The sequence below is a fragment of the Aquimarina spinulae genome, assembly GCF_943373825.1.
Taxonomy (GTDB): Bacteria; Bacteroidota; Bacteroidia; order Flavobacteriales; family Flavobacteriaceae; genus Aquimarina; species Aquimarina spinulae.
In genome coordinates this window covers 1-115343 of record NZ_CALSBP010000001.1, presented here as the reverse complement: position 1 = coordinate 115343, position 115343 = coordinate 1, and the positions used below count along the sequence as shown (strand labels likewise).

The 115343-nt window shown below is 32.5% G+C and carries 100 protein-coding genes and 1 tRNA gene (1 of these 101 running past the window's edge); 45 read left to right on the top strand and 56 right to left on the bottom strand.

The genetic code is table 11. The features are described from left to right. A protein-coding gene (locus NNH57_RS00500) for a response regulator (RefSeq protein WP_108808471.1) crosses the window boundary here: on the bottom strand, positions 1-902 show its beginning. Its footprint begins 2128 nt before the window's first position; the window shows 902 of its 3030 coding nt (coding positions 1-902); the start codon lies at positions 900-902; the stop codon falls past the left edge of the window. A 594-nt stretch (positions 903-1496) separates the two neighbouring features. Between NNH57_RS00500 and NNH57_RS00495 the strand changes: the two genes are divergently transcribed. The 8 genes from NNH57_RS00495 to NNH57_RS00460 all read left to right on the top strand — a co-directional run bounded on the left by NNH57_RS00495 (position 1497) and on the right by NNH57_RS00460 (position 9857). Continuing rightward, positions 1497-2513: a Kelch repeat-containing protein gene (locus tag NNH57_RS00495; RefSeq protein WP_074408125.1), complete on the top strand. Its 1017-nt coding sequence runs from the start codon at positions 1497-1499 to the stop codon at positions 2511-2513. A gap of 68 nt (positions 2514-2581) precedes the next feature. After that, positions 2582-3835 carry a hypothetical protein gene (locus tag NNH57_RS00490; protein WP_132066272.1) on the top strand — a complete coding sequence of 418 codons (1254 nt, stop codon included), beginning with the start codon at positions 2582-2584 and terminating at the stop codon, positions 3833-3835. A gap of 25 nt (positions 3836-3860) precedes the next feature. Then, positions 3861-4562, top strand: a complete 702-nt coding sequence (locus tag NNH57_RS00485) for a TapB family protein (protein ID WP_074408579.1) — start codon at positions 3861-3863, stop codon at positions 4560-4562. A 12-nt stretch (positions 4563-4574) separates the two neighbouring features. Next, positions 4575-5174, top strand: a complete 600-nt coding sequence (locus tag NNH57_RS00480; protein WP_074408127.1) for an autotransporter outer membrane beta-barrel domain-containing protein — start codon at positions 4575-4577, stop codon at positions 5172-5174. A gap of 449 nt (positions 5175-5623) precedes the next feature. Next, positions 5624-6931, top strand: coding sequence for an IPT/TIG domain-containing protein (locus NNH57_RS00475; RefSeq protein ID WP_074408128.1), 1308 nt, complete (start codon positions 5624-5626; stop codon positions 6929-6931). Between the two features lie 11 nt (positions 6932-6942). Beyond that, positions 6943-8253: an NHL domain-containing protein gene (locus NNH57_RS00470; RefSeq protein WP_159099270.1), complete on the top strand. Its 1311-nt coding sequence runs from the start codon at positions 6943-6945 to the stop codon at positions 8251-8253. A 22-nt stretch (positions 8254-8275) separates the two neighbouring features. Next, complete coding sequence (locus NNH57_RS00465; protein ID WP_132066270.1) at positions 8276-9322, top strand: YncE family protein; 1047 nt, start codon at positions 8276-8278, stop codon at positions 9320-9322. A gap of 28 nt (positions 9323-9350) precedes the next feature. Continuing rightward, positions 9351-9857: a hypothetical protein gene (locus NNH57_RS00460; RefSeq protein WP_108808468.1), complete on the top strand. Its 507-nt coding sequence runs from the start codon at positions 9351-9353 to the stop codon at positions 9855-9857. Between the two features lie 607 nt (positions 9858-10464). Here the strand turns inward: NNH57_RS00460 and NNH57_RS00455 are convergent. The 11 genes from NNH57_RS00455 to NNH57_RS00405 all read right to left on the bottom strand — a co-directional run bounded on the left by NNH57_RS00455 (position 10465) and on the right by NNH57_RS00405 (position 26162). Beyond that, on the bottom strand, positions 10465-11154 hold the full coding sequence (locus tag NNH57_RS00455) for a hypothetical protein (protein WP_108808467.1): 690 nt from the start codon (positions 11152-11154) through the stop codon (positions 10465-10467). 73 nt (positions 11155-11227) lie between these two features. Then, positions 11228-15955, bottom strand: coding sequence for a DUF6443 domain-containing protein (locus tag NNH57_RS00450; protein ID WP_108808466.1), 4728 nt, complete (start codon positions 15953-15955; stop codon positions 11228-11230). 8 nt (positions 15956-15963) lie between these two features. Beyond that, entirely contained in the window at positions 15964-18288 is a 2325-nt protein-coding gene (locus NNH57_RS00445; protein WP_254504069.1) for an RHS repeat domain-containing protein, read from the bottom strand. A gap of 196 nt (positions 18289-18484) precedes the next feature. Then, positions 18485-19162, bottom strand: coding sequence for a hypothetical protein (locus tag NNH57_RS00440; RefSeq protein WP_254504067.1), 678 nt, complete (start codon positions 19160-19162; stop codon positions 18485-18487). Positions 19163-19349: 187 nt separating this feature from the next. Continuing rightward, on the bottom strand, positions 19350-19706 hold the full coding sequence (locus NNH57_RS00435; RefSeq protein WP_132066359.1) for a hypothetical protein: 357 nt from the start codon (positions 19704-19706) through the stop codon (positions 19350-19352). Between the two features lie 332 nt (positions 19707-20038). After that, the gene (locus NNH57_RS00430; protein WP_159099185.1) at positions 20039-20212 is read right to left on the bottom strand and encodes a hypothetical protein; all 174 of its coding nucleotides are present in this window, start codon (positions 20210-20212) and stop codon (positions 20039-20041) included. Between the two features lie 1062 nt (positions 20213-21274). Continuing rightward, on the bottom strand, positions 21275-21754 hold the full coding sequence (locus tag NNH57_RS00425; protein ID WP_108807592.1) for a hypothetical protein: 480 nt from the start codon (positions 21752-21754) through the stop codon (positions 21275-21277). A 123-nt stretch (positions 21755-21877) separates the two neighbouring features. Next, the gene (locus tag NNH57_RS00420; RefSeq protein ID WP_108807591.1) at positions 21878-22258 is read right to left on the bottom strand and encodes a hypothetical protein; all 381 of its coding nucleotides are present in this window, start codon (positions 22256-22258) and stop codon (positions 21878-21880) included. A 103-nt stretch (positions 22259-22361) separates the two neighbouring features. After that, entirely contained in the window at positions 22362-24062 is a 1701-nt protein-coding gene (locus tag NNH57_RS00415; RefSeq protein ID WP_108807590.1) for a helix-turn-helix domain-containing protein, read from the bottom strand. 430 nt (positions 24063-24492) lie between these two features. Beyond that, positions 24493-25119, bottom strand: a complete 627-nt coding sequence (locus NNH57_RS00410; RefSeq protein ID WP_074408152.1) for a LysE family translocator — start codon at positions 25117-25119, stop codon at positions 24493-24495. An 11-nt stretch (positions 25120-25130) separates the two neighbouring features. Further along, the gene (locus tag NNH57_RS00405) at positions 25131-26162 is read right to left on the bottom strand and encodes a quinone-dependent dihydroorotate dehydrogenase (RefSeq protein ID WP_074408153.1); all 1032 of its coding nucleotides are present in this window, start codon (positions 26160-26162) and stop codon (positions 25131-25133) included. Between the two features lie 92 nt (positions 26163-26254). Between NNH57_RS00405 and pepT the strand changes: the two genes are divergently transcribed. Together pepT and NNH57_RS00395 are read left to right on the top strand one after the other, a co-directional pair. After that, entirely contained in the window at positions 26255-27505 is a 1251-nt protein-coding gene (gene pepT, locus NNH57_RS00400; protein WP_108807589.1) for a peptidase T, read from the top strand. Between the two features lie 444 nt (positions 27506-27949). Continuing rightward, positions 27950-28486, top strand: a complete 537-nt coding sequence (locus tag NNH57_RS00395; RefSeq protein ID WP_108807588.1) for a hypothetical protein — start codon at positions 27950-27952, stop codon at positions 28484-28486. Between the two features lie 82 nt (positions 28487-28568). Here NNH57_RS00395 and yajC read toward each other — a convergent pair whose 3' ends face one another. The 4 genes from yajC to NNH57_RS00375 form a co-directional block, all read right to left on the bottom strand. Continuing rightward, a complete protein-coding gene (gene yajC, locus NNH57_RS00390; protein ID WP_025666017.1) occupies positions 28569-28859 on the bottom strand; it encodes a preprotein translocase subunit YajC in 291 nt (96 codons plus the stop codon). Positions 28860-28862: 3 nt separating this feature from the next. Beyond that, positions 28863-29342, bottom strand: a complete 480-nt coding sequence (locus NNH57_RS00385; protein ID WP_025666016.1) for a DUF1573 domain-containing protein — start codon at positions 29340-29342, stop codon at positions 28863-28865. A gap of 53 nt (positions 29343-29395) precedes the next feature. Then, a complete protein-coding gene (gene nusB / locus NNH57_RS00380) occupies positions 29396-30307 on the bottom strand; it encodes a transcription antitermination factor NusB (protein WP_082994925.1) in 912 nt (303 codons plus the stop codon). 154 nt (positions 30308-30461) lie between these two features. After that, on the bottom strand, positions 30462-31559 hold the full coding sequence (locus NNH57_RS00375; RefSeq protein WP_074408156.1) for a Glu/Leu/Phe/Val family dehydrogenase: 1098 nt from the start codon (positions 31557-31559) through the stop codon (positions 30462-30464). 140 nt (positions 31560-31699) lie between these two features. Here NNH57_RS00375 and NNH57_RS00370 point away from each other — a divergent pair, with 140 nt between their 5' ends. The 5 genes from NNH57_RS00370 to NNH57_RS00350 all read left to right on the top strand — a co-directional run bounded on the left by NNH57_RS00370 (position 31700) and on the right by NNH57_RS00350 (position 37890). Then, complete coding sequence (locus tag NNH57_RS00370; protein WP_074408157.1) at positions 31700-33457, top strand: ABC transporter ATP-binding protein; 1758 nt, start codon at positions 31700-31702, stop codon at positions 33455-33457. A 78-nt stretch (positions 33458-33535) separates the two neighbouring features. Continuing rightward, on the top strand, positions 33536-33928 hold the full coding sequence (locus tag NNH57_RS00365) for a PUR family DNA/RNA-binding protein (RefSeq protein ID WP_025666012.1): 393 nt from the start codon (positions 33536-33538) through the stop codon (positions 33926-33928). A 103-nt stretch (positions 33929-34031) separates the two neighbouring features. Beyond that, a complete protein-coding gene (locus NNH57_RS00360) occupies positions 34032-36545 on the top strand; it encodes a M14 family zinc carboxypeptidase (protein ID WP_082994893.1) in 2514 nt (837 codons plus the stop codon). Positions 36546-36765: 220 nt separating this feature from the next. After that, positions 36766-37323 carry a thioredoxin family protein gene (locus NNH57_RS00355; RefSeq protein ID WP_074408158.1) on the top strand — a complete coding sequence of 186 codons (558 nt, stop codon included), beginning with the start codon at positions 36766-36768 and terminating at the stop codon, positions 37321-37323. Positions 37324-37365: 42 nt separating this feature from the next. Beyond that, on the top strand, positions 37366-37890 hold the full coding sequence (locus tag NNH57_RS00350) for a GNAT family N-acetyltransferase (protein WP_074408159.1): 525 nt from the start codon (positions 37366-37368) through the stop codon (positions 37888-37890). A gap of 1 nt (position 37891) precedes the next feature. On the opposite strand, the gene NNH57_RS00345 is transcribed toward NNH57_RS00350, so the two are convergent. The 3 genes from NNH57_RS00345 to NNH57_RS00335 form a co-directional block, all read right to left on the bottom strand. After that, a complete protein-coding gene (locus NNH57_RS00345; RefSeq protein WP_074408160.1) occupies positions 37892-38407 on the bottom strand; it encodes a YfiT family bacillithiol transferase in 516 nt (171 codons plus the stop codon). Between the two features lie 11 nt (positions 38408-38418). Next, the gene (locus NNH57_RS00340) at positions 38419-39216 is read right to left on the bottom strand and encodes a hypothetical protein (RefSeq protein ID WP_074408161.1); all 798 of its coding nucleotides are present in this window, start codon (positions 39214-39216) and stop codon (positions 38419-38421) included. 327 nt (positions 39217-39543) lie between these two features. After that, the gene (locus NNH57_RS00335) at positions 39544-40476 is read right to left on the bottom strand and encodes a peptidylprolyl isomerase (RefSeq protein ID WP_074408162.1); all 933 of its coding nucleotides are present in this window, start codon (positions 40474-40476) and stop codon (positions 39544-39546) included. 417 nt (positions 40477-40893) lie between these two features. On the opposite strand from NNH57_RS00335, the gene NNH57_RS00330 reads away from it, so the two are divergent. Then, positions 40894-41256, top strand: a complete 363-nt coding sequence (locus NNH57_RS00330) for a LytR/AlgR family response regulator transcription factor (RefSeq protein WP_159099184.1) — start codon at positions 40894-40896, stop codon at positions 41254-41256. A gap of 213 nt (positions 41257-41469) precedes the next feature. Here the strand turns inward: NNH57_RS00330 and NNH57_RS26440 are convergent, their stop codons facing one another. Beyond that, positions 41470-41595, bottom strand: coding sequence for a hypothetical protein (locus NNH57_RS26440; protein ID WP_256527433.1), 126 nt, complete (start codon positions 41593-41595; stop codon positions 41470-41472). Positions 41596-42309: 714 nt separating this feature from the next. Continuing rightward, complete coding sequence (locus NNH57_RS00325; protein ID WP_074408165.1) at positions 42310-44514, bottom strand: RecQ family ATP-dependent DNA helicase; 2205 nt, start codon at positions 44512-44514, stop codon at positions 42310-42312. Between the two features lie 235 nt (positions 44515-44749). Here NNH57_RS00325 and NNH57_RS00320 point away from each other — a divergent pair, with 235 nt between their 5' ends. The 4 genes from NNH57_RS00320 to lptB all read left to right on the top strand — a co-directional run bounded on the left by NNH57_RS00320 (position 44750) and on the right by lptB (position 47725). Beyond that, positions 44750-45718, top strand: coding sequence for a KpsF/GutQ family sugar-phosphate isomerase (locus NNH57_RS00320; RefSeq protein WP_074408166.1), 969 nt, complete (start codon positions 44750-44752; stop codon positions 45716-45718). Continuing rightward, the gene (tatC, locus tag NNH57_RS00315) at positions 45718-46557 is read left to right on the top strand and encodes a twin-arginine translocase subunit TatC (RefSeq protein WP_074408167.1); all 840 of its coding nucleotides are present in this window, start codon (positions 45718-45720) and stop codon (positions 46555-46557) included. The genes NNH57_RS00320 and tatC overlap by 1 nt, the downstream gene beginning before the upstream one ends. Further along, positions 46554-46904: a carboxymuconolactone decarboxylase family protein gene (locus tag NNH57_RS00310; protein ID WP_025665997.1), complete on the top strand. Its 351-nt coding sequence runs from the start codon at positions 46554-46556 to the stop codon at positions 46902-46904. Before tatC ends, NNH57_RS00310 begins: the two co-directional genes overlap by 4 nt. An 80-nt stretch (positions 46905-46984) precedes the next feature. After that, on the top strand, positions 46985-47725 hold the full coding sequence (gene lptB, locus NNH57_RS00305; protein WP_074408168.1) for an LPS export ABC transporter ATP-binding protein: 741 nt from the start codon (positions 46985-46987) through the stop codon (positions 47723-47725). 58 nt (positions 47726-47783) lie between these two features. Here the strand turns inward: lptB and NNH57_RS00300 are convergent, their stop codons facing one another. The 5 genes from NNH57_RS00300 to NNH57_RS00280 form a co-directional block, all read right to left on the bottom strand. Beyond that, the gene (locus NNH57_RS00300; RefSeq protein WP_074408169.1) at positions 47784-48548 is read right to left on the bottom strand and encodes a CDP-alcohol phosphatidyltransferase family protein; all 765 of its coding nucleotides are present in this window, start codon (positions 48546-48548) and stop codon (positions 47784-47786) included. A gap of 139 nt (positions 48549-48687) precedes the next feature. After that, a complete protein-coding gene (locus tag NNH57_RS00295) occupies positions 48688-48849 on the bottom strand; it encodes a hypothetical protein (protein WP_159025746.1) in 162 nt (53 codons plus the stop codon). A gap of 230 nt (positions 48850-49079) precedes the next feature. Next, positions 49080-49256 carry a hypothetical protein gene (locus NNH57_RS00290; RefSeq protein ID WP_159099183.1) on the bottom strand — a complete coding sequence of 59 codons (177 nt, stop codon included), beginning with the start codon at positions 49254-49256 and terminating at the stop codon, positions 49080-49082. A gap of 489 nt (positions 49257-49745) precedes the next feature. Further along, the gene (locus NNH57_RS00285) at positions 49746-49910 is read right to left on the bottom strand and encodes a hypothetical protein (RefSeq protein WP_159099182.1); all 165 of its coding nucleotides are present in this window, start codon (positions 49908-49910) and stop codon (positions 49746-49748) included. 455 nt (positions 49911-50365) lie between these two features. Beyond that, on the bottom strand, positions 50366-50554 hold the full coding sequence (locus NNH57_RS00280) for a hypothetical protein (protein WP_074408171.1): 189 nt from the start codon (positions 50552-50554) through the stop codon (positions 50366-50368). Between the two features lie 719 nt (positions 50555-51273). Here NNH57_RS00280 and lnt point away from each other — a divergent pair. Further along, the gene (lnt, locus tag NNH57_RS00275) at positions 51274-52866 is read left to right on the top strand and encodes an apolipoprotein N-acyltransferase (protein WP_108807586.1); all 1593 of its coding nucleotides are present in this window, start codon (positions 51274-51276) and stop codon (positions 52864-52866) included. A gap of 10 nt (positions 52867-52876) precedes the next feature. On the opposite strand, the gene NNH57_RS00270 is transcribed toward lnt, so the two are convergent. Continuing rightward, positions 52877-54310 (bottom strand): C-type lectin domain-containing protein, encoded by a 1434-nt coding sequence (locus tag NNH57_RS00270; protein ID WP_074408173.1) that lies wholly within the window; start codon positions 54308-54310, stop codon positions 52877-52879. A gap of 511 nt (positions 54311-54821) precedes the next feature. On the opposite strand from NNH57_RS00270, the gene NNH57_RS00265 reads away from it, so the two are divergent. Together NNH57_RS00265 and NNH57_RS00260 are read left to right on the top strand one after the other, a co-directional pair. Beyond that, entirely contained in the window at positions 54822-56693 is a 1872-nt protein-coding gene (locus tag NNH57_RS00265; RefSeq protein WP_108807585.1) for an ABC-F family ATP-binding cassette domain-containing protein, read from the top strand. Positions 56694-56737: 44 nt separating this feature from the next. Then, a complete protein-coding gene (locus tag NNH57_RS00260) occupies positions 56738-57310 on the top strand; it encodes a hypothetical protein (protein WP_108807584.1) in 573 nt (190 codons plus the stop codon). 123 nt (positions 57311-57433) lie between these two features. On the opposite strand, the gene NNH57_RS00255 is transcribed toward NNH57_RS00260, so the two are convergent. After that, entirely contained in the window at positions 57434-58030 is a 597-nt protein-coding gene (locus NNH57_RS00255; RefSeq protein ID WP_074408582.1) for a PAS domain-containing protein, read from the bottom strand. Between the two features lie 250 nt (positions 58031-58280). Between NNH57_RS00255 and NNH57_RS00250 the strand changes: the two genes are divergently transcribed. Together NNH57_RS00250 and NNH57_RS00245 are read left to right on the top strand one after the other, a co-directional pair. Further along, positions 58281-58967, top strand: a complete 687-nt coding sequence (locus NNH57_RS00250; RefSeq protein ID WP_074408176.1) for an ABC transporter ATP-binding protein — start codon at positions 58281-58283, stop codon at positions 58965-58967. 67 nt (positions 58968-59034) lie between these two features. After that, complete coding sequence (locus NNH57_RS00245) at positions 59035-60474, top strand: sodium:solute symporter (RefSeq protein ID WP_074408177.1); 1440 nt, start codon at positions 59035-59037, stop codon at positions 60472-60474. On the opposite strand, the gene NNH57_RS00240 is transcribed toward NNH57_RS00245, so the two are convergent. Then, positions 60451-60813, bottom strand: a complete 363-nt coding sequence (locus tag NNH57_RS00240) for a CoA-binding protein (RefSeq protein WP_074408178.1) — start codon at positions 60811-60813, stop codon at positions 60451-60453. The two genes, NNH57_RS00245 and NNH57_RS00240, sit on opposite strands and share 24 nt — an antisense overlap. Before the next feature lie 439 nt (positions 60814-61252). Between NNH57_RS00240 and NNH57_RS00235 the strand changes: the two genes are divergently transcribed. After that, positions 61253-63622, top strand: a complete 2370-nt coding sequence (locus tag NNH57_RS00235) for a TonB-dependent receptor (protein ID WP_074408179.1) — start codon at positions 61253-61255, stop codon at positions 63620-63622. A 272-nt stretch (positions 63623-63894) separates the two neighbouring features. Here NNH57_RS00235 and NNH57_RS00230 read toward each other — a convergent pair whose 3' ends face one another. From NNH57_RS00230 to NNH57_RS00215, 4 genes are all read right to left on the bottom strand, one after another. Continuing rightward, entirely contained in the window at positions 63895-64902 is a 1008-nt protein-coding gene (locus NNH57_RS00230; protein ID WP_108808459.1) for a 3-oxoacyl-ACP synthase III family protein, read from the bottom strand. Between the two features lie 220 nt (positions 64903-65122). Beyond that, on the bottom strand, positions 65123-65443 hold the full coding sequence (locus NNH57_RS00225) for a T9SS type A sorting domain-containing protein (RefSeq protein ID WP_132066051.1): 321 nt from the start codon (positions 65441-65443) through the stop codon (positions 65123-65125). An 88-nt stretch (positions 65444-65531) separates the two neighbouring features. Then, entirely contained in the window at positions 65532-66164 is a 633-nt protein-coding gene (locus NNH57_RS00220) for a response regulator (RefSeq protein ID WP_074408182.1), read from the bottom strand. Continuing rightward, positions 66157-68211 carry a tetratricopeptide repeat-containing sensor histidine kinase gene (locus NNH57_RS00215; protein ID WP_074408183.1) on the bottom strand — a complete coding sequence of 685 codons (2055 nt, stop codon included), beginning with the start codon at positions 68209-68211 and terminating at the stop codon, positions 66157-66159. Before NNH57_RS00215 ends, NNH57_RS00220 begins: the two co-directional genes overlap by 8 nt. Before the next feature lie 943 nt (positions 68212-69154). Here NNH57_RS00215 and htpG point away from each other — a divergent pair. From htpG to NNH57_RS00180, 7 genes are all read left to right on the top strand, one after another. Continuing rightward, a complete protein-coding gene (gene htpG, locus NNH57_RS00210; protein WP_074408184.1) occupies positions 69155-71041 on the top strand; it encodes a molecular chaperone HtpG in 1887 nt (628 codons plus the stop codon). Positions 71042-71177: 136 nt separating this feature from the next. Beyond that, on the top strand, positions 71178-72167 hold the full coding sequence (locus tag NNH57_RS26480) for a response regulator transcription factor (protein ID WP_279434191.1): 990 nt from the start codon (positions 71178-71180) through the stop codon (positions 72165-72167). A gap of 102 nt (positions 72168-72269) precedes the next feature. Then, a complete protein-coding gene (locus NNH57_RS00200) occupies positions 72270-75533 on the top strand; it encodes a glycosyltransferase family 117 protein (RefSeq protein WP_108808457.1) in 3264 nt (1087 codons plus the stop codon). A 144-nt stretch (positions 75534-75677) separates the two neighbouring features. Further along, positions 75678-75911, top strand: a complete 234-nt coding sequence (locus NNH57_RS00195) for a thioredoxin family protein (protein ID WP_074408188.1) — start codon at positions 75678-75680, stop codon at positions 75909-75911. Between the two features lie 104 nt (positions 75912-76015). Continuing rightward, complete coding sequence (locus tag NNH57_RS00190) at positions 76016-76741, top strand: hypothetical protein (RefSeq protein ID WP_108808456.1); 726 nt, start codon at positions 76016-76018, stop codon at positions 76739-76741. A 7-nt stretch (positions 76742-76748) separates the two neighbouring features. Next, positions 76749-77012: a DUF2024 family protein gene (locus tag NNH57_RS00185; protein WP_328515246.1), complete on the top strand. Its 264-nt coding sequence runs from the start codon at positions 76749-76751 to the stop codon at positions 77010-77012. A 72-nt stretch (positions 77013-77084) separates the two neighbouring features. Further along, positions 77085-77690, top strand: coding sequence for a MarR family winged helix-turn-helix transcriptional regulator (locus tag NNH57_RS00180; RefSeq protein WP_108808455.1), 606 nt, complete (start codon positions 77085-77087; stop codon positions 77688-77690). Positions 77691-77745: 55 nt separating this feature from the next. Here NNH57_RS00180 and NNH57_RS00175 read toward each other — a convergent pair whose 3' ends face one another. Further along, positions 77746-80007: a S9 family peptidase gene (locus NNH57_RS00175; protein WP_108808454.1), complete on the bottom strand. Its 2262-nt coding sequence runs from the start codon at positions 80005-80007 to the stop codon at positions 77746-77748. Positions 80008-80226: 219 nt separating this feature from the next. Here NNH57_RS00175 and NNH57_RS00170 point away from each other — a divergent pair, with 219 nt between their 5' ends. Then, positions 80227-81876: a serine hydrolase gene (locus NNH57_RS00170; RefSeq protein ID WP_074408583.1), complete on the top strand. Its 1650-nt coding sequence runs from the start codon at positions 80227-80229 to the stop codon at positions 81874-81876. Between the two features lie 100 nt (positions 81877-81976). After that, positions 81977-82831: a DUF6503 family protein gene (locus NNH57_RS00165; protein WP_108808453.1), complete on the top strand. Its 855-nt coding sequence runs from the start codon at positions 81977-81979 to the stop codon at positions 82829-82831. Positions 82832-82912: 81 nt separating this feature from the next. On the opposite strand, the gene NNH57_RS00160 is transcribed toward NNH57_RS00165, so the two are convergent. Beyond that, a complete protein-coding gene (locus NNH57_RS00160; RefSeq protein WP_074408194.1) occupies positions 82913-83965 on the bottom strand; it encodes a M12 family metallopeptidase in 1053 nt (350 codons plus the stop codon). A 169-nt stretch (positions 83966-84134) separates the two neighbouring features. On the opposite strand from NNH57_RS00160, the gene NNH57_RS00155 reads away from it, so the two are divergent. Together NNH57_RS00155 and NNH57_RS00150 are read left to right on the top strand one after the other, a co-directional pair. Then, complete coding sequence (locus NNH57_RS00155; RefSeq protein ID WP_074408195.1) at positions 84135-84599, top strand: hypothetical protein; 465 nt, start codon at positions 84135-84137, stop codon at positions 84597-84599. Continuing rightward, positions 84596-84943 (top strand): DoxX family protein, encoded by a 348-nt coding sequence (locus NNH57_RS00150; RefSeq protein WP_074408196.1) that lies wholly within the window; start codon positions 84596-84598, stop codon positions 84941-84943. The genes NNH57_RS00155 and NNH57_RS00150 overlap by 4 nt, the downstream gene beginning before the upstream one ends. 148 nt (positions 84944-85091) lie before the next feature. Here the strand turns inward: NNH57_RS00150 and NNH57_RS00145 are convergent, their stop codons facing one another. Then, positions 85092-85508: a hypothetical protein gene (locus NNH57_RS00145; RefSeq protein WP_108808452.1), complete on the bottom strand. Its 417-nt coding sequence runs from the start codon at positions 85506-85508 to the stop codon at positions 85092-85094. Between the two features lie 208 nt (positions 85509-85716). Here NNH57_RS00145 and NNH57_RS00140 point away from each other — a divergent pair, with 208 nt between their 5' ends. Beyond that, positions 85717-86574, top strand: coding sequence for a helix-turn-helix domain-containing protein (locus NNH57_RS00140; RefSeq protein ID WP_074408198.1), 858 nt, complete (start codon positions 85717-85719; stop codon positions 86572-86574). Between the two features lie 8 nt (positions 86575-86582). Here the strand turns inward: NNH57_RS00140 and NNH57_RS00135 are convergent, their stop codons facing one another. Next, the gene (locus NNH57_RS00135) at positions 86583-87365 is read right to left on the bottom strand and encodes a S1/P1 nuclease (protein WP_074408199.1); all 783 of its coding nucleotides are present in this window, start codon (positions 87363-87365) and stop codon (positions 86583-86585) included. Between the two features lie 252 nt (positions 87366-87617). Between NNH57_RS00135 and NNH57_RS00130 the strand changes: the two genes are divergently transcribed. From NNH57_RS00130 to NNH57_RS00110, 5 genes are all read left to right on the top strand, one after another. After that, the gene (locus NNH57_RS00130) at positions 87618-88544 is read left to right on the top strand and encodes an alpha/beta hydrolase (protein WP_108808451.1); all 927 of its coding nucleotides are present in this window, start codon (positions 87618-87620) and stop codon (positions 88542-88544) included. 40 nt (positions 88545-88584) lie between these two features. Further along, positions 88585-89391 (top strand): Cof-type HAD-IIB family hydrolase, encoded by an 807-nt coding sequence (locus NNH57_RS00125; protein WP_108808450.1) that lies wholly within the window; start codon positions 88585-88587, stop codon positions 89389-89391. Between the two features lie 2 nt (positions 89392-89393). Continuing rightward, positions 89394-91292 (top strand): M61 family metallopeptidase, encoded by a 1899-nt coding sequence (locus tag NNH57_RS00120; RefSeq protein ID WP_234423399.1) that lies wholly within the window; start codon positions 89394-89396, stop codon positions 91290-91292. Between the two features lie 85 nt (positions 91293-91377). After that, complete coding sequence (locus NNH57_RS00115; protein ID WP_074408202.1) at positions 91378-92682, top strand: DUF819 family protein; 1305 nt, start codon at positions 91378-91380, stop codon at positions 92680-92682. A gap of 103 nt (positions 92683-92785) precedes the next feature. Next, positions 92786-93523 (top strand): DUF4369 domain-containing protein, encoded by a 738-nt coding sequence (locus NNH57_RS00110; protein ID WP_074408203.1) that lies wholly within the window; start codon positions 92786-92788, stop codon positions 93521-93523. Between the two features lie 99 nt (positions 93524-93622). Here the strand turns inward: NNH57_RS00110 and NNH57_RS00105 are convergent, their stop codons facing one another. Then, on the bottom strand, positions 93623-93775 hold the full coding sequence (locus NNH57_RS00105; RefSeq protein WP_159099267.1) for a hypothetical protein: 153 nt from the start codon (positions 93773-93775) through the stop codon (positions 93623-93625). Between the two features lie 194 nt (positions 93776-93969). Here NNH57_RS00105 and NNH57_RS00100 point away from each other — a divergent pair, with 194 nt between their 5' ends. Further along, on the top strand, positions 93970-94185 hold the full coding sequence (locus NNH57_RS00100; RefSeq protein WP_074408204.1) for a hypothetical protein: 216 nt from the start codon (positions 93970-93972) through the stop codon (positions 94183-94185). A gap of 105 nt (positions 94186-94290) precedes the next feature. On the opposite strand, the gene NNH57_RS00095 is transcribed toward NNH57_RS00100, so the two are convergent. The 8 genes from NNH57_RS00095 to NNH57_RS00060 form a co-directional block, all read right to left on the bottom strand. Continuing rightward, positions 94291-94364, bottom strand: a tRNA-Thr gene (locus tag NNH57_RS00095). 59 nt (positions 94365-94423) lie between these two features. Beyond that, a complete protein-coding gene (locus tag NNH57_RS00090; protein ID WP_074408205.1) occupies positions 94424-94690 on the bottom strand; it encodes a hypothetical protein in 267 nt (88 codons plus the stop codon). A gap of 98 nt (positions 94691-94788) precedes the next feature. Continuing rightward, positions 94789-95250, bottom strand: coding sequence for a peroxiredoxin (locus NNH57_RS00085; protein ID WP_074408206.1), 462 nt, complete (start codon positions 95248-95250; stop codon positions 94789-94791). Between the two features lie 3 nt (positions 95251-95253). Continuing rightward, the gene (locus NNH57_RS00080; RefSeq protein ID WP_074408207.1) at positions 95254-95664 is read right to left on the bottom strand and encodes a 6-pyruvoyl trahydropterin synthase family protein; all 411 of its coding nucleotides are present in this window, start codon (positions 95662-95664) and stop codon (positions 95254-95256) included. Beyond that, positions 95661-96182, bottom strand: coding sequence for an isopentenyl-diphosphate Delta-isomerase (gene idi, locus NNH57_RS00075; RefSeq protein WP_074408585.1), 522 nt, complete (start codon positions 96180-96182; stop codon positions 95661-95663). The genes NNH57_RS00080 and idi overlap by 4 nt, the downstream gene beginning before the upstream one ends. Positions 96183-96457: 275 nt before the next feature. After that, positions 96458-98419: an OmpA family protein gene (locus tag NNH57_RS00070; protein WP_108808449.1), complete on the bottom strand. Its 1962-nt coding sequence runs from the start codon at positions 98417-98419 to the stop codon at positions 96458-96460. 28 nt (positions 98420-98447) lie between these two features. Further along, a complete protein-coding gene (locus NNH57_RS00065; RefSeq protein WP_074408209.1) occupies positions 98448-99404 on the bottom strand; it encodes a PorP/SprF family type IX secretion system membrane protein in 957 nt (318 codons plus the stop codon). 52 nt (positions 99405-99456) lie between these two features. After that, positions 99457-101244 carry a T9SS type B sorting domain-containing protein gene (locus NNH57_RS00060; protein ID WP_254504065.1) on the bottom strand — a complete coding sequence of 596 codons (1788 nt, stop codon included), beginning with the start codon at positions 101242-101244 and terminating at the stop codon, positions 99457-99459. Between the two features lie 822 nt (positions 101245-102066). Between NNH57_RS00060 and NNH57_RS00055 the strand changes: the two genes are divergently transcribed. After that, positions 102067-103653 (top strand): peptide chain release factor 3, encoded by a 1587-nt coding sequence (locus NNH57_RS00055; protein WP_108808448.1) that lies wholly within the window; start codon positions 102067-102069, stop codon positions 103651-103653. 79 nt (positions 103654-103732) lie between these two features. Here NNH57_RS00055 and NNH57_RS00050 read toward each other — a convergent pair whose 3' ends face one another. The 10 genes from NNH57_RS00050 to NNH57_RS00005 all read right to left on the bottom strand — a co-directional run. Next, a complete protein-coding gene (locus NNH57_RS00050; RefSeq protein ID WP_108808447.1) occupies positions 103733-104431 on the bottom strand; it encodes a class I SAM-dependent methyltransferase in 699 nt (232 codons plus the stop codon). A 354-nt stretch (positions 104432-104785) separates the two neighbouring features. Beyond that, a complete protein-coding gene (locus NNH57_RS00045) occupies positions 104786-107140 on the bottom strand; it encodes a GumC family protein (protein WP_108808446.1) in 2355 nt (784 codons plus the stop codon). 142 nt (positions 107141-107282) lie between these two features. Beyond that, positions 107283-108443 carry a sugar transferase gene (locus NNH57_RS00040; RefSeq protein ID WP_108808445.1) on the bottom strand — a complete coding sequence of 387 codons (1161 nt, stop codon included), beginning with the start codon at positions 108441-108443 and terminating at the stop codon, positions 107283-107285. A gap of 468 nt (positions 108444-108911) precedes the next feature. Beyond that, on the bottom strand, positions 108912-109847 hold the full coding sequence (locus NNH57_RS00035) for a hypothetical protein (RefSeq protein ID WP_108808444.1): 936 nt from the start codon (positions 109845-109847) through the stop codon (positions 108912-108914). A 1-nt stretch (position 109848) separates the two neighbouring features. Beyond that, a complete protein-coding gene (locus tag NNH57_RS00030) occupies positions 109849-111285 on the bottom strand; it encodes an MBOAT family O-acyltransferase (protein WP_074408216.1) in 1437 nt (478 codons plus the stop codon). Continuing rightward, the gene (locus tag NNH57_RS00025) at positions 111282-112046 is read right to left on the bottom strand and encodes a polysaccharide deacetylase family protein (protein ID WP_199915428.1); all 765 of its coding nucleotides are present in this window, start codon (positions 112044-112046) and stop codon (positions 111282-111284) included. Before NNH57_RS00025 ends, NNH57_RS00030 begins: the two co-directional genes overlap by 4 nt. Then, complete coding sequence (locus tag NNH57_RS00020; protein WP_108808443.1) at positions 112043-113110, bottom strand: DUF354 domain-containing protein; 1068 nt, start codon at positions 113108-113110, stop codon at positions 112043-112045. The genes NNH57_RS00025 and NNH57_RS00020 overlap by 4 nt, the downstream gene beginning before the upstream one ends. 21 nt (positions 113111-113131) lie before the next feature. Further along, positions 113132-114133 carry a lipid II:glycine glycyltransferase FemX gene (locus NNH57_RS00015; RefSeq protein ID WP_074408219.1) on the bottom strand — a complete coding sequence of 334 codons (1002 nt, stop codon included), beginning with the start codon at positions 114131-114133 and terminating at the stop codon, positions 113132-113134. Continuing rightward, positions 114133-115056, bottom strand: a complete 924-nt coding sequence (locus tag NNH57_RS00010; protein ID WP_074408220.1) for a glycosyltransferase family 4 protein — start codon at positions 115054-115056, stop codon at positions 114133-114135. The genes NNH57_RS00015 and NNH57_RS00010 overlap by 1 nt, the downstream gene beginning before the upstream one ends. Before the next feature lie 22 nt (positions 115057-115078). Continuing rightward, a partial coding sequence (locus tag NNH57_RS00005) for a hypothetical protein (protein ID WP_254504063.1) occupies positions 115079-115343 on the bottom strand: 265 nt, incomplete at its 5' end.

The following is a 115343-nucleotide window of genomic DNA, read 5'->3' as shown; positions in this document are numbered from 1 at the left end:
TGCCTATTGTAAAGTGCATTTCCCAAATTAACTACATTAACCAATAAAGTACTATCGCTTAAGGGAATTGCAGATCGAATAACATTATCAGCACGACTCCATTTCTCATGTACTTTGGTTTCAAAACGTGAAAACTGCTTGGTTTCTACATTAAACTCTACCATTCCTAAACCATGAGTAGGCATTAAAAATACATTATCATAGCGTATAATATCATGAAAATTATGAGGATAGATATAAGGGGCATCTTTAATCTGGTAATGCTCTATGTGATCGTTTTTGATGTTAATTTTATAAAAACCATCAGGTAGTGCCACCCAAATGATATTATTTTTTGCGTTTACAAAAAAAGATTCTACAGCATGTGAGCTATTACGATGATGAATATCAATCCCGTTGGTTAAATACTTCTTTAAAACAATATTCGATTTTTTATCTACGATATAGATTCCATTAGAAGTACCTACATATAATGTATCGGCTATTGATTTCAATTGTAAAATGAAATTTCGCCAATTAGGAAGATGTAACGGTTCTTCTAAAAATATTTTTTCTGAAGTACGTTTTTCTAGATTTATCTTATACAATCCTTTACGTTCTCCATACCAAATAACATCATTATCAATCAAAAACCTTGTTCCAGCCTGATTCCCTACATCCAGATTATGAAAACGAGATAAAAAACTAGTCACATTTACAGCAGAATATCCATTATACCGATATAAACCATCTTCTATAAGTGACCAAATAATCCCTTCTTCATCTTCATAAAATACATCAATATTTTCCCATGCCTGAAGCCCATCATCAGAAGTGATAATTATTTCTTCAAATACAACTTTTGTCGGATTTACTACAGATTCCTGAGCCCAACATAAGTAAGAAGAGGTAAGAAATAACAAAAAAATGTAAGAGAAATTTTTGATACTAAAGATAAATTTAAGTTGTACAAACGGTTATAATCAAAATTACAATGATACATTATTTTCATTAGCATCATTATACCATATGTAACCAATATTGTTACATAATTTATAGAATTGCTATCTGTTAAAGTACGAAAAGTTTATTTCACTTTTAGAAAGAAAATCAAAAGAAATAGGCTGTTTACATTTCAAAAAACACCCCTAACAAAAGGGGTACCTCCCCCTATTTCTTAATGTTACATAATTCATAGTCTTTGTTACATACCTTATAACGATCCTCTTTTACATATTCTAGCTTTACACAATCAAGTCTAAAAATAAAGTCTGATTCATTGATCGATATACAGGCATGAATAAAAAAAGAAAGATTTACAAAGGACACCTCAATCATTCTCCTACAAATAGTATATACCTAAATATAACCCATTTAGAAAACGGAACCTATACATTAAAAATCACACACAAAAACAAAATCATTAAGGAAATAAAATTTAAAAAATAAGAGATCAATAAAGGTAACAATATTCGTTGCGTAATGATATAAAGCTGTAAAACTCTAAAAGTAAAGAAATGAAAACAAAAAGATTCAATGTACTATTATTAATCATCCTTACAGCCACCCATTTTTCATGTGACTTAGATGATGACAATACTACTCCTATACGAGGAGGAGGAGAACTTTCTTTAACCTTTACAGTACAGACCGAAGAAGATCAAATGGGTGAATTTGCAGGAGTTGCAATGGCTATTTTTGATGGAAAAATTTATGCTGCCGGAGGTTATAATACATATGGTAGTTCTGGGCCTTATTTTCTTTGGTCTAGCAATAACGGTATTGATTGGGCTACCATTCCTCTTTCTAGCACTACACCAGCAAGCTTTACATCTTTTCGTTCGGGGGCTACATTAACTACGTTTAATGGTCAGCTTTGGCTTATAGGCGGTAAAGACAGTGCAGATGTTCCATATACCAATATATGGCATTCAACAGATGGGATTTCCTGGAATGAATTATCACCTCCTTTTGGAGCTTTACCGGCTCATGAAACCTTGGTATATAACAGTAAAATGTATGTGACAAAAGGCAATCACACAACTAACCAAACCGAGGTATGGTCAACAGCAAATGGTTTAAACTGGATACAAGAAACCGATAATGCGTTCCCTGGAAGAGCAGGACAAAAAGGTGTTGTTTTTAATGATGCAATGTATTTATTAGGAGGAGAAGATATAGCCGCCAACAAAGTAAACGAAATATGGACCAGTACCAATGGTAGTTTATGGACAGAAGTTAGCCCTACTACGCTGTTTTCAGAAAGAAATGCACATTCTGCAACAGTTTACAACGATAAAGTATGGGTCATTGCTGGTAAAGATAACCTTACCGAGTTTAATAACGAGATATGGTATTCATCAGATATGATGACCTGGACCAGCTATGAAGGCCCCAGGCCAGGAAGAGAAGGTATCAATAGTTACACAGCATTAGTATTTAATGATGAGATATGGCTTTTTGGAGGCAATCAATCCGATGGTACAGGAGGTTCCCGAAGAACCGGTGAAATACGAAGCTTAAAAGAAGATTAAGAACTTCTTGATTAAAGAAAGTAAAAAAACAAAAAAGTAGCACTTATCAAAATCTAAACCTTAGAAAAATGAAAACATCAAAATCTATTTTATATACATTTTTATTATCGCTATCGATCGCCATATTCTTGTCTTGTTCTAACGATGATAACGGCCCCGGAATAGATCCCAATCAAGAAATCATATTAGCAACATTTGATTATTCTAATCTTAGTGTAAACAGCTTGCCTAATATGATTATAGCCAATAATGCAGAAGGAGAGATCTTAGCTACTGTAGAAACCAATAAAATACCAGGAGTTTACACGCTAATCGCAAAAGGTTATGCTTCTAATAGTTTTATGCTTACTACCCTTTTAGAAACCGATAGTTATAAAGGTCTAATCACTATCAAAGATGTACCTGTAGGTAGTAGTGCAATTGCTCCCAATTATCACCCTACCAGAAATGGTAGCATAAAGTTCACTCTAAATCTAACAGGGGCTACTCAAATCAGGCTTTCTGTTTATGGACTAAAAAACAGAACTATTACCGATGGAGTCGATCCCCTAACCAGTGCTCCTACCAAAACCTATGCATATAATAAAGAAAGTTCTGCTGATAAAATTTTTCTAAAAATAAAGTATAAGCCAAATGATGTAGATCCTGTGGTTTATGGATATACATGGATCGATAATTATAAAGAAACTGAAAATAGAACTTTGAGTTTTGCAGATTTCACCATAGTACCTACACGCTCTATAACGTTAAATGATACTTCAGACAGAAATTACGCTGATCTTTCTGCTATTTATGACACCAACAGATATGTTAATCTCGAAAGTAATTTTCCTCAACATATGGAAATCACTGATGGCTTTGAGTATTACTTAACAAGCTATGGAGCATCATATCCTGATGGAGTACGACATAGCAAAGCAATTAAAACTAATATTTTACCTGAAATAGTATCTGTTACAAAACCAAACTGGGATTTTTCATACACCTCTACATCAAACAGTCTACAAGTACAACCATCCGGCATTTATTTATGTACCAATATCGAAACTCAAATTATAAATCCCGCCGCCAAAAACCTTTTTTGGGACATTACCATTCCGAATAATGGCACAAATAAAGTAACACTTCCACAACTACCAGAAAGTCTCTCTGATTATACCAATTATTTTGAAGACACTTCTCGTTTCGAAGAGAATTATGTGAATTTGATCAATTTACCTAATAATTTCAATTATGCAGATTATATACAAGATGCAATAGATCGAACTTATGAACTGGTGGAGCAAAATGGAGAATCTATTAGAATTCGGTTTAATCCATAAAACCATCATGACACATATCAAAAAAATGAAATACAAACAGATAAAACATATCGCTTTTTTAATTGCAGTACTGGTACTCACATCGGTTTCTGCTCAGAACAATAATTGTAGTAAATTTTATGCTAGCGAGAAAGGCAAAAAACTAACCATTCATCAATATAATAAAAAGGAACGTCTCTCTACCATAACCGAATTTAAGGTAACCGATGTAAAAAACACAACTACTCAAAGTGTTATTACTATTGCTATGCATCTAAAAAATGGCAAGAACAATAAATCAATTGTCACCTCATCATTTAAAGCCAATTGTTCGGGAAAAACGACTCGTTTAGATCCCGAATCTTTTATTGCCCCTGGTATACTTGATCAATATAACGACATGGAATATAGTATTACGGGAGATGACATCTCTTTCCCCAATAGTTTAACTATTGGTCAGGAATTACCTAATGCATCTGTACACATGTCTGTAAATGCGGGAATCATGAACATAAATATGACCACCAATATGCAAAACAGAAAAGTAATTGCAAAAGAGCAAGTTACTACCCCTGCAGGAACTTTTGATTGCTATGTAATTACCTATACCAACGAGTTAACCATGGGAATGACCACGATACAACACACTAAACAATGGATAGCAGAAGGTGTGGGTATGGTAAAAGAAGAAACACGCAAAGCAAACGGAAAACTAATCACAAAAAGCATCTTATATCAAATTAATTAAAATTAAATCATTATGAAAAAAGTAGCCACATTAATCGTATCATTCATTTTTATAGTTTCATCCCAGGCACAAGACTCTGGATTTGACGCCAAAACAAAGGGGAGTTTTATTGCTAACGGAAGTGTTAATGTTTATTTCACTACCCGAAAAAGAAATGATGACAAAGCAACCGCATTTACTACCAGAATAACGCCAAAAGTTGGATATTTTGTAATCGATAATCTTGCCGTTGGTCTCGAATTAGGCATTAATACAAACAAAGAAAAGCAAGATTCAGATTTTGGAGATATAGAAACGACCACTAATGGTTTTGGTATAGGACCTTTTGCACGTTATTACCTAGAAAACAACATCTATTTCGAAGGTCTTATTGGTATAGCAAGTTCTAAAACAACTAGCAATGGAGGATTGCTTGGCTCAACAGATATAAAATCAAATATTTTTGGTTTTAGAGTTGGGGCTGGTTACGCTTTTTTCCTCGGAAATCATGTCGCCATCGAACCTAGTGTAAGCTATTCCTGGGAAGATGTCAATCCCAAAGGTGCACCATCGAATTACAAAGAAAGCTTGTCTTCTATTTTTCTGGGGATTGGTATTTCTGCTTTCTTTTAACCCGAATTATCAATCTTGTTTACCTTAAAGGATAAGATTAAATCAATATGCCACACTGAGCTTGTCGAAGTGATTCCAAATTTGTGTTTTCAAAAATCTTCGACAGGTTTCCTGAGTTTATCGAAGGACTCTGACCGACAACTAAAAACTTAACTAAACGACATCATAAATGGAAAACAAAGGGTACGCCTAAAAATAAAATTGATAGTAATCTATATGCCTAATACAACACTAACCTATACTAACATAACGTGAATAATAGATAAGAAATTTTCGTCAATTTGAGTGCCAAATCTCTGATTTGATGTATCGAAAACAAGAAAATTTATAGCTAAAAAACACTTCTCTATACTAAATTCTTACAGAATTTCGAAGTGACGTATCCTGCTCTTAAACAGTATTCACGTTAACATAGATTAAAATTTTTAAAAACAATAAAGTAAGAACACATGAAAACAATAAAAAATAGTATAGTTATATTGCTGGTACTAGTGCTAGCAAGTTGTAGTAGTGATGATAATGGCAACACACCGCCAGTAGTACCACCAGTAGCAACTCTAAGTAATATAAGCCCTACCAGTGGGCCAAAAACTACTATTGTCACCATCAACGGCAATAATTTTGGCGAAGATATCAGTAAGGTACACGTATTTTTTAATGACAAAGAAGGTACTGTACAATCGGTAAGCAACACCCAAATTAAAGCGGTAGTGCCGCCCAAAGCATATTCGGGTTTGGTAACCTTATCCGTAAATGGTACAACACTTACCGGCCCAGAATTCTCCTATATTATTACCGAGGTACATGTAAGTACTATAGCCGGTAGTACACTAGGATTTGCAGATGGACAAGGCATTTCTGCCCAGTTTAATAGGCCTATTGGTATTGTAATAGATACAGATAATAATCTATACATAGCTGATTCTAACAATCATAAAATAAGAAAAATAACACCACAAGGAGTGGTAAGCACACTGGCAGGTAGCAACTCAGGGTTTGCCGATGGTCAAAGTAGTGCAGCCCAGTTTTATGGTCCCAGTAGTATTGCAATAGATACAGATAATAATCTATACGTAACGGATACCAATAATCATAAAATCAGAAAAATAACACCACAAGGAGTGGTAAGCACACTTGCAGGCAGCACCTCAGGATTTGCAGATGGCCAAGGCAGTGTTGCCCAGTTTAATAGACCTTATGCTATTGCAATAGACACAGATAATAATTTATACATAGCTGACTCTTACAATCATAAAATAAGAAAAATAACACCAGAAGGGGTGGTAAGTACCTTGGCTGGTAATACTGAAGGTTTTGCAGATGGCACTGGTACTATGGCCAAGTTTAGCTATCCTCTAGGTATTGCAATAGACCTAGATAGTAATCTGTATGTGACAGATTATGAAAATCATAAAATAAGAAAAATAACACCGCAAGGGGTAGCGAGCACCATGGCAGGAAGTACCCTAGGTTCTGCAGACGGCATTGGTACTATAGCTCAGTTTAACTTTCCTCTAGGTATTACAATAGACACAAATAGTAATCTATACGTGGCGGATACTGAAAATCATAAAATAAGAAAAATCACACCGCAAGGAGTCGTTAGTACCCTGGCAGGAAGTACAGAAGGGTTTGCAGACGGCACAAGTACTTCGGCACAATTTACTTACCCATATGGAATTATAATAGATAGAGATCACATACTGTATGTTACAGATACTAATAATCACAAAATAAGAAAAATCACGCAAGAATAAAGTAAGAACACATGAAAACAATAAAAAACAGTATAGTTCTATTGCTAATACTAGTGCTAGCAAGTTGTAGTAGTGATGATAATGGCAATACACCAGTAGTATCACCACCACCAGTAGCAACTCTAAGTAGTATAAACCCCATCAGTGGCCCAAAAACTACTATTGTAACTATCAACGGCAATAATTTTGGTGAAGATATTAGCAAGGTACAAGTATTTTTTAATGAAAAAGAAGGTACTACACAATCAGTAAATAATAACCAAATTAGGGCAATTGTACCTGCCAGAGCATTTACAGGTCTGGTAACCCTATCTATAAATGGCACAACACTTACCGGCCCAGAATTTACCTATACTGTTACCGAAGTAGATGTAAGCACTATAGCAGGTAGTACTCAAGGTTATACAGATGGAGCTGGTACCGTGGCCCAATTTAATAACCCTACTGGTATTACAGTAGATGCAGATGGCAATCTATATGTTGTAGACATACAGAACCATAAAATTAGAAAGATCACAGCTCAAGGAGTAGTAAGTACCCTAGCTGGTAATACTCGAGGCAATGCAGATGGAACCGGTAGTATGGCTCAGTTTAATTTCCCTACGGGTATTGCAATAGATACAGAAGGCAATCTATATGTGGCCGATACCTGGAACCACGCAATAAGAAAAATCACGCCTCAAGGAATAGTAAGTACTATCGCAGGAAGTGCTCCTGGTTTTGCCGATGGAACTGGTACTATGGCTCAGTTCAATTTTCCTCATGGGCTTGTAACAGATACTCTAGGAAATATATTTGTTGCTGATTCTGGGAACGATAAAATAAGAAAAATTACACCACAAGGAGTAGTAAGTACCATAGCAGGTAGTACTACAGGTTATGCAGATGGAACTGGTGGTATGGCTCAATTTAATTTCCCTACAGGTATTGCAATAGATAAGAATGACACCTTATATATAGTAGAACGGGGTAATAATAAAGTACGAAAAATCACGCCTCAAGGAGTAGTGAGCACTTTCGCAGGAAACACCTCTGGTTTTGCTGATGGCAATGGCACTGCAGCCCAATTTAACTCCCCTACAGGCATTATCGTCGATACAGCTGGAGTTATCTATGTTGCTGATAATGGGAATGACAAGATAAGAAAAATCACACCGCAAGGAGTAGTTACTACTCTGGTAGGAAGTACCTCTGGTTTTGCAGATGGCACAGCAGTATCCGCTCAGTTTAATTCTCCATTTGATGTTACAATAGATACCGATAATCATCTTTATGTTTCCGATTCCAGCAATGATAAAATTCGAAAAATCACGCAAGAATGAATACTCACTTAACATCAAAACAATGAAAACAATACAGATCATTGTAATCATCCTTGTTGCGAGTATGTGTATACGATGTAACAATGATGATAATGCAAACACCATGGTACCAGAAACAAAAATAATCGATGGATCATGGGAACATACCAATGGAATCATTTTGGATGGATCCATAAAATTTATAACAATTGATAAAGAAAACGGGGTATTAACTATGCTATTCGAAAATGAGTTAGGTTTCAAAGGTATCGAACAATTCGATGTTACAATAAATGAAAATAGCATCAATTTTTTAACTCCCACCGAAATCTCAGAATTTGGATATGTTTTAGATCAAAACGAACTTAAAATTACGCTCCGTGGTAATACTGCAACCTTTAAGAGATTAGACATTGATCTAAATCTGGATAATTGGGTGAAGCCATTAACTATTTTGCAAAATGCAGCAGTACCTTTTAAAGATATTGATATCACTTTTGATGGAACCTCGATTTTAGGATATAGCGAAGAAGATAGCAGTATTTTAAAAATCAATCCAGAAACACTAGCTATAACCTCTACAATGGCAACCACGCTTGCCCCCAAAGTCGTAGAAATCGAAAAGTCTGATACCAATCCACTTCTTTTTCAGGCTGGTACCGAAGCAAACACTTTTCGGGCGTCGTTTTACAGTACCGGAGAAACATTCTATACCTCTATAGATATAGGAGGTTCTATAACAGGATTAGCATCAGAAAAGCCTGGTTACATATGGGTTGCCACCGATAATAATGACTATATAAGTCGCTATAAGTCTAATGGATCGTTAAACCCGGGAGAAATACTTCAGCAAATTGATTTAAGATTCAACCCGGTTAATGGCCTTGATTTTCAAGGTGGATATTTGTATATCGCAGATGGGCAGTACCTATATAAATGTCAAATCACTCCAGAGTTTAAAGCTATCGAAACCTACAAAATATCAGGATATTCTATGAAAGGAGTTGCTTTTGACGGTACTAACTTCTGGCTTAATACCCAGGGAGAAGACAATGCTTTTTATTTGCTAAAATCTAACTTGACATTATAGAATATAGAAATCACTAAAACTTTACATCATGAAAACAAAAAAATCAAAACTAAAGTCAATTCTTTTAGTGTTTACTATTCTTTTTACATATAGCTGCTGTTGCAATGGAGAAGATGGCGCGATTGGGCCCGTTGGTCCACTTCGATCTTTTACATATGATCTTTCTACAGTATCGGGAACATTTCATGACCAATCTATACCAGAATTATCACAGGTAGTACTTGATAATGATGCGATTTTGGGATATCTAAAATTTAACGGAAGTACTAATTTATACCCTATACCAACTACTAAAACCCCATTAGGGATAGATATCAGAACCTTTATATCGTTGAGAAACTACTCTATGAATTTTTTTATACAAAATGAAACTACCACATTTTCTGTTACTGCCGGGCAACTTGAAGAACTAAGGATAGTAATCATAGCATCAACAAACATAAACGGTAAGCAGGATGATATCCTATCCAAATTAAAAGCAGAAGGAGTTGATATCAATGATTACTATGCTGTGATGAAACACTTTGGCAAATAAGAACTGCTATTATCAAGTAGCAGCGTATTATGACTTACCCCATTACCTATATAAAGAGCCAAGGCATGAGTCTTGGTTTTTTTATCAGTAAAACAGTGTTTTTTACATCTTGTCTCGTCCTAAAAAAAGTTTACATATTTATATTTAATCCTAAAATAGATTTACATCTATATTTTAATCCTAATATTTTTTTACACTACTATATTTACAATACACCATAGCAAAACTAACCACATATAACCAGATGTATTATGAAATATTATAATTCTTGTTTATCTGACCAAAATACAATATTAGAGTTTCATTTTTTGATACTGGCATAAGAGATTTCAAGTAAAAAAGTCACAATCTTTTTATCAATTGTGACTTTTATTTATTACTCTTACCTACCAATCTTTGACGCCACTAGCCAAGAGACATAGCGGGAGCGGAGGGCATAGCGGGAGCGATCAATTACACGCTAGGAGCAGCAGGGGGCTGCAAAAAAATATTTAGGCAGCCTCGTTGTTATATTTAATTTAACACTGGCAATTGATCATAAAATACAGTATTTTTTGAACAGCTATTTGACTCAATTACCTTGTTTCTTAATATCTATAATTATATTTCATCTAGTACGACTGATTATTTCCTCCAAGGTCATCTTTGCTCTATAACTAGGAGAGGTAACATTAATAATTTCTATATCTTCACTCATAAGAGATATTTGATTACCATCTTTTTTAATACTTAAAGAAGATATTTCCTTTTCTATTTCTTCTATCTTAAAATCAAATCGCTTTCTCAATATCATATCACCTTGGTTTACAATAAACTTAAAATCTTTATATTTTATTAAGCGATCTGTACCATTATACAATATCCTAAAACCGAAAAAACCTATACTTAAAAGTACGGCATTAAAAATAAATCCTGCAATAGTAAAAGTAACATCAGAAGACATATAACTCATTATTGAGGATAACCCAACTATACCCATTACAGAAAAAATAATTCCTAAAAAAATAGAAACTAAATCTATTAGAGTTGCTTTTGCTGATCTGGTAACTTCAAAAGATTGACCTTTATTAAACCAGCTTATTTTAAAACCAATATCGCTTAAAAACCTAAGTGTTTTTATTTCTTCTATTTCCTGATTAATTAATTGTTCCAGCTGCTTGAAATCTTTAGTATCCTTAAAAATATTACGTTTTACTAATTCTTTTTTCAATTCAGTCTTTGCTATAAAAGTTAGTGAATTATATTTTCCAAGAATACCCAAAAGTTCTTGATCAGTATATTTATTGTAATTAGCCATATTAAACTATTCTATAAAATTCAAAAATATAACATATTAAAGCATAATATGTTATATTTTTCTAAAAAAACACTTATTTCTTTCCACTTGTAGGAACTCTAACACCAAATATTAAATCCCCAGTAAAAGAAGTGCCATTTAACAATTTTGGGGTTTTAACTTTAAGTCTTAAACCAGCCTCCATTTTTGAAGAATTATCGGAAGATGTTGATCCTGAAACAAATATTCCATTTTCTTTTATTCCAAAAGTTCCCCTTGCCTTAATAGTAGTTTTACCAGTAAATATATCAATCTTTTCTTTACCCTCTAATGTTACGTCTGCTACTGGAGTAGCTTTAAAAGAACCCTTAAGTGAAGTTTCAAAATAAACTTCTTTTTTAAACTTAGCTATTACCATTGGCGTATTAGACATTATTGCAGTTCCATCAGGTGATTCTTGAATATCATTTATATATTTTTCTAAATTAAACCCTACTTCCGCAGTTAATTTAGTGTTAACTGTGGTCAGCATAGTTCCACTTTTATCTCCTGATTTATAAGCGTTTTGAGTAGCTTTTCCAGAACCACTAAAGAATAATTTATCAAAACCTCTAGCAATATAAGCTGCAATTGCTTTTACTTCATGACTAATCTCTGAATATACTTTAGCTTCATCTAGTTCAGGAACAGGAAACGTATCAACTTCTAAACCTTCTAACTCAATGCCTATCCCCATTTTATTCTCCTGAAAAGCATATGTAGCATTATACATATAATCCTCTGATAAAGGATCAATCTGCCAAAACCTACCAATACTACGATCACTCATACGGTAACGCCACTCATGAGTATTTAAACCTAAATCCTCGGTTAACTCTTGTCCTTGATAAGTCTTTAAATTATTTGTAGCATTTCTAATTGTGCTATTAACACCTTGCCATGTCATACCAAATGGATAGTAGTTTTGCTCTCTGCGTATTTCAGCAGCAGTAATAACACCATCTTTATTATTGTCTGCATAAGTGATTCTGGTGTTTTTCCAGATATCCCTATGCTCATATACATAGGCAAATGAACCATCATCTTCCTGCTCAACATACCCCTCTGGGTGTGCTATAGATTTCAAAGAACCGTTCTCATATACAAAATTACCATTGTATTCTAAAATATTGGTAGTTCCTCTATCTAAAGCGATCTTTTTTAACTTCACACCATTGGCATCGTATACATACTGTAAATTACCATCATGATCGGGATTAGTAACGTTTATTTGTGTAGGGAAGTTAAAATGGTTGTAGCTAACACTAGTAATTCCTTTGTTCTTGTCTTCTATAAGATTTCCGTTTGCATCATATGAATAATCATTACCTGTAAAACTTCTATCTTTAAAACCATAGGATTTATTTCCAGAATCAGTAACACTCAATAATTTATTACCACTATCGTAAGTATAACCCAGTACATCAAGATTAGGATAACTCGATGTATTTTGCCAACCACTGCGGTTTAGAGTCATGATATTCCCCATCTTATCGTAGGTAATATTACTTACACTGTAGTTACCATCATTACTGGTTGCGCTTAATATTCGTTCAAATGCGTCATAATCATACGCATACCATCGCCCTACATTATCACTGGCTGTTTTCCACTCGGCTTCTGCTATGTTGTACTTATACTGTGATTTTGCTCCGTGTTGAGGAGTGTTATAATTAAGAGTAAAATCAAATAGATCATTATCATTATAACTATCGTTATTAATGCTCTTAAGCCATCCTCTAACATTGTAAGTGTAGTTTACGTCCTGTAATCCACCTCCTGTTTTCTTACGTTCTAACTGTCCTAATTTATCATACCTATTTTCAACAATAGTTTCAACCCCTTGATCATTGATTTTTTGGGTTTGTATCAACAGCCTACCCATGTCATCATACGTAAACGTATCTATCGTTACAATGGCAGCATTACTGTCTTTGGTATGTATCGTTTTGGTTTGTTTTACTTTACCCGTAAAATCAAGATCACTTTCTACAATATCAGTAGTGTTGAGATATTCATTTTTACTAGCTACATAGATAGGCCTTGCTTTATTGTCATACCTGGTAACCGTAGTAATCCAGTCATTGGTATCTAATACCCGTACTTTGCTTCCTGTAAGTAGAGATTTTGTATGGTTAAGAACAGTCTCACCATATACGGTACCGGGATTGGTTAGTCCTACAATATCAAACCCATAGCCATCATAATAGTTGATGGTAAACACCTTATAGATACTTGTTGGATATGCATCTTTAGAATAATAAACAGTTGTACCCCCAATAGTAATAGGAGAAGCTAGTTTAGACTCATACTGTGGGGTTGTAGCGTCATTTACTCTGTTCTGAATAACCTTTCTGTTACTCCCATTAATAACCGTTCCTGTATACAACACTCTACCAAAGCCATCGTATTTAGTAAACAACCATTGATCCCAGGCCTTACCCGTCATTTCTTTTCTTAAACTGGCATCCTGAGTAAGAATAGGTTGGTCTAGTTTATTATACACAATATATTCCCAATCCTTACCAGGGATCTTCTTCTCGATAAGCCTATTACGATTATCATATTTGTATTGATAGCACAATTCAGATAACTCACTCTCTGATACACTGTCATTTGTAGTTACTTTAGGAGGGATTACATAGGTTAAATTCCCAAATCTATCGTATACATAATAGGTATCATGCGCCTCTGAGGTTGCTGAGCCTGTCGAAGCAAACGTTCTTTTTAAAATCACTCTACCTTGTTTATCCTTGTACTCTTTGGTCGTATGGTTATTGCCATCTGTCGCAGTCCAGTTCTCATCTTTGGTAATGGTAACATACAACTGATTGGCAGGGTAAAAACCATCTTGTACTAAGGCTGGGGTTTCTGTATCACCTGGATTGGCAAAATTTACCTTAAAAGTAACCACTTCATTTGCGATATTGGTGTCCCAATTAAATTTAATGGTATGATCTGTATCACTATCTTTATTAGCCTTCCAATCCTTACCCGGAGCTCCCTGTTCTACTACTCTGTTAAGAGGAGAAGCTTCAAACACACTCTCTGAATAGGCATTAAAATCCTTATGATCTTTTGCTACTCCGATAAAATCATCGGCGTACTTAGTTTCATAATACTGGTTAATATCGTTAACAATATCAACATCTTTATAACTGCCAACGCTAGTATTCGACTCAAAAGGCAGGTATTGTTTGTCTTGCCTGCCATACTCATCATACCCGATGTGAGTTACAATATCCTTACCATCGGGTGAAGCTTTGATCGCTATTTGTTGTTTTGTTCTGCCCAATCCATCAAAATAGGTGACACTCTCTATCACATCTTTATTATAATGTATCTGGTCTGGTGAGGTCATGGGCTTTTGATACACCCGGGTAAATACATAATTCTCATTAGAGAGATGAAGCTGGTGAGGAATAAAAATACAGCCTTGTTGGGGTCCTGATTTTTCTGGACATTGATCATTATTATTCAATACATATCCCACAGGTTGAATACACTGTTGTTTTAAAACATTAGGGTCTCCAAAACCATCTCCATCGGTATCTGCATACCAAACCGTATTAGGGTGGATGGCAGCACTACCATCATCACAATCTCCCAGGGGTTTTACCGTTAAACTATAGCCGCTACCTGGGTGAGCACATTGGGTTTTGGTCGTACTGGCAAAACCATCGCCATCACTATTCTTATACCAAACCGTATTGGGGTGGATCGCAGCATTACTATCATCACAATCCCCCAGGGGTTTTACCGTTAAGCTATAACCGGCTCCAGGATTACTACATTGTACCTTAGAGGTACTGGCGAAACCATCCCCATCACTATTCTTATACCAAACTGTATTAGGATGAATAGCAGCATTATTATCATCACAATCTCCCAGAGGTAATTCTTCATAGGTATACTCTGCTCCCGGATTGATGCATTGTACCTTAGAAGTACTGGCAAATCCATCACCATCACTATTCTTATACCAAACGGTTTCGGGGTGGATATTAATGTTATTATCATTACAATCTCCTACCTTTTGTGTATAGCCGGTTGGTTGGCTACATTGTCTCTTTACCGCTCCCAAATCAGAGGCCGTTCCCCAGCCATCACTATCACCATCAGGATACCAAACCGTATTGGGGTTTAAACTACTATCGCCATCATGACAATCGGTAACCGGAAGCACACTAAGGGTATATCCTGCTCCGGGGCTGCTACATTGCTTTTTTGTTGCAATCGCAAAACCATCACCATCACTATCCTTATACCATACTGTATTAGGGTGTATGGCACTGCTGCCATCATTACAATCACTACTATTGGTTACATATCCAGAGGGTTGTACACTGCGATAGGTGCTTATACCAGGATGACCATATCCATCGCCATCGCCATCTCTATAAAAATGTCGAGGTGCAATATTGGTAATCAAACTGGTACTGTCATCACGATCACTATTATTGGTCACATAACCAGAAGGCTGTACACTACGATAGGTTACTATATTGGGATTACCCCAACCATCGCCATCGGCATCTCTATAAAAGTTCTTAGGTGGGATATTGGTAATCCATTGATTATTATCATTAATATCTCCGTATTTAGAAACATATCCACTGGGAATAGTAAGCTGACAGGTTGTGTTGTTATAATCACCCCAACCATCTCCATCGGCATCACGGTAGGAAGTAATCCCACAATCTCCTAATTGAGAGAACATCATTGTACTGCTCATCATTACAATAAGCATTATTATATACTGTTGTATTTTAGTATTTCTCATTGTTTTTCTTATTTTTTATACCCGTATTTGTTCTCTGAAATCAGCTTCCCGGCATCATCCTTTACATATTCCAATCTATTGAAGGTATCATAGCTATAATGCATAGTATACCCTTTGGGATCGGTAACCGAGGTTACCCCTATCAGTGGGTCATAGGTATAGGAAGTGATCTGTGCACCAGCAAAATAAGGATGTGCCCGAAGCTGAACCACCAGATCTCGCATGCTTTGCTCTTTTGCGGTAGTATCTTCACTGTTTGAAACCGTTTTTAACTGATCAATCAAACTCGTTACTGCTGCTGGCATACCCGTATAACTGGATTTTACAACCTTGGCAATAGGAAAACTATCCTGATACCCCCAGATATAAATAAGGTGACTCCCTTCTGATTGTTTTACCTCTAAGGGATTCCCTTTGGCATCATAAGAGAGGTATTCGATACGATCTTCCAGAGCCCCTCCTGATTTAGAGGCTTGAATCGTCTTGGGTAAGGTCATACCATTCCAAACCTTATATGTCGTACGTTGTACACTTACTTGTTGACCCCCTACCCAGGTTTCTTGCTGGATAGGCGCTCCTATACGATAACTACTACTCTTTTTAAGAGTACCTATTGCCGTATACTCCTCAGTAGTAAGAGGTGCTCCAAGAGCGGTAGCAGAGGTTACATCATCTGCAAAAAAGCGTTTAGAGGTTATCGTCTCCCCAAAACTATTGGTAGTGGTAGTTGCTATAGGGATGGTTCTCCCCTGATACCCTATATCATAACTATACTGAGTCGTCGTTTTTACATCTCCCGATGGATAATATATTGTTGTTTCTGTACCAGAGGGTAAATAGCGTTCACTGATGTTATCATATCTTGCATGTTCATTAAGGTCCCCAACCTTACCCATCATCAGGTTTTGTGTTCGTAAATCATCGGTAGGCGTATAGATCGTTTTTGTGGCTTCAGCTATGGTAAACTTATCTGTTGATTTCTCATATCGATACTGTTTCTCTTCTAATAACTGACCTCTACGATGTGAATAATCTGTTGCAGGAACCATCAAATTACCAATACCTTCAAATACATTAGTAGCATTAATACTCCCATCTGCACTGTAGCTATAGATGTACTGGGTTTTTCCATTTTCCTGCCCCTGAGTATACTCGGTAACATTTGTATAATTTACATGAGAACCACCTTGACCATTGAGTGGAAAAATCGCATTTGATCGTAAAACATCCTGGCTACAGTCACTAAAAGGGATCCTACGCGATACAAAAACTGGAGGGTTTAAAGACCTGCCACTGGATACTGTAGCATCATCAAACTTTTGATAGTCATATTTTTTGCTGTTAATCATCGAATTATCATGATCCATAAACTGGATTTCTTTTATCCGTAAGCCTCCAACTATTGCTTCATTGGCCTGGCTTGCATTAATGGCTATTTTTTGAGTAAAAGCAATACTCACAGTATTCCCCGTTTGAAATGGACCATTTTCAATTTTTATAGTATAGCTACCAGCAGATAAACGCTCAATACCGGTTTCATTGGCGGTATTAAAAGTCGTGATAATAGCATCGTCTTTATATAAACGTATCGCCGGACAATCGTTGTTACTGTATTGACAAGAGGTTTCTGCTGCTACACTATAATAGGCATCAGTAGATTCACTAAGGGTAAAGGTGGTAGAAAAAGTAGCCCCGGATTGTGAAGCATCGTTATGCAACTGGGCTCCTGGGATTTGTTGGTCTACCATTTTGGTTCCTATAAAAAAATCTTGATTCCCTGATAAGGTATTGGATTCAAAAATAAACTTGCTTTTTCCTCCTGTGGGATAAACAATCTCTTCTAACAATAAAGCCTTGGTATGCAATTCGCTTACGGTTCTATCTGCTCCTGCTACCTCTACAGCAGAAGTATAAGGAACATACACAATACCAGGATATAGTTTAGCATTATTTACTCCATTATAATACCCCCATAAATCCTGCGAAAACGAAAAACGCTCTGGTAATTGATGAGCCTGGTTATAGGTAAAACGATGAACTTTATTGTCTGTACTACCTTTTTGTTGGGTGATGGTTTTAAGATAAAGACGCTTGGTACGCTGATCTGTATCACCATAATTCAATAAATGCTCCATACCCCCGGGAGAAGTAAAATAGTCTTGTTCCAATACATATCGATCAATAGTAACATTGTTGCTATCTAACAGTTTGACCCCAGTAAGGGCTTTGTCATTTTTAAGATCTATACGGGTATCATTATATTCTAAAACAATACTGCCTTGAGTAGTAGTGATAGATGATAAATAGGTAGGGGTATACTTATCTTCTGTCAAAGAAACAGGCTCTGCTGCAGTACTGCTACTACACGATGATCCAACTCCTATTAAATTTTTACTTTGCCCCGTTATATTCCAATAGGTAATCTGCTGAGTCCCTTTGGTATAGTTAAAATTAATTTGATTCCCGCGATAATCAGAAATCTGAGTTAAGTACCATCCCGTAGTATGTTCTATAATTCTTGAAGGTAAATTAGTTGCTTGCGAAAAAAAAACGGGTTTCCTTGATTTCAGCTACCTGTTGAGTAGTTCCCGGAATGACTCCAAAACTATAGAGCACCCCTTCTGGGGTGGTCACCTGCCATCCAGAAATGGTAATCCCATCACGAAGCGCCACAACCTTTAAATCACTCTTTTGATGCATAACGATAGTACCGTTCTGATTAAAAAAGAACTTGCCGGACAACCCGGCGACATTGATATGGTAGACATCTGATTCAAAATCCTGGTTGTCTGATATGGCGGATTGAAATAATTGTGATCGCCCATTGGCATCCTGGGCAAAATAATGATCTATTGTGTTACTGGTATTAATAAAGCCTTCGGTGTGATCATCGGCAATACCGCGAACCTGGCGGGAGATCATACCTCCCCCATGAAGTGACCAGCCCAATCCCACTCGGGAAGCCATCTCACCTACTCTAATCCCCGAAGCATGATAACTCACAGAGACCGAAGCATTCAGTATTCCCTCGGAGATACTGGCCAGCGGAATCGAAATATTAGGAGTGCCTGTAAAAAGACTCACTGGCACATCAAGATACTTACCCATAGCGGCTACCTCTGGAGTAGGGGGAGCCAGATCTGGTAACTCCTGACCCGACATCACAGCACTCAGCATAAAAACAAAGAATAAAAGTTGTTTTTTCATAAAAGTAATTTTTAGTAATGATTATTTTTTTATGGTCATACCTATTCTTACCATATGTATAAATCAGTAAGAATAGCACAATCCATGATTATTAGTTTGATATTAAGAATTGTTGTTTTTACATAGGTTACATAAGTTAAATTGCAGTTTTTTTGTTTTCATAGTTAGATAATTATATAGTTAGTATTTAAGTACTCCGTGTGCAATAATAAAGCACGCCAGTTTCATTTTTCGGGACTGGGTAAAAAAAGTTGAACGTTTTTTTATGTATATTTTCTGCGATAGTATACATCTGATTCACAGTGCTTTTATTGGAGTAAAAACCACAGGTGAATTTGACCGATTCAGCATAATAATACTGCTGTGAAGAGGTATCAAATTCTACTGGGGCATTAAGTTGTTTCATGATAAAAAGCGTGCGGTATAGTTTGGTTTTAGAGATCTTTAATTTTGCTGCCAGTTCCATAGGAGATCCGGTAGCATTAAGACGGATTAGTTGATCAATACGTTGTATCAATTCGATTTGTTTTAGCATGATGTTCATAACTCTAAAGTTTTTGCATTCATTAAAAAAATCATTGCTATAGCCATAAGCAGGTGTTCATTATTGGTAGGTTATAGGAAACGGGGCTGATGGTTTGGGGAAACATCAAAAGTGAGGTTATTCACCATAATCTTCATGGTACAATTCATCTTCTTCAAATTCTTCATCATCATGCCAAATTTTATCATATTCAGCACGGTCAACCCCAAAGGATAGTTATGTCTAGTTTCATAGTGTGGTTCCTTATCCTGTATCAGTTTATCTTGCAGTAGGGCAATGGTTAAAGAGAGCATTGATATAATGATAGCTAGTAGTAATGTGTTTTTCATAATTCAAATAGTTTTTGTGATATCATTTACAAAAGCATATATTTTAGCATAGATCATCACCTGTTTTGGGTTATCGTTTAAAAGTTGGTACATAAACTCACCAGCATCAATATGCAATGCTTTTAAAATGCCATTGAGCGTATCTGGTGGTATATCATTTATATCGTCTGGTAACATATTTTCTTAATTAAAAAAGGATACAGGAGCAACCGCAAAAGATGGGGTATTACAAAAACTCAACTTTAATTATGATTTGGATTACTCCTGTTTTTCCTTTTATCTAAGTAGGCAACACATACACTGATGGTTGTTTGCTTCTTGTTTTTTAGATTATTATTTTTTAGTAAGAATACAGGAGTAGCACAACACAATAGTTTTCTATATGGCTACATATCATAAATGAGGTACTATGTAATTGTGAACATACTCCCATATTCCTTTTGTACTTTTTGAAATTATGACGAGAGAAGTGTGAGTATGTACAAGTTTGGGAAAGGATATTTAAAATGGTTTTTAGCTATAAAAAGCTAAACTAGTTTTAGTTGATAATTTATCTCATAGTCTTTTGATTTGTGGCTTTTATATTTTTCATTTTACAGTTTTATTCAGTATTCGATATTCATTTAGTTCCAAAGAAGCAAAGTTTCAAAGAACCTGAGACTCTAAGTTTAAACTTCTGACTTCTGTCACCCGACTTTTATCATTCGTAATTCATAATTCATAATTTATCATTGGTAATTCGTTATTCAGTATTCATTTTTGATATCTCGATATTGTACAGATATGAGAAATAAGCATGGCCGTTCCATAAAAAAAATGACTACCCTTAGTAATTATATACGAAACGGTACCATGCTTATATAAGTCTTACAAGTACTCGATATTCCTTAGTGCTTATACAAAATTTAGCTACTATACTACTAGTTATTCCTGTTTTCCTTTTTTTAACTTTTAAACTTGATTTTTAATTATTTGAGCTGAAATTTTGATAGAATCTATAAACCATTTAACCACAAAGATCTTGTGATGCGTCTTTTTAACCTTCCTACGCGTCTTTTTAACGAAGTGTTTAGCTCGATTTGTTTAATTTTTAAAGCATTGTCTTGAAATTTTAAGGAAATGAGTTGAAATTTTAACTTCTTTAGCTGAAATTTTCACTACCTGAGTTAAAAACTTCGTCTTTTTGGCTAAACGGAACGTCTTTTTAACCCATCAGAAGGTCTTTTGGGTTAAATGAGGCTATTCTTCTGTTTCATCGGTTGTTGGAATACTTTTAGTACGTGCAAAAAATTGTTTTAATTCTGCTACTTTTTCAGTAAATCCCGGTTTTCCTGCTCCCTTACTGTATTGAGAATAAGCATAATCGTTTAATGCATCCTGATAATTATCATAATCATGTAAAATTTTGGTACTTTCCAGACGATACGCCAAACTTTCTACACGACCTAAAAGGTTTTCTGTAAATACTCTGGCTTTGTAATCCTTTTCAAACTCCTCCCAATCTACATCCGGAGAACTTAAAGAACTACTATGTTGTCGATAATCCCATATTTTATTGACAAACAGTTTGTTTTTCTCATTGATCGCCTTATAATCCCTGCGTTGTTTTTCCGTTAATGCTGATAGTTTATCTATAAATATAACTTCTAATTCTGCAACTAGTTCTTCTGCTTTCTTTTTTTCGTCTTGTGTAAGTAAGTCCTGGATAATATTTCTCATTGATATAAAATTTAAACGATGTATTATGGTTTACAAATGGTTTTGATCTTTTGTTGTATCCTGTCCAACATATGATAAAACATGATGACATTTTGATCTATAATCTTAATAGGAAGATTTACTTTAAGTAGTATAGCCTCTATAATTTTTAAATATCTGTATCCATGATACAATTTTATGGTATACTAACTTCGTTTGTTGAGTAGTTAATTGTCTATATGTTATAGGAAGCATAAGTAGAAAGTTCTTTAAAAATAGATTAGGATCACTACATAAAATGCTATTGCTATTAAGTAAAAATATGTTCCGAGCATTATAAATCAATTTTATTTCTTCTTCACTTGATTTTCCTATAGAGGAGAACTTATTTATCCATGCATAGAGTAACACTTCATAAGCATAATGATATGTTAGAGTATACATGAATATATTTTGCTTCATATACAATGCTTCAATAATTTCAGTGATAAATTTACTTTTGTTGTAGTGTAAATAAGATTTCATACTTTACATTTTTCAGGATCAAATGTAAAGCCTAAAAAGACATCCAGGCAAAGAATATTAGTTACAATTCCGTGAAAACGAACTAGTAATATTGATACGGAAATTACTTGTATAGCTCTCTGACATAATCAGATGGATACTTTCCTGTTTTCTTAAAAAAAGCTCTAGAAAAGGCATTCGCAGTTTTAAATCCTATTTCTTCACCAATGGCTTTGACAGTATAATTAGTATAAATTTTATCAGTTTTGAGTTTTTCTATTAAATACTCTATTCTCAGGTCATTTATATATTGAGAAAAACTCTTTTCTTTGTATTGATTAATTATTTTAGAAAGGTATTTGCTATTTGTATTTAGTTTCGATGCAAGATTAACTAAAGTAATATTCGTTTCAAGAAATCCTAAATTCTCTTCAAATTTTTGAATTTTATATAAAATATCTTCTTTAATATCATCTGATATTTTAAGAATTCTCCTTTCCGAGTTTCCAGAAATGATATCATTCTTGTTTTTTATACTGTTATCTTTTTCTTCAATCAATGCATTAAACCGTTTTGAATATCGTCTTTTCCTTAGATATTGATAATAAAAAAGAGCACTTATAACAATGACAGTAATAATTAAGAACCTGATAGATTTTTTGAAGTATGAGTTTTCGCTATCTATAGATGCTATTACCTTTTCTTTCTCTGCTAAAAGTTCTGCTGTATCATATTTTTTTATCATTTTTTCATTTACCAATATATTATTTTGGTGCAGTAAGCTATCAAACTTGAGTAACCTTTCTACATATAACAGTTGATTTTTATAATCCTTTTTTGTTTTATAATAATTAATTAGAAACGAATAACTCTCTCTTACTTCTGGGGTTATATATCTTGTATTTTGAAATACAGAATCTATTTTTTTATAGAAATAATTTGCTTCACTTTTATTTGTGATAGATTCATTTATTTTTCCCAAATAGAAATATGCGTTTACAGTATGCCCCTTATCTTCTAACTGAGATAAATATGGTAACGATTCCTTTATATTTTGCTCAGCTTTACCGTATTCTTTTTTATAATAAAAATTAACTCCTTGATTAAAAAGAAATCTATAGTAAAAATCATTATTGTGCTGTTTTGATAAAGAAAAGCCTCTTTTTAAATAGTAATCTGAAGAATCTATCATACTATTTTTAGTATATGTTTCTGCTAAATCTACAATGATTTCCATATAATCAAGAGTATCTCTAATCTTCATTTTTTCTTCATAATCAAGACATTTTTTAAAAATATCCAAGGCCTCTTGATGTTTACCTAATTTACTCTTTATAATAGCAATATTATGCTGAGTCAAATATTGAAAATCTGTATTCTTATTTATTTTTGTGAATTTTAAAGCCATCAGATAATTATCTAATGCTCGTTCATAATCCCACTTATTTAAGTAAAACCCTCCTTTACTAGAGTACGGAAAAGCGGGGTAAAAAAGATGGTTCTGGTTTTTGCTTAGTTTAATGGATTCGTCTAAGTATTTTATTTTAACCACATCATCTTCAACAAAATAATATAGCATACCATAAGCTCTTGCCATTTTAATACTGTCTCCATCTTTTCTTGCTTTTTCAAGGTATGTTTTTAAATAAATTCGGGATTTTATTGTGTCTTTAATATAATACCTATACTTCTTATAGATTTCATCATAAGATCTATGTTTTAAAGAATCCGGAATTTCAAAACGTTCTTCTATTTGTTGTGAAAATGAAGAGTAAGTACTAAATAAAACAAATACTAACCGTATTATTTGTGTTATTTTACTCATATTATTCTATGTCATATAATATATCATCCTTATCTTTTCAATCAAACAGATTGGTTTTAAAACTAATAAATCAATCAAAGATATATAGCATAAAAAATCTTAATTCGAAAAAGAATTCATTTTCAATACACTACCTCTATTTTGTTCGTTAATACATAGTAAATATACCTTTTTCTTGTTTTCTTTCTGGTTTACCACTGTTATATAATTAAATATGATATACAAAATTTATAAACCACAATACAAAATCAGATTTCCTAAATCACTACTTGTAATACCATAATTATCTATAGTAAAAGAAGACATCATTAAATCAAAACTTAATATTTCACTTTATCTTAGCATATTAAGTGTTTTTCTCGATTTAATCTAGAATAATATGGGGCAATTCAGAACTAAAAGAATTACATAATAATCAAATTCAAATATCTTATTTCCCCGAAATAAGAATAAAAACTCCTATCCCGATAAAAACAATAATCTGAAGCCATTTTAGAACAACTCCGATTTTTGAGCTCTTTTTTAAATACTCTGCAATAGATCCTGCCAGAATCGCTATCAAACCAAAAATAATAAACGAAACTACAATAAAAAGAAATCCAAGTATATAAAATTGTACTACATTACTTATTGTTTTGCTAAATAAGAATCCAGGGAAAAATGCTAAAAAGAATATAGATACTTTAGGATTTAAAACATTCATTATAAACCCTTGTTTAAATAATTGCCCGAGGCTTTTCTTAGGCATACTATTTTCTGATAGACTTACTGCTGCTTCACTTCTAAACACTTTGTAAGCCAGGAAAAACAAATACAACGCTCCGAATAATTTAATAGTAAAAAAGAGCATTTCACTTTGTTTAATAATTGCAGATACACCAAAAGCAACCAACGTAGTATGTATTAAACATCCAGACATTAGACCAGCCACCACAGCCAATCCATACTTTTTGCCGTTTACCACACTTTGCATTAACACAAATATATTATCGGGTCCTGGTGAGATAGACAATGCCAATGTTGCTATAACAAAGGTGTAGAGAATTTCGTAGTTCATATTCTAAAAGCTTAGCTACTAAGTATTGCTTTATTAATATCCCTGATCAATTTGGGACCTTCATAAATAAAGCCGGTATATAATTGTACCAGACTTGCTCCAGCCTCTAATTTCTCTATAGCATCGGTAGCACTATGTATTCCTCCTACTCCAATAATCGGAAACGCTTTGTCACTTTTTTCTGATAAATATTTAATCACTTCTGTGCTTTTATTTTTTATGGGTTGACCGCTTAAGCCTCCATTACCTATAGCTTCTAATCTATTTTTAGAGGCCTTTAACCCTTCTCGGGTTACAGAAGTATTACTTGCAATAACTCCATCCAAATTAGTATCTGCTACTAATTCTATGATTTCATCCAGTTGATTTGTATTTAAATCGGGTGCAATTTTCAATACAATAGGTTTTTGTTTTTCGAACGTTTTATTTTCTTCTTGTACAGCTACTATTAATTCGTTTAAGTATTCTTTGTCATTTAGTTTTGCATGGCTCCCCACATTTGGGCAACTCACATTAAGAACAAAATAATCTACATATGGATGTAATATTCGAAAACACTCTAGATAGTCTTTGGTATAATGCTCTGGTAACGTATCTGTATTCTTTCCTATATTTCCTCCTATAATAAGTTTACCCTTATTTTTTCGAAGTTGATTTACGACCGCCTCAAGACCTTTATTATTAAATCCCATTCTATTGATAATCCCTTGGTCTTCTTTAAGCCTGAACAATCTCTTTTTAGGATTACCTTCCTGACCTTTGGGAGTTACCGTTCCTATTTCGATAAACCCAAATCCAAAATCAGCTAATTCATTATATAAAACTGCATTCTTATCAAATCCAGCAGCCAGTCCCACGGGGTTATTAAATTTTAATCCAAAAATTTCTCGTTCTAATTTTGGATCATCTACTTTATATAAATTTCTAAAAATTGATGGTAGTAAAGGAATTTTCGAAAAAAATCGAATCATCCTAAAGGTAAAATGATGCACATTTTCTGGATCAAACAAGAATAGTAAAGGACGTAGTAAGAATTTATACATTAAATATAATTTTGCTTGTGCAAAAATAAGTTATCCAAGGTTCTAATAAAAGTGTATTTTTGAATTCTTCAAATATTAAAATAGTAGCAGCAATGATTTCAAAACAACACATCATAAATAGGTTCATAAGTTACGTGACTATTGACACCGAAAGTGATCCCGAAAGTAATACAACTCCCAGTACCGAAAAACAGTGGGATCTTGCTAATAAGTTAGTCGAAGATTTAAAAGATATTGGCTTAGAAGACATTAGTATAGATGAGCATGCCTATATCATGGCTACATTACCTTCTAATATTGATCAGAAAGTACCCACTATTGGTTTTATATCGCACTTTGACACTAGTCCCGATTTTACAGGTGCAAATGTAAATCCACAGATTATAGAAAATTATGATGGTAAAGATATTACGTTAAATGCATCAGAAAATATCATACTCTCTCCTGATTATTTCGAAGATTTAAAGCAGTATAAAGGTCAAACCCTTATTACTACCGATGGTACAACACTATTGGGAGCTGATGATAAAGCAGGGATTACAGAAATAATAACCGCGATGGAATATCTTGTACAACATCCTGAGATTAAACATGGTAAAATTCGGATAGGGTTTACACCCGACGAAGAGATTGGTCGTGGTGCTCATAAATTTGATGTTTCAAAATTTGGTGCAGATTGGGCATATACTATGGATGGTAGCCAAATTGGAGAGCTTGAATATGAGAATTTTAATGCGGCTGGTGCTGTGGTAACTATAAAAGGGAAAATCGTACACCCTGGTTATGCAAAAGGGAAAATGATTAATAGTATGTACATCGCACAGGATTTTATCAATTCACTACCAAGAATGGAAACTCCTGAACATACAAGTGGTCGAGAAGGCTTTTTTCATTTACACACTACAAAAGGTAATGTTGAAGAGACTCAATTACAGTATATAATTAGAGATCATGACAAAGAGCATTTTGAAGCTAGAAAAAAAGTAATGAAAAATCTGGCAAATGAAATTAACACTCAACATGCCAAAGAGGTTGTACATATAGAAATCAAAGATCAGTATTTTAATATGAGAGAAAAAGTAGAACCTGTAATGCATATTGTAGATATTGCAGAAGAGGCTATGAAATCTCTTGATATTACACCTATTATAAAACCTATACGCGGAGGGACTGATGGATCGCAATTAAGTTTTATGGGACTGCCATGTCCAAACATTTTTGCAGGTGGGCATAATTTTCATGGGCGATACGAATATGTTCCTGTAGAAAGTATGATTAAAGCAGTTGAGGTAATTGTTAAGGTTGCAGAATTAACTGCAAGCAAAAAACTCCAGACAGAATAAGTTTATAACAATTTAACTACATTTTCTAGCAACCTATTTCGTTTTCTAGCATCTATCTTACAAAATTTAGAACCAATAAAGGGTTCTTCTATTTTTTATAGTTGTCCGGCCGGTCATATATAAAACTATAGGTCAATTCTTAAAATATTCATTTATTATTTATACTTGCACCCCCTATTTTCAGGGTATAAAAGCATAGAGGGTATTCTTATTTTTGGATTGAAATATACTAAATCAAGATTCTAAAACACCTATAAATTTCAGGAAATCATTTTAACATTAAAACTATAAAATTTCAAAGAGATCACTTATAAACGAATCTATAATCAAGATGACATATCATAGAACATTCTTCTTTCCGAGAATATGAAGTGGTTAAACGATTTATTTAAAGAGATCATTTTTACAAAATCAAACCATTTTTTATAATAAAACAATCACGTAATGAAGAAACTTTTCACAATAATTTTACTATTCATTTTTTGTAAATCTCAAGCACAAGAAGACAACATTGTAAACAATCAAAACAAACATGAATTTAGGTTAGATGCATTCGAAGCACTAGTAATACCTAATTTAGAAATCAATTATGAATATGTCATTGGCAAATATTCTGGTACGGGGTTAGCTGTAAGTATAAGTTTAGATGATGATTTTAGGGAGTATCAGGCTTTTGCTATTGAACCCTATTACAGGCAATATTTCTTAAATAAGAAAGATTTTGGTGCCAGAGGTTTATTCGTAGAAGGAGTATTACGTTTTGCCGGTGGAGAAAATGATATTTTTAATGCATCTAACAACAGTGTTCAGCATGAAAACTGGATAGATATGGGTATTGGGTTAGTAATTGGTCAAAAATGGGTGAGTAAAAATGGATTTGTTTTTGAAATCAGCTTAGGGGGAGGACGTTATTTACTAAACCAGAGTGACGTTGTTGGTTTTGCCAGAGGTGGAATATTAATAGGGTATCGTTTCTTCTAAAAAAAATAGTAAACCTAATAAAACAAAAAAGCGCGGTAAAATTAAATTAATTTCATCGCGCTTTTAACAAGTAGGCTAGTTATTATTTCTTATCCGCTGGTTGATTTAATTTTTGACTCATCTCCAACGAAATTGCAGATTTATCATACGTTAATTTACCAGATCCTGTTTCAATAATAATAGCATTATTTTTCTCACTGAAGTCAAAAACTTTACCATGAAGTCCACTTTTTGTTACGACACGATCTCCTTTTTTTAAGTCTTCAGCAAACTTTTTCTCCTTTTTTGCTTTTTGCATCTGTGGTCGTATCATAAAAAAATACATTACGACAAATATGAGTATAAAAGGAAGAAATGATTGTATTTGCTCCATAAATTATTCGCTTACTGGTGTTCCACTTACGGGTTTAGCCTTTGGAGTTACCATAGCTTTAATCTTAAGAATTTCTTTTCCAGCTTCAGTATTAGCAGTTATAGTAACTTGCTTAGTTTGCTGATTTGGTTTTCCGTTAGAGTTAAACTTCACCAACATCTCACCTGTTGCTCCTGGTGCAATTGGATCTTTTGGCCATTCTGGCACAGTACATCCACAGCTACCTTTTGCACTTACGATTACCAAAGGTGCTTTACCTGTATTGGTAAATGCAAACTTATGCTCTACAACATCTCCTTCATTGATAGTTCCAAAATCGTGTTCAGTTTCAGTAAAAGTCATCACAGGAAAATCTGCGTTCTTTGCATCTCGATCTGCTGCTATTTCTACATTTTCTTCTTTAACTTTTTCTGCGGCATTGTCTTTACAAGACATAACTGTCATAGCAAAAACTCCGGCTAAAATTAAGATTCCTTTTTTCATTACTTGGGTTTTTTAATTATTTGAGGGTTAAAAATACTATTTTTTCTAAAATATTACATTAATCCACGACCTACTTTGTTTAATTTACCATTTTCCTGGTACTCTTTAGAGATTTTATCTAAAATTCCATTGATAAAAATACTACTTTTAGGTGTACTATATTCTTTTGCTATTTCTAAATATTCGTTAATTGTTACTTTTACCGGTATTGAAGGGAACTTTACAAACTCGCAAATGGCCATTTTTATGATCGCTTTATCCAATTCTGCAATACGATCTTGATCCCAGTTTGGTGTTTTACCATCAATTTCTTTTGTAAACTCTACACCATTAAGTGTTGTTTTTCTAAAAATATCGGTTGCAAATTTCTTATCCTCTATATCCTTGTATAGCTTAGGTAATGTCATTTGCTCATTATGAGATGATTTAACTTTTCTAAGCATTTTGATAATCGAAGTATTTACCAGTGGTAAATCATCAACCCACGTTAGCTTTTTATCTTCGATATATTCATAAAGTTTATCATTGGGAGCTACGATTTCTTTGAAAATATCGAGTACAAAATCTTTATCTTCTCTAAAAGAGCTAAGCTTAGTACTCATATAATCTGTATACAGCTCACTTTCTTTAATCTCTTTCCATAATATAGCCACATACTCATCATCTAATTCCCAGCAATTCAATTTTTTCTTCTCAATTTCTGTTTTGAGTTGAATATTTTTCTCTAGCAATAACAGAACTTCGTTATTGATAAATTTGGTATTAGGATTTTTTTCTTCGGAGGTAGCAAGATATTTTTTTTGACTTTTTGCCAAAAACTCAGCTGCATGTTTTCTAACTTCTACCAGAAGCTGAAGATTTATAATAAACAATTCATACATCTGATCAATACTATAAAGAAGAAATTTCTCTTCTTTACCAAGATTGTCACTTTGCGTCTGCTCCATCGAATAGAGAGACTGCATTACTTTTACTCTAATATGTCTTCTGGTTAACATAGAAAATTACAAAGAACTTTATATTAAAAAAGGGCAAAAGTATGTTTTCACTTTTGCCCTGCAAAAATACTATTATTTTTAATCGTACCTACCTTAAAACTTCTTTTTTTATAAGGTATGATTACATTTCTTTTTTCCGTGCTGCAATTCTATCTTCTGCTATACTAATTGCCGCTGCATTTGTAGTCACGTTGGTTGCTTTTGCTTTGTTTAAAATATCTAAAGTAGTATCATAAATCTTTTCGGTTTTGGTTATAATTTGATCTCTGCCATACCCTTCGATCTCTGCATATACATTGATAATACCTCCTGCATTAATCAAAAAGTCTGGAGCATACACGATTCCTTTCTTTTGTAATAAAGGACCATGAATATTTTCGTTAGCTAATTGATTATTTGCTGCTCCGGCAATCACTTTTACTTTTAACTTATCAATTGTTTTATCATTAACAGTTGCACCAAGAGCACAAGGAGCATAAATATCTGCAGTTTCTGCATATAGATCATCTCCTCTATAAATATCAACACCATACTTAGCGCTTACTGCTTCGAGTCTTTCTTGGTTGATATCACTAATGATTACTTTTGCTCCTTCTTCAGAGGTTAAACGCACCAATTCTTCTCCTACATGTCCTATTCCCTGAACCAAAATTCGTTTTCCTTCTAATGCATCATTTCCGTAGGCAAATTTACTAGCTGCTTTCATTCCCATATACACACCATAAGCTGTAACCGGAGAAGGGTTGCCTGCTCCTCCTTTTGATTCGGATATTCCTGTTACATAAGGAGTGACTTCTCTTACGGTATCCATATCAGAAGTTTCCATACCTACATCTTCTGCAGTATAATACTTACCACCTAATGTATGTACAAATTTACCAAAGCGCTTCATTAGCTCTGGTGTTTTTATTTTTTTAGGATCTCCGATAATTACTGCTTTTCCTCCTCCAAGATTTAAACCTGTGATAGCAGCTTTGTAGGTCATTCCTCGTGATAACCTTAATACATCGTTAAGTGCATCCCACTCTGTTGCATAGTCATACATTCTAGTCCCACCTAAAGCAGGTCCTAAAATTGTGTTATGTACACCAATTATTGCCTTCAATCCTGTATCTTTGTCCTGACAAAAAACAACTTGTTCGTGATTATCAAAAGATAGTTGACCAAATACTGGAGCCTCTTTTTTAAGTTGATTTGCAGTAAACACTTCGGTTATCATGTTATAAAATTTTTAAATATTACAATTATATTATACTCAAAATAAGGGTGCTAAAATAGCATATTTTTATCAATTTGAAATTTAACACTGTTAAACTTTACGGATTTATTAATAAATCCGTTTTTAAATATTAATCTTTTATGCGCGCATTACGCCATTTGAACAAATACTTTTTAAAATATAAATACCGACTTATTATTGGATTGGTAATTACCATAATCGCAAGAGTTTTTGCTACAATAGTTCCTACATTAGTTGGTGACTCTGTAGATGTTGTAGAACAATATATTAATAAAGATATTACTGATATTGCCGAGGTAAAAAACGGGCTTATCATAAATATTCTTCTTATTGCAGGAGCATTACTTATTTCGGCATTATTTACTTTTTTAATGCGTCAAACTTTTATTGTAGTTTCTCGATTTATTGAGTTTGATCTTAAAAATGAGGTATTTCAACATTATGAAAAGCTATCCCTTAATTTTTATAAGAAAAACAGAACAGGTGATCTTATGAATCGTATTAGCGAAGATGTATCCCGCGTTAGAATGTATGTTGGTCCTGCAATTATGTATAGTGTAAACACTATTACTCTATTTGTTGTGGTGATAGGATATATGATTAGTATAGCTCCTGAGCTTACTTTATATACTGTTACTCCTTTGCCCATATTATCGGTTTCTATTTATAAATTGAGTGTTGCGATTCATAAGCGTAGTACTGTAGTGCAAGAGTTTTTATCTAAACTAACCACTTTTACTCAAGAATCCTTTAGTGGTATTTCTGTAATCAAAGCATACGGTCTGGAATCTCCCACCCAGAAAAATTTTACCGAATTATCTGATAAGAGTAAGGATAAGAATCTTGACCTGGCCAAAGTGCAAGCATTGTTTTTTCCTCTAATGGTATTACTTATCGGCTTTAGTAATATTTTAGTTATCTATATTGGAGGAAAGCAATTTATTGATGGTACGATACAAGACCTAGGTGTAATTGTAGAATTTATCATTTTTGTCAATATGCTAACCTGGCCTGTAGCTACAGTTGGATGGGTTAGTTCTATTGTGCAGCAAGCAGAAGCCTCTCAGGTAAGAATTAATGAATTTCTAAGTCAAGAGCCAGAGATCACTAATACGGTAACTCAAAATACACCAATTACTGGAAATATTAATTTTGACAACGTTTCTTTTACCTATGATGATACTAATATCACTGCTCTTAAAAATATTAGTTTTGAGGTTAAAAATGGAGAAACAATAGGTATTATAGGAAAAACTGGTTCTGGAAAATCAACAATATTAGATTTAATAGGCAGGCTATATGATGTTTCGTCTGGTGAAATACGAATAGATGGAGTTCCTCTAAAAAACCTCAATTTAACCGACTTGAGAGAGAGTATTGGTTATGTCCCTCAGGATGCATTTTTATTTAGTGACAGTATACAAAACAATATAAAATTTGGTAATGAGAATGCGACAGATGATCAAGTATATGAAGCTGCCAAAAATGCGGTAGTACATAAAAACATAATAGGTTTTAGTAAAGGATATGATACTGTTTTAGGGGAGCGTGGTATCACATTATCTGGAGGTCAAAAACAGCGTGTTTCTATAGCAAGAGCAATACTTAAAAATCCACCTGTACTCCTTTTTGACGATTGTTTATCTGCTGTAGATACCGAAACAGAAGAAGAAATCCTTAACAATCTTCACAAAATTTCTAAGAATAAGACAACTTTTATCGTAAGTCATAGGGTATCTACTGCAAAAAATGCAAATAAAATTATGGTCTTAGAAGATGGCAAAATAATCCAGCAAGGCTCTCATAATCAACTAATAAGCATCGAAGGATATTATAAAGATCTCTATTTAAAACAACTTAGTGAAAAAGAAATTTGAGTTTTTTTTGTGAGGTTAACAATTTTTTTGGATTTTTGAAACCATCATAACATATTAATTAATTAATAAATACGGATTATGAGTGATAATGAAATGATGGATAAAGAAGAAATTTTCTCAAAAGTTTTACGAGCAGGAAGAAGAACATATTTCTTTGACGTAAGAGCTACAAAAGCAGGAGATTATTATCTAACAATAACAGAAAGTAAAAAGTTTACCAATGATGATGGATCTTTTCACTATAAGAAACATAAGATCTACCTTTACAAAGAAGATTTTGTTGGTTTTACAGAGATCTTAAATGAAATGACTCACTTCATTGTCGATGAAAAAGGAGAAGAAGTAATAAGTGAACGTCACCAGAAAGACTTTCAGAAATCATATGAAAAAGATGGAGTTGAAAACAAAGTTGCTGAAGAAGTTTCTGCATCAACAGAAAGCTTTACAGACGTAAGTTTTGACGATATCTAGACAATAATACGACTTTAAGTTAAAGTTATGTAAACCGCTTCATTCACTGAAGCGGTTTTTTTTATATTCACCCATCAAAAATAATTACAAAAAAATAAAACGTATGAAACGTATTTTTACTATTTTTTTTGCACTACTAAATTTTGTCTCTTTTTCTCAAGATGATTTATCTTTAGAGTATTACCTCCCAAAAAATGTTACATACAATCCTGATATTCCTACTCCGCAAAGTGTACTTGGTTATGTCCCGGGAAAATGGCATGTAACCCACGATAAACTTATAAATTACATGCAGGCTCTTGCCAAAGCATCTTCAAGAATAACAATTGAAGATAGAGGAAAAACTTTTGAAGATCGCCCGATACTATTACTTACGATAACCTCAGAAAAAAATCACCAAAACCTTCAGGAAATACAAAAAAAGCATGTAGAGCTTACCCAAAATGGTTCTAATGCAATACATATAGAAGATCTCCCGGCAATTGTATATCAAGGATTTTCTATTCATGGTAACGAACCTAGCGGTTCTAATGCATCATTAGTTGCTGCATACTACCTTGCTGCTGCACAAGGGCAAGAAATAGATAATCTTTTAGACAATGTTGTTATCTTATTCGATCCCTCATTGAATCCTGATGGTTTACAACGTTTTGCTTATTGGGCAAATACCAATAAAAGTAAAAACATTAGTACAGATCCTCAAGATCGAGAATACAGTGAAGTATGGCCTGGAGGAAGAACAAATCATTATTGGTTTGATATGAATCGTGATTGGTTACCCGTACAATTACCAGAATCCAGAGCTCGCATCAAGACTTTTCATAAATGGTATCCCAATATTCTTACCGATCATCATGAAATGGGATCTAATAGCACTTTCTTTTTTCAACCCGGAATTCAATCACGAACGCATCCTTTAACCCCTAAATTAAATCAGGAACTCACCAAAAAAATTGGTAATTATCATGCTAAAGCCTTAGATAATATTGGCTCACTATATTATACCGAAGAGAATTTCGACGACTTTTATTATGGTAAAGGATCTACTTTTCCAGATATTAATGGAAGTATTGGCATTTTATTTGAACAAGGTAGTTCGCGTGGTCACGCCCAGCTAACCGATAATGGGCTACTTACCTTTCCTTTTACAATAAGAAATCAATTTACCGCAACACTTTCTACATTAGAAGCTGCAAAATCAATGCGTAAACAGTTATTAGAATATAAACGAAGTTTCTACAACAACGCAAGAAAAGAAGTAACTAAAGATGCTTATATTTTTGGCAACCAAAAAGATGCAACTTCATCTTACCATCTTGCCGAAATCCTTAAAAGACATCAAGTCAAATTATATGAACTTAAACAAGATGTAACCATTCAAGGTAATTTTTTCAAAAAAGAGTATAGCTATATTGTTCCTAAGAACCAGAGACAAAAAAGATTATTAAAAGCTATTTTTGAAAAAAGAACAACATTTCAAGATAGTCTCTTTTATGATGTTTCTGCCTGGACATTTCCTTTGGCCTTTAATCTGGATTATTCTGAAAACGCAGCTATTTCTAATATAGGTAGCGAAATATCAGACCTCACGTATCGAAAGACCAAGTCTGTTAGCAAAAGTAATTATGCATACTTGATACAATGGCATGAGTATTACACTCCAAAGGCTTTATATCAAATTCTAACTAATGGATTACGAGCCAAAGTTGGAATGAAACCTTTCTCATTAGAAAACAAAGATTATGACTATGGTACAATTTTAATTCCTGTTCAAAATCAAAAATTAAATAAAGAAGAGCTACATAAATTATTACAAAAAATAGCTGCCGAGAATCATATTGATATCAATAGTGTTTCTACAGGTCTTACCAAGGGAATTGACCTTGGAAGTAATCAATTTCGTGCTTTATCACTCCCAAGAATAGGTTTGTTTACAGGTGGTGAAATCACACCTTATGATGCTGGAGAAATCTGGCATTTAATGGATCAACGTTATGATATTCCTATCACAAAACTAGAAACAGGTAATTTTAATAAACATACGTTATCAAAGTATACACATATTATATTGCCAAATAGTCGGAGACCGTCTTTTGACAAAGAAAAAGCAGAAAAATTAAAGACATGGGTTCGTAACGGCGGAACACTAATTGGATATAGAAATGCTGCCCAGTTTTTTAAGAATAATGAATTCATGAAAATCGAATTTGCTACTCCAAAAAATGATGCAAAAAACATATCCTTTGAACAAAAACAAGATTTTAATGGTGCACAAGTAATTGGTGGAGCTATTTTTGAAGCCGAAATAGATCGTTCTCATCCTATTAATTTTGGTTATAAAAATGATAAGATTTCACTATTTAGAAATACAAAATTATTTATTAAACCAGACAAGCAGAGTTACAACAATCCAATTCGATATACAAAAAAACCATTGCTAAGTGGATATATTAGTAAAAAGAATTTGGATTCTCTGTCAGGAACAATTCCTTTTAAGCATAACGATTTTGGAAAAGGAAATATAATCTTGTTTACCGACAATACTAATTTTAGAGCTTTCTGGTATGGGACGAATAAATTACTAATGAATGCTATTTTCTTTAGTGATGAAATGTAAAAAATATTAAGTGAACTACTCATCTTGATTTTTTCACACTGTAATTATACCGTATAAAAAGGTATCAACAATGGTTAAAGACCTTATGTTTTTACAAACAGAAAAAATCAAGATGAATTCAATGTTTAAAATTGTAAATTACAGTTGTAACTAAGGTCTGTTTTTGTAGACTTATATGGTATAATATTGTAATCTGAAACCTTTCAAAAAAAAGAAAATCATGGCTCGTACTCCGTCTAATATGTTACCCCTTGGTACTATTGCACCCGATTTTACACTTGTAGACTCTATTACTAATGACAAGTATTCTCTTAACGATATAAAAGGCGAAAAAGGAACTGTGGTTATGTTTATCTGTAATCATTGCCCTTTTGTGATCCATGTTAACGAAGAAATAGTACGTATCGCTAATGACTATCGGGTTCAGGGGTTTGGTTTTGTAGCTATTAGCAGTAATGATATCGAAAAATACCCTCAAGACGCCCCTAAAGAAATGTGGAAAACTGCTCAAAAAAACAACTATACATTCCCATATCTATTTGATGAAACTCAGGATATTGCTAAAATATATGATGCTGCCTGCACTCCTGATTTTTACTTATTTGATTCAGAATCAAAACTTATTTATCGAGGACAACTAGATGATTCCCGACCGGGAAACGGAATTCCTGTAAATGGCCGTGATCTTCGTCAGGCACTTGATGCAGTACTTCGCAATGCCAAAGTTTCTGAAGAACAAAAACCAAGTATTGGTTGTAATATTAAGTGGAAAGAATAGATATAATTTATAAAAATTGCTACAATATCGTAGTTTCAAGATATGCAAGAAGTAGTTTTTAAAAAATGCTCTGCTAAAGATAGTAATGAGTTGAGTAAAATAAGTCAACAATTCTACCCCGAACATTATTCCCATATTTGGAAAAATAATGACCCCAGTTATTATATAAATCTAAGTTTTAATCAAAAAGCTTTTGAAGAAGATTTTAAAACAGATACCATTGTTTATTTTTTAATTCAAAAAGCAAACACATCTTTAGGGTTATTAAAAATAAAAAAGCAGGAAACTATCAAAGGATTTGATAGTTCTATAACATTACAGCTAGAAAAAATATATCTTTTAAAATCAGCTACAGGTCTAGGCATCGGCAAAAAGGGAATCGAGTTTGTTAAAAATTATGCTGTTAATCTAGGTAAGAAAATAGTTTGGCTAGATGTAATGAGTACCAGCCCTGCACTACCTTTTTATAAAAAAATGGGATTTGATACTGTTTCTTTTTATAACCTGGAATATCCTGATCTAAAAGATGAACATAGGGAGATGCAAAGAATGGTATTATCTCTTTAAATTAGAGTTGAGCAATAATTTGCAAATGTGCAAAATGATGATTACCATGCCATGCATAGATACCAATATCTTCGCCCAACGAAATTGAGATATCTCCTTCTGGATGTATAAACTCTTTTTCGAGATCATGAGCAGATAAACCTTTTAAGAAGTATACCCATTTAGCATGTAAAGCTTTTATCAAGTCTAAGGATAAATGAATTGGAGCAGACTTAGTATCAAATAATTCGGCCCATAATTGTTGATCATAGGCCTTTATCATGGGTTTATTTTCTGTTAATGCCCACTTAAATCGAATATACCCATTATGATGACTATCATGAATATGATGTATTACCTGCCTGGCGGTCCACCCATCGGGACGATATTGTGTTTCTAATTGTTGTTCACTAAATGTGGAAACCAGATTTGATAATTTCGTGGGTAGCTCTTCTACATCATATATCCATCTTTCGATATGATCCGAAGTTATAATTTTTGGACATTCAAATTTTCCTATAGGATATCTTAAATCCATAGTTTAAAAAATCATTCTACTTTAGCATAAACAAATTCTTCTTTAGAAAAAAGATCTGTTAGTGTAAGCATATTATCGTTTAAGTCATCGATTTTATATCTATAAATACGGTCATCCATTGGAAAAAAACAAACCAATACGCCTCCATCTTCTATTCTGGTTTTCAAACGATTTGCAAATTTTCCGTTATAAAAATTAAATCGTATTGTTCCTTCAAAAATCAAATAGTCATCTGTATTCTGAATAAAAAGCCATTTTCCCTGTAACGCTTCATATGTATCTCTGTTATAGAATTTATTATCCAATAGAGCTTTCATTTTATACGCATATTTGATAAACTCTTCTTCGGGCTCCATATCATCCAAAGGTTGGCCAATTTCTTTTTTTTCTAGCTCTTCATCATTCTTAAAATAATGTTTCGACTCATACTTAGTAAAAGCGCTAGAATAGTCCATAATTCGTTGACCACTCTCGTTTTTTGTTTCTAAATAAGGTCGCTGTTTGTAGTTTACATGAATAAGTTGGTCATTCCAAAAATAAAATACAGTTACAACATCTGCTGTTCTGGTACCAACTTTTCTAACAATCTTTTTGAGACGTTCATGCTCATAATATCCGTTTAGTTCTGCGCCATGATCAGCCATCTTATCAAGAAACTCTTCTGGGTCTAAGAAAAAAGTATCAAATTCTATATAACCATCTATCATCTCTATTTGATCATTGATGTTTACTAGAATATCTACCTTTTCTTGACCAAGAGCAAGATGAATATTACACAGAATCAAAAAAGTAATAAGTCCTTGTTTCATATCTAGGGGGGTATGCAATTTGGGTTAAAATATAAATAAAAGAGGATTTAAACCTCCTAATACATTTTTTTAACAAAATGATTTTAAAAAAATTGCAATGTTAAAAATAATAAAAAATCATGTTAAAAAAAATACAATTCATTAAAAATAAAGCTTTTAATATAAAAAAACACTAAGGATATAATAATTTATACCTTCATTATTCTCATATTATTATCAAATCATAAATATGAAGGATTTATTTTTATGTACCAGATAAAAAACAAGTAATAAAAAAGTCCCTCTATTAGGGACTTTTTTTTAAATTTTGTATGTAATGAACTAAAGTTATTTTACTTCTACCAACTCAACATCAAAAATAAGTGTTGCATTAGGTGGAATAACTCCTCCGGCACCTCGGTCTCCATATCCAAGGTATGGCGGAATCACAAATCTTGCTTTATCTCCTACTTGTAACAGTGCAATCCCTTCATCCCATCCAGAAATTACCTGTCCCATTCCTAACGGAAAGTCAATAGGTTGATTACGTTTATATGAAGAATCAAATACCGTGCCATCGGTCAAACTCCCTTTGTAATGCACAGAGACAGTTTTTCCTTTTTCTGCTTTTACCCCATCTCCATTTTGAATAATTTTATATCGTAAACCGCTATCGGTTTTTTCAAACCCTGCAGCAATTTCTTCTAATAAATCTTCAGCTTTTTTTCTGGCCGCAGCTTCTCTTTCTGCTTTAGCCCCATTAAAACTTCTAAAAGTTTCAACAGCATTAAAACTTTCGGCTTCTGCTCCTACCCTCTGTATCTCTACAGATTCGATTTCATCGCCTTGTTCTATAGTATTTACAATCTCTAACCCTTCTACTACCTTACCAAAAACAGTATGTTTTCCATCCAGCCAAGATGTTTCTACATGAGTAATAAAAAACTGGCTTCCGTTTGTTCCTGGGCCAGCATTAGCCATAGACAATACCCCTGGGCCATCATGCTTTAAATCTGAGTGAATCTCATCATCAAATTGATATCCTGGTCCACCAGCTCCAGTTCCTTGAGGATCTCCTCCCTGAATCATAAAATCTGCGATCACTCTATGAAATTTTAAACCATTATAATATGGTTTTCCTTGAGGAATAGCCTGATTATCTATATTACCTTCCGCCAGGCCAACAAAATTACCTACTGTTCCTGGTGTTTTTTTATATTCTAGATTTACTAATATACTTCCTTTTGAAGTATTAAATTTTGCGTATAATCCGTCTTGCATGACAGTCTTTTTATTTAAGTTTAAACAAGTTGCAAAGATAGGAAATTGTAGGTGGTTTATTATAATATTTTGTGTTCTTAAAAAGCAAATGGCATTAAGTTTTAGAAAAATTAATGAATTAGTACGGTTCTAACAATATTCTTAGCTTAAATTTAAATGAATATTTATAATAACAATCTCCGATCATCCTTAATAACGTCAATATTTCTGAACACAACGGCACATTTAATCAGAATATAACATAAAAACAAGGTAACATTTTACATTATTACTACATTATATAGTAAACACATTTAGTAACCATATCTGTACCCCCTATATCTATTAAACAAAACCAAAAACGGAATATCAAGTTAATAACACGCTCTAAGTCTAAGAACAATTCAAAGTAACAAATCAATAAAAAAACCTTTTCTTTTGACGCAAAACCATATTTTTTTAAAAGAAAGTTCCAGCATCTCCAAAATACTAGTTCATATTGGGAATGAGCATATTGCAGTAGATATAAATGACATTATTAAATGTGAGGCAGATGGCAACTATAGTCTTTTTACAGCATCCAATAAATCAACTTATTTAGTTTCGAAATCTTTAAAATATTATGAAGGCTTATTATCTAAAAAAGGATTCTTTAGAGCAAATAGATCAACATTAATTAATATTAACCAAATTCACTCTATATACAAAAAAGAAGCTATCACTCTGAGTAATAAAGAAAGAATAGTTGTTTCTATACGTAATAAACCAAAGTTAATAGAATTAATAAAAAGTCTTTCATAAATTGATGTAGAATATTTTTTTCGCATATATAGAGCGCTTTAAGTTATTTTCTAAAACACTCGATATCGAAAACTTAAGCCAGAATCTTAATCAATTAACTGAAAATAAAAAGACTGCCTAAATATTTTTAGACAGCCTCTTATTAAATGATTAATCCTTTTTTACTTAATCACTTTCACTATTACAAAATAAAGTAACAGGATAGAGGTTCTATTATGCGCAAGGGTCAACAGACATACAACCTGCAGGAACTCCGGGAATACCTATACAATAAGAAAGTTCTAAAGTAGGAACAGTAGGACGAGAATCTCTACCACCAATTATTTTTGAACTATTCAATTTAGAAATCGTTTTTTTTGTTTAAATTTAAATTAGATAACTTCTTTTTTTTCATGATTAAAAATTTTAATTGTTATTAAATAAATAAGTATTCTTCATAAATACTTTTACTTGCTTTCTACTTATCAAAAATGGTATGGATCTATTTTAAGATACCAGACATACCATGAGCTAAACTGAGATTATAGCTCTGCGTACCTGTGATTTTATCTACTACCAGACAACTTTTTAATTCCGTTTTCATCTTTTATTGATAAGTACTACAAGTGTCTCAATAATTCCAACAAGTAATCAGTATAGTGAGATTTTAATTTTTTTGATTTTGTATTTTTTAACTGTTTCTATAATTTATTTATACTATTCAAAATTTAGTATATAGTTTAAAAAGAGTTATACCTCAATGCTTTAATTTTTCAGACACAATAGATGATTTAATTTATTTCTCACAAACTGATTACACTTATATCGTATAAAAAATAAAATCTTATATAAATATATGGTTAGTAAATAAAAATCAAATTAACATATTGGTGAGTGTAGTAGATTAATTGATAAACGCTAACAAAATTAGTTTTAACGATTCATTTAAATTTTGAAATAAGTGTTTTTCAGTCAGTCTTCGAGAATTTTTATAAATAAACTGATTTTGGAATAAGGCAGTAAAAAAGGCTTTGGAGTTCCTCCAAAGCCTTTTTCTATATTGTATATCATATTCTAATTCGCTACATCACTAATAAATTTGATACGATATAGACGTAATTCTTCATCATCATAGTCCCCATCAAATTCTTCTATTGCTGTATCTATTTTATCATTTTCGGCTTCAATAAAATATTCATGAATTTCTTCTTGCTGGTCTTCATCAAGAATTTCATCTATCCAATACCCAATATTAAGTTTAGTACCGCTATAGACAATAGCTTCCATTTCTTTTATAAAAGCAGTCATATCCATCCCTTTTGCAGCAGCTATATCATCCAAAGGTAGTTTTCTATCTACATTTTGTATGATATATAATTTTAGACCACTATTAGCTCCTGTACTTTTAACTACAAAATCATCGGGTCTCATAATATCATTTTCTTCTACATATTCTGCTATAAGCGCTACAAATGCAGGGCCGTATTTTTTGGCTTTGCCTTCACCTACACCATGAACATTTGCTAATTCTTCTACAGTAACGGGATATTTAAGAGCCATATCATCAATAGAAGGATCCTGAAACACTACAAATGGAGGAACTCCTAGTTTTTTGGATACTGTTTTTCTTAAATTCCGTAGCATCCCAACTAACTTATCATCACTACCTCCTTTAGCTCCAGACTTTGCTGCAGTTATTATAGAATCATCGGTAGTTTGATTATATATATGATCCTCGGTCATCATAAAACTTATCGGGTTGTCGATAAATTTTTTTCCTTCTGCAGTAATCCTAATCACTCCATAAGTTTCGATATCTTTACGCAAATATCCTTTTACCAACACCTGGCGTGCAAGAGCCATCCAATATTTGTCATCTCTTGCTTTACCACTTCCAAAGAAATCTTGTTGATGTGTTCTATGCGAAATAATTAAGGCATTGCTCTTACCTATAAGTGTATTAACCAGATCTTTAGATTTATATATCTCTCCAGTTTTACTAACGACTTCAAGCAGTAACTTTACTTCATCTTTAGCTTCGTGCTTTTTCTTTGGGTTACGTACATTGTCATCCATATCAGCACCATCACCATTTACATCATCAAACTCTTCACCAAAATAATGTAATATAAATTTACGTCTGGATATAGAGGTTTCTGCAAATGCTACTATTTCTTGTAACAAAGCGTGGCCTATCTCCTGTTCGGCAACAGGTTTACCGCTCATAAATTTTTCTAACTTTTCTATATCTTTATATGCATAGTATGCCAAGCAATGTCCTTCTCCTCCATCTCGGCCAGCACGTCCTGTTTCCTGGTAATAACTCTCTATACTTTTAGGCATATCATGATGAATCACAAAGCGCACATCGGGTTTATCGATTCCCATTCCGAAGGCAATGGTAGCAACTACCACATCTACATCTTCCATCAAAAACATATCCTGATGTTTAGCTCTGGTTTTGGCGTCTAATCCTGCATGATAAGGAACAGCTTTTACACCATTAACTTCTAATGTCTGTGCCAGCTCTTCTACTCTTTTTCTACTAAGACAATATATAATCCCACTTTTACCACTATTTTGTTTCACAAAACGGGTTATATCTGCATCTACATTTTTTGTTTTAGGGCGTATTTCATAAAACAGATTAGGGCGATTAAATGATGCTTTAAATGTTTTAGCATCACTCATCCCTAAATTTTTAAGAATATCTTCCTGTACTTTTGGAGTTGCAGTTGCGGTAAGTCCTATAATAGGAATATCTTCTCCTATTCTTTTTATAATATTGCGTAGATTTCTGTATTCGGGTCTAAAATCATGCCCCCATTCACTAATACAATGCGCTTCGTCTACTGCTAAAAAAGAAATTTCCTGAGATTTTAAAAAATCTACATACTCTTCTTTAGTAAGTGATTCTGGTGCAACGTACAATAGCTTAGTGACCCCATTAATTATATCTTCTTTTACCCTTTTTACTTCGGATTTATTAAGAGACGAATTAAGTACATGGGCAATACCCTCTACTGATGAAATACTTCGAATAGCATCCACTTGGTTTTTCATTAATGCGATCAGGGGTGAAACCACAATAGCGGTCCCTTTACACATTAAAGCGGGCAGTTGATAACATAGGGATTTACCTCCGCCTGTAGGCATGATTACAAATGTATTTTGTTTTTCCAAAACACTTTGTATTACCTTTTCCTGTAGTCCTCTAAATTGACTAAACCCAAAATGTTTTTTTAAAGCACTTTGCAAGTCAGTTTCATTCAAACTCATTAAATCATTTAACTTTTATATACCAATTAAATAAAGATTCACTAACACTAAATCTATTTCCCCAAATACAGACTTAGTGGATGTTTCGTTTTTAATTTTAGTATGCCAAAGATAAACAAAGCATAAATTAATACGCTTTTTTTTATCACTATTTAAAATTAATAAGGTATTGTATACCTTTGCGTAAATTAAAGATAGTAAAATCTTTATTTATAACACGAAAATTTTTTAAATTTTGAACACCCAGGACACTATAATTTCATATGCCAAAAAAACTGTTGCCGAGGAAGCTCGTGCAATTGCCCACTTAGAAGAGCTCATTGATAAAGAATTTTCTGATGCTGTAGAAACGATACATAACTCAAAAGGTAGAGTTATTATTACCGGTATAGGCAAAAGTGCTATTGTTGCCACCAAAATTGTTGCTACAATGAATTCTACAGGTACTCCTGCAGTTTTTATGCATGCTGCCGACGCCATTCATGGTGATTTAGGAAATATTCTCGAAGATGATATCGTTATTTGTATTTCTAAAAGTGGTAATACTCCAGAAATAAAAGTTCTGGTTCCTTTGATTAAAAATTTTAAAAACCCTTTAATTGGCATTACAGCTAATAAAGAGTCTTTTTTAGGTCAGGAAGCTGATTATGTATTGCATGCCTATGTAGAAAAAGAAGCATGCCCTAATAATCTAGCCCCTACAACAAGTACCACTGCGCAACTGGTTATAGGAGATGCACTTGCAGTATGCTTATTGCACCTGCAAGGGTTTTCTAGTAGGGATTTTGCCAAATATCATCCAGGAGGTGCATTGGGAAAAAAACTATACCTTCGAGTAAGCGATATCACATCTCGAAACGAAAAACCTGAAGTATCTCCAGAGTCTAATATAAATAATGTAATTGTTGAAATGACAGAAAAAAGATTAGGAGCTACCGCAGTTACAGAAAACGGGACTATTCTTGGTATTATAACTGATGGAGACTTGCGTAGAATGTTAACAAAAGGCACTACTTCTTTTGAGGGCTTGATCGCTAAAGATATTATGTCTCCTAACCCCAAACGTATTGATAATGATGCAATGGCAGTAGATGCTTTAGAGAAATTAGAGGAAAACTCAATAACTCAATTACTAGCAGAAAAGGATGGTAAATATGTCGGGTTACTACACATTCATGATTTAATGAGAGAAGGTATTTTATAATGGCTGACAACACTACTCAAAAAGACCCTCAGTCTATGTCTTTTCTAGATCATCTAGAAGAGCTACGCTGGCATTTAATTCGGGCTACGGTTGCAGTACTCATTGCCGGAATTATAGCTTTTATATCAAAAGAACTCATCTTCGATGTTATAATTTTTGGTCCAAAAAAACCAGATTTCCCCACCTATAACGGTCTCTGTAATCTATCTAAACTTCTAGGTTTAGATGAAAGTTTATGCTTTAAAGAATTACCTTTTAGCGTGCAGAGTAGAAAAGTAGCGGGTCAATTTTCTGTTCATATCTGGACCTCAATAACAGCAGGTTTTATTATAGCATTTCCTTATGTACTATATGAATTCTGGAAATTCATTTCTCCCGCATTGTATGATAAAGAGAAAAAGAATTCTAAAGGATTTATTATTATCTGTTCCTGTTTATTTTTCCTGGGAGTACTTTTTGGATACTACGTGATTACACCATTATCCATTAATTTCTTAGGAGGATATCAAGTGAGTAAAGAGGTGCTTAACGAATTTGATATTGATAGCTATATAGCACTGGTAAGAGCTTCAGTAATAGCTTGTGGTCTAATATTCGAACTTCCTGTTATTATGTTTTTCCTTACCAAAGTAGGGTTAGTTACTCCTGAGTTCTTAAGGAAATACAGAAAATTTGCTTTAGTAATTGTATTAATACTTTCTGCCGTAATTACACCACCTGATATTGCTAGTCAGGTTATTGTTGCTATTCCGGTTTTAATATTATACGAGGTAAGTATTTTTATATCTAAAGCTGTTATAAAAAAAGAAAAGAAAAAATTACAAAAACAATCTAAATGAGTGATATAGTTGACGAATTCAACAGCTACAGAGAGAAAATGAATTCTCGTATTCTGGAGGACAATAATAAAATAATTAAGAGAATCTTTAACCTGGATACCAATGCCTATATGGAAGGTGCTCTAAATGTAAAAACAAAAGAATTATTAGGGTTAGTAGCTTCTGTAGTACTGCGCTGTGACGATTGTGTACGCTACCATCTTGAAACCTGTCATAAAGAAGGGTTAACCAAAGAAGAAGTGGTCGAATCCCTTAGTATTGCTACCCTGGTAGGAGGTACTATCGTTATCCCTCATTTACGTCGTGCTTATGAGTTTTGGGACGCACTTGAAGCAAAAGCTTCTTAAGTATATAGCAGTTAAAAAGAATAATGTAAATTTACGAGCTCATTTTAGCAACACCCCCGATATAAAGAAGTCATTCTGATATGAAGTTAAAAGCAGATAATCTTGTAAAATCATATAAAGGTAGAAAAGTAGTAAAAGGAATCTCTCTGGAGGTGAATCAGGGAGAAATTGTTGGGCTTCTGGGACCAAATGGTGCCGGTAAAACAACCTCCTTTTATATGATTGTTGGTTTGGTAAAGCCTAATGGAGGAAAAATTACACTAGACAATACCGATATTACCAAATATCCAATGTATAAACGTGCCCAAAATGGTATTGGTTATTTGGCTCAGGAAGCTTCTGTGTTCAGAAAATTAAGTATCGAAGATAATATCTTAAGTGTACTTCAGCTCACCAAACTTTCTAAAAAAGAGCAATTGCATAAAATGGAAGCACTTATCGAAGAGTTTGGCTTAGGGCATATCCGTAAAAACCGTGGTGATCTCCTAAGTGGTGGTGAGCGCCGTCGTACAGAGATAGCAAGAGCACTGGCTACAGATCCCAATTTTATCCTTTTGGATGAACCCTTTGCAGGGGTAGATCCAGTAGCTGTAGAAGATATACAACGTATTGTTGCACAATTAAAAGATAAAAACATCGGTATTCTGATTACGGATCATAACGTACAGGAAACTCTTGCTATAACAGATAGAACCTATTTGATGTTTGAAGGAAGTATTCTAAAAGCTGGTATTCCCGAAGAATTGGCCGAAGATGAAATGGTACGTAAAGTTTATCTGGGACAAAATTTCGAACTTAGAAAAAAGAAATTGAATTTTTAATGATAATACGGAGTATTTGATTTTTGAGTCTTAATCATTAAAAAAAAATGATCACAAACTATTCTCCGATCAGCTTTTTTTCTTTGAAAAATAAAGACATTAAAATATAAAGCAATATCACACAAGGTATTGCTATAAATTTTAAGAATACAATTAAAATAATGGTAAGTATTATAAAAATATAACGAATCCTATTTTCTGCAAACCTCCAATTCTTAAATTTTAAAGCAAATAGAGGAATCTCAGCATTAAGTAAATAACAACTTAGTATAGTTAATCCTATCAAAAACCATTTATTAAGGATTATTTCTAAAATCCAGGGTTCTTGCTGAAACTTGAGTATTAATGGCAAACTAACAATTAATAATGTATTTGCTGGTGTGGGTAAACCAATAAATGAAGTAGTTTGGCGGGTATCTATATTAAATTTAGCTAATCGATATGCAGAAGCCAAGGTTATCAATAAACCCAGTAAGGATACATAAGACATATCAAAACTCGCTAAAATCTGTTCAGAATTCCAAGAATCAGGAGTTACATAAAATGGTTTTCCAAAAACTTGAGATAACAATTGATACATCACAATACCAGGTGCAACCCCACTGGTAACCATATCTGCCAAAGAATCAAGTTGTAATCCCAATTCACTCTTAACATCTAATATTCTGGCTGCAAAACCATCAAAAAAGTCAAATCCTATACCTAGCATTACAAACAATGCAGTAAATTCTAATTGCTCCAAAACAGCAAAAATAACAGCAATACATCCGCAAAAAAGGTTGAGAAGCGTTATGAAGTTTGGGATTTGTCTTTTAATAAGCATGAAGTCGATTTTGTGTAAAAATAGTAAACTATTTTCTCTAATGAACACTTAAAAATATGCTTTTTACCTCTCAAGAGTAATTCCCCGAGGCTCTACCCCGGGGAATTCTATAGTAAATTGGAAATTTGGAATCATTTACCTACAGTACATGACATACATTACCATAAATTATACACGAATCTGGTTCATCGATTGGTGGACAAATTGCATGATGGTAACAATTAACTGGTCTTCCTCCACTAATTTGCTTTTGTTGAGTTTTGGTTAAAACTGTACCCAAGTTCAAAATGTGATTTTTCATAATATAAGTTTTAAGATTATTTTTTACGACAAACATTTTAAGACACTCATCGTTTGTGTCTATTATCAAGTATATCCTATTTTGACATAGAACTTTACATATAGAATTGTACTATTCTATTTTTGGAGATCGCATTCACCGGATATAAGATTTTCTGTATTAATTATTTTTTGTTCTACTTTATCTAAACTTTTCTTAAGTTTAAATTTGATTTTTCACACTCCCAGCAATTAAAGTGGACCTGGATTAAGTCCGCAATTCCCATCAATACATGCATACGCATCTTCTGGTCCAAAAAAATTAGCCCATTCCCAACATTGAAATGCATTTTGACACCTGCCTCCATTAATTTGTTTTTGTTGCGTTTTGGTTAAAACTTTACCCAAGTTTAAAATGTGATTTTTCATGATATAGGTTTTAAGATTATTTTTTACGACAACCATTTTAAGACACTCATCGTTTGTGTCTATCCTTTATAAAAGAATATTATTGCTAATACAAATAACATAAAAGCCATAAAAAGCATTTTATACTTTCATATTTTGAATGAAACAATCAATTGTTTTCTTCCAAATCCGTAATAAAAAAGAGTAAACCCACTATTAATAACACTATATATCAAAATGGATTCTAGTCCTCAGTTTATCCAAAGTTAGGTTGAGGGGTTAGGGTAATAAAACACAACTAATATAATATATCTTATTGAAAAAAAGTAATTTATATTTACGTATAACTTTTTATCAGGTACTTAGAAAAACTTTAGTACGTTTTTAAAAAAGCTGAGTCCCTTTTTCGTAAAAAGCAACTCAGCCAAGTTATCAATATCCTACAGTAATATAAACTTTAAAACAATGATTGTTTACTTGCAGACATATATGTAGAATTAATTTCACATTCTACCTCCCTCCAGGATCATGCATACATACATCTGTACATATTGGTCCCATAAAAAGATAACAAGGGTCTCCTAGAGTACATAAATACGGGGCAATACCTCCATTAATTGATTTTTGTTCTGCTTTACTTAAAGTTTTCCCTAAGTTTAAAATTGATTTTTTCATGACATAAGTTTTAAATATTATTTTTTACGACAACTGTTTTAAGACACTTACAATTTGTATCTATTCTTTACCAAAAGAATATTTTTATAATACAAAAGCTTTAAAAAACACTTTATATTTTCATATATAGAATGAAATAATAGTGACCTCAATTATTTTCTTCCAAACCCGAAATAAAAAAGAGTAAATCCACTATTAATAACATTATATCAAGATGGATTCTAGCCTTTAGTTTATCCTGAGCTAGATCGAAGAACTAGGGTAACAAAAAGCAACAAAAACTACATATTTTATTGGAAATCAATAATTTATATTAATCTATAACTTTTTTTATCATGTACTTAAAGAAATTTTATTAAGTTCTTAAAAAATGACTGAGCTTTTTGAACATTACCACCTTCAAAAACGGTAGTATTTCATCATCAAATAAAAATATTTTAAGATCCAGGGATTAGTTAATCATCCGTCTCAGCTGTGCAATATCCATTACCATCTACATCATAATAACAACGGTGTCCATCAGTACACATTGAACATTCATGAGGGCCATATATACTTTCTATATCATTCGGACCTCCTCCATTAATTGTTCTTTGCGCTTCTTTACTTAAAGCTCTTCCTATGTTTAAAATTGATTTTTTCATAATTTAAATATTCAATATTTACAATTGTGATGAACATTTTAAGACACTCACCATGTGTGTCTATTCCTCGCGAGAGAATGTTTTTATATTCAAAGCTCATTTTAGAGCTTTGTTTATTTATGATACTACTTACATTTCTTTTTTAGGAGTCATCGACTGATGTGTTTTTTTCATCAAGATCTTTGATAAAGAAAATCAAACCTGATAGGTCATCCTCTTTTTAGATATGATTGCCCATTTACTGATATTTATGGAATAAAATTGAAAGTATTTCTTCACACAACAGATATATTATTGTTCTAATTGAAGCCTTTACTTTTCTTTTTCCTGACAGTGATTCCAATACATAAAACAAGTATTAATAACCGAATCAAATATAGTATAAAGGCTAGTAGAAATACAAGGATATTAGCTATACACCATTAAAAACGAGGTATGAATTTATAAATTTTGACCGCTATAAATTTCACAAAGACTAAGCTATCAAAACATAAAAAAACTAGAAAATAAATTAAAAAAAGTAACTCTAAATCCTTCAAAATAAAATATAGTTTTAAGTAACGAACTTCGTAAATATCACATTGCAAAGAATTATATCAAATTGCCAGTTTGAACACTTAAAAGACTACCCGTTGCTAAACGTTACAAAAAAGAAACATTCAATTATATTAATTGTAACTAAATAAGTTTAATTTCGTTATCAATAAGGAAGCTTTTTTATGAGAAACATCATATTGTGTACTATTTCAGGCCTTTTACTCGCCATTAGCTGGCCGACCTATGGCTTTCCTTTATTTCTATTCTTTGGGTTTGTTCCTCTTTTGATTGCAGAATATAACATTCGTAAAAATAAATACAGTAAAAGCCAGGTTTTTGCCTTTGCTTTTCTCGCCTTTTTTATTTGGAATATAATTACCACCTGGTGGATCTATAATTCTACTGCGTTTGGTATGTGGTTTGCAGAAATTGTAAATAGTCTGGTAATGACTTTGGTGTTTTTGATTTATCATATTGTTGCCAAAAGAACCACATTTACGATCAGTAGTATATTTCTGGTTTGCTTTTGGATGACTTTTGAATATACGCACTTACAATGGGAGTTTTCCTGGCCCTGGCTTAATCTGGGTAATGGATTCGCAAGCTTTACCTCTTGGGTACAATGGTACGAATACACAGGAACTTTTGGTGGTACGCTTTGGATCTGGATCATTAACATTAGTATTTTTAAAAGCATACTGCTTTTTAAAGAACATAAGGATAAAGCTATTCTATACAGGTCTGCAATTAGTAATGGATTGATTATTCTAATCCCTATTATAATATCATTTATTATTCTAAAAACGTATAAAGAAGAAGGTAACGATATCGAAGTCGTTATTCTACAGCCAAACATAAATCCCTATACAGAAAAGTATAACACCACAGATACCCGAATAGGTAAATTATTAGACTCACTAACTAATACCGTTGCTACTTCAAAAACAGATTTTATTGTTGCTCCAGAAACTGTTTTTGCAGACAATAACAGACTTACTAATTTCTCTATCTCTATTGCTAAAAAAACTGCACAACTAATACTTAATCAATACCCTAATGCAAATGTATTATCAGGAATATCATTAATAGATGTATTTAATGACCCTGGTAAAATTCGCAAACAAACGAACACTTATAAAGAAGGCATTTATTATGATGACTATAATTCTGCATTTTTTGTTCGTCCCGACGGAACTGATGAGTTATATCACAAAAGTAAATTAGTTGTTGGTGTAGAAAATTTTCCATACCAAAGTGTTTTAAAACCTATTTTGGGTGATGCTATGATTGATCTTGGCGGAACGGTCGCCAAGAAAACTACGCAAGAAGATAGAGAAGTATTCTTCTCTAAAGATAGTATTGGAGTAGGAACTTTAATCTGTTATGAGAGTATATATGGAGAATTTGCTACAGGGTATATTAGAAATAACGCAAGCTTTCTGGCAATTATTACTAATGATGCCTGGTGGGGCAATACTCAAGGACATAGACAACACTTATCTTATGCCAGACTAAGAGCTATTGAAACCAGAAGAAGCATTGCACGAAGTGCCAATACCGGAATTTCTGCTATTATTAACCAAACAGGAAATATCGTAGCAAAATTAGACTATGAAAAACAAGGAGCATTAAAAGGAACCCTTGTTACAAATGATAAAATCACATTTTATGCGAAAGCAGGAAATTATCTGGCTAGAGTTGCTATATTTTTATCGATTTTTATATTTCTTTTTTCTGTAACCCGACGAAAAAGAAAAATGTCTTTATCCTCTTAATAAGTAGAACCTAGTTATTTACTCTATACGTTCGTTGTCTATTGGTAATCACAGAGCAACTTATTCTCAATCTAGTTACTCCAGATATTTGTAGAGGTATATCACCTGGCATACCGCCATATTCTACAATATAACCCTGTGATGCATACGCTCCTCCTCCTCCGGCAATAGGTAAGTCATTCCATGAATTAGGAATCCCGATACCTGGTGCTGTAATATGTGCATAGTCTTCTCCTCCACAACAATTGTTAGGTTCTCCTGTGTTCCAAAATGCAAATTCACCAGGAACAACAGATCCAGTTTGATTTCCTGTCCAAAAAAGAGTTCCTGCTTCTGGTCCGGTAACCCATGTCCATTGCCCTTCTGTTGCCTCGTCATTTGCTCCTATCCATCCATTACCTGTTATCTGTGATCCTGCAAAAGCAGCTTCAGCAGCACTAGTCAATGTCGCTAAATACCCTTGTAAGCCAAAATATGTTCTTGTAGCGGCATCATCTCTAGCATCATCCCAGCGAATCCCTGCATCTGATACAAATTCATAAAAATGTCCAGTCTCAGGCAGGAAAAGCGCATTCCCTATCACTACAGAAAATTCTTTTAATTCGGGTGGGCTAGATGCGCTTGCTGAGTATACTACAGCTAAAATTGCCGCTTCAAACTCGGCAAATGTTGCTGGGCCAGTAAGAAATAATCTCCCTTCTGTTGCATTCCAAGAACTAGTTATACTAGGATGACTACCAGTTAATGTTAACAAATCTTGCCCATTTACATATCCTGATGATATTTGTATTGAAATCTCGTCTGCAGTTGTATCGTCGGGATCGGTAATTGCAACTGTTTGCACTACTGGTTTAGAATTAGTAGGGTTAGGACAAAAATGCTGATCACCACTAACTACAATAGTAGGAGGTTGATTAACAGTTACCGCAGTTAAGATCTGTACATTATCGATAAAAACCCTATCATTATTACCACTCCAATTGTTTCCGACATTATCAAAACGAATTGTTGTATTAGCAGAAATATACGCCGAAATATCTACGCTATAAAAACCAGATTGCGTACCTCCAAATGTTGCTAAAGTAGTAAAATTAGTCCCATCACTTGAAGCTCTAATAGCAAGCTCTTCTCCTGCTTCCAAGCTAGATGTTTCCCAATTAAAAGAAAGTGTAGCACTAGTTGCTCCCGATAAATCTGCTCGCCTGTCTATAGTTTCAGTCCATATCCATCTAAATCTAAGTCGACTACCGTTAATACTAATAAAACCTTGAGTTGGGTCATTATTAACATCAAAAGGCTCAATTTCATTCCAGTTTGCTGCCCAATTTAGCGTCCCATCATTGTTTGCATAAGATACAGATCCAAATTCGTCTCTATATGTTCCTTGAGCAAAGGATAACAAAGTAAAAAACAAGGTAAATAAATAAAGTAGTGTCTTTCTCATTTATTAGTAGGTAAAAAAAGTAATATATTAATTGTTTAAAATACTAATAGCTTAGTACTAAGTATATAAAAATTCGTATCATAAGTGCAACATTCAAAATAGCAACATAACACTTTTTCTCCCAAACTTTTATACCTGATATTTAAGAATTAAGTATAATCAAACATATATCTCGCCCGTACATTGCCCTAGTAAAAAATGATTGTAGTGTGTAAATAATCCCTGAAAGATATAAAATATTCCTGTAATTCATATTTAAGTTACTGTAGTCAACCCTAAATAGCTGTATCTCACAAAAAAATTACTCCTATAGGTTTAATGAATTTATTTTGACTTACAAAGACACATAAATTCTTTTATTTTAATAAATAACAAGGCGATTAAAATTAACCGCTATAAAACATTAATACTGTAATAAATCTTCTATTTATTGTTTCACAATACAGAAACTTCAAAACTTTGCTTCTTTGTAACCTATAAACCTTGTACCTTTGCAGCTTTATAAAAAATTGTGAATTACGTATCAGTAGAAAATATCGCTAAAGGATTCGGAGAGCGTATCCTTTTTAAAAACATTTCTTTCGGAATTAACGAAGGGCAAAAAATCGGTTTTGTCGCCAAAAACGGAACTGGAAAAACTTCTCTCCTTGATATTGTTGCCGGTGACGAAGAACCCGATGAAGGCCAAGTTGTATATCGCAAAAATCTTAAAGTAGCTTTTTTGCCTCAGGAACCTAATTTGGATCCTTCCCTTACCATCGAACAAACTATTTTTGCCTCAGACAATGATATTCTTCAAGTAATTAACACTTATGAAAAAGCGTTGTTAAACCCCGACGATGTAGAAAGCTATCAGCTAGCATTTGAAAAAATGGATGCAATGAATGCCTGGGACTTTGAAACACAGTATAAACAAATACTTTTTAAGCTTAAACTAGAGGACCTTAATAAAAAGGTAAGTGAATTATCTGGTGGACAAAAGAAACGATTAGCCCTTGCCAATATATTATTAAGCAAACCTAATCTATTATATCTTGATGAGCCTACTAACCATTTGGATTTAGAAATGATAGAATGGTTAGAAGAATATTTTGCCAAAGAGAATTTTACGCTATTCATGGTAACTCATGATCGTTATTTTTTAGAAAATGTATGTAATGAGATTATAGAATTAGAAAATGGTCAACTCTATAGTTACAAAGGTAATTATGCCTATTATTTGGCCAATAAAGAGGCTAGAATTGTAAATGAGCAAATTACAACAGATAAAGCCAAGCAACTTTACAAAAAAGAATTAGACTGGATGCGCCGCCAACCGAAAGCGCGTACGACCAAATCCAAATCTAGAATTGATGATTTCTATGAAATCAAAGAACGTGCTCACAAACGTCGTAATGATCATGAAGTTCAGCTCGAGATTAATATGGAACGCATGGGGAGTAAGATTCTCGAACTTCATAAAATATCTAAACGTTTCGACAAACTTATCTTGTTAGACCAATTCGAATATGTTTTCAAAAAAGGAGAACGTATTGGTATCATTGGTAAAAACGGAACCGGTAAATCCACTTTTCTAAATATGATTACAGGTGCTATACCTCCTGATCATGGAAAAATTGTGATTGGCGATACGATAAAATTTGGATACTATACACAAAGTGGGATTACTATTAAAGAAGGCCAAAAAGTTATCGATGTAATTCGAGAATTTGGAGATTATATTCCTTTAAAAAAAGGAAGACAAATTTCTGCACAACAATTGCTTGAACGCTTTTTATTTGACCGCAAAAAACAATATGATTTTGTAGAAAAATTAAGTGGTGGTGAACGCAAAAGATTATACCTATGTACCGTTTTAATTCAAAATCCTAATTTTTTGATTCTCGATGAACCAACCAATGATTTAGATATTGTAACTCTTAATGTGCTTGAAAATTTCTTATTAGATTTTCCGGGATGTTTGATTGTAGTATCTCATGATCGTTATTTTATGGATAAGATCGTAGATCATTTATTTGTGTTTAGAGGTAATGGCGTTATTCAGGATTTTCCCGGTAATTATACCGATTATCGTATTTATGAAGACAGTAAAGAAGTCGAGGTAAAAACATCTGATACTACTATAGATACAAAAGTCAAAAACACCTGGAAAAAGGACAATAAAGTTGCTCTTTCTTATAATGAGCAAAAAGAATTTAGTAAAATTGAACGAGAGCTTAAAAAATTAGAGCTGCAAAAAAAAGAAATCGAAAACCTTTTTGCCGAAGGTAATCTGGACGAAGAAAGAATAAATACCGAGTCTAAAAAACTTCAGAAAATCATCCAGGAAATTGAAGAAAATGAAATGCGATGGTTTGAGCTTTCTGAAAAAATGGAAGAATGATATGATTAAACAAATAGTGTTAGGTTTTTGATTTAGACCAAAAAATGTATTTCAAAATAAAAGCATATCTCAGATTTCTTTCTAAATCTACCAATCAACATGGAGTACATTCTCCTTTTGTATACAATCTAGTGACCCGATGTTTTTATAATACCGAAAAACGAAAAGCATATATAACCATAAAATCAATATATAAAAAAGCATACAAAAAAATTCCCGTTAGATATCGTACTGCTAAACTTCTTAATCGTATACTTCCCTATTTTGATATTAAAACTGGTCTTGTTTTAACAGATTCGAAGGTTATATCAGAGATTTTATCAATAGATAATTTGATTGAGATTGATCATAATATCCAATCGAAAAATGATTATGATATGATTTATCTCGACATGAATCAATCACAATCTTTCTCGAATATAGAATTACTATTGTCTATGGTTCATAATGACAGTATTATCATCCTCAATTCTATATATGAATCTGAAGACAATATTATTTTATGGAAAACAATACAAGAACACCCCAAAACTACTGTAACTATTGACACTTTTTATCTAGGTTTTGTATGTATTAGAAACGAACAAGCCAAAGAACATTTTACCATAAGAGCATAAAAAAGCCTAAAGATTAAATTAGTCCTTAGGCTTTTACTTCTAAACATAAACTAAATCACATGAGCTTACCCACTCATATAAAATTTAAAAAAGTAATTATTGTATCATAAACATCATCATATATTACCTAAACATTCTTGAAAATACTGTTCTTCGTTTATGATATTGTAATTCTTTTGGATCATAAGGCTTGGTCTCTTCAGACAAGCAAACCTCTTCAATAAACTCATGATAGGTCATCCCTTTCTCTTCAAGAAATCCAACGAGATATTTTTCTGTTGTTTCGACTCCGCTAGCCTGTTCTATTGCTAGTAGTTTTTTATACAGTTTATCTATTTTTTCAATTGCTTCTCTAGGCGGAGCTTTTCTTCGTGCAAAAAAAGAAATAATTTGTCCTTCATCATCAAGTTTTACATCAAAATCTGTAATCACCCAGTAATATCTACCGTCTTTTGCCAGATTCTTAACCAAAGCATGTATATTTTTCTTTGCCAGCAAGTGTTCCCATAACCACTTAAAAATAATTTTGGGCATATCTGGATGACGAATCACATTATGAGGTTGACCTATTAATTCTTGCTCTTCATATCCGCAAATTTCCATGAAATAATCATTCGCATATTCTATTATTCCTTTAGGATCAGTCTTACTCATAATTGTTTCTTTAGGATCTAAGACAATCTCTACATTAATAGGTTCGGGGCGTTTTAGTGCTTTCATATTTGTTTTGTTAGTTAACATTCCAGAGCAAAACTAATCGTAACATGAAATGCAAAAAATGACAAAAATCATAGTATTATTAGGAGGGTTTAAGGGATTTATTTTTTAACTTACTTTTAACCCATCTGCCTTTCCCAGAGTAGCACAAAGAATCAACAAAAGAACATTTTGCAATTAGAGTGTAACAACTTTTTGTCTGCTGCGTCATATAGTCTAAAATTGTATCTTAACCATCTGTAAAGATTACTATATGGGAAATGTTATTGAAATTAGAGGAATTATCAGAAATTTTCAATTAGGTCAGGAAACAGTATATGTACTTAAAGGTATTGATCTTGATATTGCTCGTGGAGAATACCTGGCAATAATGGGTCCTTCTGGTTCTGGTAAATCTACTCTAATGAATCTACTGGGATGTCTTGACACACCAACTGGTGGGACGTATAACCTAAACGGAAATGATGTTAGTAAAATGACCGATAATGAATTAGCTGATATTCGAAATCGCGAAATTGGTTTTGTTTTTCAGACTTTTAATTTATTGCCCAGAACTACTGCATTAGATAACGTTGCCTTACCTATGGTCTATGCCGGTGCTTCTAAAAAAGACAGAACCGTTAGAGCAGAAGAAGTACTTACCGATGTTGGTTTATCTGATCGTATGGATCACAAACCTAATCAACTTTCGGGAGGGCAGCGACAACGTGTAGCAGTTGGTCGTGCCTTGGTAAATAAACCTTCAATAATATTGGCCGATGAGCCTACAGGAAATCTGGATTCTAAAACCTCATTAGAAATTATGCAGCTTTTTGATGAAATTCATGCTGCAGGAAATACGGTTATTCTGGTTACACACGAAGAAGAAGTTGCTGCACATGCACATCGTGTTATACGCCTTCGTGATGGGATGGTCGAAAGCGATGTAAGAAACAAATAGTTTTGATTTTATGGTTTACCATTACTGGTTAATTTGTATTTTGGGGATTCATTTTTAACCGAAATTCATGCAACCATTACATATCCTACTCCTTATTGCGGCTTATTTTGGAATTCTTCTTCTCATCTCTTATTTCACAGGTAAAAACTCAGGAAATGATGCTTTTTTTAAAGCGAATCGACAATCCCCATGGTATATTGTAGCTTTTGGGATGATTGGCGCTTCATTAAGCGGTGTAACCTTTATCTCTGTACCAGGGTGGATTGAAGCTTCACAGTTTAGCTATATGCAAGTAGTATTAGGGTATATCTTGGGATATGCTGTTATTGGTACTGTACTACTTCCTCTTTATTATAAACTTAATTTAACTTCAATTTACACCTATCTGGATGAACGTTTTGGTAATTACTCATACAAAACCGGTGCTTCATTTTTTTTACTATCACGAGTAGTTGGAGCGAGTTTTAGATTGTTTTTGGTGGCAAATGTTTTACAATCTATTCTTTTTGATGCTTTGGGAGTTCCTTTTTGGGTTACCGTTATCATAACCATATTATTAATCTGGCTATATACTTTTAAATCAGGAATTAAAACTATTGTATGGACCGATACACTACAAACACTGTTCATGCTAATTGCAGTAGGTGTAGCGATATATTATGTATCAGATGATTTAGGGATTCAGGGATCAAACTTATTGGGTTATGTATTAGAAAGTGATCTTTCGAGGATGTTCTTTTTTGATGATTTTAAAAGTGCGAACTATTTTTGGAAACAATTTTTATCAGGTGCGTTTATTGCAATTGTCATGACGGGGCTAGATCAGGATATGATGCAAAAAAATCTCACCTGCCGAAGCCTAAAAGATGCGCAAAAAAATATGTTTTGGTTTACTATTGTGTTAACTATTGTAAACTTTATTTTTTTAGGTCTTGGGTTACTACTTACTCAATATGCATCACAAAATGGGATTGATGCTCATAAAGATCAGCTTTTTCCTGTAATTGCTACACAAAGCGGATTAGGTTTTGGTATCGCTATCTTTTTTGTACTTGGTCTTATTGCTGCAGCATATAGTAGTGCCGATAGTGCGTTGACCTCATTAACCACTTCATTTAGTATCGATATACTCGACATAGAAAAAAAATACAGTCCAGCAGATCAGGTCAAGACCCGAAAAAAGATCCATATTCTATTTTCTTTCATACTAGTATTGGTTATTATCGCTTTTAAGTACTTAATAAAAGACGAAAGTGTAATTGCAAAACTATTTGTATTTGCAGGGTATACATATGGCCCTTTATTAGGTTTATATGCATTTGGGCTATTTACAAAACTAAAAGTAAAAGATAACTTAGTGCCAATTGTTGCAATCTTATCCCCAATTTTATCTTATATCATTAGCGAGAATAGTGATTTATGGTTTGGTTTTAAATTTGGTTTCTTTATCTTAATTCTTAATGGGTTTTTAACCTTTTTAGGATTAATACTGATTCGTAGAAAGTAATACTAGTGTGCAAGCTATCTCTACTTCAATATTTGCTATTTTAAGTTTTTGATAAAAATCTGGGTTTTCTGTTCCGGGATTAAAAATTACTCTTCTGGGATTTAGCTGTATGATATCATCATAATAAGGCTGTTGCCTAAGAGGATTTAAATATAGAGTAATTGTATCTATATTATCTACATCATTTATATCAGTTTCAATTTTTATACCAGCAACTTCTCCCTTTTTTAATCCAACAGCAGCGACCTCATGACCATGAGTTACCAGTTTATGAATAGCAAAGTTTGAATATCTATCTGCTTTTAAGGACGCTCCCAGTACTAATGTTTTTTTATCCATAAACTGTATTTGAAGTTAAAGCAGGAAAAATAGGTTTATTAGGACACGAAATAAAAGCTAAAACGTTAAAAATAACCTGAAAACTGTTAAAAATAAAAGATGAATGTAACACAAATCAAAGCACTTCGTCTTACATATAAAAGATATGAATTTTCATAAATTTAGTTAGTTAGTTACTTTATAATAATCAAATATTATTCATAGTTGATGGTTAGTGTTACTATTTGGTTATTATAGAAAACCGCCTCTAATATTAGAGGCGGTTTTTAATTATTTAATATTTTGTTAAAGTCAAAATAAGGTGTAACAGAATAGATCTACCGTCGTCTTACACATATAACACAATTAATCACAGTGTCAATTTTAGAAATAATCACGTATTTGTATTAGGCAATACAAAGTACAATGCATAACAATTATCAATCAAATAAACGTTCAGATGAAAACAATCAATCAAAAAGTAATTTTATTATTTTTCTCATTTTGGTGTCTATTCCTAACAGCACAACCAAGTAATGAAGCTGTAGTAGGTACTATACAAGGAAAAGTAATAGACAAAAACCTACAGCAACCCATACCCTATGCTACCGTAGCAATTCATGATGGAGCAGATAAAATTATAAGTGGAGGTATTAGTACCGATAGTGGAGACTTCTCAATTTCTGATATACCAAAAGGAAATTATACGTTAAAAGTACAATTTATAGGATACAAAACGTATTCTCAACCTATTGAGATTTCTAAAAAAAATAAGGATATCAATGTTGGTACCATATCATTAGAAGAAGAAGCCGAATCTCTAGACGATGTAACTATAGTTGCCGAACGAACAACAATAGAACAAAAAATTGACCGTAAAGTTATCAATGTAGGAAAAGACCTTACCACAACCGGGGGTACTGCTTCAGAAATCATGAATAATATTCCATCGGTTAATGTAGACCAGGACGGTAACATCGCATTACGCGGAAATCAAAATGTACGTATCCTGATAGATGGTAAACCTACTAATATTGATGCTGCACAATTATTAAAACAAATCCCTTCTACTTCTATTAAGAAAATAGAATTGATTACTAATCCTTCTGCCAAGTATAATCCCGAAGGAATGAGTGGTATCATTAATATCGTACTACATAAGAATAGTAATATAGGTTTTAATGGTAATATTAATCTAGGGCTTAACTTTGAAAAAAATGCTCGTTTTAATAGTTCTATAGATCTAAATTACAGAACAGGAAAAGTTAACTTTTATGGTAATTATGGTAATAACATCACTAAACGACAAAATGCAGGAGGTGTGTTTAGACAAGATCAAAATTACCAAACAGATTTTAAATTCTTAGATAATAACAAGTCCCACCTATTTAAAATAGGCTTAGATTATTTTATTGATGATCATAATACTGTCTCGATATATACCAATCAAAATTTGTTTGACGGACTTACAGACGGAACTACAGATATCACCTTTTTTAATAACGACCAGAATGATTTATCACAAAAACTATTAAGTGATAGTGATAACCAAGGTTCTACATATAACTTCGATTACAAACATGATTTTAAAAAAGAAGGACACAATATAGAGCTAGAAGTTGATTATAATGTTTTTGAAAGTGATAGTGATGATCGTTTTAACTTTGTTGGAGGAGATGGATCGTTCACAAATTATAATGACCTTATTAATAATGAGCGAACAAACACCACAATAAACCTCGATTATGTAAACCCATTATCAGAAAAGACCAAATTAGAATTAGGATATGAAACTCGTTTAAGAAGAACGGATAATGACTATCGTTCTACACTTTTCGCGAATTCAAAATATAATTATGACCGAAACATACATTCTTTTTATGGTACATATGGTCAAAATTTTGAAAAATGGTCATATCAGTTAGGAGCACGTCTCGAAAGCTATGAAGTTGAAGCTGTTTTTGATGGAGAAAAAATATTTGAAGATGATATTTTTACCGTATACCCTTCTGGTTTTATCAGCTATACTCCGGGAGAGAAAAACAGTTACCAATTAAGTTATAGCCGACGAATTGATCGACCTGGGTTAAATCAGGTAAATCCTATACGTGAATGGAGTACACCAAGAATAGTTTCTATCGGAAACCCAGAATTGAATCCACAGTTTACGAACTCTATAGAAGCGAACTACACCCGAAAATTAGGAAAAGGATCGATAACGGGAGGAGTATTTTACAGAATCATTAATGATGAAATAAGTCAGGCTCTTATAGAAAACCCAGATGTTGAAGAAGGTCAGATATTAACATTCAAAAATTTTGATAATAATTCTTCTTATGGTGTCGAAGTATCTAGTAACTATAGAGCTACAAAATGGTGGAGTTTTAATGCTAGTTTTGACCTGTATTCACAGACACAAAAAGGAGTGGTAGATAATATCAATAGAGAAGTAGATGCAGTAGTATATAATTTTAGACTTAACAATAGTTTTAAAGCGACAAAAAACTTGACTTTTCAGGTATTTGGATTTTACAGAGGAGAGCAGGAAGGTATATTATTTAAAACCAAACCATTTTATTTTGTAAATACAGGAGCTCGTTATAATTTCTTAAAAGGTAAAGGTACAGCCAGTATTAACTTTAACGATATTTTTAACACAATGCGTTTCAGGTTTTCTGCAAACAACCCATATCCACAAAATGGACAGTTTCAAGGTGAAACACAAACTGTTTTCCTAGGACTATCTTATCGATTCGGTAGTGGAAAAAACAGAAAAGTTTCAAGAAAACGAAGAGATAATAATGAAAAATCTGGCGGAGGAATACTATAATCAGGTTTTTCTCAAAAAAAATGTTAATATTATAACTAATAACTCAGATATTTGTTAAATTTAATACAGTTTTCTTAAAAACCTTATTAAAGTTAAATAAATGCAAAAAAATAACAAATTCTGTAACACTTTACATTTTACAACGTTTAATATAGTATAGTCATGGTTATGATTTATTTGAATTAGCCTTTAAAAAATTAATAACCGAGTTATTAGATAAAAAAACGCGAAGCTTAATTGCTTCGCGTTTTTCATTTTTTCACTTTACTGGGTTACCATCTAATAATAGCACTACCCCAGGTAAACCCGCTTCCAAAGGCCGCTAAGACTACTAAATCTCCTTCTTTAATTTTACCTTGCTCCCAAGCTTCTGTCAATGCAATAGGAATAGATGCAGCCGTGGTATTACCATATTTCTGAATATTATTATAAACTTGATCATCAGATAATTTAAATTGTCGTTGTACAAATTGAGAAATTCTCAGGTTTGCCTGATGTGGTATTAACATACTAATATCTGTGGCAGATAAATTATTGGCCTGTAATCCTTCATTAATTACTTCAGAAAAACGTACTACTGCATTTTTGAATACAAATTGACCATTCATATATGGATAGTAAGGAATATTTTCTTGAGGATTCTCTGAAATAATTTCTGGCACCCAATGTTCTGTACTAGGACCTTCTAGAGATAGTTCTTTGGCATGGGCCCCTTCACTATGCAAATGTGTAGACAAAATCCCTCTACCCTCTTCTTCACTTCTTGTTAATACCGCTGCTCCTGCTCCATCACCAAAAATTACCGAAACCCCTCTTCCTCGAGTTGTCATATCCAAACCACCGCTATGGTTTTCACTTCCTATGACCAATACATTTTTATACATACCGGTTTTGATAAATTGATCTGCTACCGATATCGCATATACAAATCCACTACATTGATTACGAACATCCAATGCCGGGATAGTTCTCATGTTCATCATTTCCTGAACTCTAACTCCTCCTCCAGGAAAATACATATCAGGACTAAGAGTTGCAAAAATGATAAGTTCTATATCATCTGTAGTAAGTTTAGCTCTTTCTAAAGCTATTTTTGCCGCTTTGACTCCCATAATAGAAGTACTATTACCATCTCCCTTTTTGATATGACGTCTTTCTTTTATACCGGTACGTTCCTGAATCCATTCATCATTTGTATCCATCACCTTAGATAGATCATTATTGGTTACGACATTTTCAGGGACATAAGACCCTAAACCAGATATTTTTGAAGTATACATGTTGTTAGTTTATTGTGTATTGTGAGTTGTGAGTTATTTTTTGCTTAACTAAAAGTTATCACACAATATATGTATTCTTAACATTTTGATAAAAGAAACCCTGCTTATATTATATGCGCGCATAACAAATAAATCATAAATAACTGTATTACAAACCTCTGTAAAAAAAAAGAGACTACTAATTAAAATTAGTAGTCCCCATCCCCCAATCTTCCTAAAACTAGAGTTTTAGAAATTTCTTTATCACTACCTTATTATCATCACGCACCTTAATGGTATACATTCCTGATGGAAAAGAAGTAAATGAAATTGTATTTTTAATCGACAAATTTTTATTCCCTATAATTAAATGTCCATTTAGGTCAAAAACTTCGCAGCTGGCATTAGGCATTTCGGTTTTGCAATCAATATAAATCTCGCCTTTTAAAGGGTTTGGATAAACCGAAAAAGAACTATCCCTAGAACCATTTATTTCAGTAATAATATCCTGCATCGACTTTATTTCTTTTCTATTGACAAAATCAAAAAGATTTCTATTCAACTATTATATAGACAAATATATAGATATTCATCTCCTCAAAACATACGTAGCCCCACGTAATTAAGCTACAGTAGTGAACATATCCTGGTTAGAGTAGTAATTGTTTATTTTTCTGAGACCAGATCAACAAAGCATTTGGCTTTTGCTCAAGGGTAAGTTTTCGAATTATGTTTGCTCTGTGTTTTTCTACAGTTCTCACAGAAATACTCAAAAGATCTGCAATTTCTGTACTTGTCATCTCTTCTGCTATACGTTTTAGGATTTTAACTTCGGAAGGAGTTAGTTTTTCTATATCCGAATTACACTCTGAAACATTTGTGAAACGTTTGTATATTTTTTCACTAAAATAAGGTTCTCCTCTACTTACACTTGCTATACAAGCTTCAATCTCTGTTAAAGCAAATTCTTTTAATAAATATCCATGAATATTATATTTTACTGCATCTTCAAAAAACTTCTTTTCTTTATGAAGAGTTATTAAAATGATTTTGGTATCTATCTGATGTCGCTTACAATTTTTAGCGATATCTACACCTGTAAGATTAGGCATTTCGATATCCAAAATAGCAATATCTGGCTTGTCTTTTATGATTGCATTATATGCAGAAAGTCCATCAGAATGTGTATTTATGATGTTATATTTCCGTTCTTTTAAAAATTCCTCTAGCCCTCTTAATAATAGAGGGTGATCATCTGCAATAAGTATATTAGGTTTAAGCATGTTTCGGAATATTAAATATCAATGTAGTCCCACTATCAATTTCAGACAGTATATCGAAAGTAGCTTTCAAAAATTTTGAACGCTCATTTAATGTTTTAAGACCTATTTTAGAGATCGATATTTTTTCTTTAGAAACATCAAACCCCTTACCATTATCTTTAATAATTATTTCTACATTATTTTCCTTATTAATCACCTTAATTTCGGCAGATCTCGCTTTAGAATGTTTAATAATATTATTAAAACTTTCCTGTACCAATCTATAGATATTAACTTCTTTCTCCTGATCAAACACCTGGTCGATATTATCTATTTCTGCCGAAATAAAAATATCATAATTTTCGTCGATCATCTCTACACTACTTTGTAAAGTTACTGTAAGACCTAGTTCTTCTAATTTAAATGGATGTAAACTTCTTGAGATGGCTCTCACCTCATCTATTACACCATCTACCACAGTAGCTGTCTTGGTATCTTTGTTCTGTAGAATCCTGTTTTTAATGAGTAACAAACTTTGACCAACACTATCATGAAGATCTTTAGAGATACGCTTACCAACACGTTCCTGAGTTTGCAAAAGTTCTTGTAAAAATGATTGTTGTAGTTTTTTATTTCGAATCAGAAATATTCTATTTCTATACAAATAGATCAATAAAAACAAAAGAGTTAAACCTATGCCCCCAAATATTAACAGGTTTTTCTTTGCTTTATCTTTTGCTTCGAGCATCTGGATATTAGCTTTCTGAATTGCAATTTTACTATCTCTTTTTTCTGCCTCATATAATGTCTGATAATAGATAACACTATTAGATCGGGTTAAATTATAGATAGAATCTTTCAATAATTGATATCTATCTAAATGCATTAGAGCTTCTGGTAGTTTATTCAGGTTTTTATTTGCTTCATAGAGTTCTTTTTCCAAATGTACCTGTCCCCGAATATCATTCGAATTCTTAAAAATTTCAATCTCTTCTTCAAAAACAGGAATCGCCTCTTTATATTCTCCCTTTGCAACTTTATATCTACCTAATGCTTTTAAATAAAATATTCTATCATAAGGGCTATTTATTAAATCAGTAGAAAGTTCGAGGGTGTCTAAATACTTTTTAGCAATATCTGGCTTACCTTGTTTAGAGTAAAACTCTGAAACATATGCCCTTAACCTAAACATATTGGTATGGCGACCTTTCTCTTTTCTCATCAATGCAAGGGCAGTTAGATAAGCTTCTCCTTCTTTTTTATATTCTTTTTTCTTTACAAAATCACGAGCATCATTTACACTTAACTCAGATAAAGCTTGAAAATCCTTATTCTTTTGACTATTTAATAATGCTCTAATTTTCTGCCTTTCTTCAAAAGATTTCTCCAAAAGATAAAGTTGGCTAAAAATTCCAGATACTGCCAACCCACTATACGCTATATAAGCAGTATCTTTCATTTTGATATATAATCGATTAGCTGCCTGAAATTTTAAAATTGCTTTAGAAAGCTTACCTAATCGCTCATATGTTTGGCCATTAAAATAAATTGCATCAGCTTCAAAAATAGAATCTTTGGTCTGATGATATATTTTCTCTGCATTAGTATAATCTACAATTGCTTTTTCTAAGTTATCAATTTGATAATTCGCTCCCGCCCTTTTAATATAGAGATGTCCCAGGTTAATTTTATTTTTAATTTTGAGACTATCCTTAATACAATTATTTACAATAACCAATGCAGAATCTGGTTTACCAATTACCTGAAGATAATGAAATGTTAGTCGTGAAGTTTTAAAAGCTGCCAGATCAAAGCTATCCAGTTGCTTAGCCAAATCAATATATTGTAGTGTATATTTCGGATAGTTTTGTTTATAAAATTCAAAATCCGAATTCCTTTTTTCATATAATACACTCGATAGCGAATCTAATAAATAAAGCTTTTCATTTGTATTTGTTGCATTTTCTACTTGGTCTATTAGTTTTAAAACAGTCTCTCTCTGCTGCGAAAAAACATAAAAATGAAATGCAGCAACAAAAATAAATATGTATATTTTGCTTCTTAACATTCTAGGGGGTTCTAATTGTGAAGATACACATAAATGTATTTTCAAATTGCATGACAGGTCTCAATTTTTTTGTATCTAAACCTCTTTCTTATTAAGGAATCTAAAAAATTAATAGATAGTCATATTTAATCTCTTTCTAAACACCATATTAAAACCTGTAAATCAACAGTATACAAAACAACTCACAGTTTCTATTACATTACACCAAAATGATCTCAATTTTTTGATGCACCTCATTAGAATCATAAGAAAAGACTTACATTACATTAATCAAATACTGCTATAAAACAGTATTAACTCGATTAATTGTTTTTACTGTATTTATCACATCGGGAAACATCATACCCGATGTAAGCAGATTTTAATCTACTATACATCATTATTTACGGCTTTGTATATAAAATGGCTACCTCTAAAACGAGAAAGATGCGCCAACCACAGCGCATCTTTCTATCAACCTAACCAATAAATAAACAAACCAAGCCAGTCGGGTGACCGACTATAGTACTCTTCAAAATCTCTACTTTTAGATCAAGCAACAGATTATGTTTTCAAAAAAATATATGATTGATATATTTTTAAGTATTTTATTTTTTAATCTTTTTCAAAACCAAACATCCTGATGGCGATAGTAAAAACCATCGCCGAATCAGAATTTATACAGTTTACAACTCTAGGGTATTTATTCTCATAGCAAAGTTTCTCCCTCCTAAATTAGCTATGCATATTAAACCAATATTCATAGCATTTATATATTGAATTGTAAACAAATTATATACTTCAAAAAAACCCATTTACATCCTTAGTCCATTGTGTCAACAAATCATTACAACAGATATGAAAAAAACTTACTTCAGTGCCAGTTTGGCAGATACATACTATTGGTATTTTTTTTGAATACACCACACCATAAGATGACAATTAAACTAAAAACAATATAAAAATGGCAACAGGAAGTATTAATGTATCTGTAGAAAACATTTTTCCATTAATTAAAAAATTCTTGTATTCTGATCACGAGATTTTTTTACGAGAACTCATTTCGAATGCAACAGATGCAACTTTAAAGCTAAAACATTTAACAAGTATTGGTGATGTTAAAGTAGAATATGGGAATCCACTTATCGAGATTAAAGTAGATAAAGACAAAAAACAATTACATATTATCGACCAAGGAATTGGTATGACCGCAGAAGAGGTTGAGAAATATATTAACCAAATAGCTTTTTCTGGTGCCGAAGAATTTCTGGAAAAATATAAGGATAGTGCTAAAGATTCTGGAATAATAGGGCATTTTGGTCTTGGGTTCTATTCTGCTTTTATGGTGGCAGACAAAGTAGAAATCATTACAAAATCCTATAAAGATGAGCCCGCTGCACATTGGATTTGTGATGGGTCTCCAACCTATAGTATAGAGGAACATAATAAAACAGAAAGAGGAACAGAGATCATTCTGCATATTAGCGAAGATGATATCGAGTTTCTTGAAGATGGTAGAATAAATGAGTTATTGGTGAAATACAATAAATTCATGCCAGTATCTATAAAATTTGGTACTAAAACGGAAACATTACCAAAACCCGAGGATGCTAAAGAAGAAGATCCTGCACCAACTCAAGAAGTTGATAACATTATCAATAATCCTAATCCTGCGTGGACAAAACAGCCTGCCGATTTAAAAGATGAGGATTATAAAGGTTTCTATCGCGAATTGTACCCTATGCAGTTTGAAGAGCCTCTTTTTAATATCCATCTTAATGTAGATTATCCTTTTAACCTAACCGGGATCCTGTATTTCCCAAAACTGGGTCAGGATATGAACATACAAAAGGACAGGATACAACTATATCAAAATCAAGTATTTGTTACAGATAACGTAGAAGGTATTGTACCAGAATTCCTTACTATGCTTCGTGGTGTAATTGATTCTCCCGATATCCCTCTTAATGTATCTCGATCTTATTTACAAGCCGATGGTAATGTAAAGAAAATATCCAGTTATATCACTCGTAAAGTTGCTGATAAACTAAGCTCTATGTTTAAAAACAATAGAGAAGATTTTGAGCAAAAATGGAATGATATTAAAATTGTGATCGAATACGGAATGCTTTCTGAAGATAAATTCTTCGAAAAAGCTGACAAATTTGCATTATATCCAACAGTAGATGGTTCTTTCTTTACTTTTGAAGAATTACAAGAAAAAATTAAGGACGCTCAAACCGACAAAGATGGTAAGCTCGTTCTTCTTTATGCTTCTAATAAAGATGAACAACACTCATATATCTCTGCTGCCAAAGATAAAGGATACGAAGTACTCCTTTTAGACTCTCCTATTGTTTCTCATTTGATCCAAAAAATGGAGACCAGTAAAGAAAATATTTCTTTTGCACGTGTAGATGGTGACCACATTGACAATCTTATCAAAAAAGATGAAGAAACCATCTCTAAATTATCTGATGAAGAAAAAGAAGCACTTAAAGCTGATCTTGAAAAAGTAGTTCCAAAAGAAACATATACTGTACAATTAGAAGCTATGGATAGCAATGCTTCTCCATTCATGATTACCCAACCAGAGTTTATGCGTCGTATGAAAGAGATGCAACAAACTGGTGGAGGAGGAATGAATATGTTTGGTAATATGCCAGAAATGTACAATTTGATTATTAATACCAATCATGAACTAATTGGACAAATTGCTGCTACCAAAACAGATAAGAAAAAAGAACGCTTAATAAAACAATCTCTGGATTTGGCAAGACTCTCTCAAAACTTATTAAAAGGAGAAGAATTAACAGATTTTATTAAACGTAGTTACGATATGATAAAATAGTAGCTAGACTGCTATACTTATAGATATTGGACCGCTTCGTTGTTAAATATACATCGAAGCGGTTTTTTTATATCATACTTTGTTTTAAACCACAAAAATTTTACATTCGTAACGATACCTTCAATACACTATGGCAATGAAGAACTGGAACAGTATTTTTATATTCTTATTTCTACTTAATCTAAACATGTTTGGGCAAAATTGTGTTTCTGGTCATGTACGTATAGAAGATCCCAAAAAATGGGAACAACTGGTGCATCTAAGTCAAATTGAACTTGAAGAAACCACCAATACCTACCGTACAACTACAATTGCGTCAACTCCTTTAACAGAAGAAGGTTTTTTTGCATTTGATCAAGACTTATTTACTTCAAAAGAACGTATTTATAAGATACAACTTAACCCTATATCTGCCGAAGAAAAAAATAAGCTTTCAAACAAGATAAAGAACTTTCAATTATTTATACTTTCTAAAAAAGATACCATTTACTTTTCTAAAGGAGAAACGATGTTTGGGGAGTATACCACAAGTAATTCCGCCGATTTAGAGTGGCAAAAATTAAAAAAGTTTGAAGCCAAATATGAAAATCTAACCGATGATTTTGATCCTAAACAATACCTTATAGAAACCAAAGGGTATGTAAAAGATTCTTTACAAATACTTTTGGTAAAACTTATTGGCATTAAAAAACTAGATGACCAAAACCTATTAGAAAAAGATGCTAAAGCTAATCCAGAATATTATTTAAGTTTTCTAAAAGAATTAAAATCCAGTGAACTTGATCCTTCTACATATGCATATCTCGAAAATAAACTCAATTTTATTACTCGGGAAATCGTTAACCATAAATATAAAGTAAGCTTATGGGTGAATGGTATAGCTTTTCTTGTTATTGTTGTATTAGTCTTGATCGCTGTAAAATCATGGAAAAAATCAAAAACCTCTAAAGTAATACCTCTTAGCAAGCAAGAAAAAGCAATAAAAAACCTCATCATATCAGGAAAAAGCAATAAAGAAATTGCAAACGAATTATTTATAAGCCTAAGCACTGTGAAAACACATATCACCAACATTTACAGCAAGTTAAATATCTCTAGCAGGCAAGATTTATTGCTCAAAAAATAAAATCATACCCGTACTAGTACCTTATTCGGCTCATTAAAAATAGCCTGGATATTTATTTTCACATTTATTTGATTTCATAACATAAAATTGTGATCAAAATAAATGACAGAACTTAGTTTTCAAAAATGCAATAGAATAACAGGGTGGGTAGTTTTTATAATTTCTTTAAGTGTTTACTTACTTACTGTAGAACCTACTAATAGCTTTTGGGATGTTGGAGAATACATATCTACTTCCTCTAAACTACAGGTTGGACACCCACCGGGAGCTCCTCTTTTTCAAATGATTGGAGCATTTGCTTCAATTTTTGCATCTGATCCAAAAGAAATTGCTTTTATACTCAATTGTACTTCTGCTATTGCCAGTGCATTTACCATTCTATTTATGTTTTGGTCTATTATTCATCTTGTTCGAAAACTTAATCCAAAGGATAAAACTCTTACCATAAATAAAACAATTGCAATACTAGGTAGCGGATTAATGGGGTCATTAACATTTACCTTCACAGATAGTTTTTGGTTTAATGCAGTAGAAGCCGAAGTATACGCCATGGCAACTTGTATCTTATCTCTTCTATTCTATCTGGGGTTATTATGGGAGCGAGATATGCATTTACCAAGAGGAAACAAATGGCTATTATTACTATCCTTTATCGTTGGATTATCTTTCGGTGTTCACTTTATGGGATTATTGTCAATTCCAGCTATTGGCCTATTATACTATTTTAAAAATTATAAAAACATTAATACAAAGAGTTTTATTTGTGCCAATATCATAGTAGTCGCCATTTTGGTCTTCATTTTTAAAGTATTACTACCATCTATACTTGCTTTCTTTGGTATTTCTGAGATATTCTTTATTAATAATATTAACTTACCTTTTAACTCAGGAACCTTGATTGCCGGGTTAATAATTGCAATTATCTTTTACTTCGGATTAAAATACACTCGAAAAAAGCAGTATCGCTTTCTTAATACCCTATTCCTATCTATACTCTTTATTCTGATTGGTTTTTCTAGCTGGATCATGCTTCCAATTCGTGCAAATGCAGGTACCGTAATTAATGAGAATAATCCAAATAATGCGAGAGAAGTATTGGCGTATTATAACTTAGAACAATACCCAAAAACTTACCTGTTTTATGGTCCTCAATACACAGAAGCTTATGCATCCTTGGATGAAAAAAAACCGTATCAAGACGGTATCCCAAAATATGAAAAAGATGAAAAAACAGGGAAATACATTATAGTAAATGATTGGAAAAACGCAAGACAAAATCTCGACGATAACCACAAAGGATTTTTCCCAAGGATGTGGAGCTTAGAGCATATTCCTAATTATATGAAATTTTCGGAGCCACCTAAGTTCATAATCAAACCCGAATTTAGTAATGAAAAAAAATTGCTTGATGCAGTGACCAGATTCCGACGAGAATATGCTACAGGTAAAAGAGATAATAAAGATTATGACCAGTTTCTTAAATCCTTTGGCAATTACTTCAATATAGAAAAACCATCTTTCAGAGATAATATCAACTTCATGTTTAGCTATCAAATTGGTTATATGTATTGGCGATACTTTATGTGGAATTTTGTGGGAAGACAAAATGACATCCAGGGAGAAATGACGAATCAAAACGGAAACTGGTTAAGTGGTATACAGTTTATTGACGAAATACACCTAGGATTACAAGAGCATCTACCCAGTGATGTTCTCAAAAACAAAGCGCGTAATACCTATTACTTTTTACCACTTCTATTAGGAATTATAGGGCTTACATTTCAATTCAAAAAAGACAAAAAAAACTTCTGGGTGCTATTCATTTTTTTCTTTTTCACAGGATTAGCCTTAAAAATATATCTAAATGAAAAACCATTTGAAGTAAGAGAACGTGATTATGCTTTGGTCGGTTCTTTTTATGTATTTGCCATTTGGATAGGGTTTAGTGTATATGCACTATTTGATACCCTTAAAAACGTAGTAAATTTTAAAATGACATCCTTAATTATACTAATTCTTTGCTTATTTGCAGGACCTATTATACTTGCTCAACAGAATTGGGATGATCATGATCGTTCTAATCGATATACAGCCCAATCTATGTCAAAAATGTATTTATCATCTTGTCAAAAAGATGCTATTTTATTTACAATTGGAGATAATGATTCATTTCCTTTGTGGTACATACAAGATATTGAGGAATATAGAACCGATGTGAGAGTAATAGTAACCACTTATCTAACCACCGATTGGTACATTGATCAAATGAAAAGAGCTGCATATAAAAGTGCTCCCATCCCTTCACAACTTCTACATGAGTTTTATAGATATGGAAATAACGATGTTATTTATCATAAACCTATCACAAACGATACAATGCTAATAAAAAATTGGTTGCGATGGATCGAGTCTAGTGACCCCAGAACCAAAGGGGATCTTCAAAGTGGAAAGAAGGTAAATACTTTTCCCTCTCAACATATTCGAATTCCTGTAGATAAAGAAGCTGTACTTAAAAATGGTATTGTTCACCCCAAAGATGCCGATAAAATAGTTCCTTATATAGATATCCATCTAAAAGGAGATTATATATTAAAACATCGTTTATTAATGCTGGATATTATCGCTAATAATAATTGGGAAAGACCAATATATTTTTCGGGAGGTAGTTTTGGTGATGACGATTATATATGGATGAAAGAATATCTACAACTCGATGGATTGGTGTATAAATTAGTACCTATTCGAACAGAAATAGACCCTGACAATCCATATGAAATGGGTAGAATTAATACCGATGTAATGTATCCTATTGTTAAAAATTGGAGCTGGGGAAATGGGGAAAATCCAAATATCTATCATGATCCACAGACTCGAAGAAACGGAATTAGTTATAGAAGTAGTATAAGCAGACTGGCTGAAACATTAATTAATGAAGGAAAAAGAACAAAGGCAGAAGAAATTCTGGACTTGGGAATTGAAAAAATACCAGTCCAACACTACGAGTATTATAGTTTACTAAGGCCTTTCGTTTCTGGATACTATCGGTTAGAGAAAAAGAAAAAAGCTAGAGATCTATGGAATACATTGGCAAAAAAATATCAAGAACAGTTAACATATTATGGTAACCTATCTATTAAAGAACAATATGAATATGCTCAAGAGATTGTCACAAACATAGAATATTATAGAAGCTTAGTAGATATATTATTTATATATAAGGACAATGAAATAATAGACAATAAAGTCGATGAATTTAATCAATACATTAAACTATTTTCTCGTTTATACAATGAGGAAAACTACCTAAATGAAAAACCTGAACATGAACTGGAAGACAAGGATTCTAATAGAGCGTTTAAAGATTAAAAAACACTAAATTTTAATTTAATTGTTCTTTCAAATCGAAAAAATTCTCTCTTAATCGTATTAAAAAGTTATAAAATCTTTTTTTAGTTAGGATTCCTTACTATATTTGCATTGCAATTTTGCATAACTTTAAAATATATACAAATGAGTAAATCAATTTTTTATCATGCTGGATGCCCAGTATGCATTAGTGCAGAACATGATATTGTTAATCTAATCGGATCAGACAATGTAGAAATTGTTCATTTAGGAGAGGATCGTTCTCAAATCAAGAGTGCCGAAACAGCAGGAGTTCAATCTGTTCCTGCACTACTAACATCTAATGGAAATGTGCTACACATTAACTTTGGAGCTTCTATGGCAGATGTAAAAGGCTAATTTTTTTAATCCAAATAGTTAGGATTCCTAATTATAAGTACAATTTTAAAATGAGTCAATTATTGATCACGGTTGACTCATTTTAAGTAACAATACCAAAAAAAATGAAAAATTTAATTATAACTATAGTATTCATGGCACTTAGCAGTACGTTAATTGCCTGTGACGAATGTAAAAAATACAATACTGATGATCTACAAATAGTAAAGGCTTCTGTTATACACGATACCAATATCAATAGCACTATTTGGGAAATTAATGTTAAAGGAAACGCAGGAAAAACGACTCCAGCTCCGGCAGGACAATTACATGGTGCTCCCGTTTTGGGGTATGTTTTCCCCACGACTCTAAAACCAACAGATGTTGGGTTTAATGATACTAAGGGTATCCTAGCATTGGCTTTAACATCTCATCCTGATTTTGATGACACCCCATTATGGGATGAGAACAATGATTCTACCTATGATAACGATGGGATCATATGGCATCCACATTGGGTAGTTCTTCATAAAGATGATCGGGTCGAAGGTGGATTATCGGTAAAGCAATTCAAAAAAACAGACACATCAGTAAAATTACCACCTACTAATCCAGGAATGCCTATGTATATGGATTCACCCGGTTTTCAAGTCATTACCAACAAAACGAGCATTAAAGTAGTAATCCCAGATTATAGAATAAACAACAAAACCGATTTTAAGTTCGATGCTGTTTCTGCCTATATGCAGGTAAATACAGAAATCAAAGATAAACCTATGCTTGGGGTGTACAAGGTATACAGTGTTTTAAGCACCGATTTATCTCTTCCATACTCCGTACAATCAAAGTAATATTATAATGATGAAGATAGCCGTTTGGGATACTTACGTACAACGAAATGATGGGATCATAATGCATTTTGACATACTTGTTCCCGATTCTATAACAGATCAGGATATGGTGTTTAAATTCGGAGAAAACTACCTGGATACTAAACCCTTTAAGACAGAGAAAATTACTACTAATGAATGTAGACTCTGTCATATTGAACAAGCAACTCCTGAAATGATAAATGATATCCATATCAAAGGATATTCGATTATTGAAATGGAAAATTGCTAAAAACGACAAATAAATAATTAGGATTACTAACTTTGCTAAGGAGAAAGTGATACTTTCTCTTTAGCATTTTATATGAGTAAAAGTATTTTTGACATATCATTTCAACATAAAGATATCAATAGCAAAATTGTAATTGGCCTGGAACGTATTTCTGAGGTCTTTAGAACGTTGTTATGGGAACACGCAAAAACTGCAGGCTTAAGTCCTATACAGATACAGATTATAATTTTTATTGCATATCACAAAGAAGGTTTATGTACAGTAAGTCATCTTGCAAAAGAGTTTAATGTAACTAAACCTACAATTAGCGATGCTGTTAAGGCACTAGAAAAAAAAGAAATGATCTTCAAAAATAAGACGTCAACAGATAATAGAAGTTATTACATAAGCTTAACTCCAAAAGGACAAAAAAATGTTTCTGAAGCCGAAAATTTTGCAGATCCTATCAAGAAGCAACTTTTAAGTTTTAATACAGAGGAACAAGAGTCTTTGTTAAAGACCATAAACATTTTAATTTATCAGCTAAACAGATCAGGAATATTATCTGTACAAAGAACTTGCTATGCTTGTAAATTCTATGAAAAAAATGATAACAATCATTATTGTAATTTCATACAAACAGAGCTTAAAGATGTAGATATTAGATTAGATTGCGCTGACTTTGAAGAAAAACCATAAAAAACCTCCTGAATCAAGTTTCAGGAGGTTGTTATGTACAATTAAAAAACCTAATTTATCCTTTTACAGGTTTTGTTGTTTTTTTATTATTTAAATGTTTTGCATAAAATCCCATCATAGCTCTATACATCTCTATAGAGTTTTCTTCTTTACCAAAACCATGACCTTCATCATATTTTACCATATAAGGTACATCAAATCCCTTATCTCTTAAAGCTTTAACGATCTGATCAGATTCATCTATATTTACTCTGGGGTCATTTGCTCCTTGCACTACAAATAGTGGCTTTTTAATTTTATCTATTTGATATACAGGAGACACTTCTTCCATGATAGCTTTTTCTTCGGCCACATCTTCATCATACCATATTTCTTTTATAATCTTTAAATAAGGTTTCCAATAAGGAGGAATGGTTTTCATAAAAGTAAACAAATTAGAAACTCCAACGTAATCTACACCACAGGTATACAAATCAGGAGTTTTAGTTAGCCCTCTCAACACAGCATATCCACCATGACTCCCTCCATAGATAGCTACTTTATCTTTATTCACCCAACCTTGATCGATTACATACTTTAATCCATCCTCTACATCGTCCATCGCTTTTCTTCCAATTTCTTTAAATCCTGACTCTAAGAACTCTCTTCCGTACCCTCCAGATATTCTAAAATTAACTTGCAAAGTTGCATACCCCCTACTAGCAAACAATTGAGCTTCTGGATTAAATCCCCATGAATCACGAATACCTTGTGGCCCACCGTGTGGATTTACAATCAACGGAACTTTCTTTCCTTGTAATGCTTCTTTTGGTAAAGTGATATATCCATTTATAGTTAAGCCATCTCTACTTGTAAAAGTAATTGGACGCATTTCGGCCATATCTTTTTCCTTCAACTGTGGCATTAGGTTGTATAACAATTTAAATTCGCCAGTCTTGTTGTCGTAAGAATAATACACTCCATATAATTTATCACTTTGTAAGAAAATTAAATATTTATCTTCTTCATCCGTTTTATCCGCAATAGAGTATTGATGATCTGGAAACTTCGTTGTAATTTTTGCGTGTAATTTCTTATAATAATCACTTACGGGTACAATTATACTCTTTTCTCCTTCATAAGAAAAGTAGTCTAACTCATATCCTCTTTTTTTTGACACCGAAAGGCTAGATACATCATATTTATCGTTCGAGAAAATTTTCTTAATCACTTTATCTGCCTTAAGATCGTATAAGTAAATTTGAGACTTATCAGATTTTAGATTAGAAACCACGTATGCATCATGAGGATTATCTGTAGCATAATCAAATCTCAGAATAGAAAATGTATCTTTCCAGTTTAACTGTTTAATGATTTCATATTTTCCTTCTTCCTTGGCATAATATAAATCAAAGTTTACTCCATCTCTGATTTTGGCATATCCTTTAAGGTTACCATCTTTATCAAAACTATATCCTGCAATTGGATTTGCAGCATCTTCATTTTTGAATAATTGTTTAATCTCACCAGTAATTATATTGATTTTATAAGGTTCAAAAATTTGTTTGTTATTCTTGTTCATAGAAATGATCATATGATTTTCATCTTCTTTTAAACCTTCAAGAATATTTACCTGAACACCTTCAAAAGGAGTTAATTCTTTTTGATCTGATCCATCAATATTTGCAGCAAAGAGATGATAATCTTCATTTCCTCCCTTATCCATTACATAAACCAAACGGTTATTATTTGCCCAACCATATCCTCGAATCAATTCTTCTTTTTCTTCAATAACACGAGTAACTTTGCCCGTAGCAATTTCTTTTACATATACATGATTTTTTTTATTATCATCTTTCTCTCTATAAGAAAGGTATTTCCCGTTGGGAGAAAAGCGAAAAGTTCTGGCTTTAGGTTTCGCAAAATAATCTTCGACTGAATATTTATAATCCCCTTTATCCAAATTACCTAATTCTACAAGAGCAGAATCTGTAGTAACCAATTCTGGGTTACCTGGTATAGTTTTTTCCGATTTTTCCATTTCTAGTGGTAGTTCCATTCCGCCTTGATAAAAAGTTCCTGTAAGTTTTTTTGCATCGACAGTTGCTACATATTTAACTCCTGCTTTTTTTAATGCTAAAGTTAATTGATTGTTTTCAAAAAGTACTGTATCCATAGGGATTCCTGTTGCTCCTTGAGATGGGCTATCCATTGTTGCAGTTAATGCTCCATTCGTTTTTTCTACATGAAATGCTAAAGGAATTTCTGCCCCCTGAACCGATAATTTTCCTTTCCAAGTTCCTGTAACTTCTTGTCCATACGACTGGGTAAAAGACATGCACAGTAACACGATAAAGGTGGTCCATACTTTTAATGATCTTGTTTTCATTATGTGTTAGATTTTATTGATTAATTAAGAGTGTTTGTAAATAGTAAGTAACCTAATTCTACTTTTTGTTACATCATTCATCATAAATTAGTTAAATACTTATTCTTTTTTTCTGTAACCATTAATGTATTAGAGCGTCATATGGATAAATCGATTAAAAAGCTTATTATGAAAATCACCAAACATTCATCAATCACAGCCTTTGTAATGTTACTATTTTTATCGGCTCTTTCTTTTTCCTCTTTTGCACAAAGTCTCGAAGAAAAATTTGATACTCTTCTGCAAGAGAGGTATAAACCAGATGGCTCTGGCGCTACTGTTTTGGTTGCCAAACAGGGGAAAATTATTTATCATAAAGCTTTTGGGCTTGCTAATATAGAACTCGACGTTCCTATGAAACCTAATAATGTTTTCGAAATAGGTTCTATCACTAAACAATTTACCTCGGTAGCTATCTTAATGCTTATGGAACAAGGTAAACTTACCATCGAAGATGAAATCACCAAATTCATCCCAGATTACCCTACACATGGAAAAAAAATAACAATACATCACCTCTTAAATCATACTTCGGGGATTAAGAGTTACACCTCTATGAATTTATCTGAGATCGCTGCAAAAGATATGACTCCTACAGAGTTGATCAATTATTTTAAAAATGAACCTATGGATTTTGATCCTGGCGAAAAATGGTTATACAATAACTCTGGATATATTATCCTGGGTTTTATAATTGAAAAAATTTCTGGGCAATCTTATGAGGATTTTGTAGAGCAAAATATTTTCAAACCATTAGCGATGAATAATTCATACTATGGTAGTAAAAGAGAAATCATCAAAAACAGAGCTTCGGGATATCAAACTCGAGAAGGATATGTTAATTCTGCTTATCTAAGCATGACATTACCCTATGCCGCCGGTTCGTTGATGAGTACTGTAGAAGATTTACATAAATGGCAAAATGCAGTTAACACCAATACTTTGATTAAAGCAGAAACCATTAAAAAAGCATTTCAGAATACAACACTAAATAATGGGAAACCTACCTATTATGGATACGGATGGAGTGTAAATGAGATCAATGGAATACCCACAATTGAACATGGTGGTGGCATCTTTGGATATACCTCCTATCAGATTTATATTCCCGAAGAAGATGTACATGCTGCAATATTAACCAATTGCAACTGCAATAGCCCTACAGACATTACAGTTCGTATTGCAGCAATAGCGATAGACAGACCATATGGCGAAGAGAAAATAACAAATGTTTCAGTTTCAGCATTAAAAAAGCTAACAGGTGTATATAAGTTTGAAGATGGAGCTGTAAGAAGTATTAGCCTAAAGGATGGTCAATTATACAGTCAAAGAGATGCCGGTAAGAAATTCAAAATCTTTCCTAAAACAGAAAACACTTTTTTCTTCGAGGATAGTTTTTCTGAAATTTTGTTTAAAACAGATAGTAAAAAACCTGAAGCTATTTTTAAAAATAGAGTTAAAGAATCTAAAGGGTATAAAACAAATGCGCCTATTCCTGCAGACAAAAAGGCAATTACTGTATCAAAAAATATACTTAGCCAATATGTAGGGGTTTACCAGATCAAAGAAGGATTTAATCTTACAATATCTTTAGAAAACGGACAGTTGATTTCGCAAGCAACAGGGCAAAAAAGTTTCAAAATATATCCAGAAAGCGAAACTGTATTTTTTGTAAAAGAATTCTCTGCTTCTCTAGAGTTTATAAAAGAAAATAATAAAGTGGTTAGCGCTGTACTTAATCAAGGAGGACAAAAAACTCCTGCCAAACGTATTGATTAGTTTTTTATGAAGTTAGCCTATCTGTTACATTTTTCCTAAAAACTGTTTGTTCAAGTATTGGTTTTAGTAATTTTAATACTTGTAACACAAACTATTATTTATGAAAAATCTATGGATTTTGATCATGGCCATTATCATTTCAAGCTGTGGTAACAATAAAAAGCAAGAAAATCAAACTACAGATGCTACAGATAATAAAACCGAAAAGATTCCGGTAGAACCAGATGGTGGTATGGGAGATGGTGCTGTATCTATTATGGATCATCATATTAAAAACATTGAGAAAGCACATAAAAAAGCTGATTTCCTAACCCATAAAGCAGTAAGTTTTAACATTGTTATTTCCTTTGGTGGTAAATTACGTTTGGATGGAAAAATCACCATGTTAACGAATTCTACAAAAATCAGAATTGATAAAAAAGATGAGAGTAAATTGATCTATACCGGCGAAAACGTTTTTCTGTGCCCAGAAGATGCAAACGATAAAGGAGCACGTTTCGATATCTTTACCTGGACTTATTTCTTTGCAATGCCATATAAACTAAATGATCCCGGTAGCAAATTAGAGCTTGAAAACATGAGGGCTTTAAACAAAGTAGATTATCAAACTGCTAAGCTTTCCTTCGAAAAAGGTATTGGGGATTCTCCAGATGACTGGTATATTATTTATACAGACCCCAAAGACCATACTTTGCAAGCCACAGCGTATATTGTTACGTTTGGGAGTAAAGGTGATATTACTAAGGCAGAGAGCGATCCACATATTATACAATACCAAGATTTTAAAACCGTAAAAGGAATCCCATTTGCTACGAAGTGGAAGTTTTATGGTTGGACTGAAGAAAAAGGTATCACTAATGAATTGGGAGAAGCTACAATTACAGATATTACATTTCTGGATGATGAAGGTTCTATTTTTGAAACTCCTGATAATGCCAAAGAGATAAAGTTATGATGTAGCTTCAATACTAAAAATCCCTCCAGAACTTATTCTGGAGGGATTTATTTTCATCCTATTCTTTTACAAAATGCAGTATTAATTTTTTGCTACATCGTTAAGATGTGGTATATCTTGAGCGTTTGATGATTTTGATGTACCACACTGCCCTATTCGGGTCCAACCACTAGAAGTTCTTTCATACAAATACCCTCTATATGTTACACGATCTCCTACTTGGTAATTTTGAGAACTAGACCAAGGAGCTACTCCTTCACAAATATCATTTCCACCGCCACCGGGATACATAATTTTTATTCCGGCGATATCTCCACTAGAAAGTCCATTCCTTTGTGCGTTATAAGTAGATCCATTTTTTTTTACAATGGTAGGTTGCCCATTTGCAGAAAAAGCATAAGAACCATATAACATAATCGAATTAAAATCTAACGAGTTAGTATACTCATCACCATCATACCCTTGCTGAGAATACGTTTTGAAATTAAAATCCCTATTCGCCTGTATATTCTGAAAATTGATTGTAATGTACTGATCTCTGTCTTTTCTACTTTGCTCATGCCATAATCCTACAGCATGACCTATTTCATGAATTGTATTCCCTGTAGAACACCCATTTGCAAGATTGATATTTTGTCTTCTACCTGTTCGACCCACAGAAGATGAGCATCCACTACCACTTCTAAAGTAGATATAAGCGGTTTGATTTGTTCTTTTCACAAATTTAAGGCTTGTATTTGCCTCCCAATGTGCAATCGCATTGGTTACCCTTGCCTGATTAGGTAAACTACTTTGTATTTCATAATACACGGTGTTATTTGGCCATCTACTTCCGGTACGTCCTGTACTTTTACCGTTTTTGACCATAACATCCTCTTTATCAATAAGGATATCTCCTAAAACATACTGTCCGTCGATTTCTTCAACTTCGACAGATTCCCCGTTAAGCTCAATAGTAACTAATTTTCCTGTTCTTTCTGGATAAGCTTGCTCATGTAAGAACCCTTTTTCGACTACTGTTTGATTTTCTAGTTGTTCGTGAGCATTGTCTTGATCTTTCTCACAAGAAGTGAAAGTTGTGCATGCAACGAATGCTAAAGCACCTAGTACGGTGCTCTTAAAAACTGTTTTCATAATGTATATATTTGAGTTTGTGTTATAAAGTAAACTTCAATTTTCTTGTTTTTATTGTTCTTAATGCAGATCAAGATGTAAATATTTTCATGAAAACATTAAGTTTATAAAATGACCAGTTTTTTTCGTATCTTTAAGAGACACAAGTTTTTTTCTAAAATTTATTCTCATGACACCTCTATTTAAAAAATTACAGCTCCCTCCCTTTCTAGATGAGATATTAATACTTAATGAACCCGAAGGGTTTTGTGAAGACCTTGATTGCCTTAAAGGTGTAAATGTGAAAGAATCTTTGATTCTGGTATCAGAGGTTGATTTTGCTGTTATATTTGTTACTGAAAAGAAGCAAATAGAAAATCGTATAGAAACCGTTTATCCAAAACTGGTAGGTGATGCTATACTTTGGTTTGCATATCCCAAAAAAAACTCTAAAAAATATACTTCAGAAATTAATAGAGATTATGGTTGGGGAGTTCTTGGAGATTATAATCTCGAACCCATAAATCATGTTTCTATTAATACAGATTGGAATGCACTACGCTTTAGAAAAATAAGTTTTATTAAAATGATGGCTCATAACAAAAATCATTCGCTTAGAGAAGCTGGTAAAGAAAAAGCTACTGGGGTTTCATGAGTTGGCACTTATATGTTTTATCATTCATCTTTGGTATTGCCGGAGTGTTTCATCTAATTCGCCCTAAGGCATTCATGAGAATAATGCCATTGTATATTCCTTATCACAAACTATTGGTTTATTTAAGTGGTATAGCAGAGATTTTTGTGAGTTTTGGTTTATTATTTGCACCAACCAGAACATTTTCGGTGTGGAGTATAATTTTTATGCTCATTCTATTTTTCCCGGTTCATATACATATGCTTGTGCATAAAAAAGCGAGTTTAAATTTACCAAAATTCATTTTAGTCACTAGATTGTTACTTCAATTTGGTTTGATATACTGGGCATATCTTTATCTTTAATTTTTTGTATATTTTAGATTAGTATATTCCCGAGAATTGTAATTCAATAAAAAAACCCTTACAAAACTGTAAGGGCGCTTTTAACATCAAACAAAATTAACTTATGAAAAAAACCTCTCTGCAAAGAGGCGGCTATTCTTTTTGTATTTTATGATATGACCTGGTATGAATCTTTATCATAGCTTATAGCGTTTAAATCATACTTACCATTTTTTAATAATACTATAGCAATACCACAAAAAACCAGATGAATAAGTGCCAAAATCAGGCAATCTGCATCTACTAAAAACAAAGTGAAAAAGGTAAATAGTATGATGATCGTGATTAAAGCTTTTCTAACAAAAATCTTTAGAATCAAGAACATCCCTATTACAAATTCCTCAAAAGGCACTAATGGAGCAAGGGCTTCTACAAAACTTATATTAAATACCGTAGCATTACCAAAATAGATGTCCAGTCGCTCTAAAAACTCAGAATACCTAATTACATTATAAGTCCCGTATAACACCAGCAACGCTCCAAATATCACTCTAGTGAGATGATATAAATAAATTCTAATTTTCATGATAGATTTGTGTGAAATTTTGAGCCGCAAATTTATATCTTACCTTCATTCTAATTCTTGTATAATTTTGTATATAACTTGTACAAAAAACAACCTAATCGATTAGTTATCAACACAATCAAACATATTCAATCAAAAATACTTGTATAAAAGAATTCCTGTTTTATTGATTTTATTTTTGTAACTTTAAAATGTTAAAGAATTGTTTATGAACCGTTATACCTTGAATGAGACTTTTGTAGTACATCAATATGCTATTGATGAATGGGAAGCGGAACCTCATAATCATAACTATTTTGAAATCATTTTTATTGAAAAAGGAAGTGGATATCATACCATTAATGATATACGGTTTCCTTATAAAGAAAACAATATCTTTTTACTAGCACCAGAAGACACACATCACTTCGAAATTGAAAAGCGTACAAATTTTACTTATTTCAAGTTTACAGAGCTTTTGTTTTCTAGTAAGGTCAATCTTCCAGACAGAAAATATTGGTTACAACGTATTGAGCAATTATTACACCAACCCAATATTATACCAGGAGATGTAATTTCTCATGAAGAAGATCGAAGTATTATTTGGGATATCCATAATGTTGTCTTAGAAGAATTTAAAAATGAGAAAGTATATTATCAAGAAATCATTTCTAATGCGATAAGTACTATCCTAAGTATAATAGTTCGTAATATCTCTGAAAAATATAATTCACATCAAAAAAACATGCTTGTTTCTCACAATAAAATAGATTCGATCTTGAGTCATATTAGACAACATGTATATGACAATGATCTTACCAAGATTAACTTTTTGGCAAATAAGTTTAATATGTCTCAGAGTTCAATTAGCACATATTTTAAAAGAAAAACAGGAGAATCTATACACCAATACGTTACAAAATATAAAATGAAGTTGGTTGAGTATCGTTTACAACATACTGAATTTACTATTGCAGAAATTGCATATCAATTGGGATATACAGATGAGAGTCACCTTACCAAAACTTTTAAGAAGCATTTTTCGATGTCTCCCAAGCAATATCGTAACGAAATATCTATTAGCTAATCATAATTTTATCCAAAAATTTCATTTAATATTTTAGCCAGTCGTATTCCTCCTTTTTGCAATTGGGTGCGTACTATAGGAAAATAATCATACATATATTTATACCCTAATTTTTCACCTACATTTGCCGATCCATATACTTGTTGTGCAAGCTTTTGAGATTCGTATACCCAGTTTACTATACCACCGTTTTGAATTGCTTTAATCTGATCCTTAGATAAAACTGTCTCATTTATAGATAATTCTGTATAGCTCATACCATAATAATCTATCATATCACTATCCCAAACCCTATGCAAGTTAGATCCATCTCTAAACCAACGTACCTGAATATCATTTCCTCCTTTATCTTCTCCTCTACCCACATGAAGCGGTTGGTGTAAATCACCAATAAAATGCACTAGCATTTTAAGATGAAACATCTTATCTTTTTTAGATGATTTTTCGTCTTTTAATACCGATATACATGTATTTATTCCTTTTACCAAATCGCCATACTCACTAGGCTCTTCTTCACCATATTTCTTATCAAATGGAAAATTAACATAATGCCAGGGGCTATAACCTCTATATTTTTCGTCACTTTTAATTTCATCAGCAAATGTAGAAACCAAAGCAAGACTTTGGCCATTAAGAAGTTTTGCTATATTGCGCTTTGCTTTCTTTGTCAAGTATGAATCTGCAATCTGACCCGTAGCTCTATGTCCTGTCTTTCCCCAATCATAATCTGCAGAAAATCCAGATAAAGAAATCATGAATAAAACAAGTAACCATTTATATTGAAGTTTCATTTATATATATTTTGAAGCAAAGATAAAAAAGGGTATGTTAGTGATTCGTTAAAAATGATTAATTACGCGTAAATAACATTAAAAATAACAAATAGTAATTGTCTCAAATCAAAATATGCTTTCAAATTTGGCGTTTTATCTGTTTTATGTCTGTTGTATTAGATAATCAAACGCGATTCGATTCATATTAAACATTTAGCCAATATCAATTTAATCAGTATTTATTTGTTATATAAATAAACCCCACCTACTATGAAGAGTAAATTTTATTTATTTATGATCTTGATTTCTGCACTGAGTTTTGCTCAAAAAAAAGAATTTAACTCTGCAGTTGTTAAAATCAATAAATATATAGAGGGTTCTTTGGTTACTCCATATTCTGAGGATAATGTTCCTTTGGTTATTTTTATAATGGATGCTGGAGCGATTAATAGAGATGGTAATGATCGAATGTCTAAAAATGATACTTTTAAGCAACTTTCCTATGAACTTGCCAAAGAAGGTATTGCAACTTATCGCTATGACAAAAGGCTTTTTAAGATGGATGGTTTAGGAATTAAGGAGCATGAAATTTCTTTAGATCATTATATTGAAGATGCAATATCAATAATAGATTATTTCAATAAAAACAGAAAATATAAAAAAATCATTATCGCTGGTCATGGTCAAGGTTCTCTAGTAGGTATGATTGCTGCAAATGGAAGAGCAGATGGTTTTATTTCTATAGCAGGAAATGCAGTATCAATAGATCAGGTAATTATAGAACAAATTGCGAAACAAGCTCCTGGTTTGGATAAAAGTGCTTCTGTAGCCTTTAAACAATTAAAAGAAAATGGAAGGGCTACTAGTTATGACCCGGCATTAGAATCTATTTTTAGATATAATCTACAACCCTTTATGAGTTCCTGGATAAAGTATAATCCATCTGATGAAATTTTAAAATTAGAAATGCCTATTTTCATAATTTATGGTGATAAAGATATCCAGGTAGAATTAATCCAAGCAGAGAAATTTAAAGAGATTATACCACAAGCCGAATATCTATTTGTTACAAATATGAATCATATCTTAAAAGAAATTAAAGGAGGTAGACTAGAAAATCACAAATCTTATAATGAACCCTTTAGAAAAATAATGCCCGAAGTTCTAACCGGGATTACTAACTTTGTGAATCAATAGTTTATTAAAAAAATTATATAACCCTAATCAAAAACACCTAATGCCACATCGCATTGTATTCTCTGATATTGATGGAACACTGTTAAATTCTGAAAGAGAGCTTTCTGAACTTACGATTTCAGAAATTAAGAGAATTAAAAACACTATACCTGTAGTTTTAATTTCTTCTAGAATGCCAGATGCTATGAATCATTTGCAAGAAGAATTAGATATAAAAAACCAACCTATGATATGCTATAATGGAGGGTTAATCTTGGTAGATCAAAAACCTGTTCATTCTACTTTTATATCTCCCGATATTATAGAAGAATTAGATACTTTTAATAAAGATAAAAAATTTCATATAAGTTTATATCACAATAATGATTGGTTTGTTCCTGAAATGGATTTTTGGGCCAATCGTGAAGCGAATAACACTAAAGTAAACCCGGTGGTAAAACCAACCCAACATGTGGTACAAGAATGGAAAGCTCATAACAAAGGAGCTCATAAGATTATGTGTATGGGAGAAGAATCTTATATAGATCAAGCGTATACATTTTTAGAAGATAGTTTCAAAGAAACTCTTCATTTATACCGTTCTAAACCAACATATATAGAGATTGCACATAAAAGTATTTCAAAATTAACTGCCATAGAAATACTGCTTGACTCCTATTTTAAAATTCCTATTTCTGATGCAGTTGCATTTGGAGATAATTATAATGATATTGCAATGCTACAAGCAGTAGGAACTGGTGTAGCTGTAGCAAATGCAAAACCGGAAACTTTACAAGTAGCAAATGTTATTACGCTTTCTGGAAAAGAAAATGGAGTAGCAACATATATTCAAAAAAACATTTTATAACTGTGCAAAGAACGATTCATACCATAAAAACCCTACTATTTGCATTTGCCATATCTAATTTGGCTACTAGTTGTAAGACTACACAACTACCGGTTGCATCAACAAATGTATCTACCATACGTGCTTCTATCGATCTTGTTAATGTAAAAGACGATAAAGTTAAAGTGGAAATCCAAATCGATAACTTAAATTCGGACACAATAAGTTACTACTTACCAAAAATTGTACCCGGTACTTATCAAAATAACGACTTTGGCAAATATGTTGACGATCTTAAAGCATTTGATCACGAGGGAAATTCTATTGATGTTCAAAAATATGGGGATAATCGTTGGAAAATAAATAACACCAAACAATTAGACAAAATCACCTACTGGGTAAATGACACTTACGATTCTGAGGATTCTCACGATGTTTTCTCTCCAACAGGATCTAATATTATAAAAGATAAAAATTTCATTTTAAATCTATATGCTTTTGTGGGGTACTTTGGCGGAATGAAAGAAAATAAATACAAGTTATTTATTAAACACCCTTCTTTTCTGGAAGCTTCAGCTTCGGTTGAAGAAATCCTTTTTGACAACGCAATAAATACTTCTAAAAACGATATCGATTATTTTTCTTTTAAAAGATACGCCGATGTAGTAGATAATCCTATCATGTACTCTAGTCCGGATAAAGCCAGTTTTAAGGTCAATGATATAGAAATACTTCTAAGTATTTATTCTAAAAACAAAACTCACAAAGCAGCAAGAATAATGCCTCAGATGGAGCGTATGATTAGAGCACAAAAGGATTTTCTTGGTGATATTAACTCAACAAAAAAGTATACTATATTGCTATATCTATCCTCTTCAAAATCTGATGATGCACAAGGATTTGGAGCTCTGGAACATAATACCTCTACAGTAGTTGTATTGCCAGAATCACTATCTAATAAAAAACTTAATGAAGCACTTACCGATGTTGTTTCTCATGAGTTTTTTCATATTGTAACACCATTAACCATTCATTCTAAAGAAATCCATAATTTTGATTATAACAGTCCAAAAATGTCTGAACATTTGTGGCTATATGAAGGTACTACAGAGTATTTTTCGATGCTATTCCAAATTACACAAGGGCTTATTACAAAGGATGAATTTTTTGAACGAATTATTGGTAAGATTGAAGCATCCTCTTCTTTTGATGATTCTATAGCTTTTACAACTATGAGTAAAAACATTTTGGTCGATCCTTATCGCAATAGCTACAGAAATGTTTATGAGAAAGGAGCGTTAATTTCTATGTGTCTGGATATCATAATGCGAGAAAAAAGTGATGGAGTTTATGGATTACTTGATCTTATAAAAAACTTATCGGTTCGATATGGTATTAATGTCCCTTTTGATGATAAAGAACTTATTAAAGCTATAGAAGAAGATTCATATCCAGAAGTGAGTGCATTTTTACAAACACATGTTATGAGCAATACTCCTATTGACTATGAATTTTATCTTAATAAAGCTGGAGTACTTTATGGAACAAAGAATGCACCTTCTTCTTATTTTATTTTTAAACAAGAACCTTTTGTAACTGGTTCTGAAGTTACTAAAGAAGTTATTTTTACATCAGATATCCCATTTAACAGCTTTTTAAAAGAACTTGGGATTTTAGAAGGAGATGTTTTGCTTAGCATTAACAAAAAAGAATATAACCTTAATAATATATATGATCTGTTTGGTGATTCTAATAAATGGAAAATTGGAGACGAAATTACATTTAGAATTAAGCGTAACAATAAAATAATGACACTCAAGTCCAATGTAACCAAACCTACTATAGAGAAGATAATTTTAGAACAAGATCCAAAGGCTTCAGAACAACAAAAGATGGTATTAAAAAAATGGATTAATGACTAGAAACTCCTATTTTGATGTCATTTTTGTCTTCTTCAAATTAAATGTATTTTGCGATATATCTTTTTTTAAAACTAAATAATTAATAATGGAGAACGTTCCTTTTTTTACAAATGACACTATAGTTTTTGGGATTTTAATGCTTTGTTTGGGGTTAGTTTTTTATACTTCTTCTATTCACAATAATTTTTGGAAAACCTTCTATAAGTTTGTTCCTGCACTATTACTTTGTTATTTATTACCTGCTATATTCAACTCATTAGGAATCATTTCTCCGGCATGGAAAGAACTAAATGCAGAAGGAGTATTAGTAGAAAAATCTTCTAATGTGTATTATGTTGCCAGTAGGTTTTTACTCCCTGCTTCTTTGGTGTTAATGACATTAAGTATAGATCTTAAAAGTATTTTTAATTTAGGTCCAAAAGCATTAATTATGTTTTTAACAGGCACCCTTGGTGTTATCATTGGTGGTCCAATTGCAATTCTACTCATCTCTCTGGTTTCACCAGAAACTGTTGGCGGAGCTGGATTTGACGCCATTTGGAGAGGGTTATCTACATTAGCAGGTAGTTGGATTGGTGGAGGAGCAAATCAAGCTGCTATGCTAGAAATTTATCAATATAATCCCGAAAAATATGGAGGAATGGTATTGGTTGATATTGTAGTTGCTAATATATGGATGGCTATATTATTATTGGGTATTGGCAAGAGTGATAAAATTGACCGTTGGTTAAAAGCAGACAATAGTGCCATCGAAGCGTTAAAGCAAAAAGTATCTAGTTATGCAGAAAGCGTAACCCGAACCCCTTCTCTATCGGATTATATCATTATGCTTTCTATTGCATTCACTGTAGTAGGGATTGCACATTGGGGAGCAGCAGGAATCTCTAATTTATTATCTGATAACTTTGAAATCTTTAACGACAAGAGTTCTGCATTATCCTCGTTTACTTCTAAATTTTTCTGGATGATTACCATCGCTACTGCAATTGGAATTCTGTTATCATACACCAAAGTTAAACAATATGAAGGAGCAGGAGCCAGTAAACTAGGAAGTGTCTTTATTTATATTCTGGTAGCTACTATAGGCATGAAAATGGATATCGGTAAGATTTTCGAAAACCCGGGACTTATTGCCATCGGACTTGTTTGGATGGCTATACATGTCTTCCTTCTTATTGGAGTAGCCAAATTGATCAAAGCTCCTTACTTTTTTCTTGCTGTAGGTAGTAAAGCTAATATAGGAGGAGCAGCATCTGCACCAGTAGTTGCAGCAGCATTTCACCCTTCACTGGCAACAGTAGGTGTATTGCTTGCCGTTTTTGGATATGTTGTAGGAACATACGGAGCCCTTTTATGTACCATTCTCATGCAAATAGCCTCTGGAAGCTAATAAAAAAAGAGAGCAAGTTTTTAACCATTAGATTCTATTTTTTTATTGCATTTAAAATAAAACTCGCATCTTTGTGGCCCTAGTAAAAATCAAAAATTAGTACATGAAGTATTTTTCTATTCTATTATTATTAACTGTATTATTAACGAATTGCAGTTCACCTACTAAGGAAGGGAATGTAACAGTAATAGGTAACATCAAAGGATTAAAAAAAGGAATCGTATACTTACAAAAAATACAGGATACACTATTGGTGAATGTAGACTCTGTAAGCATCGATGGTAATTCTGAATTTGTACTTACATCCGAGGTTAAAGAACCCGAAATTCATTATCTATACCTTGATAAAAATGATGGAAAACAATATAATGATCGTATCGACTTTTTTGTAGAACCGGGAGAGATCACTATAACCACTAATTTAATTGATTTTGAAAATGATGTAAAAATAAAGGGTGGAAAAAATCAAGAGAAGTATACTGAATACAAAAAAATGCTTAAAAGATTCAATGAAAGAAATCTTAGGATCATCAAAGAAGATTTTGAAGCCAGTAAACAAAAAGATGATGAAAAACTCATTGAAAATGATAAGGCATACAAAAATTTAATGCGTCAAAAATATCTATATACTATTAATTTTGCTGTAACAAACAGAAAATTAGAAGTAGCCCCTTATATCACACTTAATGAAGTTTTTGATGCCAACATAAAATTTTTGGATACAGTTGCCAGATCTTTAAGTCCTAAGGTAAAAAAATCATTATACGGGAAGCAATTGATCAAGTATATTGATGATCGTAAGGCTAAAGAAGCAGAAGTAAAGGCTAATACAGAAGAATAACGTTCTAAAATTCTGTAGATTTTCAACTATTTAAAATGTCTTTTAATTCCCTAAAAATAATTTTTGGAAAAAGAAAAGCGAACCGAAGTTCGCTAAATTTTAAGGCCAACATTTTGCTGGACACGTATTAACACAGCTAATCTCACTTGGGCCTGAACAACCTCCTGTTGCACCTCCTTTAACTTGCGTTAATCCTAATTTAGAAATAGATTTTTTGTTAAGTTTCAATGATTTCAGATTCTTTTTTTTCATGATATATATTTAAAGGTTAATAACACAACCAAGTTAAGAAAACATCTACTTACAAAAGTTAAAAAACGATTAATAAAAGAAGAGTTTGATCTATTCGTATAGGCATCTACCATAAAATGTTAATTGAGGTATTACAGTATATAATCGACAATCATTTTTCTTAATTTAGTGATGAAACTTAAAACCTAAACATCATGTTAAAAACCATTCTAAATTTAGAAGGAACAAAAAGTCTTAAAAAAAGTGAACAAAAAGGAATACACGGTGGTCGTATTCCGGTACTTAGAAAATGTTGTAACCCTGCCCTACGATGCTGTACAACTTCTCATGTTGCATTAAACAATCCTAGTTGTGGTGCTACTTATATTCCTGGGTGCTCTTACCATCCATCAAACGGTTGCTGTATCTAGAAAAATCGTTTTATAGAATACTTAAGTATTCTAAATGTATTCTTTCTTTTTTAAACAGTTTAAAAAAGAAAAAGTCCTAAACATTAAGTTTAGGACTTTTTTAAGAGCCGATAGAGGGACTCGAACCCACGACCTGCTGATTACAAATCAGCTGCTCTAGCCAGCTGAGCTATATCGGCAAAAACGGTTGCAAATATAATTTCTACAACCGTTTTTACAAATATTTTTTAAAGAAAAATTATAATGCATTCACTTTTTTAACTAAAGCCTTAGCTGTTTTTTCTAAATCATCACGAAGAGATTTAAAATGTTTTTTAGGATTTTCAAGTTTTCGTTCATTAGCTCTAGCCATAAAACCATCAAAAGATGTAATTGCTTCATCAATGATTGCTTCTCCAGATTTACCATCTTTACCTGGATTTTCTAATTCCCACATATAGACTTCTTCTATAATATCTCCTAAAACGTAGTTTATATCTTTTTTAAGGTCTCTCTTATTTGCCATATCTAATTTGTTTTGTGCAAAATTAGTGTTTTCAATTTAATAATGAAGTATGTAAAAGACGAACTCCTCCTCTAATTTTTATTTTAAGAAGGAGTTCGTTACTTGTTTACTATTTCTTTTATTTTTTCTAGTGCTTTATTTACATGTTCTGAGGCTTTCATGCTATTAAATTTTAGTTGTATAATTCCTTTTTCATCTATCACGTAGGTTTCTCTTCCTGGTAGTAATCCCAACAATTCTGATTTCACACCAAAAAGTTTTCTTAATTCACCATTAGAGTCAGACAAAAACATAAAAGGAAGTTTGTATGAGCTCTTAAATCTTGTGTGTGATTTTATACTATCGGCACTTATGCCTATCACTTCTACACCAAGATTTTCAAAATCTACATAATTATCCCTAAAGTTACAGGCTTCTTTTGTACAACCGGGAGTGAAGTTTTTAGGATAAAAATAAAGCACCAAGGGCTTTTTCCCGATAATACCAGAACTCAAAAAATGTTCTCCTTTATCATTAGTAGCGATAAATTCAGGAACCTTATCACCTACTTGTAGTCCCATGTTTTATTCTCCATTATAGATTACAAAATTGCGAGGAGTTTCGTATAAAGTAACTTCAATATCGTATTGCGAAGCTATCTTTTTACGTAATCTATGCCATATTACAAAGGCTATATTTTCTACAGTAGGATTTAAACTCTTAAACTCTTCTACTTCTTCGTTAAGATTTTTATGATCCATATAGTCCTCGACTTCGGTTTTAATGTATTCTTTTAAGATCTTAAGATCCATCAAAAAACCTGTTTCTGGATCAATCTCTCCTATTACAGCTACGATAAGTTCGTAATTATGGCCGTGATATTTCGGATTGCTACACTTGCCGAATATTTGAAGGTTTTTTTCGTCACTCCAATCCTTTCTATATAATCGATGTGCTGCATTAAAATGAGCTTTTCTACATGCTTTAATCCTCATAAGGTTATGTGCGAATAAAATTTTTCAAAAATGATTTTAAACCATTCTGTATATCGTTCGGGACGTACTACTATATCATGTTTCACAGCTTCTATAGGCATCCATTTCCAATTGACTACTTCTTCTGGGTTAATAACAGGATCTTCTTCATACTTTCCTAATAACACATGGTCATATTCATGTTCGGTAAGTCCATTATCAAAAGGAGCTTTATATATAAACGAAACAGAATCTTTTAATGAAGTGGTAAACCCCATTTCTTCTTGTAATCTTCGTATTCCTGCTTCTACATTAGTTTCTCCTTCTCTTTGGTGGCTACAGCATGTATTTGTCCATAAACCTGGTGAATGGTATTTATGATGCGCTCTTTGCTGAAGCATTAATTCGTTTTTACTATTCATAATAAATACCGAAAAGGCTCTATGCAATACAGCTTTCTGATGTGCTTCTAGTTTAGGCATCAACCCGATTTGCTCGTCATTTTCATTAACCAGAATAACTTTTTCTTCTTCTTCCATTGTTTTTAATTGCTTCAAAATTACAAAATCATAAGAGTAATTCATAATCCATATTGCCTATAGAGATTAATTTAGCAATATCTATTCTTAGTAAAAATCTTTGTCATAGAATTAAAAATACTAAAGCAAGAAACCTGCCATATCTCAAGGCTTGGTTTATATCTATTTTTGGGGTGTGCCTCTTATAGTTTTCAAAAAACAGAATTTCTGCAATAAAAAACGCCTCATGCTATTGAGGCGTTTTAATTATATGTAAAAATATATTGTACTAAAATTTATTTAATAATAATAAATTCACTTCGTCTATTTAATTGATGTTTATCTTTCTCGCAATTCGATTCATTACCGCAGTCATTAACCAATTGGGTTTCTCCATATCCTTTTCCTATTAATCGATCTGCAGATATACCATTATCGATCATATAATTTACAGTAGCTTCGGCTCTTTTTTCAGATAAATATAAGTTGTATTGATCTTCTCCATGGCTATCTGTATGCGCTCTTATTTCTAGTTTCATATTAGCGTACTGATTCATCACTTCAATTACTTTTGCCAGTTCTATTTTTGCATCAGAACGTATTGTGTATCCATTAAAATTAAAATAAATCGGTTTAAGCGCTAATATCTTTGTTAAATCGTCTCCTACATCTGCAGTTTTAATTTTCTTTTCTAGTGCAAGTGGAGTATCCATAGTTTGGGATTTATCCGACGTATTCACAAGTTTCTCCAAAGTATTGTATTCCTCTTTCTCTGCTCGCACAAAGTAGCTGGATTCACATTCTACCAGTTGTGAATAGGTAGCTTCATCACCCACAACAAAACTTTGTATTAAATCGTTATTACTATCATATAGAGAGACTTTGGTCCCTGGTAGTAATTCATTAGTATCTTTATCGCTAACCAATCCTGCAATTGTAGTCTCACAGAAATCTTTTAAATCTTCTAGTTCTACAAAGCTATAAATATCATCGCTTCCTTTTCCTCCTTCACGATTGGACGAAAAATATCCTTTCTTGATATTTTCATCAATTATAAATGCAAAATCATCTTTAGGCCCATTAATAGGCCTACCAACATTTACTACTAATTTTTCTTTATCTGTTTGCGGATTAACCTTTGTAACGTATACATCTAATCCCCCTAAGCCCATATGCCCATCAGACGAAAAATATAACTCGTTGTCTGCTCCTATAAACGGGAAGGTTTCTTTTCCTTCTGTGTTAATTCTATCTCCCAAATTTTTTGGTTCTCCAAAACTACCATCACCATTAATAGCCACTTCATATAAATCAGAGAGTCCTTTTCCTCCAGGCATATCTGATGAAAAATACAATGTTTTTTCATCACTACTTAATGTAGGGTGCGCAACAGAATACTCGTCACTATTAAATGGTAAATTTTGCGGCGTTGTCCATCCTCCTTCAGGATTTTTATAGGAACGATATATTTTTAACTTATTTGTTCCTCTTTGATCACGGCCTAGTTTTCCTTCTTCAAAATTATTTCTTGTAAAGTAAATAGTTCGTGTATCTTTTGTAAAAACAGGTGTTGATTCATGAAATTTAGAATTTATTTTTCGATCAAACCTTTTAATTTTCGAAAAATTACTATTTACCGAGTCATATGTTGCTTCAAAAAGATTTAAGAAAGCCTCTCCATTCCATTGGTGAATAGTTTTTTTAAATGTTAGCGTATCTCTAGATGAGCTAAAAACTATATTTTTTCCATAAAAAGCAGTTCCAAACTCAACAAAAGAAGAATTTACTGATGCATTTTCTATTTCAAATCTACCCGATTGAAAATCGATCCGTTTTAGATAATCAGATCCGTCTAAAAATAATTTTGCGCGTAAATCATTACCATTAGCGGCTGCAAATTTTTGCATGTATGTATCAGAATCCTCGTATCTCTCTACAGTTTTTAGTGTTTGTGCGTATCTAAAGTAGTATTCGGGTTGGACTTGATCGGGATAAGAATTTACTAATTCTTCATACCATTTTAGTGCCTCTTCAAACTGGCTATTAAAATAATAACTATCTCCCAGATTCATAAAAAGATCTGCACTCTTATATCCTTTTCTAGCTACTTTAAGATACGTTTCTTGTGCATCAATATATTGGTACTTATCGTATTGTTCTTTGGCTTTTTTGAGTTTTTTTTCCTGAGATAAAAGAGTATTGTTTCCGAAAAACAACAGCATAAAAATCAATAATGATTTAAGTAAATATTTCCCCATTTTTTTACTATTACATTTTAAAACTTAATTAAAAGAAACGCGGTGTTAGCATTCTATTATATTTTTTGAAAAGTTCGAATCGTAGCATCACTTCATAACTTCCATCATTAAATTGTGATTGTCCTAACTCTGTTGTTTCTCGATCATAAGCAAATCCAATCATCATCGAGTCTGATATCTGGAAGCCTACCATACCACTGACTGCTGCACTCCAACGATATGCTGCTCCTAAAGTTAAGCGGTTATATAACAAAAAGTTTGCAGAAACGTCTACTTGTAATGGTGCTCCAAACACTAGTTTGCTTAAAACGGCAGGTTTAAATTTTATATCATCGGTCAAATCAAAAACATGACCTGCTATTAAATAATAGTTGATACGTTCTTCTGCCAAAAAACTCACTGCTGTACTATTACTACTTGTTGTACTTTCATCAAAATGATTTGTTTCTAATAGATTAGGAGCACTTAATCCCACATAAAAACGATTGGTATGATAATAGACTCCAACGCCAACATTAGGGCTAAACTTATTATCAATATTGTTTTCAAACAAAGCATCATTACTATTAAACTGAGATAGTTTTTGAAAATCTACATTTAACAAATGACCGCCTGCTTTTAATCCAAAACTTAGTTTTCCTTCATCCGAAGTAGGAATAGAATAGGAAAAATCAATATCAAAATATGTTTCATCGGTAGGACCTATCTCATCATTAACAATAGATAGACCTAAACCAAGGCGTTCATTACCTCCTATCGGAGTATTAAGAGTAAGGGTTTGAGTACGAGGCGCACCATCTAAGCCAACCCATTGACTACGATGCAGTCCCATAATACTTAATACTCCACGACTACCAGCATAGGCAGGATTAACACTTATCGTATTGTACATGTATTGGGTATATTGGGCATCTTGTTGTGCGCAAATAGAAGTTGTAGCAAAACCTAAAACTACAAGCATAAACATTATTGACGATGTATTCATAAGTATTTAATTCGATTTAGGGAATAACAAATATATGATATTCCAGATACATTTATCTATTTATATACAAGTAACCAGCTTTGGACATGTTGATTCCACTAGCGTTTTCATATTCTAAAACATAAAAATAAGTCCCTACAGGCAATTCTTTATTCTTACCCATTGTAGCTCTTCCTTCACTAATTCCTTCAAAGAATTTAGCCCCAGATTGTTCATATCCGTTCTCTTCAAATATCTTAACTCCCCAACGATTGAATATTTGTAATGTATTATTCGGAAAATTATCTAATCCTACGATTCTAAACTGATCATTAATACCATCTCCATTCGGAGAAATCCCTGTATATACATCGATTTCATCATCAACATCAGCAATTATCACAAATCCATTATTTTCTTCTACCGTTATTCCGGTTCCTATTACATTTACTGTTGTTGGATCAGTTCCTTCGGTTTGTAAGCTTCCTAACGGAAGTGTCGTATTGTTGATATCTACTATAGTTGCTCCTACAGGAACATTTGCAATATAGTCTCCATTTACGTCTGTAGTCACAGTTTGCTCTACCCCATTAACATCGATAATATTAACATCTACTCCTTCTAAGTCTGGTTCACCAATATCTTGTGTGCTATTATCGTTTAAGTCACTATACAAATGCCCTGTTATAGTACCATTTGGTGCAGGTACTACTGTAATTGTAATAATTGCATCATCACAAACTAATGGAGTCGCGATGCTACATAGCGTATAGGTTATGATATAATCACCTGGTGGAGTATTGGATACAACTGTAACCTCGCCTGTACTTGGATCGAAACTAACACCATCTCCCGGATTGGGATCTGCGACTGTAGTTATCGTAACATCAACCCCCAATGCAACTCCATTTCCATTTAAAATATCATTATCGTTAACAACATTGATAGAATTACCACCTGTATCACTATTAATAGTCACTGTATCATCATTTGCTGTTATATTATCTGCCACTACGATTGTTACTATAGCATCATCGCAAACCAATACACCACTCTCATCATTACATACTTGATAAATAATTGTAACAGAACTTCCTGCTTCTCCTGCTATTGGGGTATATGTCATCTCTCCTGTAGATGCATCAAACGCAACTGTACCACCGGCAGAACCACCTATCTGAGTAATACTGGTTGTACCCAAATTATTGGGATCATTATTATTCAAATAATCATCATTCGCCAAAATATCAATACTTACGCTTCCTCCAACCATTGCGGCTACATTATCATCAACAGCTGTTGCTACCAAAGGATTAGGGTCACTTACATTTGGATTACCATCGCCATCGGTATCGGGGTCGGTAACTTCTAAAACCAAATCATCTACAAAATTCCATGTGTTTTGGCAAGTTCCTTTTGCTACAAATTCGAATGAAAACGAACCACTTGTTGGAGCAATAAATGTTACTACAGGTCTTTCCCAAACATTTTCTACACTTGATATCGGAACAGTAGCTACAACTGTACCATCTAACTTAATCTCTGTTTGAGGTGCACAAGGCGGTAAACCTGGCCGGCTTTCTATAAGATAATCAAACGAAAATGAATATTGTACCCCTCCTACCAAAGTAACATTTTGTTTTATCCCTTCTTGAGTAGCACCAAACATCCTAAACCCAAAATAACACCCCCCACCAGGAGAAGCTGGCCTTGGAGCATTAATAATATACCAGGTTCTTTGAGTCTCTGTAGATCTATCAGGAGTATATATTTTACCCCAACCATCAGGTGCTACATCAAACGCCCCGTTGTCTATTGTACAATCGACTCCTGCAACATCTAACCCTGGATTTGTTAACAAATTTTGAGAATAACCGTTACCAAAAGAAAATAAGATTGTAAAAAATACAATTCTAATAAGTGAAGTAAATTTTCTTTGCGGAAATAGAGTAAAAATTAACATAAGCAATATACTAACTGATTAACATTGTGTGAATTATTTTTCAAAATATATCGTAATATCAAAGCGTAATAATTTTGACTAATTAATTGATTAATGCAGCTGGACACTTTTAATCCAATATCCAAAAAATCTAAGAGGGAAAGAACTTGTATACTTTATAGGATTGTATACATAATTTTTTAAAAAAAAGTAATAATCTATTTTTTTCATTTTGACGATGTATTTGTGTTTAAAGCAAAAACTATGGGGGTAATTAGTTTCTACAAATCCTCTAATTAAAAAAACCTCACATATAGTAAGGTAAAACCGTATTTAGAAATCAACACAAATATGATAATAGATTTACGTTTTTCTTTATTTTTTTGCCAAAAAATAGTTTTTTTCGATAAAAAACGTAAAAAATCGATTAAGACAGGTATAAAAATCTATACAGAGCAAATTTCCTACGCATATACCATCAAGGTTTTATTTAGAATATTTGCCTGCTAAAAATGAATCTATTTTAATATAGAACAATATCCTTTTTACTTAATGATATCAATAAGTATTATTGTTCATTTTAGTACTATATTTGCATCCTCATTTAGATATAAGGGCAGATAATAAATATATCACCAATTATAGAGTAGTTAAAAGAATAAGCTGCAAAGGCCTGTTTTACTATGAAATTTGGTGCGATTGCGAGTGTATCTAAATATTTAGAATAATAAACAAAATCAAATGAAATTTATAGACGAAATTGGGAGAAGAAGAACCTTTGGAATCATCTCTCACCCTGATGCAGGTAAGACTACATTGACCGAAAAATTATTACTTTTTGGAGGTGCTATTCAAGAAGCAGGGGCCGTAAAATCAAACAAAGTTAAAAAAGGAGCTACTAGTGATTTTATGGAAATTGAACGTCAAAGAGGTATATCTGTCGCTACCTCTGTATTAGCTTTTGAGTACAAAGACATTAAGATTAATATTCTAGATACTCCCGGGCATAAAGATTTTGCTGAAGATACATTTAGGACCTTAACTGCTGTGGATAGTGTAATTGTCGTGATTGATGTTGCAAAAGGTGTTGAGGAACAGACTGAAAAATTAGTTTCTGTTTGTAGAATGAGAAATATCCCTATGATTGTTTTTATTAACAAACTGGATCGTGAAGGAAAAGATGCTTTTGAACTTCTGGATGAAATAGAGCAAAAACTTGGCCTTACCGTTATCCCACTAAGTTTTCCTATTGGAATGGGATATGATTTTAAAGGAATTTATAATATTTGGGAAAAAAACATCAATCTTTTTAGCGGTGATAATAGAAAAAATATTGAAGAAACCATCGAAATATCTGATTTATCGTCTCAGAATCTTAATGACATCATCGGTGATACTGCCGCAGACACATTACGTGAAGAATTAGAGTTGGTAGAAGGGATATACCCAAAATTTGAAAAAGAACAGTATCAAAATGGTGATTTACAGCCTGTGTTTTTTGGATCAGCATTAAATAATTTTGGCGTTAGAGAATTATTAGATTGTTTTGTTACTATTGCTCCTCCACCAAAACCAAAAGAAAGTGATGTACGATTGGTACATCCTGAAGAAAAAGATTTTACAGGATTTGTATTTAAAATTCATGCCAATATGGATCCCAAACATAGAGACAGACTGGCTTTTATCAAAATTGTATCAGGGACTTTCGAAAGAAACGTTCCGTATTTGCATACAAGACATAATAAAAAACTTAAATTTTCTAGCCCTAATGCTTTTTTTGCTGAAAAAAAGGAGATTGTAGATATATCATATCCTGGTGATATTGTTGGATTACATGATACCGGGAATTTTAAAATTGGGGATACTCTCACCAAAGGAGAAATTTTGCATTATAAAGGAGTGCCTAGTTTTTCTCCAGAACATTTTAGGTATATCAACAATGCAGATCCTATGAAATCTAAGCAATTAGCAAAGGGAATAGATCAATTAATGGATGAAGGAGTTGCACAGCTTTTTACATTAGAATTGAACGGAAGAAAAGTGATAGGAACCGTTGGCGCTTTACAATATGAAGTAATTCAATATAGATTAGAACATGAGTATGGTGCAAAATGCACGTATGAGAACCTTAATGTTCATAAGGCTTGCTGGGTAGAAGCTAAAGATCAGGATAATGATGAGTTTAAAGATTTTAAACGTGTAAAAAGCAAATTTCTGGCAAAAGATAAACAGGGTCAACTGGTATTTTTGGCTGATTCTTCTTTCAGCTTACAAATGACACAACAAAAATATCCATCGATCGAGTTTCACTTTACTTCAGAATTTTAATTATCTCTATAAACTATATCTAAAATTTTATTAAAAATTAAGGGCATCTAAATATAAATTAGTGTGATTGTAATTTACACTATTTTGTCATGACTAATAATGAGCATCCACCTAATAGCTTTACAGTTATATCTTTATTGGCTTTATACAGTATTCTTTTGGGTAAGTATGTAATTTTTGAACTTATTGTTTTTCTAGGAAAATCCAGAAAACTTGTCGTGTAAAAGAAATCAACAATCTCATATCCGCAATCTTTTAATGTAGCTATTGCGGTTTCTTTTGTGAAATGATGTAGATGTCCCACAGATTTTCGTAAAGACATAAGATCATTTTTCAATAGTCGGTTAACTGATATATCTAATGGGATATGAAATATCGTATTTTTTGCTTTATGCTTACATAGTTTTAAGAACCCAAGGTAATCATCAACATGTTCAAAAACATCTATCATGAGTAATAAATCGAATTTTGAGTTTATCTTTAGAAAATCTTCTGATTTAAATTCTAATCTAGATTTTTCTCTTTGTCTGGCAATATTAATAGCATCATTCGAAATATCATATCCTGTAAAATGCACATCATCGGGCATCGTCTTATGCAATTGATTTAATATCTCACCAGCACCACAACCAACTTCTGCAATAGATTTTGGATGTATTGGATTACGATCTAACATTTTAATGATCTGTTTAGCTTTCCAAGGCGAGTCTTCGGCATGCCAGGTAGGATTTTTTTTTAAATACTCACTATTTTCTTCGGTGTAAATTTTTTCAGCCATTGTATTTTTCAGTTTTTCACATAAAAGAACAAGTATTCTATTCTAAATGCATTAAGTTGTTTTTTTGTTTTGTAATTCGAAATAATGATTACAGATTTTACTATTTACTCAACTTATTTTCTCGAGAAGACACGAGCTTTTTTTAGGGGAAATTTTGATTAATTAAGGTTGTATGACATGATGTATTTACAATATGAATATAGCAAAAACTCAATTCTTATCCAATAAAGAAACTTGTTTTATACTAAGATCCTTGTCGATATACTTACTAATTTAAACATATATAAAGTAGCCTCGAATACGATAATTTGGTCGATTAAAACTATAGTTCTTCTAATACGTACAGGGCTTAGGTTATCTACTAACCATTAGGTTTAGCACTCTTTTAAAGAATCCTCTCTTTGATCTTTCTCCATAGCCATATCCGTAGCCATATCCATATCCAATTTTTCTAAAGTCTACATCATTAAACAAAACTGCTATAGAAGCAAATCGTTTTTCTTGATTTAGTGTTTTAGGAATATCCAAAAGTCTTTTATCTGAAAACTTTTGTCTTACTACATAGACACACAAATCGGCATAAGAGCTTAATAATAAAGTATCTGCTACAACAGTAATAGGAGGTGTATCTATAAGAATATAATCGTATTCTTTTTTTAAATACCCAAATAATTCTTCAATTCGTTCATGTTTTAATAATTCTGCAGGGTTTGGAGGTTTTGGCCCAGAGGTAAAAACGTCTAAGTTCTTAAAGCCTTTCATATTAGACATTATATCCTCAATCTGTATAGATTCGTCTCTAATAAAATTGGTAATTCCTTTTTTACCATCAACATCCATTCGCTCTTTTAACTCTGCAGATCTTAAATCCATTTCTAACAAAGCAACCTTATTTCCAGAACGACCAAGAGTTATCCCTAGATTACTAGCGGCAAAGGACTTTCCTTCTCCTTTAATACTAGAAGTAATTAAAATGGTTTTTCCTTTTTCTTTAGAATGCGCCAAGAGAAAGTCTAGATTGGTTTCTAATAGTCTAAATGCTTCTGCCAATATTGATCGATCTGCTTTAGGTGTTACCAGCTTTTTATCTTCTGGAGATGAAGGAATACTACCTAGTAGCGGCAATTTTAATTTCTTTTTTAGCTCTTTAATATCATTAACCTTAGTATTCATTAAATCTTTAAAGAAAACAATAACGATAGGTACAATTAGTGCCGCAAGAAAGCCTGTTAGAAATACAATATTCTTTTTTGGTCGTATGGGACTACGAGAAATATATGCTCTTTCGATAACTTTTACATTCGAAACGGTTGCGGCAAGAGAGATTGCTGTTTCTTCTCTTTTTTCTAATAAATACAAGAACAAAGTTTCTTTGATTTGTTGTTGTCGCTGTATATCTCTAAGTTTTCGTTCTTTTTCTGGTAATGATGAAATTTGGGCATTTACTATAGCATCACTGTTTTTAAGGTTATCTATTTTAAGTTGAAGCGTTTTTTTTAGGTTGATGAGACTTTGTTGTATGCTCTTTCTTAAATCAAAAAGCTTATCGTTTAAGTTTATTAAGAGTGGGTTTTCTACTCCAGAACTCTTTAGTATTCTATTTCGTTGCAATGCTATATCATTGTATCGAGAAATCAGGGTAACTGCCTTACGGTCTTCAAACCCAAGATTTACAGGAAGAAGATCATTTTTAGAATTTTCTAAATAATCCATTAAATAATCTGTTAATCCAATTTGTATTGTTGCAGCTAACTGTTCTTTTTCATTAACAAAAGACTTTTCTAGCATTATAGAAGCTTCTGAAGATAAATTTGTTAAATTATTTTCGGTTTTAAAGAATTCGACATTTTTCTCTAAGTCACCTAATTCCTGATTAATAATATGTATTCTCTCTTTTATAAAATCGGCAGTATTAGCAGAGATTTGATTTTTATCTTTTATAACATCTTTGTTATATTCTTCAATAAGACTGTTTAAAATTTCTTTAGCTCTATCTTGAGCGATTGTGGTTAGCGTTAATGTGACTACACTTGTATTTTGGTCGGTAAGACCTATTTTTATCGTCGACTTATATCTTTCTACCATATCCAGAAGCGGAGTACTATTTACATAAATATTAGTACCTATATACTCGTGAAGAATTTTAAAATCTGGTTCAACCAAAATATCTCCAAAGGGAGAACCTATGCATTTTCCGTATCCCCCTTTTAGAATGAAATTTTCGTTAGTATCTTTTATAGCAAACTGCGCATTAGGCAGAATCGTGATAATAAAATTTAATCCCTGATCATAATAAGAATCTTCAAGGAACTTAACTTTAACAGGTGAGTTTTTAGTAAGTTCTACAAATCGTTTAGAGTATTTAGTTTTACTAAAATATTGAACATTTAGGTGTAGTTTTCTAACAACATTTTCGAGTAAGGGTCGTGATTTAAGTATTTCTATCTCATTTTCTACTTCTCGTTTAGCGTTTTTAAAAATAGAGAGGTCTTCAAAAGCAGAAAGTTCAGACATTGCTCCATTATTCTCTGATTTAATTAATATAGTAGATGTAGCTCGATACATCTTAGGAGTATATCTTAAATAGAAAAAACCTATCACAAAACAAATTACAAGAGAAACAATAAATAACCTCCAATGGGCTATATATCTTTCTAGTAATTCTTTGATGAATAGATTTTCAGAATCATCATCGATCTCATAATTCATTTTATGAATTCTTTCGGTTTAAAGAGAATTAACTATTGTAAATTTAACTATTATATATGAACTATCACGAAAGAATTTCAAATTCTATGAGGTACTTGAAGCTGAATATTCTATAAGGCCAAGGAAACTAAAACCAATAATTTTAAAAACTTCTTTTTCCTTTTACCACGATGTTTTTAATGATTTTAAATAAATAATTAATATCTGTTAAAATTGGGTTTCTCTCATATGCTGTTAAATATTTCATTTCAGACGCTATAATTTCTTCTAGTGTCTCTGGCATATCAGCATAAAATGGAGGGATGAGTCCTGGTTTAAATTTAATTCTTTTCTCCTGTAGTTCTCTGGTGTATAAACTAAAGTAATGACTGCTAAGAGGCCGCCCTCCTATAAGTTTCATATCCCCCTTTAAAAAATTAAGAACCATAGGTAATTCGTCTATCCAATATTTTCTAAGTAATTTACCTGTATTAGATATTCTAAAATCGTTTTTTAATTTCCCTCCTTTTTTCAGGTTGTTCTTTTGAAAAACATAATGTTGCAGATACTCAGAGTACGGATGCATGGTTCGTAACTTATATACATTAATTAATTTTCCATTTTTGCCAACCCGTTTCAGGCTAATTAAAGGGCCATATGTAGGATTCATATCATACAGAGGAAGTTTTGTTTTTTTCGCTACAAAATATAATTTATTATCAATTACTTTTTCCTCTATTATATCAAAACCACAACTATATAATCTTCCTAACACTTCGGCCTTTGTTAATACTCTACCGTACCCCTTTGTAATATTAAAATATATTTTCTTGGACCACCTTAGCTTTGGACTAACTCTATGAAAGATAAAATCACCTAAATAGTATAGGTAATTTAAAGGTTTAGGAAATTTTTTAAGTATTTTTTCTTTACGGGTTTCATAAGTTTCTATCGTATTAATAAACAATCCTCCTTCTGGTAATTTATGATTTACCATTTCAAGAAATTTATTAATTCGTCTGTAGTGGTTAACTTCTTGTAGATTTACAATCGCCCGAAATGATTCTTTTTGATATGTTTCAATATTACTTTTATCTCTGGTATCACAAAGCAACACATCAAACAATCTAAATTCTCGCAGATGATTACTTATAAAATCACAAGCATCATTACCCAATTTTCTGGTAATTATTTTTTCGATTGCAACCTTACTTTTACCCCTTAACGCATAAGGTTTAGTGCCAGAAGAAATAGAATCAGTAAGGTCTTTATTCTTCTTATCTAAAATAGCATAAGTTTCAGCACTAATAGTTCTGATAATCATACTTCAATACTAGATTTAAAAGATGAAGATAAAGTGAAAAATAAACGATCCAATGAGTCGAGGAAAAGTGAATTTGTCCTCAAAAAACTATGTTTTAGTAGCATAGGTATTTAGATTTGGTTAACAGTTTAAAGATACTACAAGAAGAGTAAAATCGGTAACGGGTTTACCGCAAAATAGTTATGTAAACATCCTGTTTTGCATGATTTTACAGGTAAAAACCAAGAAAAATAATGGTTTTTAACAGGAAGAAAAGTTAATCTTAACAAAAAAACTTACATTTTTTGTTAAATAGTTAACCAAACATCGATAAAATAATACAAAAAAAAGATGAAATAACTTTACACAACAATCATGTTGTTGATTTTGAGTTAAAAAAGAGTAATTCCATCTAGTTAAAAACATATAATAGTATCGTTTAGTTAAAAGAAAATGGTATGTAATTGATATTGTTTTTAAATGTTATTTTTAGATGCTTTTTAATGCTCTGCTAGATTTTAATTTTTGAATCATTTTTTTTGTGTGAATTGATCTACCTTTTTGATTTAGATGATAAACACTGTCATAAAAATATGAGGTTGGATATACAAAATCATCAATATCCATTATCATTTCTATGTTTAGATTTTGTTTCATTTTTTTATGTGTTTTTTTAAGAGTATTCATGTTTTTTTCATACTCTGATGCTTCATATGCTCCGTAAGAAAAAACAACTTCTATTCCTTTTTCTTTAGCGAAAGAATAAAAGTCATTTAGTACTCTAATTTCTTCATCTTTATTATCTTTTATAATCGACTTACTCCCTAGTTTATCTTTTTGTATTAATCCCAAATGATTTACCCCATCTCCATATTTATTTAGGCCGTTTCTAGTATAAACAGGATCATTTTTAGCTTTTTCGATGGTATTCGAAATTATTTTTTTAAACAGCATATGGTGATTATCAAGTTTCATTTTAACTTGAGTACTCCAGTTGTTATCTTTTTGATGGTAATATTTGTATGCAAATGGATTATAGTACGAAGTCATCGTTTGTAATTCTCGATCTCCTTCTACAGTCATTAAATGTTCTATAGATAAAATGATGATATCTTTAGGCTTTGCAACATCTTTTAATTCATTTAAAATAAACGCTAATCCTAGTTTAGCATGCAAGCCTAAATTAATTACAGGAATATTAAATTCGTTTTCTATTTGTTGACTATCTATTCCAAATACTAGATTAGAGCCTCCTGCCAGTATCATTTTTTGTTTCTTTATATCTTTTATTCTTTGATGTTTATCTGTCATCGAAGCCAAGTACTCTGTTGTATTCTCATGGCTTTCTTCAAGCAAAAACAAAGTGCAAGCTAATAGTACAATTAGACCAAAAAACAGATAACTTTTTATGATAAACTTTTTCATGTTAAAATTGAAAATAGATGAATTGTTGTACTTTTCCTGAGTAATAAAATATCATTCCAATTAGCATAAGATAACTTGCCCACCTAACAGGAACAGGGAACCTATAATTAATATTTTCTATTGCAAATTCGTTTTTACGACCTAACCACTCCAGCCCCATAAACATGACAATAAGCAACACTACTTTTTTAGGGAATATTTCTGGGTATTTAAACAATGACGAAGAAAAAATTTCATTTATATAACTAAAGGCATGCGTTACGCTTTCTGCTCTAAAAAAAATCCAGGCAAAAACAGTAAGTCCAAAAGTGATAAGGATGCTTATTAATTCACGAAACGAAGGAAAAACACTATTTGAAGCTACAACATTAAGATTTGAACGGTTCTTGTTCAATAAAAGAAGTGGAAGGAAATATATAGCATTTAATCCTCCCCAAATAATGAATGTCCAATTGGCACCATGCCAAAATCCACTAACAAGAAAAATTATAAACGTGTTTCTTATTTTCATCCAACTTCCTCCTCTACTTCCTCCTAACGGGATGTACAGATAATCTCTAAACCAGGTAGACAATGAAATATGCCATCGTCTCCAAAACTCGGCAATATCTCTCGAAAAATAAGGATACGCAAAGTTACGGTTAAGGTTAAACCCAAATAACCGAGAAGTACCAATAGCAATATCTGAGTATCCAGAAAAATCTCCGTAAATCTGAAATGTGAAAAATAAAGCTCCCATGACTAAGGTACTACCCGAAAACATTTCTGAATCGTTAAATATTGTATTCGCATATCCCGCGCAAGTATCGGCAATAACAACCTTTTTAAATAGCCCCCATAAAATCTGTCGTAAACCATCGGTAGCTTTATCATAGTTAAAGCTTCTCTTTTCATAAAATTGTGGTAAGAGATTAGTAGCTCTTTCTATTGGCCCCGCAACCAGCTGAGGAAAAAAAGCAACAAAAGCAGAAAATGCAATAAAAGATTTTGTAGGCTCTAATTTGTGTTTATACACATCGATGGTATAGCTTAGAGTTTGAAAAGTATAAAAACTAATTCCGACTGGAAGAATAATATGAAGTGAATTGCCTTTAATTTCGACTCCCAAAAAAGTAAAGGCTGTGACAAAGTTATCCAGGAAAAAATTATAATATTTAAAAAAACCTAAAAACCCAAGATTGACTAAAATACTTGTCCATAATAACAGTTTTCGTTTAGACGTTTCTTTGTATTTTTTTAAACCCAATCCAACAGAATAATCAACAATGCTACTAAAAAAAATTAAAGATAAAAACCTCCAATCCCACCAGCCATAAAAAACATAACTTGCAATAACAATAAGAAAGTTCTGTATTCTTAAATTTTTATTGAATACAAACCAGTACAAGACAAATACGATGGGTATAAACAATGCAAAATCGATTGAATTAAAAATCATAGGTTATTTTTTACATAAAAATGCTTCTTAACTACGTTTTTTACATTTTGTAACACTAATTCCTTGCTCCATTTTATGATACTATCATTCCATCGTTGAGGGTGAAATGTAAACATAACCTGGTTGGGAAATGCTGCATTTTTTAATGCTTCAACAATTTCGGGAGTGCTATGAAAAGTCTTGGTAAATCTAGTATTTACTCTATCTCTTACACTGGTTTTATGTCCATCCCATTTTCTTCCGGTGTCTGTTAAGTAATACACTTTATTATAATCTATATCAAAATAAGGTTCTCCAACAATACCAAAATCCTGATACCGGTATGTTTTCCACAGGTCTTTAGAATCATATTTAGACAATGGCGAACCATGCATACAAATAGTAGATACGGGCGCAAGTTCTCTTAGTGCAAAAAGATTATTTCTAAAATCCTGAATTCCTGCCTCTAAGTCACCTTTTGTAGTTGTTAAGCATTCATAGTGATATCCTATTTCATGACCGAGTTCTGCAATTTTAAGGATTATTTTTTCATTCCAGCTTTCTGGAACGGCTCTAAAATAATAAGTTCCCCTAATTCCTTTTGAAGCCTGAAGCTTTGCAAAACCTAATGAATTCTTTGGTAATAAATCTACATCATGCCTTAGAACAATGCTTTTTTTTCCTGGTTTTGCTATGAATTCTGCAAAAGTTTGAAATTGATAGCCGTTGTTCATTAATGCTCGTAACAATTCTCTATATCGCTGTACGGTAAAATCTATCATTTATATTCAAGTTGTATTTTTGGATTGTCTATTATAGCTTTTTTGCTTTGAGGATAATTTTCTACAAACCATACCATAAAGGAGGTTACATCAATTTTATCTTGTAATAATTTCTCTAGTCTTTTTTTAAAAACTTCTTTCAAATCAGGGATTTCATCAAGTTCTTTAATTTTAGACAGTACACCTTCTCCATTTTTAAAACTAAACAGTAATCCATATTTTTCTTGTTCCTTAATGGTTCCTGCCATGATGCTATTTATATATAATGCAGGTGTACCAAGTACGGCAGATTCTGAGGCCATTGTTGCTCCTTCTCCAATAAACATACAAGCATATGCCAAAACATTATGCATTTCTTCTGGTGGTATCCTTATTTGATATTTTTTGAACTCATCTGGTAATTTTCCTTCAGAGGAGATAAAAACGGTGTATTTCTTTTCTAAGTAATCTATTAGTTCTCGTTTTTCTTGTATAGATAATCCAGATTGATTTACATCATGACTTGCATTCCAGGATACAAATCTGAGTATTACATATTTAGTATCAGGGTTAATTTTTAGAATATCATAAATACCTGGATCCGCAACAAATCTATTAGGGTGCAGGTAGGCTAATTCATGGTATCCATTATACCATATTTGTCTATCTCCCAAATCTTTATGAAATGCATTAGATGTTAAAACACTATTTGTAAAAGGTAAATATAAACGTACTTGTTCCATATTTCCTGTATCCTCCATCGATATATGTGGTTTTCCTAATATAGCCGATGCATGAGCCGCATAAGGAGAGCCATGACTCATCAAAATATCAGGGCGAAACTTCAACCCATGAAGAATTTCCATAATATCGAACTTTACTAAGCCAAATATTTTTCCAATAGTGGTATTGTATTTTTTGCCAAATGAAATAAAGCGTAGCCCTGCAGCTTTCAATAGCTCGATCTCAAATTCTTTTTCACGGCATGTAAAAAGAAAATCATGTCCTTTTTTTTGCATCTCTAATGCAAAATTTTTAAACAAATGAACATGACCTGGATGCCCAATATCGATAAGGATCTTCATATATCTAGTTTTTATTTTTTATCAGCTGTTTTTCAATATTTTAACTGCTTTTTTACCCAGGCTATACAAAAATGGATTAGCTACATAAATAAACCTGCCATGCTCTACTAAATCTCCTCCAAATTTTGATTTAAACTCTCTTACTCCATAATCTTCTTCGGGTTTTCCTGCTCCCATAAAATCAAATCTCCCTATGTTATTTTTACATGCATATAGCATAGCCGACCACGTAGCGAGAATGCTGGGATATATATTCTTATATGCTCTATCTTTACCACATACATACCATTCATAAATTGCTTTATCTCTAAAAATTGGAAAAACAATGCCTCCAACAACTTCATCTTTATAAAAAACCAAAAGAAATTTTGCTACTCTCTGGCTCCACAAAGTGATAAAGAAATATAATTTTGGAAGTGGTGTTTTTACTTTTGTTTTATATAGATCATTAAGAATTTCATAGTATGCCTCTATTTCTGATTGATGTTTAGCTTCTCGTACTACTGCACCTTCTTTTAAACTTTTTTTAACTTGCCTTAGTTTACTACTGCTAATTCTTTGCTTTACTTTTTCTTCTGTATCGCATGCAACATGAAAATTTAAATGAGGATGATACTCAAAACCTATTGTATTAAGAGCATTTTTATATTGGTTATAATCATTAAGGTTACGAGTTTCGATATAAATTACTTTATGTTTTAAATGTTTAATCACCGTTTTAAACAATTCTACAACATGATCTTCTTCTACTTCTTTAGAAAAAACGGGGCCTCCAAAAATGGTTGCTCTACGGGTAAAAGAGGATTTAATTCCATTTTCTTTTTGAACGATTCCAGAAACAAATGCAGTAATTTTTTTGTCATACTCTATGGCAAAAGCAAAAGTCTCATATCCAGCAGTGATAAAAAAGGAAAGCGCTTCTGGTGTTTGAAAAAAACTTGCAGAATCGTTTTCTAAAAGCACTTCTAATTCCTCTGGGTTTATCCCACTGGTACTTGTATGTATGGTAAGTGTTTTAGTCATTATAAAGTTTCTTTATAAATGGATATTAGTTTAGGAGCGATAACTTCAGAATCCAGGTGAGAAATACGTATTCTACCTTCTGTCTTTTTTGGATATTCTAATGCTTTATCAATTTTATTAGCTATATCGGTTTTATTAAAACCCGTAACAAAGCATCCTGGCGTATTTCTAATAGTCTCTTTTATATCTCCTACATTAACAGCTACAATTTTACAATTACAGGCCATAGCTTCTTTAATTACATTGGGAGATCCCTCCCAAAAACTTGTAAGAATAATTACATCTGCAGCATTAAAATATGCAGGCATTTGTGTATTAGGAATATCTATAAGTGATTGCAATTCTATATCCTTATGATCAAGTAATTCAAAAGCATTTTTTGCCAACTGATAGTTTTTTACTTTTCTTTTGGGATTTGCTGCAAAAAGGATGTGTCGTTTATTGGGGTCCCATTGTGTAATTTCTATGGCTTCCTTTTTAGAAAACGGTCTGAATTTTTTAAAATCTACCCCATTAGGTAAAACATTTACCGTTTTAATACCAGAAGACGTTTTCATATCCAGAGATTTTACGATAATCTTATTCCAGAAAAAGAAATTGAATATTCTGATCATATATTTTAGTAAGAAAGAAGTTTTTACATCACTCCCCATTAGAGAGACTATTAATGGTTTTCCTCCTGCCAAAGCTGCAACTATGGCACTAAGTGAGTAATGAGCATGAATAATGTCATAAGAATGGTGTTTCAGAAATTTTCTTAGTATAAAAATATGTTTTAGATATCCACTAAACCCTTTACCTTTGATTGTAAAGAAAGAAACATCATGCCCTAGCTTAATCAGAGAATTACCTTGATTAAAAACAATAGGAGATATTCCATTCTTTGTATTTCCGCTACTTACAAAAAGTACATCCATTTTCATTAAAAGGATTATTGTTTAATGATTAGCTGTGATATATAGGTTCTGTTTTTTTTACATTCTTTTTTTCTAAATATTGCACGATACTATCAGCATATACTTTCTCTACCTCTAGTTTTTTGGTTACAAATTCCCAGTCATCATTTTTATGAGTAAAATACCCTTCAGAATAAGGAATCCCAGCTGTGCCAAAATACAGGGATTGAAACTCAATCAGATAAAATTCGTTCCCATCAAATACGATATCAATCGAGATATGAGGGACATTCATTTTTATATAGATTTCTTGC

Coding starts and splice junctions, on each gene's coding strand:
- NNH57_RS00130 (WP_108808451.1), top strand. CDS start 87,618: ATGAAGAGTAAATTTTATTTATTTATGATCTTGATTTCTGCACTGAGT.
- NNH57_RS00195 (WP_074408188.1), top strand. CDS start 75,678: ATGAGTAAATCAATTTTTTATCATGCTGGATGCCCAGTATGCATTAGT.
- NNH57_RS00470 (WP_159099270.1), top strand. CDS start 6,943: ATGAAAACAATAAAAAACAGTATAGTTCTATTGCTAATACTAGTGCTA.
- NNH57_RS00355 (WP_074408158.1), top strand. CDS start 36,766: ATGGCTCGTACTCCGTCTAATATGTTACCCCTTGGTACTATTGCACCC.
- NNH57_RS00200 (WP_108808457.1), top strand. CDS start 72,270: ATGACAGAACTTAGTTTTCAAAAATGCAATAGAATAACAGGGTGGGTA.
- NNH57_RS00100 (WP_074408204.1), top strand. CDS start 93,970: ATGTTAAAAACCATTCTAAATTTAGAAGGAACAAAAAGTCTTAAAAAA.
- NNH57_RS00295 (WP_159025746.1), bottom strand. CDS start 48,849: ATGAAAAATCACATTTTGAACTTGGGTACAGTTTTAACCAAAACTCAA.
- NNH57_RS00180 (WP_108808455.1), top strand. CDS start 77,085: ATGAGTAAAAGTATTTTTGACATATCATTTCAACATAAAGATATCAAT.
- NNH57_RS00370 (WP_074408157.1), top strand. CDS start 31,700: ATGCGCGCATTACGCCATTTGAACAAATACTTTTTAAAATATAAATAC.
- NNH57_RS00115 (WP_074408202.1), top strand. CDS start 91,378: ATGGAGAACGTTCCTTTTTTTACAAATGACACTATAGTTTTTGGGATT.
- NNH57_RS00230 (WP_108808459.1), bottom strand. CDS start 64,902: ATGTATACTTCAAAAATATCTGGTTTAGGGTCTTATGTCCCTGAAAAT.
- NNH57_RS00345 (WP_074408160.1), bottom strand. CDS start 38,407: ATGGATTTAAGATATCCTATAGGAAAATTTGAATGTCCAAAAATTATA.
- yajC (WP_025666017.1), bottom strand. CDS start 28,859: ATGGAGCAAATACAATCATTTCTTCCTTTTATACTCATATTTGTCGTA.
- NNH57_RS00085 (WP_074408206.1), bottom strand. CDS start 95,250: ATGGGACTACAAGTAGGTGATAAGGTTCCTGAATTTATCGCTACTAAT.
- NNH57_RS00490 (WP_132066272.1), top strand. CDS start 2,582: ATGAAAACATCAAAATCTATTTTATATACATTTTTATTATCGCTATCG.
- NNH57_RS00440 (WP_254504067.1), bottom strand. CDS start 19,162: ATGAAAAAACAACTTTTATTCTTTGTTTTTATGCTGAGTGCTGTGATG.
- NNH57_RS00055 (WP_108808448.1), top strand. CDS start 102,067: ATGAAATTTATAGACGAAATTGGGAGAAGAAGAACCTTTGGAATCATC.
- NNH57_RS00310 (WP_025665997.1), top strand. CDS start 46,554: ATGAGTGATATAGTTGACGAATTCAACAGCTACAGAGAGAAAATGAAT.
- NNH57_RS00410 (WP_074408152.1), bottom strand. CDS start 25,119: ATGAACTACGAAATTCTCTACACCTTTGTTATAGCAACATTGGCATTG.
- NNH57_RS00480 (WP_074408127.1), top strand. CDS start 4,575: ATGAAAAAAGTAGCCACATTAATCGTATCATTCATTTTTATAGTTTCA.
- nusB (WP_082994925.1), bottom strand. CDS start 30,307: ATGCAGTCTCTCTATTCGATGGAGCAGACGCAAAGTGACAATCTTGGT.
- lnt (WP_108807586.1), top strand. CDS start 51,274: ATGAGAAACATCATATTGTGTACTATTTCAGGCCTTTTACTCGCCATT.
- NNH57_RS00140 (WP_074408198.1), top strand. CDS start 85,717: ATGAACCGTTATACCTTGAATGAGACTTTTGTAGTACATCAATATGCT.
- NNH57_RS00110 (WP_074408203.1), top strand. CDS start 92,786: ATGAAGTATTTTTCTATTCTATTATTATTAACTGTATTATTAACGAAT.
- NNH57_RS00215 (WP_074408183.1), bottom strand. CDS start 68,211: ATGTTAAGAAGCAAAATATACATATTTATTTTTGTTGCTGCATTTCAT.
- NNH57_RS00235 (WP_074408179.1), top strand. CDS start 61,253: ATGAAAACAATCAATCAAAAAGTAATTTTATTATTTTTCTCATTTTGG.
- NNH57_RS00260 (WP_108807584.1), top strand. CDS start 56,738: ATGTATTTCAAAATAAAAGCATATCTCAGATTTCTTTCTAAATCTACC.
- NNH57_RS00050 (WP_108808447.1), bottom strand. CDS start 104,431: ATGGCTGAAAAAATTTACACCGAAGAAAATAGTGAGTATTTAAAAAAA.
- NNH57_RS00425 (WP_108807592.1), bottom strand. CDS start 21,754: ATGAGAAATATTATCCAGGACTTACTTACACAAGACGAAAAAAAGAAA.
- tatC (WP_074408167.1), top strand. CDS start 45,718: ATGGCTGACAACACTACTCAAAAAGACCCTCAGTCTATGTCTTTTCTA.
- NNH57_RS00045 (WP_108808446.1), bottom strand. CDS start 107,140: ATGAATTATGAGATCGATGATGATTCTGAAAATCTATTCATCAAAGAA.
- NNH57_RS00365 (WP_025666012.1), top strand. CDS start 33,536: ATGAGTGATAATGAAATGATGGATAAAGAAGAAATTTTCTCAAAAGTT.
- NNH57_RS26480 (WP_279434191.1), top strand. CDS start 71,178: ATGAAGAACTGGAACAGTATTTTTATATTCTTATTTCTACTTAATCTA.
- NNH57_RS00375 (WP_074408156.1), bottom strand. CDS start 31,559: ATGATAACCGAAGTGTTTACTGCAAATCAACTTAAAAAAGAGGCTCCA.
- NNH57_RS00030 (WP_074408216.1), bottom strand. CDS start 111,285: ATGATTTTTAATTCAATCGATTTTGCATTGTTTATACCCATCGTATTT.
- NNH57_RS00475 (WP_074408128.1), top strand. CDS start 5,624: ATGAAAACAATAAAAAATAGTATAGTTATATTGCTGGTACTAGTGCTA.
- NNH57_RS00160 (WP_074408194.1), bottom strand. CDS start 83,965: ATGAAAACAGTTTTTAAGAGCACCGTACTAGGTGCTTTAGCATTCGTT.
- NNH57_RS00460 (WP_108808468.1), top strand. CDS start 9,351: ATGAAAACAAAAAAATCAAAACTAAAGTCAATTCTTTTAGTGTTTACT.
- NNH57_RS00255 (WP_074408582.1), bottom strand. CDS start 58,030: ATGAAAGCACTAAAACGCCCCGAACCTATTAATGTAGAGATTGTCTTA.
- NNH57_RS00335 (WP_074408162.1), bottom strand. CDS start 40,476: ATGCAAGACGGATTATACGCAAAATTTAATACTTCAAAAGGAAGTATA.
- NNH57_RS00340 (WP_074408161.1), bottom strand. CDS start 39,216: ATGAAACAAGGACTTATTACTTTTTTGATTCTGTGTAATATTCATCTT.
- NNH57_RS00285 (WP_159099182.1), bottom strand. CDS start 49,910: ATGAAAAAATCAATTTTAAACTTAGGGAAAACTTTAAGTAAAGCAGAA.
- NNH57_RS00145 (WP_108808452.1), bottom strand. CDS start 85,508: ATGAAAATTAGAATTTATTTATATCATCTCACTAGAGTGATATTTGGA.
- NNH57_RS00170 (WP_074408583.1), top strand. CDS start 80,227: ATGAAAATCACCAAACATTCATCAATCACAGCCTTTGTAATGTTACTA.
- NNH57_RS00150 (WP_074408196.1), top strand. CDS start 84,596: ATGAGTTGGCACTTATATGTTTTATCATTCATCTTTGGTATTGCCGGA.
- NNH57_RS00290 (WP_159099183.1), bottom strand. CDS start 49,256: ATGAAAAATCACATTTTAAACTTGGGTAAAGTTTTAACCAAAACGCAA.
- NNH57_RS00190 (WP_108808456.1), top strand. CDS start 76,016: ATGAAAAATTTAATTATAACTATAGTATTCATGGCACTTAGCAGTACG.
- NNH57_RS00395 (WP_108807588.1), top strand. CDS start 27,950: ATGAAGAAACTTTTCACAATAATTTTACTATTCATTTTTTGTAAATCT.
- htpG (WP_074408184.1), top strand. CDS start 69,155: ATGGCAACAGGAAGTATTAATGTATCTGTAGAAAACATTTTTCCATTA.
- NNH57_RS00175 (WP_108808454.1), bottom strand. CDS start 80,007: ATGTCTTTTACCCAGTCGTATGGACAAGAAGTTACAGGAACTTGGAAA.
- NNH57_RS00360 (WP_082994893.1), top strand. CDS start 34,032: ATGAAACGTATTTTTACTATTTTTTTTGCACTACTAAATTTTGTCTCT.
- NNH57_RS00420 (WP_108807591.1), bottom strand. CDS start 22,258: ATGAAATCTTATTTACACTACAACAAAAGTAAATTTATCACTGAAATT.
- NNH57_RS00135 (WP_074408199.1), bottom strand. CDS start 87,365: ATGAAACTTCAATATAAATGGTTACTTGTTTTATTCATGATTTCTTTA.
- pepT (WP_108807589.1), top strand. CDS start 26,255: ATGATTTCAAAACAACACATCATAAATAGGTTCATAAGTTACGTGACT.
- NNH57_RS00300 (WP_074408169.1), bottom strand. CDS start 48,548: ATGCTTATTAAAAGACAAATCCCAAACTTCATAACGCTTCTCAACCTT.
- NNH57_RS00495 (WP_074408125.1), top strand. CDS start 1,497: ATGAAAACAAAAAGATTCAATGTACTATTATTAATCATCCTTACAGCC.
- NNH57_RS00015 (WP_074408219.1), bottom strand. CDS start 114,133: ATGACTAAAACACTTACCATACATACAAGTACCAGTGGGATAAACCCA.
- lptB (WP_074408168.1), top strand. CDS start 46,985: ATGAAGTTAAAAGCAGATAATCTTGTAAAATCATATAAAGGTAGAAAA.
- NNH57_RS00025 (WP_199915428.1), bottom strand. CDS start 112,046: ATGATAGATTTTACCGTACAGCGATATAGAGAATTGTTACGAGCATTA.
- NNH57_RS00385 (WP_025666016.1), bottom strand. CDS start 29,342: ATGAAAAAAGGAATCTTAATTTTAGCCGGAGTTTTTGCTATGACAGTT.
- NNH57_RS00020 (WP_108808443.1), bottom strand. CDS start 113,110: ATGAAGATCCTTATCGATATTGGGCATCCAGGTCATGTTCATTTGTTT.
- NNH57_RS00185 (WP_328515246.1), top strand. CDS start 76,749: ATGATGAAGATAGCCGTTTGGGATACTTACGTACAACGAAATGATGGG.
- NNH57_RS00250 (WP_074408176.1), top strand. CDS start 58,281: ATGGGAAATGTTATTGAAATTAGAGGAATTATCAGAAATTTTCAATTA.
- NNH57_RS00165 (WP_108808453.1), top strand. CDS start 81,977: ATGAAAAATCTATGGATTTTGATCATGGCCATTATCATTTCAAGCTGT.
- NNH57_RS00485 (WP_074408579.1), top strand. CDS start 3,861: ATGAAATACAAACAGATAAAACATATCGCTTTTTTAATTGCAGTACTG.
- NNH57_RS00035 (WP_108808444.1), bottom strand. CDS start 109,847: ATGAAAAAGTTTATCATAAAAAGTTATCTGTTTTTTGGTCTAATTGTA.
- NNH57_RS00270 (WP_074408173.1), bottom strand. CDS start 54,310: ATGAGAAAGACACTACTTTATTTATTTACCTTGTTTTTTACTTTGTTA.
- NNH57_RS00280 (WP_074408171.1), bottom strand. CDS start 50,554: ATGAAAAAATCAATTTTAAACATAGGAAGAGCTTTAAGTAAAGAAGCG.
- NNH57_RS00240 (WP_074408178.1), bottom strand. CDS start 60,813: ATGGATAAAAAAACATTAGTACTGGGAGCGTCCTTAAAAGCAGATAGA.
- NNH57_RS00435 (WP_132066359.1), bottom strand. CDS start 19,706: ATGAACATCATGCTAAAACAAATCGAATTGATACAACGTATTGATCAA.
- NNH57_RS00105 (WP_159099267.1), bottom strand. CDS start 93,775: ATGAAAAAAAAGAATCTGAAATCATTGAAACTTAACAAAAAATCTATT.
- NNH57_RS00065 (WP_074408209.1), bottom strand. CDS start 99,404: ATGAATACATCGTCAATAATGTTTATGCTTGTAGTTTTAGGTTTTGCT.
- NNH57_RS00430 (WP_159099185.1), bottom strand. CDS start 20,212: ATGTTACCAGACGATATAAATGATATACCACCAGATACGCTCAATGGC.
- NNH57_RS00090 (WP_074408205.1), bottom strand. CDS start 94,690: ATGGCAAATAAGAGAGACCTTAAAAAAGATATAAACTACGTTTTAGGA.
- NNH57_RS00415 (WP_108807590.1), bottom strand. CDS start 24,062: ATGAGTAAAATAACACAAATAATACGGTTAGTATTTGTTTTATTTAGT.
- NNH57_RS00405 (WP_074408153.1), bottom strand. CDS start 26,162: ATGTATAAATTCTTACTACGTCCTTTACTATTCTTGTTTGATCCAGAA.
- NNH57_RS00070 (WP_108808449.1), bottom strand. CDS start 98,419: ATGGGGAAATATTTACTTAAATCATTATTGATTTTTATGCTGTTGTTT.
- NNH57_RS00155 (WP_074408195.1), top strand. CDS start 84,135: ATGACACCTCTATTTAAAAAATTACAGCTCCCTCCCTTTCTAGATGAG.
- NNH57_RS00350 (WP_074408159.1), top strand. CDS start 37,366: ATGCAAGAAGTAGTTTTTAAAAAATGCTCTGCTAAAGATAGTAATGAG.
- NNH57_RS00220 (WP_074408182.1), bottom strand. CDS start 66,164: ATGCTTAAACCTAATATACTTATTGCAGATGATCACCCTCTATTATTA.
- NNH57_RS00245 (WP_074408177.1), top strand. CDS start 59,035: ATGCAACCATTACATATCCTACTCCTTATTGCGGCTTATTTTGGAATT.
- NNH57_RS00465 (WP_132066270.1), top strand. CDS start 8,276: ATGAAAACAATACAGATCATTGTAATCATCCTTGTTGCGAGTATGTGT.
- NNH57_RS00080 (WP_074408207.1), bottom strand. CDS start 95,664: ATGAGGATTAAAGCATGTAGAAAAGCTCATTTTAATGCAGCACATCGA.
- NNH57_RS00125 (WP_108808450.1), top strand. CDS start 88,585: ATGCCACATCGCATTGTATTCTCTGATATTGATGGAACACTGTTAAAT.
- NNH57_RS00450 (WP_108808466.1), bottom strand. CDS start 15,955: ATGAGAAATACTAAAATACAACAGTATATAATAATGCTTATTGTAATG.
- NNH57_RS00325 (WP_074408165.1), bottom strand. CDS start 44,514: ATGAGTTTGAATGAAACTGACTTGCAAAGTGCTTTAAAAAAACATTTT.
- NNH57_RS00010 (WP_074408220.1), bottom strand. CDS start 115,056: ATGAAAATGGATGTACTTTTTGTAAGTAGCGGAAATACAAAGAATGGA.
- NNH57_RS00040 (WP_108808445.1), bottom strand. CDS start 108,443: ATGATTATCAGAACTATTAGTGCTGAAACTTATGCTATTTTAGATAAG.
- NNH57_RS00455 (WP_108808467.1), bottom strand. CDS start 11,154: ATGGCTAATTACAATAAATATACTGATCAAGAACTTTTGGGTATTCTT.
- idi (WP_074408585.1), bottom strand. CDS start 96,182: ATGGAAGAAGAAGAAAAAGTTATTCTGGTTAATGAAAATGACGAGCAA.